Genomic DNA, 98310 nt, shown 5'->3' with positions numbered 1-98310 from the left:
CGCCGCCTTCGGCCTCGCCTGGGGCGAGACCTGGCTCGCCCCCGTCCGCTGGGCCGCCGCGCTCGCCGGCACCGACCCGGAAGCCGGGCTGATCCTCGGCATCCGCGCGCCCCGCCTCGCGGTGGCGGCGATCGCCGGGATGATGCTGGCGGCGAGCGGCGTGGTGCTCCAGAGCGTCGTGCGCAATGCCCTGGCCGGCCCCGAACTGCTCGGCGTGACGCAGGGCGCGGCCCTGGCGACCCTCGTGGGGCTACTGATCGTCCCGCTGATCGGCCGGCCCGAGACCTTCGCCCTGGCGCTGACGGGCGGCCTCATGACCCTCGGCCTGATCCTGGCGATCAACCGCCGCCGCCGGTTCGCGCCGCTGCCCGTCGCGCTCACCGGCCTCGCCTTCAGCGGGCTGTTCGCGGCGCTGACCTACGCGGTCATCGTCGAGACCAGCGCCCAGCCCGCCCGGGCCTTCGTCTGGCTCGTCGGCGGCACCTATGGCCGGGCCTGGCCCGATGCGGTCGCGCTCCTGCCCTGGCTCCTCGCCAGCCTGCCCGCCCTGGCGCTGCTCAGCCGGCCCCTCGATCTGCTGACGCTCGGCGACGACGCGGCCGCCGGGCTCGGCCTGAATGTCGGGCTGTTGCGGGCGCTGGCGCTCACGCTCGCCGCGGTGCTGGCCAGCGCGGCGGTGGCGATCGTCGGACCGCTGGCCTTCGTCGGCCTTCTCACCCCGCATCTCGCCCGGCTCATCGGCTTCCACGCCCATGGCGACCGCCTGCCGGTGGCGATGCTCCTCGGCGCCCTCCTGACCGTCGCCGCCGACATTCTCGGCCGCGGGCTGCTCGCCCCGAAGGAGATCCCGGCCGGCGCGCTCACCGCGATGATCGGCGCGCCCTACTTCCTGTGGCTGATGGCCCGTGCCCGGAAGGCGGCCCGATGATCCGCCCACCCCATCGCCGCGACTGCCTCGGCTGGGGGTTCGGCGCCCTGGCCGCGCTGGCGGCCGGGCCGGCGCGACCGGCCGACCTCGTGTTCCGCCGCTCCGCCGCCCTGCCGGGACCGGCCCGGCGGGTCGTCGCCCTCGAATTCCTGCTCGCCGAAATGCTCGCCGCGGTCGGCGTGCCGCCGGTCGGGATGTCCGACCCGAAGCTCTATCCCGGCTGGATCGGCGTCGCCTCGGAGCGGCTCACGGAGGCCGCCGATGTCGGCACGCGGCAACAGCCGAGCCTGGAGGCCATCGCCCGGCTGAAGCCCGACCTGATCCTCGGCGTGTCCTACCGGCACGCGCCGCTCTTCGACGTGTTCGAGGGCATCGCCCCGACCGTGCTGTTCGACTTCGCGCCCGAGCCGCCCGCGACCCGGCTCGATGCGGCTTTCGCCCTCCAGACCATGATCGCCGGCTACGTCGGCCATTCCGGGAGGGCGGCTCAGGTGGAGGCCGAGGTCTCGGAGCGGATCCGCGGCGACGCCGCCCGCCTCGCCGCGGCGGGACGCGGCGGGCGACGCCTCGTGGTCCTCCAGGAACTCGGCGGTCAGGACACGTACTGGGTCTTCACCGCCGACAGTCTGTCGGCGGGTCTGGCCGAGCGCCTGGGCCTCGGCTTCTGGCCGCCCGACCGCAGCCGCGAGGGCGTGCGCCCCCTGACCTCGGAGGACCTGCTCGGCCTCGACGACGCCGACGTGATGCTGGTGAGCATGACCGGGCCGGCGGTCGGCCTCGAGGCCAAGACCCGCAGCGCCGCCTGGAGCCGGGTGCCGGCCCTGCGGGCCGGGCGCGTCGGTCTGATCGAGCGCAACGTCTGGAACTTCGGCGGCCCGGGCTCGGCCCTGCGCCTCTCGAACCGGATCACCGACGCGATCCTGAAGATGCCCCCGGCGGGCTGATCCCCCTCTGTTCTCCGGCCCGCGGCCCCGCTAAAGCCGGGCCATGCTGCGCCTTCGCGACTACCAGCGCGCCGCCCTCGACGCGCTTCACGGACATTGGCAGGCCGGCGGCGGCCCGGGCCTCGTCGTGCTGCCAACGGGCGCGGGCAAGGCGCTCGTCATCGCCGCGCTCATCCGGGATTGGCTGGAGCGGGCCCCCGGGGCGCGGGTCTGCGTGCTGGCCCATGTGCGCGAGCTGGTGGTGCAGAACCACGGTGAGCTGCGCGCCTACTGGCCGGAGGCCCCCGCCGGCATCTATTCCGCGGGCGTCGGGCGGAGGGAGGCCGACGCCCAGGTGGTGTTCGGCTCGATCCAGTCGATGCGCGACCGGGCCGCATGCTTCGGGCCCCTCGACCTCGTCGTGATCGACGAGGCCCATCTCGTGCCCCGCGCGGCCGAGACCGGCTACGGGCGCTTCCTCGCCGCGGTGCGGGCGGCCCATCCGGGGGTACGGGTCGCGGGCTTCACGGCGACGCCCTACCGCCTCGATTCCGGCCGGCTCGACGAGGGCGAGGGCCGGGTCTTCGAGCGCATCGTCTTCGAGGCGGGCGTCGGCGACCTGATCGGGCAGGGCTATCTCGCACCCCTCGTCTGCAAGGCGACGGCCTTGCGCCTCGACGTGTCGGGCGTGCCGAAGCGCGGGGGCGATTACGTGTCCTCAGCCCTCGAAGCGGCGGTCAACCGCGACTGGATCACCCGGGCGGCGGTGGAGGAGCTGGCGGCGTTCGGGCGCGAGCGCCGGGCCTGGCTCGCCTTCTGCGCCGGGCTGGCGCATGCGGCCGCCGTGCGCGACGCCATCCGCGCCGAGGGCGTCACCTGCGAGACGGTGACCGGGGCGATGGGCCGGCGCGAGCGCGACCGGATCGTGCGCGACTTCCGGGCCGGACGCATCCGCTGCCTCGCCTCGGTCGGGGTCCTCTCCACCGGCTTCAACGTGCCCGAGGTCGATCTGATCGCGCTGCTGCGCCCCACCCAATCGGCGGGGCTCTACGTGCAGCAGGTCGGCCGGGCGCTGCGCCGGGCGCCGGGAAAGGCGGACGGGCTGGTGCTCGACTATGCCGGCCTCGTGCGGATGCACGGGCCAGTCGATGCGGTGACCGCCCGCAGCGTCGCGCTCGGTCCGGCCCTCGGCGGTGGCGCGCGGGCGAAACCATGCCCGGGCTGCGGCGCGCTGATCGCGCTGAACGCCAGCACCTGCGAGGCCTGCTGGGTCGAGCCGGAGGCCGAGGCGGACGAGGCGCTGCACGCCGCCAGCGCGGAGGACGCGCTCCCGATCCTGTCGGCGGCGGTCTCGTCCTGGCGGCCGGTCACGGCCTGGAGTCTCGCGGCGGCCCCCGACGCAAAGGGCCCCGCCCGGCTCGACGCCGCCTTCCGCTGGGCCGGCGGCGGCTGCCGGGTCGAGGTCTGCCTGGAACATTCGGGCCATGCCCGGGAGAAGGCGGTGGCGTGGTGGCGCGGCTTCGGCGGGGCCGAGCCGGTGCCGCTCACCGTCGCCGAGGCCCTGGACCGGGCGGACGAGCTGGAGCGGCCGGAGGCCGTGCGGGTGGAGGTCGCGGGCCGGCTCTCGGAGGCCGTCCGGGTCCGGTTCGCCGACGGCCGGCGCTTCTCCGACCTGCGCCGCTGGGGCGGTCTCGCGGCCTGAGCGGGGGCGGCGGCGCAACCGATTCGTATTAATTTCGCCACACTGGTGTGGCCCCGCATCAGTGATGCCGCTGCTCACGCGACGCACCCGCTCGACCCCGCCCGAGTCCCAGACTCCCCCGCCGTCCGATCCGGGCGGCCCGGGCGCCGAGACGCGGCGCTTCGCCTCGCCGCCGCGCGGTCCGGGCTGGATCGGCGCGGCCGTGGTCCTCGTCGCGCTGGTCTCGGCCAGCATCACCTTCCTGGTCCTGGCGGGGCTCATCCGGGTGACGCCGTCGCGCAGCGTCGGCATCTCGCTGGTGAGCGTGAACGCCGTCCTCGTCCTCGGCCTCGTCGTGGTGATCGCCTGGGAGGCCCGCGTCTTCATCCACGCCCGGAGGGCGCACGCGACCGTGGCGCGGCTCCACAGCCGCATCGTCGGCCTGTTCAGCCTGATCGCGATCCTGCCGACCATCCTGCTCGCCGTCGTCGCCACGGTGACGATCGACCGCGGCCTCTCCCTCGGCTTCACCGACCGGGTGCGCGACGTGGTTCTGAAATCCGTCCAGATCGCCGACGCGCATCTGGAGAACCAGTGCCAGTCGCTGGCGCGCGAGATCCGCATCCTCACCGACGACCTGACCCGGGCGCGGCCCCAGTTCGACGTGAACCGCGAGTGGTTCGAGACCTTCATGACGACCCGCGCCCAGGCCCTGGGCCTGCCGATCGCCAAGATCATGCGCGGGCCCAACGACGTGGTCGCGCGCGCCAATATCGACATCCTGAAGCAGACCCGCCTGCCCTCGGCCGCCGCCTTCGAGGATGCGGCGAAATCGAGCGACCCGATCTGTCTCCTGCCGAACGAGGGGCGGGTCTTCGCCGCGCTGCTGCGGATGCCGGCCTATGACAACGCGGTTCTGCTGGTGCAGCGGGAGGTCTCGCAGCTCGCCATCGACTTCCCCGGCGTCTCCCGTGCGGCGGCCGCCGAATACCTCGCCTACGACGCCCTGCGGCAGAACATCCAGGTCGCCTTCGCGTCGGTCTTCGTGCTGATCGCGCTCGTCACCCTGCTCTCGGCGGTCTGGTTCGGGCTCAACTTCGCCAACCGCTTCGTGGCGCCGATCCGCCGCCTCATCAACGCCGCCGACGAGGTCGCCGCCGGCAACTTCTACGCCCGCGTCCCGGCGCGCAAATCCGACGGGGATCTGGCTCATCTCGGCGAGAGCTTCAACAAGATGACGCTGGAGCTGCGCCGCCAGCATGACGGCCTGACCGCGGCCAGCGACCTGATCGACCGCCGCCGCCGCTTCACCGAGGCCGTGCTCTCCGGCGTCTCGCCGGGGGTGCTCGGCATCGATGCGGCCGGGCTCATCACCATCGCCAATCCGAGTGCGGAGAAGACGCTCGGCCTCACCGCCAAGGACCTCGTCGGCCAGCCTCTGACCCAGGCCGTACCGGAGATCGCCGCCCTGTTCCCGGAGGCCGAGGGACGCCAGCGCGCGCTCCAGCAGCAGATCCAGCTCGTGCGGGGCGGACGCGAACGCACCATCGCGGTGCGGGTCACGAGCGAGCAGGCGCAGGGTGAGGCGCGGGGCTACGTCGTGACCCTCGACGACATCACCGACCTCGTGACGGCGCAGCGCACCTCCGCCTGGGCCGACGTGGCCCGACGGATCGCCCACGAGATCAAGAACCCGCTCACCCCGATCCAGCTCTCGGCCGAGCGGATCCGGCGGAAATACGGAAAAGTGATCACGGCCGACAAGGAGGTGTTCGAGCAGTGCACCGCCACGATCGTGCGCCAGGTCGACGAGATCAAGCGCATGGTGGACGAGTTCTCCTCCTTCGCCCGGATGCCCAAGCCGGCCATCACCCAGCAGGACCTCGCCGAGATCGCCCGGCAGAACCTGTTCATGCTGCGCATGGCCCATCCCGACGTCGCGTTTCCGTTCGAGACGGTGGGCGAGGACGAGCGCGGCCGGGTCGTCGCGGCCTTCGACGTGCGCTTGTTCTCCCAAGCGCTGACCAACATCCTCAAGAACGCCGTCGAGGCCGTGCAGGCCGTGCCGGAGGAGGTGTTGAAAGCCGACGGCGATCAGGGCCGCGTGCGCCTGCGCCTCCTGGTCGAGGAGGTCTTCGTGGTGATCGAGGTCACCGATAACGGAAAAGGCTTTCCGGCGGAGGGGCGCCAGCGCCTTCTCGAACCCTATATGACGACCCGCGAGGGCGGCACCGGCCTCGGGCTCGCGATCGTCTCGAAAGTGCTCGAGGAGCACGGAGGCGGGATCGAGCTCAACGACAACCCCGACGGGCGCGGCGGACAGGTCCGCATGCGACTGCCGCGGGAAGTCGGGGACGGGGGCGGACCGGAACGGGACCGCTCCGCGGCGCCGGGCGGCCAAGACGGAACAACGATGAATCGAAACAGGGAGGGCGCCATGGAAGCGCGACGCATCGCGGAGATGCAGCCATGAGCGCCGATATCCTGATCGTCGACGACGAGGCGGATATCCGCGACCTCGTGGCCGGCATCCTCGACGACGAGGGCCACCGCACCCGCACCGCCGCCGGCTCCGACGAGGCGCTCGCGGCGATCGAGTCGCGCCGGCCCCACCTCGTCTTCCTGGACATCTGGCTGCAGGGCTCCCGTCTCGACGGGCTGCAGGTGCTCGACCTGATCAAGGCGGGTCATCCCGACCTGCCGGTGGTGATGATCTCGGGCCACGGCAACATCGAGACCGCGGTCGCGGCCATCAAGTCGGGCGCCTACGACTTCATCGAGAAGCCGTTCAAGGCCGACCGGCTGATCCTGGTGGCCGAGCGGGCCTTGGAGGCCTCCCGCCTCAAGCGCGAGGTCCGCGATCTCAAGGTGCGCTCGGGGCAGGCGAGCCGCATCGTCGGCGCCTCGGTCGCCGTCAACCAGCTGCGCCAGACCATCGAGCGGGTGGCACCGACCAACGCCCGGGTGATGATCTCCGGCGCCCCAGGCGCCGGCAAGGAACTCTCGGCCCGCACGCTCCACGCGGCCTCGGCCCGGGCCAGCGGCCCCTTCGTCGTCATCAACGCCGCCACCATCACGCCCGAGACGATGGAGGCCGAACTGTTCGGCGTCGAGGCGGGCGAGGGGAGGGCGCGCCGCGTCGGCGCCCTGGAGGAGGCCCATGGCGGCTCCCTCTACATCGACGAAGTCGCCGACATGCCCAAGGAGACGCAGAGCCGGATCCTGCGCGTCCTCGTCGATCAGAACTTCCAGCGCGTCGGCGGCACCGCCCGGGTCCATGTCGACGTGCGGATCATCTCGTCCTCCTCCCGCGACCTCGCCGAGGAGATCGGGGCGGGGCGCTTCCGGGAAGACCTGTTCCACCGCCTCTCGGTCGTGCCGATCCGCATCCCCTCCCTGGCCGAGCGCCGCGAGGACGTGCCGGAACTGATCTCCTTCTTCATGGATCAGATCTCGGCGGCCACCGGCCTGCCGCGCCGCCGCATCGCCGAGGATGCCATGGCGGTGCTGCAATCCCACGACTGGCCCGGCAACATCCGGCAGCTGCGCAACAACGTCGAGCGGCTGATGATCCTGACCCAGTCGGATCCCGATCAGGAGGTCACCTCCGAGATGCTGCCGACCGAGATCGGCGCCCTGGTGCCGACGACGCCGACAGGGGCGGGCGGCGAGAAGTTGATGAGCCTGGCCCTGCGCGAAGCCCGCGAGATCTTCGAGCGGGAATACCTCGTGGCGCAGATTGCCCGCTTCTCGGGCAACATCTCCCGCACCGCCGAATTCATCGGCATGGAGCGGTCGGCGCTGCACCGTAAGTTGAAGTCCCTCGGCATCGGGCCCTGACGCCGCAGGGCCCGACCCAGCGGCAAACGGAACCGGCCCCGATCCCGGCGGCGTCCCCGACAGAATCGGCACGGTGTCGCTTCGCCGCCAGGAAGGGCTTGCGTCGGAAGGGGGTTCGCCCTGTAATACCGACGCTTGGGGAAGCGGGTGTCGGCGGCGCGATGGTTGCATGCGCCGGGCGACCACGAAACGGGCCGCGCCCTCGCGCAGCGGTGTCAAGACAAGGATAAGAAAAAATGGCGGGCGAACGGGCGCAAAACCTCCAGGATACGTTCCTCAACCATGTCCGCAAGAACAAGATCCCACTGACGATCTTCCTCGTCAACGGCGTCAAGCTTCAAGGCGTCGTCACGTGGTTCGACAATTTCTGCGTTCTGCTGCGCCGCGACGGGCATTCTCAGCTCGTCTACAAGCATGCGATCTCGACCATCATGCCCGGCCATCCGGTGCAGCTGTTCGAGCCGGACGAGACCGCGCCCGACAAGGCGTAAGGCCAGCGCCGATCATAGGCGGAGCGCGGGCGTTCGCCCGCTCCGCCGAGGCCGGGCCCTTCCGCGTTCTGTGGATCGCGGCCGCGAGGCTCAGGGGCCGGCGTCGCGGTCCCATTCCGGGATCGGGCGGCGCGGGCGCGACCCTAGGAGGCAAAGCGGCGCGTCCCATCGCATGAAGCGCATCCCTCCGCGGCGGGATTCCCCTCCCGGACGGGCCGCGTCCGGCGCGGCGCGCGAGCCGCGTCCTCAGGGACGCTTGTTCGAAGCCCGTTGCCGACCATCTTTCTCAAGACTGCACGCGCCGTCTCCCGAGCCGCCGCGCCCGGGACGGCGCGTCGGCTGCCGGGCCGAGGGCGGCAAAAAGGGCTTGGCCCTCGTCAGCGCCGGCGAGGGTGCGCCCCCATCTCTCGCGGCGTTCGCCCACCGACGGAGCCGGCTTCGCGATCGCGAGTTGACCGGCGAGAGGCCCCGATGACCGAATTGCAGACGCCCGGCGAAGAACGACTCCAGCGGCAGGCCGCGCCCGAGGGCGAGATCGCCGCCGCAACCCGCACGCTGGTGGTCGGCCCGTATCTCACCCGGGCCGCCCAGCGCACGCTGCCGGGACAATCCGACCTCACCCGCTCCGACGAGGCGCGCCTCGACGAAGCGGTGGGCCTCGCCGCCGCGATCGAACTCGACGTGGCGCAGACGCTCGGTCTCCATCTCCAGCGCCCGCGCCCGTCGACCTATCTCGGCAAGGGCCGGGTCGAGGAGATCGCCGGCCTGATCCAGGCCGAGGAGATCGGCCTCGTGGTGATGGATTGCGCGCTCTCGCCGGTGCAGCAGCGCAACCTCGAAAAGGCCTGGGGCGCCAAGGTCATCGATCGCACCGGCTTGATCCTCGAGATCTTCGGCCGCCGCGCCTCGACCCGCGAGGGCACGCTCCAGGTCGAGCACGCCCATCTGGCCTACCAGAAGTCCCGGCTCGTGCGCTCCTGGACCCACCTCGAGCGCCAGCGCGGCGGCTTCGGCTTTCTCGGCGGGCCCGGCGAAACCCAGATCGAGGCCGACCGCCGCATGATCCAGGAGCGGATGACCCGGATCGAGCGCGATCTGGAGGCCGTCGTGCGCACCCGCGGCCTCCACCGCAAGAGCCGCGCGCGGGTGCCCTACCCGATCGTCGCCCTCGTCGGCTACACGAATGCCGGCAAGTCGACCCTCTTCAACGCCCTCACCAAAGCGCAGGTGAAGGCGCAGGACATGCTGTTCGCGACCCTCGATCCGACCGCCCGGGCGACGAAGCTCCCCCATGGCGAGACGGTGATCCTGTCGGACACGGTCGGCTTCATCTCCGACCTGCCGACCTCGTTGATCGCCGCCTTCCGGGCGACCCTCGAAGACGTGATCGAGGCCGACATCCTGCTGCATGTGCGCGACGTCTCGCACGGCGACACTCAGGCCCAGGCCGAGGACGTCGAGAGCGTGCTGCGCGAACTCGGCATCGAGCCCGATGCCGAGCGGATCGTCGAGGTCTGGAACAAGGCCGACCTCCTCGAGGCCGACGAGCGCACGCGGCTCCTCAACCTCGCGGGCAGCCATACCGGGGCCGGCCCCGGGCCCATCCTGGTCTCGGCCTTGACCGGCGAGGGCCTCGGGCTGCTGGCCCAGCGCATCGAGGGCCAGATCGCCCGCGCCCGCTCGACCTTCGCGCTGACGCTTCCGCCCGAGGACGGCGCAGCGCTGAACTGGCTCTACGAGAATGCCGAGGTGCTCGACCGCCACGCCGACCCGGCTGGGACGATCGCGCTCACGATCCGCATCGCCCCCGAGAAGGAGCCGCGTTTCCTCAACCGGTTCGAGGCGGCCCAGCGGATCGGCGGCACGCCCTGAGCCGCGGGGCGGCCTCAGGGCCGGGTGGCGATCCAGACCACGTGGCGCGGGCCGCTCGTCCCGCTGGCCGGCATCCGCACCTCCTCGACGGCGAAGTCGTGGCGCTGGAGCCGGGACTTGAACTTCCGCGCCGGTGAGCCCGACCACACGCCGAGAACGCCGCCGGGCGTGAGCGCCCAATGGGCCCGCTTCAGGCCCCAGCTGTCGTAGAGCCGGTCGTTGCCCCGCCGCATCAGGCCCTCGGGGCCATTGTCCACGTCGAGCAGGATGGCGTCCCAGGCCGCCGGGGCCGACTGGATCAGGCGGTTCACGTCGCTCTCGCACACCGTGACGCGGGGATCGTCCAGGCAGCCGCGAAACACGCCGGCCAGGGGCCCCCGCGCCCAGGCCGCCACTGCCGGCACCAGTTCCGCGACGACGATCCGGGCCTCGGGGCCGAGCGCCGCCAGGGCCGCGCGCAGGGTGAAGCCCATGCCGAGGCCGCCGATGAGCAGGCGCGGGCTCGGCCGGCCGGCGAGGCGAGCGCAGGCGAGCGAGGCCAGGGCCTCCTCCGAATGCCCCCGTGTGCTGTTCATCAGCTCGATGGTGTCGACGACGATCGAGAACTCGGTGCCCCGCTGCATCAGCGCGAGGCTCTTGCCGCCGCCGGGAACGTGCCCGGTGTCGAGGTGAACCCAGGCGTTCATCGTGTTCCCTCTCGGCCACGCGCTGCGCGCAACCCGGCCTGCGCCGGCAGCCGTTGCTCTCACCGCCGCGCAGCCTCTATCAGCGGGCATGGCCAAGCGCATTAAATCTCTGCCGCAACAGCGCGGCTTCGTGAATTTCGATGTCGTCTACTCGGACGGCAGCCGAGCCTCGAACCGGCGTGTCCCCATGGAGATCCTCGGCGGGCTCGACGGCGACGCGCCGGCCCGCGACCTCATTGCCGAGCAGGAGGCCGAGATCGCCCAGAAGGCCGGACGGCCCCCGCGGGAAATCCAGAGCCTGACCCGCTCGCCGGCTCCGGTCGCGAAGGTGGTCCCCTAGGCCGCGGGGCCCGGAGGTCATACCGGGCTCAGGCCTTCTTCCGCAGGGGCCGGACAAAGGCGTCCTCGCGCCACACGAAGCCGGTGGCGCGGCAGAAGGCCGCCAGCGTCGGATCCTCGGCCGCGGCCAGGAGGCGCAGCGCGTCGCAGCCGGCCATGCGCGCGGCCTGGGAGGCCGACTTCAAGAGTTGGCGCCCGATGCCCCGGCGGCGCTCCTCGGGCCCGACCAGAAGCGTCGTGATGGCGGCGACGGGGGCGTCCTCGCCGAGCGCCGGGTACCAGTGCAGGACGACGACGCCGCTCGGCGGACCCCATTCGAGGGCGATCAGGGCCGTGCCGTGGCTCCATCGCAGGGCCTCGACGCGGCCGGCCAGGCGCTGGGCCGGAATCGGATGGCCGGCCGCTTCCAGCAGAACGGCGAGGCCCGGCGCGTCGGCCGCCACGGCAGTGCGGATCTCCAACCCGTATCGGCTTCCCAAGGCGAACTCCGCTGCGCGGGCGACACGTCGCGGATGTCCCGGGCCCCGTCTTGCGGACGACCCGGCCTCGGCGGACGGCCCAGCCTGGACGGATATGGGGCGCTTTCCGCTTAACCCCCCCGCGTCCGGCCACGCGCCGAAAGCGCCAGCCGGTCGGAGCAGGCGGCGTGAGCCTGCCCGACGCGGAACGGCCCGCCCGGCGGAATGCCGGACGGGCCGAGGATCAAAGCGACGGAATGAACGCGATCAGTTGAACAGGTTGAAGCGGTAGTTGATACCAACCTTCAGCTGCTGCACTTCGAGCTTCGCCCGGGCCGTGAAATCGGTGCCCAGCACGTTGCCGCGGAAGGGCTTCTCGAGGTTGCTGTAGAGGTACTCGCCCTTGACCGAGAAGTTCGGCAGGATCGCGTATTCGAGGCCGCCACCCACGGTGTAGCCGTCGATCGAGGTCTTCTGCGAGAAGGCGCCGGCGAAGCCCAGTGCCGCGGCATCGGCGCGGACGCCGATTTCCGACGCGGCATAGCCGCCGGTCGCGAAGATGAGAGCGGGACCGAAGGCGTAGCCCAGGCGACCGCGGGCGGTCGCGAAGTAGCTGTCGGTCTCGACACCGGCGGACGCGCTGCCGAGGCCCGGCACCGAGACCGAGAGGCGGTTGTGGATGTCGGCATAGCCGACATCGCCCTCGAGGCCGATCACGAAGCCGTTGCCCGGAGTGAACTGGTAGTTGTAGCCGATCGTGCCGCCCGCGACGTAGCCGCCGGCCGAGGCGGTTCCGGAAATGTTGACCGGGGTCAGGAGCGAGGCGCCGAACGTGCCGTCGACGACGCCGCTGGCGTTCACACCGACATAGAAGCCAGTCCAGCTGAAGACCGGAACGGGAGCAAACTGCGGCGGGTCGACGCGACGCGGCAGATCGGCAGCCGACGCGGTCGATGTCAGTAGAACGAGCGCAGCGAGAGAAATTAATACCTTGTTCATATTTATGGCCCCCATCGGTATAAGCTGGAATTGATATACTCCATTCCAGGTTACCTGGCTGTTACTTCCAAGACACAGGCAGAAGCTGCACCATTTCGGAGCCCCGAGTCAGGCCGTAGCGCCGCGGAGGCGGACCCGATGTCGACGGCGTTCGGGGGCACACCCGGTTCGTCCGGCGCTTCGGCCCGATCGAACGAGGGGAGGGGCGACACCGAGGGTTGTCGCGCGCGTCGCCCCGGAGACGGGATCCGAGACGATTTTCCAAGTCTCTGCGTCGCATCGGCTTTTTCGCGGAACGGCGCGCCCCCTCAGACCGACGCGACAAGCGCTGTCATCGGAGCCGCGCGGGTGGGCATCCCCTCGAATGCGGCGAACTTTCGGACATTCCGCCGCACCCGGGCCGACACGGCCGAAGGCGAGCCCGGGCTCCGCCGCGCCCCGCGGATCGGCGAGAGGAGTTGTTAAGGCTCACGGTGATTACCTCGCTCGACACGGCGCGACGCCGCGCGGGATTCGGGGACGGTCGAACCCTGGACGCGAAGGGCGCCGTCGGGGGCCTGCCGGGGATGCTGAGCGTCTGGGGTTCGAAGAGCCGGCCACGGCGGGTCCGGCCCGACCGGCGCGGCGGCAGCCGCGATCGGCGCGACGCCCCCCGGGCCTTCCTGGACAACCTCGCCGCACGCGGCCTGCTCGACGCCGCCGGTCACGAGCGGGCCCTGGCCGCCCTCGACCGGCCGGGTCGCCGGCCGCTGCCGGTCCTCTTGAGCGAACTCGGCCTCGTCCATGAGGCGGGCCTCGTCGAGGCTCTGGCCGCGGCCACGGGCCTCGCCATCCTCCAAGAGGAGGATCTGCCCGCCGCCCCCGTCCGGCCCGACCTGATCGGCGCCGATTACTGCGCCCGTGCCCGGGTGCTGCCGCTGTCGGACGACGAGGACGGCCTCGTCGTGGCCCTGGTGGACGCCTTCGATCCCGAGATTCCGGCGGCGCTCGAACATCTCACCGACCGGCCGGTCACCTGTCGCCTCGTCGGCCCAGGCCAGTTCGAGCGGGCCCACCGCGCCCTCTACGGCGACGCGGCCGGCGAGGACGAGGGCGGCGCCGACGACGACCTGAGCCGGCTCGCCGACGTGGCGAGCCAAGCCCCGATCGTCCGCTTGGCCGCACGCCTCGTGCGGAAGGCCTTCGAACTCACCGCCTCCGACATCCACCTGGAGGCGGAAGAGAGCGACATGCGGGTGCGCTACCGCGTGGACGGCGTGCTGGTGGAAGCCGAGCGGCTCCCGAAATCGGTGCAGCTCGCCCTCACCACCCGCATCAAGATTCAGTCGGGCCTCAACATCGCCGAGCGGCGCCTGCCCCAGGACGGGCGCATGAAGGCGCCCGACCGCGGCCAGGACGTCGACATCCGCGTCTCGACCCTGCCGACGGCCCATGGCGAGAGCGTGGTTCTGCGCGTCCTCGACGGCTCGCGCCGGGTCGAGGACTTCACCTCGCTGGGCTTCGACGCGCCGGCGATCGCCCGGATCGAGGCGATGACGAGCCGCCCCAACGGCCTCGTCCTCGTCACCGGCCCCACGGGCTCGGGCAAGACCACGACGCTTTACGCGGCGCTCCGGCGCATCAACGGCCCGCATCTCAAGGTCGTCACCGTCGAGGACCCGATCGAGTACCGGATGGCCGGGGTCAACCAGGTCCAGGCCCATGCCGGGATCGGCCTCGATTTCGCCGCCGCGCTCCGCTCGATCCTGCGCCAGGATCCCGACGTGGTCATGGTCGGCGAGATCCGCGACGGCGAGACCGCGCGCATCGCCGTGCAGGCCTCGCTCACCGGCCACCTCGTCGTCTCGACGCTGCACACCAACTCCGCCCCCGCCACCGTGACCCGGCTGATGGATATGGGCGTCGAGCCCTATCTCATCGCCGCGACGCTGAATGGCGTCGTCGCGCAACGGCTCGTCCGCCGGCTCTGCGGCGCCTGCGCGGCGCCGGAGCCCGCGAGCGACCAGGAGCGGCTCCGCCTCGCCGTCGCCCCCCGGGTGCCGCTCACGCTCAAACGCGCCCGAGGGTGCCCGGCCTGCAACGGCACCGGCTATCGCGGGCGCATGGTCGTCTCCGAGATCATGACTCTCGATGCCGGCCTGCGCGGGTTGATCGCGGAGGGCGCGGGGGAGGGGCCCATCGCGGCGCGGGCGCGGGCGGGCGGCATGGCGAGCCTCGTCGAGAGCGGCCGGGCGCGGGTGATCGCGGGCGACACCACCCTCGACGAGGTCGGCCGCGTGCTCGAAGGCCAGCTCTGATGGGTCGCTACGCCTACCGGGCCTATGCCGAGGACGGGCGCCCGCGCTCGGGCCGGATCGAGGCCGAGACGCGGCAGCGCGCCGTGGCGCAGCTGCGGGCCGACGGCCTGCGGGTCTTCGCCATCGAGGCGGCCGAGGCCGGCCCGGCGCCGTTCTGGCGCCGCGACCTGTTCGGCCGCGACCGGGTCAACGACGCCGCCCGCCTCGCCTTCCTGCGGGAGTTCGGCACCTTGGTCGGGGCCGGGCTCACCGTCGACCGGGCGCTTCGCCTCGTCGAGCGGCAATCCCCGGCCGCCCTCAAGCCGATCCTTGCCGACCTTCTCGAGCGGGTCGTGGCCGGCGCCTCCCTGTCGCGGGCGATGGCGGCCCACCGCCAGGCCTTCCCGGCCGACATGGTCGACATCGTGCGGGCGGGCGAGGCGACCGGCACGCTGGTCGACGTGATCGGCTCGCTCACCGGTTCGATCGAGCGCCGCGACGCGGTGCGCCGCCACCTCACCTCGGCGATGATCTACCCGGCGCTGCTCCTGCTGATGGCGGCGGGCACGCTCGTGATGATCGTCGTCGTGCTGGTTCCGGCGCTGGCGCCCCTGTTCGACGGCACCGGCCGCGAGCCGCCCTTCGCGATCTGGGCGGCGGGCGCGCTGGGCGACATCGTGCGCCTGGGCTGGCCCTGGATCCTCGGCGGGGCGGCGCTCACCGGCCTGGGCTTGGCCCGGTTCTGGCCCGACCCGGCTTTCGCCGCGGCCCGCGGACGGCTCGCCCTGCGCGTGCCGCTGCTGCGCGAGATCGTGGTCGGGATCGAGCTCGGGCGCATCTGCCGGGTGCTCGGCACGCTGCTCACCGCCCAGGTACCGATCCCCGACGCGGTGGCGGCGACGCGCCCGCTCGCCGGCAACCGGGTGTTCCGCCTCGCCCTCGAGGAGGCGGGACGGCGGCTGACCGAGGGCGGCAGCCTCGCCTCGGGCCTGTCGAGCCTCAAGGCCCATGCTCCCTCGACCCTCAACCTCATCGCCAGCGGCGAGCAGGTGAACCGCCTCGGCCCCGTCCTGATCCACGCCGCCGACATGCATGAGACCCAGACGCGCCAGCGCATCGACCGCCTGCTCGCCCTGCTGACGCCCCTGGTGACGGTGACGGTCGGCGGCCTGATCGGCGGCCTCATCATCTCGGTGATGGGCGCGATCACCAGCGTGACCCAGCTCGCGCAGTAAGCCTCGCTCCGAGACCCCCGCTTCACCCCTGCCCAGAAACGGGGCCGAGGCCCGGACGGGACCGGCGTCACGCGCGGGTCAGCGCCGGCCGAGGAGGACGATCTGGTTGGCCGGCACGGCGGTGAAGGCGATCGGCACCGCCCGCATCGGATGGGGCGGAACGGCGGGCGCCTCGCCGAATGCGAGCGGGCGCAGATCCGGCGACGGCTCGGCCATGGCGCCGCGGGCGCTGCGCGCCAGCAGAGAGTGCCAGAAGGCGAAGGCACCGCCGGCCGCCGCGACCACGCCGAGGAGCCAGAGGGAGAGGAGGAGCCCGCCGGAAGCGCGCCCGTTCAATTCGCGCATCAGGCCGAGGGCGAAGGCCGCGTACCACGAGACGCCGGAGACCGCCCCCGACACGAGGAAGATCACGGTGCTGATATGCGACACGCCCTCGAACATCGGCCGGCTCACATCCCGCAGCACGCGGGGCAGGACCAGGGCGTGGATCAGCAGGCCGTTCACGGTCAGCGCCAGCACGATGACGATCTTGGCTACGAGCTTGGGATTCGACAGCTTCTCCGGCGCCTCGATCGCGTAGAGGGCGAGGAAGCCGAGCCCGGAGATCCACAAGAGCGCGATCCCGACGGAGACCACCTTGCTGACGAACAGGAAGGTGCGCGCGATCTCGGGCGGCAGGCCGCCCCAGCGCATCCAGCGCAGGATCCAGAAATCGAGCATGGTCGCGCCGCCGAGCCCGAGGCACAGACCAATGAGGTGAAGACCGAGCAGGAGCGTGAGCAGCCGGATCGGCGGGAACGGCCCCGGCAGCGGCAGGCTCAGGTCCGTCGGCAGTGCCTGGGCGGAAGCGGGGGCGACGCCGAGGATCGCGATCAGGACCAGGACCAGCGGCACCGTCGCCCGCGGCCGGGCCAGGAGCGCGAGGAGCCGAGACAAGAGCGTTACCATGGGCGCTCGCCGCTTCCGGGGGACGTGTCCCGCCACGTTGTGGGGAGCCTCGCACGGCTCCGATAACAAACCTCAAAGGAGAGACCGGCCGAGCGTCGCCGGCGCGGACGACAGCGTCATGGCCGGATGCTTGCGGACCATCGCGGGCACTCGCTGGTCGTTCGATGATGACGCTGCGCCGTCCGGGATCAGTCTTCGTTCACGCAGGCTCGATCCCTCATCGGTGGTCCGTGAGGCGCCCCTCCCACGATCCGTCTGCGCTCCTGCTCGTCACAACACGTCGACGCGCGTTCCCACGGGCACCTGCTCGTAGAGTTCGATGACGTCGCTGTTGCGCATACGGATGCAGCCGGAGGAGGCCGCGCGCCCGATCAAGCCGGGCTCGGTGGTGCCGTGGATCCGATGGGCGGTGCTGCCGCACCACCATCCCCGACCCGGCCGCGGCCTGTCCGCTCGACCGGGTGAACCGCCCGTTCAAGGCGCTGCATCCGAAGGCCCCATGGGTCAGCGACTTCACCTACGTCGCGACCGGGGCCGACTTCGACAACGAGCGCGTTCGTGATCGATGCCGAGGCCCGGCGCATCGTCGACTGAGGGGGCTCCCACACGGCGCACGCCACCTTCGTGCTCGATGCTCTGGAGCAGGCCCGGCCCGAGCGCCGTCCCCCTCAGGGCGGCGGGCTCGTGCACCATCGCGACAGGGGGAGCCAACGCGCCATCTCATTTGCTTAAAAAATAATGCTGAACATTTGTGGAAATTTCGTCGTCGCGCAATATTGATGGACAAATAGTAGCACTAAAATGTTCGCTACTTACGGGGAATGCTGCGCTGGCTTCAGAGCCTCGTCCCTGTGCTCCCCATCTGCAGGATTAGCCATTGCGTTAATGCGCTTCAGTTCTTGGTCTGCTGCTTTGGTAACGCCTTCAGCGTCAAGGAGCCCTGACAACAGCGATGCGAGGCGATTGCGGTGTCTTTCGTGCAACGAGTTCGGCCAATCCCGCAGTTTCTCGATGGTGACCGCGTGCCCACGCCCCTCTACCGTGACGGTCACGCGCGCAACGTCCTTGAGCGCCTCGTTGACATCAATTTCTTGAACGCGGTTCCAGATGATGAACCGGCCGTCGCGAGCATTGAAATTCCACTGGTGTAAGCCAACGTATCGCTCATGTTCGGCCTCGTCGGTGTAATGCGCCATTACGATTACCCCCCTAGTCCGCAGCACGATAAGCATCTCCTCGATTCCCCGAAGGGGCTCGAACGAATGATCAAGTGCGTTCTGGCAATACACAATATCAAAGGATTCGGCATCGAATACCGAGGAAAGATCCTCTGCGAAGGCTTGGACCGTGCGTATCGGAGGCGTGACACCATGCCGGTCGAGCAGCGTGTTGTAGACAGGTGCTAGCGGGTCGCAGGCTACAAGGTCGATGTTGCGCTTGGGATGCGTTCGACCGAGGACGGTGGCGGGGCCAGCGCCCACATCAAGAACGCGTGCGTTCATGCTATCCGGAAGATGTTTCGCAATATGATAGGGAAGCGGACGCGAAGCATCCATCCGAGCCGTGAAATCGTCGGGCCAGAGATGACCGCTCGTCGAAATCCACAAGTCCCAGAAAAATGCCTCTGACGGAAGGGCGGTACGCCACGCCGCGAGGCGTCCCGCTAGGGTACTGGTGCCCGTCATATCATCTCCGCACATCCTGCTACACGCCCTACATAACTCTCTTGATAGGGTGGGTAAATCGGTCAAGCTGGTCGCAGCAGGCAATCGCTCCAGGATGAGGATGCCTGATCGGCCCCCACGCGGTGGTCCAAGCTCAAAATTAGTACAAAATGGCCTGGAGTTGACCCTGTTTGTGGTCCACGGCCAATGCAAGTTCTCGGGCTGTGACAGCTTGGTTGGCGAAGGCTCGGGGCGTCAAGTCGCCTAGGGCCGTATGGGGTCGATCTTCGTTGTCGTGGGACCTCCAGTCCTCGATGCGCTCGCGGGCATCGGCCAGCGACAGGAACCACGAGGCGTTCAGACATTCCGCCCGTAGGCGGCCGTTGAACGACTCGTTTGTTGCCGTTGTCGGTCGGCTTGCCCGGCCGCGAGAAGTCGATCTCGACCCCGTTCAGGTACGCCGACTGGTCGAGCATGCGCCCGGCAAACTCCGGTCCATTGTCGACCCGCAGGCTCTTGGGCCGCCCCCGCAGCCGGACCAAGGCGTTTAGGGCGTCGGTCACCTGGAAGGCGCGGAAGTTGGCTCTCGGTGTGAGCGAGAGCGCCTCTCGCGTACGGCAATCAACGACCGTCAGGATCCGGAACGGACGTCCGTCGAAGATGCGGTCGGACATGAAGTCCATGGCCCAGACCTCGTTGGGTCCGCCGATGGCCGGCCGCCCTTGCCGGTAGCGCCAGGCCCGTTTGCGCCTGGGCAGCCTGGGCCTGATCGACAGTCCCTCGTCACGGTAGATCCGGTAGGTGCGCTTGTGGTTCACCTCCCAGCCCTCCCGCCGCAACAGGATGTGCAGCCGTCGGGAGCCGTAGCGCACCCGTGCAGCGGCCAACTCCTTGAGCCGCATCCGCAGCGCCACCTGCGGGTCGGAGCGCTTCCTGCAACGCTGGGACGAGCGGCCGAAACCGGTGGCCTGGCAGGCCCGACGCTCGCTGATGTCGTAGGCCGCCTGCAGGGGATCGACGACCTCGCGACGAGCGGCGGGCCTCACCACTTTCGCTTGAGCACATCCTGCAGCATGGACCGATCCAGCGTCAGGTCAGCCACCAGTCGTTTGAGTTTGCTGTTCTCATCCTCCAGCTGCTTCAGCCGCCGGATCTCCGGCACGCCCATGCCGACGAACTGCTTCTTCCAGAGGTAGAACGTCGGCTCGGACACGCCCCTCTTCCGGCAGACCTCGTCCACCGTCGCGCCGTTCTCCGCCTGCCGCAGGGCGAAGGCGATCTGTTCGTTCGTGAATCGTTTGCGAGGCATGGCATCCACCCTCCTTCAAGGTTCAGGATGCCCGAAAAACTTGCGCTCAGCGCCGACCAGTTTGCTGGGTCAGGGTCAAACGTCCGATCGATTCCCGATTCCCACCACCTCAACCGCGACCCGGCGCTCGCTCTGGCCGTGATCCGTAAGCTCGAAACCTGAACGCATTTTCCCGACCGGATACCCGACCGGGCCTAGCTGTACCGCCAAGCCATCGAAGAAGTGCAGTCGTATCAGGGAGATGTTTGGTGGGCGCACTAGGGTTCGAACCTAGGACCCGCTGATTAAGAGTCAGCTGCTCTACCAACTGAGCTATGCGCCCGTCGGCCTCTGGGGTGAGGCCGGGCCGCTGGGCCACCAATTCCCTGCGGTGGCGGGCAATTAGCAATCGCCGGGGGCGCTGTCCAGCCCGTGTCGCAACATTTTCCCGCGGAAAGGCCCGAGAGCCCCGCTTCGCGCCGCGTCGCGGCGTGACGCGGGCGGCGGTCTCGGCTACAGCGCAAAGCATGATTGCGCGCCCTCTCAGAATCGGCACCCGCGGCAGCCCGATGGCCTTGGCGCAGACCGGAATGGTCCGCGACCGCATCGTCGCGGCCAATCCCGGCCTGGAGACCGAGATCGTCGTCGTGTCGACGGTGGCCGACCGTGTGCTCGACCGGCCGCTCTCCGAGATCGGCGGCAAGGGCCTGTTCACCAAGGAGCTGGAGCAGGCCCTCATCGCCGATGCCATCGACGTCGCGGTCCACTCCATGAAGGACGTGGAGACGTGGCTGCCGGACGGGCTCGTCATTGCTTGCATCCTGGAGCGGGACGATCCCCGGGATGCCTTCCTCAGCGCGAGCGCGGCGACCGGGCTCGCCGACCTGCCCGCCGGGGCGCGGGTCGGCACGTCCTCCCTGCGGCGCGGGGCCCAGGTGCTGATGCACCGGCCCGACCTGCGGATCGTGCCGTTGCGCGGCAACGCCAACACCCGGATGCGCAAGCTCGAGGCCGGCGAGTGCGACGCGACCCTGCTCGCCCTTGCCGGTTTGCAGCGCCTCGGCATGGAGGACGTGGCCCGCTCCGTCCTCTCCGTGGACGAGATGCTCCCCGCCGTCGCGCAGGGAGCCCTGGGCATCGAGTGCCGGGCGGGGGACGACGCGGTCCGCGCCCTGCTGGCGCCGATCGCCTGCGCCACGACCACGACCGCGCTGGACGCCGAGCGTGGGCTGCTGGCCGAGCTCGACGGCTCCTGCCGCACGCCGATCGCCGCGCTCGCCCGGATCGACGGCGACCGGCTCACCCTCGACGGCCTGCTGTTCCTGCCGGACGGCTCCCGCCACTGGGGGGTGCGCCGCGAGGGCGCCGCCACCGACGCCGCCGCGATCGGGCGGGAGGCCGGTGCCGAATTGAAGCGGGCGGCGGGTGACGTGTATGTCGCCCACCTGAAATAGAGCCCGAGCCGAAGCCGGGCGGCGCTCCGCCCCGGGCCTCGGCCCAGACCCGGAATCCGGGACGAGGCGCTCGCCGCTCAGGCCAGCGAGCGCTCGATCGCCTCCTCGTCGCAGATGACCCCGGCGGTGCCGGCGAACTCGGCCTCGCCGACCCGGGGCGGCAGGGGCGCGGCGCCGGGCTCCGGAGCGAAACTCGCCATGAAGGAGCGCATCACGTGGGCGACGCCGGCCTCGGCGATCGTGCGCTGGTCCTCGTTGTAGTAGCGCCCGCCATTGGTGTGGCTGGTGACGATCTCGTAGGACGGGAAATACACGAGGCTCGGATCACCACCGGCGCAGATCTCGCCGGCCGCCGCCCGCAGGACCGCCTTCGAGTGGGCATTGGCGACGAGCACGTGTCGGTCGAGATAGGTCGCGGCGAGCGGCACCGGCGAGACCGTGAGGATGACCCGGGCCTGGGGGTTCACGCTCCGGAGCCGGTCGAGGAAGCCGGTTACATCGGCGATCACCTCGGCGGTGCTCGCGTTGACGAAGGCGACCTCGACCGGATCGTAGCGGCCGCCGGCGACGCCGGGCGCCAGTGGCAGGGCCGCTCCATCGGCCCGCCAGCGCCAGCCCTCGGTGAGCCCGAGCGTCAGCACCAGGACGTCGAGGCTCTCGAACAAGGCGCGCACGCGGCCGAGATGGTGCTCCCGCGCCACCACCACGGCCTCCTCGTCCGAAAAACCGTCCGGCTCGATCGTCGGCCGGAACGGGTCGACGAGGCGCCCGTCCTCCCGGGGCCACGCCCGGAGTGCGGGGCGGAAGTCGCCGAACGCCCGGTCGAAGAGCTGCACGAACTGGCGCGGGCCGTAGAGATTGCCGTAGCGGGCCGAGAAGGTGCCGAACTGGCGCGCGGCGGCTAGAGCCGGGTCGAGCCCCTCGGGCGCCTCTTCCGTGACGTGGTAGCGGAAACCGCCCTTGACCAGCGCCTGCGAGACCCGCTGGGCAAAGCAGGAGCCCGCGGTGGCAACCCGGTCGGTTAGCTCGATCCGGAAGGCGTCCCTCGGCCCCGGATCGACGGCAAAGGGAGGCACGCCCGCCACCGCCTTGCGCCAGAATCGCTCGGCCGGTAGATCGCGATAGGGGTTCGGGTGGCTCACGGTGTCCTCACCAGACGGGCGTTCGTGACCGGCGCGGGGGCTGAACGGGCCGGGTTCGGCGGCGCTCCCCGTGCCCCTCAGCCCCCAACCGCGAGAGGCCGCGCGCCGCTTGGTTTTGCCGACAGCCCCGTCCCGATCCTCCGCGCCGGAGGTCTCCCCCTTCTCACCGCGCTCCTGGGCGAGAGCGTGGCGAGGGCGGGGGCCGCGCCTCGCGGTCCTCGGCAATTGCCAGGCGGGAGGGGTGGCGGCCTGCCTGCGCCTGCTCCTGCCGGAGGCGACGGTGGAGACGATTCCGATCGAAGCGCTCAGGCGGCGGTTCGGGCATCTCGACCGCCTCGCCCGGCATCTGAACCGCGCCGACCACGTCTTCGCGCATTTCTTCCCGGCCAGCTTCATCGAGGGCGGGGACGTCCATACCCTGGCCGAACGGGTGCCGCGCCTGCGCTACTTTCCCGCGATCCTGTTTGCGGGCTTTCACCCCGATCTGATCCATGTCGGCGACGAGGCGAGCCTGCGGCTGTCGCGCCTCGTCGCTTCGCCCATCGGCTACTACCACTCGGCGATCGCGCTGCAGGCCTTCCACTCCGGCCTCAGCGTCGCGGCGACGCTCCCGCTCTACGGGGAGACCGCTTTCGCGCGGCTCGGCTACGACCGGCTGTGGGAGACGAGCGTGGCCTACCTGCTGCGCACCGCCGAGGATATGGGCTTCGGCCTGGAGCGGGACTTCGCCCTCTGGTGCCGGGGGGGGGCCTTCATGCACACGATCAACCATCCGCGGCTCGCCGTGCTCGGCGACATCGCCCGCCGCCTCGCCCGAGAGGCGGGCTACCGGCCCCTCGACATCCCGGTCGAGGCCTATGCGCGCGACGGATTGGCCGCGGGACCGATCTGGCCGGTGCTGCCGCCGGTGGCCGAACGCTTCGGGGTCCCGGGCTCGACCCTGTTCAAGGGCGACGGACGCGGCCGCCCGGCCCGCCTGCTCGACCTGCCGGATTTCGTGGCCGAGAGCTTCGCCCTCTACGCGTGGCAGGAGCCGGAGGCACTGACCTCGGCCCGCACCGATGCCTGGGCGAGGGATGAGGCGGTTCGTGCCCTTTTCGCGGAGGCCGGGGGCCGGCCGGCCGCCCGCAGCCCGTGACCCCGAGGGGTACCGGCATCCGCGGGAACGATATCCGCGCGATCCGCGCGGGAGCGCCTCAACCTGCGGCGCGCATCCCTTCGCCGACCTCGCCGGCGGCGGCCATCATCCGCGCCAGAGCGACGATGTCCCGGATCTGGAACGGCTTGCGCACGTAGAGGCTGCCCGGCACCGAGCGTCGTTCCTGCCGGGCCGCGGTCGAGGCGTAGACGACGGGGCGGCGGGGATGGCGCTCGCGATAGGCCGCGGCGACCTCCCACCCGTCGATCAGGCCGGGCAGGTTAATATCGGTGAACAGCCAGTCGATCGCGGTCCGGCCGTCTCGCAGCATGGTGAGGGCCGCCTCGCCGCTAGACGCGGCCAGAACCACCATGCCCTCCTGCTCGCACAAGCTCGTGAGCATCTCCAGCAGCAGGTAATTGTCCTCTACGATGAGGACGCTCGGGGCGGACGCCATGAATCCTGTTCCGATTGCCGCGGGCCGCCATCACACGGTCCTTAAGGTTAAGGTTTCCTCAACAACCCTGCGCCAGGCAGGGGATCCGTGACACAGGGTCGGACCATGATCGCTGACGTGTTCGACGCCGCCGCGCTGGCCGATCTGGAGGACCTGTTCGGCCGGCCCCGCCTGCTCGATTTGCTCGGCGCCCTCGACCAGGAGATCGCCCTGCGGCTCGACCCGCCGGCCGCCGACCGGGGACAGCTCGCCCGCGACGCCCACATCCTCGTCTCGTCGACCGGCGCGCTCGCCTTCTCGACCCTGTCCCAGGCCTGCGCGCGGCTGGAACATGCCTGCCTGCGCGATGACGGCATCGCGGAAGCGCTGGAGGCGGCCCAGGCCGACGCCACCCGCGCCCGGTCGGCGATCGCCCTGCTTCGCGCGGCGTAGACCCGCGCCTGTTGCAGCGCAGCAACAGACACCCGCGAAGCGCGCAGCGCCCCGGCCGTGCCGCCGGCGTGCCGCAATCGTCGGGCGAAAGCTTGGGTGTGCGACCGCACCGGGCTGCCTGCGCCTGCGGTCTACGAAGCGGCAGCGTGAAGGACGCTTAACCGTCCCGCGCTAAACCGTCCGGAACGAACACAGCCGGCTCGCTGCGGCGAGCCGAGGAGTCAAGACGATGCCGACACCCGCGACACTCCGTGGGCTTTCCCTCACCCTGGCCCTGTGCGCGGCCCTGGGGCTCGGCGCCTGCTCCAAGGACCAGGATCTGGCCGACGCTTCCGGCTTCGGCGCGGGTGGGCGGGGTGGTGCCCCGGGCAGCGCCCAGGACTTCGTCGTCAACATCGGCGACCGGGTGTTCTTCGAGTCCGACTCCACCGACCTGACGCCGACCGCCACCGCGACGCTGGACAAGCAGGCCGCGTGGCTCCAGCGGTACCCGCGCTACGCCTTCCTGATCGAGGGCCATGCCGACGAGCGCGGCACCCGCGAGTACAATTTCTCCCTCGGCGCCCGGCGCGGTCAGGCCGTGCAGGATTACCTCGCCTCCCGCGGCATCGCGGCCGGCCGGATGCGGATGGTGTCCTACGGCAAGGAACGCCCGGTCGCGGTGTGCAACGACATTTCGTGCTGGTCGCAGAACCGCCGCGCGGTCACGGTGCTCGACCGCGGCGCCGGCTCCTGAGCCCCGCCCGCGCGAAAACCGGTTTTGCGGCCGGCCGGCCCATCTGCTAACGCGGGAAACGGCCGCGAACGAACTGACGATCGGTGCCTGCCGCCATGATCCGCCGCCTTCTCCTGACGCTCGGGCTGACCTTCGGATTGTGCCACGCCAGCCTCGCGCCGGCGCGGGCGCAGGATGCCTCCGAGCTGGTGGTGCGCCTCAACCGCCTGGAGAATGTCTCCCGGCAGATGTCGGGGCAGATCGAGACGCTCCAGTACGAGAACCGCCAGCTCAAGGAGCAGCTGCGCAAGTTCCAGGAGGATGTCGAGTTCCGCTTCCAGGACGGGAAGCCGAGCCCAACCCCCGCGCCGCGCCGCGCGGCGCCACCCCCGGCCGCCGCGCCGGCGCCGGCGCCCTCGGGCACGCCCTATGGCGTGAATCCCGGAGAGGGGAAGCCGGCCAAGCGCGGCGACGCGTTCGACCCGACCCAGAACCCGTCCGCCCCGGGCGCGCCGCGGCCCCTGGGCGCGACCCAGCCCTCGCTCCCCCAGCCCTCGCTTCCCCTGCCGACCGGCGCCATCGCCGAGACCGGCACGTCCCTGCGCGGGCCGGGCGCGGAGGAAGGCGATGCGGGCGAGCCCGAGGAGATGGATCCGCCGGCGGGCTTCGGCGGCCCCGTGAACATCACGCCGCCGCAAGGGGGACGGCCGGCCCCGGTGGCCGCCGCCGAGCCGCAGACCGCCGCCAGCATTGCGGCGACCGGCAGCGGCGACGCGCAAGCCGATTTCGAGGCGGCCCACGCGCTCATGCGCGAGCGGCAATACGAGCAGGCCGAGATGAGCCTGCGTCAGTTCATCCAGTCTCATCCGCGCGACCGGCTCGTTCCGAAGGCGACGTACTGGCTCGGCGAGAGCTATCTTCAGCGCAACCGCTCCCGCGAGGCCGCTGAGCAGTTCCTGAAGGTCTCCACCGATTACGCCAGTTCGCCCGTCGCCCCCGAGGCGATGATGAAGCTCGGCGCGTCGCTGCATGCGCTCGGCGCCAAGGCCCAGGCCTGCGCGACCCTGGCGGAGGTCGAGCGCAAGTTCCCGGGTGCGGGGGCCAACGTGCGCCAGGGCGTCGAGCGGGAGCAGAAGCGCGCCCGCTGCGCGGCTTGACCCCGGCGGATCCGTCCGCCTCCCGCGACGGGCCGCTCGCCCGCGCCCTCGCACCGGTTCTCGACGGGGCCGGGGGGCCGATCCTGCTGGCCGTGTCCGGCGGCCCCGATTCCACCGCCCTGATGCATGCCGCCGCGGCCCGCGGCCCGGCCGGCGGCCTGTTCGTCGCGACCGTGGATCACGGCCTGCGGGCGGATTCAGCCGCCGAGGCCCGCGCCGTCGGGGCCCGCGCCGGTACGCTCGGCCTGCCTCACGCCGTTCTGACCTGGGACGCGCCGCGCCGCGGGAGCCGCGTGCAGGCGGAGGCGCGCGCCGCCCGGTACCGCCTGCTTGCCCTCCATGCCCGGGGGATCGGCGCCGGCCTGGTCCTGACCGCGCATACGCGGGACGATCAGGCCGAGACCGTCCTGCTGCGCCTCATCGCCGGGAGCGGGCCCGGCGGTCTCGCCGGAATGCGCCCCGAGCGCCCGCTCGCGGAGGGCGTCCGCCTCGCGCGGCCCTTCCTGGCGCTGCCGAAGGCCGATCTCGTCGCCTATTGCGCCGCCCACACCCTTCCCTTCGCGACCGATCCGTCGAACGCGGACGAGCGCTTCGCCCGGGCCCGCCTGCGCCGCCTGCTGCCGCTCCTCGAGAGCGAAGGCCTCGGCGCCGTGCGGCTCGCCCGGCTCGCCACCCGCGCCGCACGGGACGAGGCGGCCCTGTCGGCACGGGCCGCCGCCGTGCTGATTAATCTGCGCCGCCACGGCCCGGAGGGCTGGTGCCTCGACGGACGCCGCCTCGCCCGCGAGCCCGAGGCCGTCGTCCTGCGGGTGCTCGACGCGGCCCTCGACGCCGTCGCCGAATCTCCCGCGCCGAAGCGCCTCGAACGCCTGGAGCGCCTCGTCCTCGACGCGGTGCTGCCGGCCCTCGGGGAGGGGAGGGCGCTGCGGCGGACCCTGCGCGGCGTGCTCGTGAGCGTCGGGCCGTCCGGAACCGTGCGGCTCGCGCCAGCACCGCCGCGTCGGGATGACTGACCTGCGACGCTAACCCTGTGCGGTGACCTCGCCGCAGGTGTGCCCGATTTACTTGGCAAGGGAAGGGACGCCGCCTACATTGCCCACGAGCGCGTGGGAGCAGCCCCGACACCTCGGGAAGACGCCCGCACGCCTCCTCAGGACCGATCGATGAACCCGAATTTCCGCAATTTCGCCCTGTGGGTCGTCATCTTCCTGCTGGTGCTTGCCCTCGTGACCCTGTTCCAGAACCCGGGTCACCGCGGCGGCGGCAGCGAGATCGCCTACAGCCAGCTCCTGAACGACGCCGATGCCGGCAAGATCCAGTCCGTGGTCATCGCCGGTCAGGAGGTGAGCGGCACCTATGTGGGCGGCGGCAATTTCTCGAGCTACATCCCCAACGATCCGACCCTGGCGTCCCGGCTGCAGAGCAAGGGCGTGACGATCTCGGCGCGCCCGCCCTCCGACAACACGCCCTGGTTCATCCAGTTGCTCGTGAGCTGGCTGCCGATTCTCGTCTTCATCGGCGCCTGGATCTTCCTGAGCCGTCAGATGCAGTCCGGCGCTGGTCGGGCCATGGGTTTCGGCAAGTCGAAGGCCAAGCTCCTCAACGAAGCGCATGGACGCGTCTCGTTCGACGACGTGGCCGGCGTCGAGGAGGCCAAGGAAGATCTTCAGGAGATCGTCGAGTTCCTGCGCGATCCGCAGAAGTTCCAGCGGCTTGGCGGGCGCATTCCCCGCGGCGTGCTTCTCGTCGGCCCGCCCGGAACGGGTAAGACCCTGATCGCCCGGGCGGTCGCGGGCGAAGCCAACGTGCCGTTCTTCACGATCTCTGGCTCGGACTTCGTCGAGATGTTCGTCGGCGTCGGCGCCAGCCGCGTCCGCGACATGTTCGAGCAGGCCAAGAAGAACGCACCCTGCATCATCTTCATCGACGAGATCGACGCGGTCGGCCGTCACCGCGGCGCCGGTCTCGGCGGCGGCAACGACGAGCGCGAGCAGACCCTCAACCAGCTCCTCGTCGAGATGGACGGGTTCGAGGCCAACGAGGGCGTCATCATCATCGCGGCGACGAACCGCCCCGACGTGCTCGATCCGGCTCTGCTGCGTCCCGGCCGGTTCGACCGCCAGATCATGGTACCGAACCCGGACGTGACCGGTCGCGAGCGCATCCTGCGGGTTCACGTCCGCAAGGTGCCCTTGGCCCCCGACGTCGATCTCAAGACCATCGCCCGCGGCACCCCCGGCTTCTCGGGCGCCGATCTCATGAACTTGGTGAACGAGTCGGCACTGCTCGCCGCGCGTCGCGGAAAACGCATCGTCACGATGCACGAATTCGAGGATGCCAAGGACAAGGTCATGATGGGCGCCGAGCGGCGCACCCTGGTCATGACCGAGGATGAGAAGCGCCTCACCGCCTACCACGAGAGCGGCCATGCGATCGTTGCGCTGAATGTGCCGGCGACCGATCCGGTCCACAAGGCGACGATCATCCCCCGCGGCCGGGCCCTCGGCATGGTCATGCAGCTTCCCGAGCGCGACAAGCTGTCGATGTCCTTCGAGCAGATGACCTCGCGGCTCGCGATCATGATGGGCGGCCGCATCGCCGAGGAGATGACCTTCGGCAAGGACAAGGTGACGTCGGGCGCGCAGTCGGACATCGAGCAGGCGACCCGGCTGGCCAAGATGATGGTCACCCGCTGGGGCTTTTCGCCGGAGCTCGGCACCGTCGCCTACGGCGACAACAACGACGAGGTCTTCCTCGGCATGTCGATGGGCCGTCAGCAGACGGTCTCGGAGGCCACTGCCCAGAAGATCGACGCCGAGGTGCGCCGTCTCGTCGAGGCCGGCCTGGAGGATGCCCGCCGCATCCTCGCCGACCGGGCCGACGACCTCGAATCCCTGGCCCAGGGTCTGCTCGAATACGAGACCCTGTCGGGTGACGAGATCCGCAAGCTCCTCAAGGGCGAGCCGCCGGTGCGCGATTCCGGCGACGTGCCGCCGACGCCGGCCCGCGGTTCCCCGGTGCCCTCGACCGGGCGCGGCCGCCCCCGCGGCAGCGATGGCGGTCTGGAGCCGAGCCCGCAGCCGCAAGCCTGAGGGCAACCATCGGACCGATCAGAGAGGCGCCCCCCGGGGCGCCTCTTTTTTCGTCTCCGGGCCCTCACGGATCGCGTCCTCCCGCGACATCACGGCACGAAACGACGCGAACCATGCCGCTCTCGACCTACCTGATCGTCGGATTCGGTGCCGCACTCGCGGGCTTCGTACAGGGGCTGTCCGGCTTCGCCTTCGGCCTCGTCGCCATGTCGGTCTGGGCCTGGGTCATCGACCCCAAGCTCGCCGCCGTCCTCGCCGTGTCCGGAGCACTGACCGGGCAGATCGTCGCCGCCTTCTCGGTCCGCCGCGGGTTCGATCTCGCCCGCCTCGCGCCCTTCGTGCTCGGAGGATTGGCCGGGATTCCGCTCGGAGTCGCCCTACTGCCGCGGCTCGACATGGACTGGTTCAAGGCGATCCTCGGCACCCTGCTGGTGATCTGGTGCCCGGCCATGCTGTTCGCGCGCCATCTCCCGCGGCTCACCGCCGGGGGGCGGATCGCGGATGCGGCCGTCGGGCTCGGCGGCGGGCTGCTCGGAGGCCTCGGGGGCTTCACCGGCACGCTCCCGACCCTGTGGTGCACCCTGCGCGGCTATGAGCGGGACATGCAGCGCGCCATCATCCAGAACTTCAACCTCTCCATGCTGCTCGTCACGATGCTGGTCTACACGGCCTCGGGGCTCGTTACGGCAGCGACGCTGCCGATGCTCGCCGTGGTGCTGCCCACCATGCTGCTCCCGACCTTCCTCGGCACGCGCGTCTATACTGGCCTCAGCGAAGCGGGGTTCCGCCGGATCGTGCTCGGTCTCCTCACCACCTCGGGCATGGCCATGCTCGGATCGGCGCTGCCGCGGCTCCAGTGACGCGGCACCCGCCGCATTTCGACCGCCTTTCTCGCAGAGCAACCCATTCACCACGCCCGCGGTGCGCGCACCCGGCCTGGCCTGAATCTGCTAGGGTGCGACCGGATGCGATCCGTCCGGAACGCGGAGAAGCGACGTTGCGCAAGTACTTCGGAACCGACGGCGTCCGCGGACGCGCCAACGGCGTCATCACGCCGGAACTCGCCCTCAAGGTCGGCCAGGCGGCGGGCGTGGTGTTCCAGCGCGGCGATCACCGACATCGGGTCGTGATCGGCAAGGACACGCGGCTGTCCGGCTACATGATCGAGACCGCGCTGGTGGCGGGCTTCACCTCGGTCGGCATGGACGTGCTGCTGCTCGGACCGATGCCGACCCCCGCGGTGGCGATGCTCACCCGTTCCATGCGCGCCGATCTCGGCGTGATGATCTCGGCCTCGCACAACCCGTTCGAGGACAACGGCATCAAGCTGTTCGGTCCCGACGGGTTCAAGCTCAACGACGAGGTGGAACTCGAGATCGAGGCTCTGCTCGACGGTGACATGCGCAAGAGCCTCGCCGGCTCCCGGGCGCTCGGCCGGGCCAAGCGCATCGAGAGCGTGCATGCCCGCTACATCGAGTTCGCCAAGCGCACCCTGCCGCGCGCGATCACCCTGGAGGGCCTTCGTGTCGTGGTGGATTGCGCCAACGGCGCGGCCTACCGCGTCGCGCCCGAGACCCTGTGGGAACTCGGCGCCGAGGTGATCGCCATCGGCGTCGAGCCCGACGGCTTCAACATCAACCACGATGTGGGCTCGACGGCGCCGGAGGCGCTCGTCAGCAAGGTGCGCGAGCTGCGCGCGGATGTCGGAATCGCCCTCGACGGCGACGCCGACCGGGTGCTCATCGTCGACGAGAAGGGTCAGAAGGTCGACGGCGACCAGTTGATGGCTGCGGTCGCCCGCTCGTGGAAGGAGGACGAGCGGCTCACCCAGCCCGGTCTCGTCGCCACGGTCATGTCGAATCTCGGCCTGGAGCGCTTCGTCAACGGCCTCGGGCTGACGCTGGCCCGCACCGCCGTCGGCGACCGCTACGTCCTCGAGCATATGCGCGAGCACGGCTACAATCTCGGCGGCGAGCAATCCGGCCACATCATCATGTCCGACTACGCCACGACCGGCGACGGGCTGGTCGCCGCACTCCAGCTGCTGAGCGTGGTCAAGCGCCAGGAGCGTCCGGTCAGCGAGGTCTGCCACTGCTTCGAGCCGCTGCCGCAGATCCTCAAGAACGTCCGCTTCCGCTCCGGCGCGCCGCTCCAGGCCGAATCCGTCGTCACCGCCATCGCGCAGGCCAAGGCGCGGCTCGGCGCGTCGGGCCGCCTCGTGATCCGCCCCTCGGGCACCGAGCCGGTAATCCGGGTGATGGCCGAGGGTGACGACCGCGCCCTCGTGACCGAAGTCGTCGACGAGGTGGTTGATGCCGTGACCCGTGCCGCGGCCTGAGCGGCACACAATGCAGTTGTGGTAACAAAAGACCCGAGCAATCAGGGTGAAAAGTTTACGTTAAGCGCGGCTTAACCTTCCTCACGCATCCTTCGTCTCGCACCAAGGGCCGGCCCGTGTTCCGGCGCGCCCGACGAGTGAAGGAATCTCAGATGCGCCGCCGCTCCACGCTCTCCGCCTGGGCGCGCTCCCTCACGCTCCTCGCGGGCGTCGGGATGCCCTGCCTAGCCCAAGCCGCCGACCTCCTGCCGCCCCCGCCGCCTCCGCCGCCGATGGCCGAGCCCATCGACTTCGCCGGTGGCTGGTATCTGCGCGGCGATGCCGGCTGGGGTGACCTCGAGTTGCGCCGGACCGAGGCCATCGACGTCTCGAAGCCGCCCAAGCCCTACGATTACATCGCGCATCAGGATAAGGTCGGCAGCCAGTTCTTCGTCGGCGGCGGTGTCGGCTACCAGTTCAATCCCTGGCTTCGCTTCGATGCCACCGGCGAATACCGCTTCCAGACCAAGTGGCACCTCTTCGCCGAGGACACGACCGTTCCGAATACCGGCGGCTACAACCTGACCAAGGGCAAGTTTGACTCGGTGGTCGGCCTCGTGAACGGCTATGTCGAGCTCGGCACGTTCCACGGCTTCACGCCCTTCGTCGGCGCCGGCGTCGGTGTCGCCCACCACATGTTCGGCGGCGTGACCGACCACGGATACGGGAATTATTTCGGCGGCTACGGCTTCGGCCCGGCCAAATCGAAGACGAACTTCGCCTGGGCCGCCCATGCCGGTGTCGCCTATGCCCTCTCGCACAACGTCAAGTTCGAGCTGGCCTACCGCTACCTGAACATGGGCGATGCTGAGACCGGCGTCGTGACCTGTGCCGGTCCGTCCTGCGCGAAGACCATCTACCGCGCCAAGGAGCTGGAGTCGCACGACGTGAAGGTCGGCCTGCGCTACCTGCTCGGCGCCCCCGCGCCGCTGCCGCCGGTCGACTACCCGCCGCCCGGCCCGCTGGTGCGCAAATACTGAGTTCGAAATCTTCACGGACAGGGTGAGAGCGGCGCGGGATCCTCCCGCGCCGTTCTGGTTTTCAGGCATCGGTTAAGGTTAAGCCGATCATAACCTTTATCGGCCAAGGTCTTGCGCATCGAGCCGCCGACCCTCGGGAGGTTTCATGATCGCTCCGCACCGTCTCGCCCGCGCGGCCGTCCTCGCTGCCGGCCCCTGTCTCTCGTCTTTCCTCGTCCCGGGCCTCGCCGCCGCGGCCGACCTGCTGCCCCCGCCCCCTCCGCCCATGCCGGTCGCGGCGCCGGTCGAGATCGGAAGCGGCTGGTACCTGCGCGGCGACTTCACCCAGACCTGGTACGAGCGCCCGAACGACGCGGTCCTGCCCGACCCGAACGATCCCCACGTGCCGCCTCTTGTCCACCTTCGGATGAGCCCGACGACCGGCTATGGCGGCGGCCTCGGCTACCGCTTCAATCCGTGGCTGCGGGTCGACGCGACCTTCGATCAGCGCAGCGGATCGTCCTTCAGCGGCTATTCCTCCCGCTCGAACTTCGTCACCGGCTACAACATCGAGGCCGGCAAGATCGACGTGCTGACGGGCTTCGTGAACGTCTATGCCGACCTGGGCACGTTCTACGGCTTCACGCCCTATTTCGGCGCGGGCGTCGGTTTCGCCGACAAGTCCATGCGCGGCAACTACACCCAGACGACCTGCCTGATCCCGGGCTGCGACGGCGGCCCGGGCGCCGGCCCGCGCGAGGCGGCCTACCGGCCCAATCGCTCGGTCACGACCTTCGCCTGGGCGCTCACCGCCGGCCTGTCCTACGAGCTCGGAGCGGGCTTCGCCCTCGACGCGGCCTACCGCTACGTCGAGCTCGGCCGGGCCAAGAGCGGCCTCGACGCCTATCAGCAGGGCACCCGCCTGAAGGATCTCGGCGCCAGCGAGTTCCGCGTCGGCCTACGCTACAGCTTCGCCGGCCTCTACGCGCCCGGACCGCTCAACAACGCCTACGGCAACTGATCCGAGGCGGCGCGACGGCCGCACGCCGCGCGCGCCGTGTCCGATCCGCGGCGCTGAGAGGCGCGGCGCGGATCGAGAGGGGCGGGGAGCCTGACGCCCGAGACCGGCCGTCGCTCCGATCGCCCCGGCCGGTTCCAGACTTTCCCGCTTGGTCCACGGCAGGGACCTCCGAAGCCCGCAGGGCTTTGGGGGCCGCCTGCCGTGGCGCCATGTCCTACGATGCCGCTTCCCGCAGAGACGACAGGGCCCCGGCCGTCCCGCACGGCGGGGGAACGACGGCCTGAGCGCGTTCCTCGGCACGCGCAACGTCAAACCCAAGATCTCGACCGCGACCGGGCCTGTCGTCACAGGCGCTCGTCAAGATCCAGAACGAAAAATTAAGGTTACCGAAGTAGAACAGGCCGGTCAGCCCGGACCATGGATCGGCCCCGGTGCCTTGAGGACGATGACGATGCGTTTCGCGACCCTGGGTCTCCTGACTGTTCTCGTGTCGGCGCCCCTCGGCGCGACGGCTGCCGACCTCGATTACGGCTACCTGCGCGGCTCCGATGATGGCTACGCCGCCGCTCCGGTGATCGACTGGAGCGGTGTGTATGTCGGTGGGCATGGCGGATATTCGTCCGCAAGCCAGGGCTTCGGAAAAGTATTTCAGCCGATCGTCGCCAATGCTCTGCGCTACTCTATTTCCGAGGAGCACTTGAATGCTTCAAGTCTTCTTGCAACGCGCTCGACCCACACCGGCGGCGAAAGTTATGGCGCCTACGTTGGCTACAACGTCCAATTTGATGAGGTCGTCGTCGGCTTGGAGGGAGATTACACCTATTTCGGCCGAACAGGATTTAGTTCGGATACGATCAGGCGCTTCTCGGATCAAGCCGGCGAATTTTACGCAGCAGTCGGCTTGAATGGTGTCGCCAGCACCAAAATTCAAGATTACGGCACCATTCGAGGTCGGGCAGGATATGCATTCGGCTCCTTCTTGCCCTACGTGACCGGGGGTGTGGCCGTCGGGCGAGCGACAATCAGAGATTCCGTCGACATCCAGAGCTTCGGCTTTAATAAGACGAATCCGACTGTCAATTACGGGTATGCTTACTTCAATCCCGGAGATCCCATGAACGGCATTCCCGGCACCACAACTTACGGCGGCACAAAAAAGGTGACGGTTGGCGGCGTCGCACTCGGCGCTGGCCTCGAGTACGCGATCACACCCAACATTTTGCTGCGTGGCGAGTACCAGTACGTGCTGTTCAACGATTTCAAGGGTCACAGCGCCGAACTCAACACCGTCCGCGGCGGCGCGGCCTTCAAGTTCTGATCTCGCCCTTTCGACATTCGTCAGCCCGAGGCAGGCCGATGCGGCACCTTCTCCCGATCCTGACCGCGTTGCTCGGCACGGCCGGCGCCTTCGCCGTCGCGCCGGCCTGTGCCCAGGGCTACGGCCGTCCCCCCGGGCCGGTCGCCGGTGGCTTGCCGCCGGACGTGCCCTATCGCGATCCGCGGCCCCGCTTCCGCCTGCCGCTGCCCGGCCCGGCGTTGCACGCGCCGGCGCCGAGCGCGACCTTCCTCGTCGAGGGCTACCAGCCGCGGCCGACCTATCAGCCCATGTATAACGAGCCGCCCCAGCCCCTGCGCTGAGCCAGGGCGCCGCCCCGACGGCGTCAGCTGTCGAGTTCGCTGTCCCAGTACAGGTAGTCGAGCCAGGTGTGGTGATATTGCCGGTGGTCGAATTCCGGCTGGCGGCGGTGCAGCTCGTAGCGGGTCGGACGGTGCGGCTCGTTGAGAAGCGGCATCTCGGCCTCGGCGGGCGTGCGGTTGGCCTTGCGCAGGTTGCACGGCGAGCAGGCGGCGACGACGTTCTCCCAGGTCGAGAGGCCCCCGCGGGAGCGCGGCACGACGTGATCGAAGGTCAGCCCGCCCGAGGGCAGCCGCAGACCGCAATACTGACAGCTGAACGTGTCCCGCAGGTAGATGTTGTAGCGGGTAAAGGCGGGGCTGCGGGCGAGCGCCACGTAGCTCTTGAGGGCGACCACGCTCGGCACCTTCAGGGACCGGCTGGGGCTGTGCGCCTCGACATCGTAATTGGCCACCAGGGTGACGCGGTCGAGGAACAGGGCCGTGAATGCGTCCTTCCAGGACCACAACGAGAGCGGATTGTAGGAGAGCGGCCGGTAATCCGCATTAAGGACCAGGGTCTGGAGATCGATCATCGACGCCACTCGCTGCTCGCGGCGGCGCGTCGTGGGCGCCGCTGCCTCGGCCGGTGGATGGGGGGGAGCCCGCGCCGTCCTCGCCGGGGCGCGTGCCCGGGCTTCGGGGGGAGCGGATCCCGTCGGCCGGCATCCTCTCGGAGGGAGGTCCAACGGCGACGCTTTCCCCGTCCGGCGGAACGCGCCGGGTCGGTCGGAAGCGTGGCGGGGCGGACGATCAGCGCCGCCTCCTCGCTCGCTGAGGATAAGGCCAAGTCCATCGGCGCTTAGTCTAATATCAGCGTGACAAGCTTGTGAAGGCGAGGACGGCGGCCCCGTCGTCGCGCCCGACGATTTCCCCTGCCGATCGTCTCCGGCCGCCGAAACCTGTCCCGAATGCCCGTCCTTCCGCGCGGTTTCGCCGCCGCGCGGTTTCGCCCCCGCACGCTTTCGCCCCATTGCCGGCCCATACCGGGCGTCCTGGCACGGGGCGGCGGTCACGGTCCGCGCCCGCGGCGCGGGAGGGCCCGGACCGCGTCCCGGTCGGGGGGTGGTTGCTGCAACGCACCCGGATCGTTACCCCGTCCCGGCGCCGCCGGCCGGCGGACCCGCGACCGGCCTCGCGCCCCGGCCGAGCGGCCCGACCCCGAATCCTCCGGCAAAGGATGACGATGCTTCGACGCTCCCTTCTCTCCGATCTCCGCCACTTCGCCCGGAGCGCCGCCCTGGTCGCCGCCCTCGGCACCGCTGCGCTGATGCCGGGGACGGCGTCGGGTCAGGGACAAGCCGCGCCGCCCGCCGCCCCGGCGCAGCCGCAGAAAGCCGTCCCCCCGGCCAACGGCCCGCCGCAGCCCGGCCCGGCCGCCGCAGCGCCGGCCCCGGCCGCGAAGCCCGCGCCGCCGAAGACGCCGGTCTCCGAGGTGCTGCAGACGGTGCGCGACCGGCTGGAGGAGATCAAAGCGGATCTGGAGGGTCGCGAGAAGGCGATCACCGGGCCCAATGCCGGCCCGGGGGACCTGTCCCGCGCCCGCGACGGGCTCGACGGCGTCGCCGACCGGCTGCGGACCATCATCGACGCGCTCGGCCCCCGCCTCGACGCGGCCCGTGAGCGCCTGGAACAGATCGGTCCCAAGCCCAAGGAGGGCGAGGAGGGCGAGGACGTGGCCCGCGAGCGGGCCGAGCGGGAGCAGACCGTCAACGACATCGACGGAACCCAGCGGCTCGCCAAATCGCTCCTCGTCCAGAGCGACCAGATCGTCGATCAGGTGTCCAACAAGCGCCGCGCTGCCTTCACCCGCGGCCTGTTCGAGCGCGCCTCGTCCTTGCTGAGCCCGGACCTGTGGATGCGGGTCGGCGCGGACATCCCCCGCGATCTCAATTCGCTCAGCTCGGGGCTCGACGACACGATCGCCCTGTTCCGCCGCAACGGCACCCTGTGGAACCTGCTGGTGCTGGGGCTCGCCTTCGGCCTGTCCTTCGCGCTGTATTTCGGGCGCCGCAACATCGCCCCCCGGCTCGGGCGGCGGGATGTCGCCGTCACCGATCCGTCGCGGCGGCGCAAGCTGCTCGCGGCCTGGCGGGTGCTCCTGCTCGGCACGCTGCCGGCGGTCGCGGGCAGCTACATGATCTACTTCGCCCTCGACGCGACCGAACTCCTGCCCAGCCGCTTCCTGCCGGTGGCGAGCGCCATCGTCGGCGGCTTCGCCTTCATCGCCTTCGTCGAAGCGACCTCCGACGCGCTGCTCGCCGTCGGCAAGCCCGCCTGGCGTCCGGCCCCGGTCTCGGACGCCGCCGCGTGGCGCATCACCGCGCTCGCCGTCTCCATCGCCGTCGTCATCACCGTCTCGAAGTCGATCGAGGCGCTGAACTCGGCGATCTACGCGGCCCTGCCGATCTCGATCGCGACCCGCGGCCTCGGCGCCATCGCGGCCGCCGCGTTGCTGGCGATCGGTCTCCACCGCTTCGCCGACACGGCGGAGAAGGAGGAGGAGTGCTTCGGGCCCTACGTCGCCACCGACGCCTCGTCCGGGATCGGCGGCCCCTTGCGCCTGCTGGGCTGGGTCGCGGTGGCGGTGATCGCCCTCGCGCCCCTCGTCGGCTACGTCGCGCTCTCGGCCTTCCTGGTCGACCAGTTGATCTGGGCGGCGAGCCTGATCGTCCTGCTGTGGCTCTTCATGTCCAGCGCCGACACCCTGATCGGCGGCACGCTCAGCGAGGAGACCCGCTTCGCGACGACCCTCCAGGCCAATACGGGCCTGCGCAAGCGCTCGCTCAACCAGATCGCCGTCCTGGCCACCGGCTTCGCCCGGGTGGTGCTGGTCGCGGTGGCCGCGCTCCTGATCCTGGCGCCCTGGGGGCTCGACTCGACCGACGTGCTCTCGTCGATCCGCACGGCCTTCTTCGGCTTCAAGGTCGGCGACGTCACGATCTCGCTCTCGGCGATCGCCTTCGGCCTGAGCATCCTGGCGATCGGCGTCTTCCTGACGCGGGCGATCCAGCGCTGGCTGGAAAACACCTACCTGCCGGCGACCGACCTCGACGCAGGCCTGCGCAACTCGATCTCGACGGTGGCGGGCTATGTCGGCTTCCTGCTGGCCCTGGCGCTCGCCTTTTCCTATCTCGGCCTGAGCCTCGAGAAGCTCACCATCGTGGCCGGCGCGCTCTCGGTCGGTATCGGTTTCGGCCTGCAATCGATCGTCAACAACTTCGTCTCGGGGCTGCTGCTGCTGTGGGAGCGCCCGATCCGCGTCGGCGATCAGGTGCTGATCGGCGATTCCGAGGGGATCGTGAAGCGCATCTCCGTGCGCTCCACCGAGATCCAGACCTTCGACCGCTCGGCCGTGATCGTGCCGAACTCGAACCTGATCTCGGGCATCGTGAAGAACCGCGTGCGCGGCGACCGCACCGGCCGGGTCATCATCGCGGTGAGCGTCCTGCGCAATCAGAACCCGGTGCGGGCCGCGGAGATGATGGTGGCCTGCGCCAGCGCCCATCCCGACGTGCTCAAGCAGCCGCCGCCGCGGGTGGTGTTCAAAAAGATCGGCGATCCGTTCCTGGAATTCGAACTGATCGCGATGATCATCGACGTGAACCTGTCGCAGAAGGTCCAGAGCGATCTGAATTTCTCGGTGTTCAAGACCCTGGCGGAGGCGGAGTTCATCCCGCCGATGGGGCCGGCCTCGAGCTTCATCACCGTGCAGGGCCTGGAACCGGTGCGCGACGCGCTCGGCCAGATCGCCCAGGCGGTCGCGGCTCCCGCCGGCCCCCGGCACAGCGTGGCCCTGTCGAGCCCGGAGCGGGGCGAGGAGGGGCACATGGCCCAAGACCCCCACCAAGGAACCCGCCAAGGCCCCCGGCACGCGGATGCGGCGCCGGAAGGGCAAGGGCCGGGGCAGGGGCGGGACCCGGCCCGGCGTCTCATGGGACAGCCGGGCTGAGCCCGGCGGCGGCCGGCGCCCCCTTGAGACCGGAGGCGGTCATTCCCACCTAGGCGGTTCGAATTTTTCGGATATCAGCTGACGTGCTCGGACGCCCGCCTCTTCTTGCCGCCGCGCTTGCCCTCGTCGCCCTGCTCCCGGGCTGCGCCGGCCGCACGGCGCCGACCGACGCGCTGCCGAGCCTGTACCTGCCGCTCACCACGGGCGCGACGAATCTCGACACGGTCGCGGCCCGCGACATGATCTCGGCCTATCGCCACAACAACGGCGCGGCGCCTCTGGCGGTCGATCCCGAATTGCAGCGGCTCGCCGAGACCGAGGCCGCCGCCATGGCCGCGGCGGACCGGCCGAGCAACAGCCGCACGGTGCGCAGCGCCATCACGCGCCTCGGCTATGACGGGGCGGAGGCCAATCTCTCGGCGGGCTATCACACCCTCGCCGAGGCCTTCTCGGGCTGGCGCGAGAGCGCGCCGCACCGCGCCGTGATGCTGGCGCCCGAGGCGACCCGCATGGGCATCGCCACCGCCTATGCTCCGGGCTCCAAATACAAGGTCTACTGGGCGCTGCTGGTCGCGAAGTAGCGCCCGCGCGTCACGGCAGCACCTTGCCGCCTGGGGTCGGCGGCGGCTCGCTCAAGAGCGTCACGGTCACCCGCCGATTGGCGGCGAGATAGGGGTTGTCGGGAAACATCGGCTCCGTGTCGGCCTTGCCGGTGACGGACGCGAAGCGGTTGTCCGGGAGACCCGCGCCGGCCAGGATCTCGCGCACGGTGATCGCGCGGTTGGCCGAGAGCTCCCAGGGCGGCGCGGTATCGCGAGAGCCCGGACGAGGCGTGGCGGTGTAGCCGGTCACCGCGATGCGGTTCGGCAACCGCTGGAGGGTCGGGGCGAGGCGCTCCAGCAGGCGGCGGGTGCGATCGTAGGGCCGGGTCGATCCTTCCGGGAACATCGAGCGCCCGTCCTGATCGACGATCGCCACGTCGAGCCCCCGCTGACTCGGCGAGATGATGATGTTGCGGGAGAGTTCGGCCACTTCCGGCATGTCCTGCATTGCCTGCCGCAGGGAGGCGGCGGCCTGCCCGAAGGCGTCCGGATAGCCGCGGTCGGGCATGCCGTCGTCGAGGCCGCTGTCGATCTGCGGCGGCGTGGTGCGGTCGGTGGCACGCTCAGGCGGCACGTCGCGCAGGTGCTTGAGCTTGTCCGAGGTCGGCAGGCCCTCCTGCTCGATGATGCCGGCGTATTTCGATTCCTTGTTGGTGCCGAAGGCGTCGCGCATCGAGCCCGCCACCACCTGGAGCTTCTTCTGATCCTGGGTCGAATAGGCCGCGATCATGACGAAGAAGCTCATCAGGAGCGCCATCAGGTCGGCGAAGGTCACGAACCAGCCGTGGCCGCCATGGGCTCCGCCGCGCTTCTTCTTGGCCACCGCTCACGCTCCCTCCGCCGGTCCGCGGCGATTCCGGATCACGCCGCTTCCGCGGCAAGGTCCTCGCGGTGGTTGGCCGGCAGGTAGGCGATCAGCATCTCGCGCACGAGCGAAGCGCTCTTCTGGTCGCGGATCAGCAGGATGCCGTCGATGATGAGGGAGCGCGACACGTCCTCCTCCTCCACCTTCAGATGCAGCTTGTCGGCGATCGGCAGGGCAGCCAGATTCGCGATCAGCGCGCCGTAGAGGGTCGCCAGCAGGGCCGTCGCCATGGCGGGGCCGAGCTTCGAGGGGTCGGACATGTTGGCAAACATCGTCACCATGCCGAGGATGGTGCCGATCATGCCCCAGGCCGGAGCGCAGTCGCCGAAGGCGCGGTAGATCTTCGAGCCTTCGTCGAGATGCATCAGGAAGTTGTCCCGGTCGCGCTCCATCGTGTCGCGGATGAACTCGCGGTCGTAGCCATCGGCGATGTAGCGGGCGCCCTGAGCCAGGAACGGATCGGAGATCTCCATGTTCTCCAGCGCGATCGGGCCGGACTTGCGGACCACCTCGGCGATTTTGGTAATCTCTTCGATCAGGTCGTGCGGCTTCACCGCGCGCAGGGTGAAGGCGTAGCGCAGGCCCATCGGGAGGCCATGCATCATGGCCGAGAAGGGGAAGCGGATCATGGTGGCCGCGATGGCGCCGCCGAAGATCACGATCACGGCGTGCTTGTCGAAATAGGCGGCGAAGTTGCCGCCATCGATCATGATCAGCGTGAAGACCACGCCGACGCCGGCGACTAGCCCGATACCGGTTGCGAGATCCATTGACGCGACGCCCGATCCTGCCCGCCCGCGGGCGCTCGTCACAGATCTAAAAAAACAGGCTGAAGGAACCGTAAAGGCGTTGCTCGAACAGGCCTTGCCGGGTCATGTGCCGTTCAGGGGAGGGGAGGCATAGGGTCCCGCGCCGATCGTTCGTGGACAGCCCTCAAGGGGCGCCGGGGCGAAGCGGTGCCGGGGCAGTCCCGGCGGGTCTCACATCCTCGGGCCGCTTCGCGGCCGAACGGGGCGGGGAGCGGAACTGAGATGTCGATCATTCGTCTCTATGCGCGGGTTCTGAGCCTGCTCGGGGCGGAGAGGCGGCTGGCCGTCGGGCTGATCGCGGCCAACGTCGCCCTTTCGGTCGCGGCCTTCGCCGAGCCGTTGATCATGGGCCGCATCATCGACGGCCTGACCCACCTTTCCAAGAACGCGCCCGCGACCGCCCTGGCGCCCTGGATCCTCGCCTGGGTGGTGTTCGGCCTGTTCACCATCGGGGCGGGCGTCGCCATCGCCCTCCATTCGGATCGGCTCGCCCACCGCAACCGCCTCGCGACCATGGCGAACTTCTTCGAGCACGTGCTGGAGCTGCCGATCGCGTTCCACGCGTCCAACCATTCCGGCCGCGTCCTGAAGGCGATGCTGGAGGGCACGAACGGCATGGCCTGGCTCTGGCTCGGCTTCTTCCGCGAGCATTTCTCAGCCTTGCTCTCGGTCGGCGTGCTCCTGCCGCTGACCCTGTTCGTGAACTGGCGCCTCGGCGCGATCCTCGTCGTGCTCGTCCTGATCTTCACGGCGCTCGCGAGCTACGTGCTGCGCCGGACCGAGACGCTTCAGGGCGAGGTCGAGCAGTTCCAGTCGGGCCTGGCGGCCCACGCCTCCGACGCGCTCGGCAATGTCGCCGTCATCCAATCCTTCACCCGCGCCCGCGCCGAGAAGGAAGCGATGCGCAGCATCATCCACGACCTCCTGAAAGTGCAGATCCCGGTCCTGTCGTGGTGGGCGATGGCCAACGTCGCGACCCGGGCCTCCGGCACGCTGACGATGACGGCCATCTTCATCACCGGCATCTTCCTGCACCAGCAGGGGGCCGCCACGGTCGGCGAGATCGTCGCCTTCATGAGCCTCGCGACCATGCTGGTGACGAAGCTCGACCACGTCGTCACCTTCGTCAACGGCGTGTTCATGCAGGCGCCCAAGATGCGCGAGTTCTTCGAGGTGCTCGACACGGTGCCGACCGTGCGGGACCGGCCGAACGCGAAGGCGGTCACCCGCTTCGAGGGCGCCGTGACCTTCGAGGATGTGAGCTTCTCCTACGACGGCCGCCGCAAGGCGCTCGACGGGGTCTCCTTCACCGCGCAGCCCGGTGAGACGGTGGCGCTCGTCGGCACCACGGGCTCGGGCAAGTCGACGACGCTCGGCCTGCTGCACCGGACCTTCGACCCGGAGGGCGGCGCCATCCGGATCGACGACACGGATATCCGCGACATCGGCCTCTCCAGCCTGCGCCACAACATCGGCGTCGTGTTCCAGGAGCCGATGCTGTTCAACCGCTCGATCCGCGAGAACCTCCAGGTCGGCCGTCCCGACGCGACCGATGCCGAGATGCTCGACGCGCTGGAGCGCGCCCAGGCCGGCGAGTTCATGGCCCGCCAAGCCGACGGCCTCGACACGGTGATCGGCGAGCGCGGTCGCTCGCTCTCCGGCGGCGAGCGCCAGCGTCTCTCGATCGCCCGGGCGCTCCTGAAGAACCCGCCGGTGCTGATCCTCGACGAGGCCACGAGCGCGCTCGACGCCGCCACGGAGCGCAAGCTGCAGCAGGCGCTGGAGACCGTCATGGAGGGCCGCACCACCTTCGTGATCGCCCATCGCCTGGCCACGATCCGCAACGCCGACCGCATCCTCGTGTTCGAGCAGGGCCGCATCGTCGAGAGCGGCACCTTCGACGAGCTGGTCGCCCAGGGCCACCGCTTCGCCGACCTCGCCCGGGCCCAGTTCATGGCCGCCCAGACCGGGGACGACATGCCGCTCGCGGCCTGATCCCGTCCGGGCCTACAAAAAAGCGACCTGCCGTCGGAGAGGGCAGGTCGGTTCAGAGGTGTTTCTCAGGAGAGCAAGGTGGAAAGCCCGGGGCCATGGCCGGGGTTCCCGCCGGCTCCAGCGGGCCGAGGGGGATTGGGCGCGCCCCGGCCCCTCCGCCGCTTCACGTCGGCGCGGAGCATGCTATAGGGCGCGCCCCGTCTTGATGTCTCTCGACGAACGTCCCCTGCGCCGTCCCGACCCGCTCGGACCGGGCGGGGGATGGGCGGTTCGTGAGGCACCGTCACATCCCGGATCGCGATGCCGCCGATCGTCTCGATCGAGAACCTGTCGAAGGTCTACGCCTCCGGCCTCCACGCCCTGCGGGCCGTGAACCTCGCCATCGGCCGGGGGGAGATCTTCGCCCTGCTCGGGCCCAACGGGGCCGGCAAGTCGACCCTCATCAACACCGTCTGCGGCCTCGTCACGCCGAGCGAGGGCCGGGTCCGGGTCGGCGGCCACGACATCCTCGTCGATTATCGCGCCGCCCGCCGGATGATCGGCCTGGTGCCGCAGGAACTGACCACCGACGCCTTCGAGAAGGTCTGGGACACGGTGAGCTTCAGCCGTGGCCTGTTCGGCCTCCGCAAGGACCCCGCCCATATCGAGCGGGTGCTGAGGGACCTCTCGCTCTACGAGAAGCGCGACAGCCGCATCATGCAGCTCTCCGGCGGCATGAAGCGGCGGGTGCTGATCGCCAAGGCGCTCGCCCACGAGCCGCAGGTCCTGTTCCTCGACGAGCCGACCGCGGGCGTCGACGTGGAGCTGCGCCAGGACATGTGGCGCCTCGTGCGCCGCCTGCGCGACCAGGGCGTCACCGTGATCCTGACGACCCACTACATCGAGGAGGCCGAGGAGATGGCCGACCGGGTCGGCGTGATTCGCAAAGGCGCGATCATCCTCGTGGAGGACAAGGTCGAGCTGATGCGTAAGCTCGGCAAGAAGCGCCTCACCCTGCATCTCGCCGAGCCCGTCGCCGCCCTGCCGGAGAGCCTCGCCGGCCACGACCTGACGCTTACCGCGGGCGGCACGGAGATCGTCTACACCTACGACACCAAGGGCGCGCGCACCGGCATCACCGGCCTGCTGGCCGACCTTGCCGCGGCCGGCATCGGCTTCACCGACCTCGACACCAGCCAGAGCTCGCTGGAGGAGATCTTCGTCGATCTCGTCCGCGAGCACGCCTGAGGCTACCCGCATGAACCTGCCGGCGATCCTCGCGATCTACCGCTTCGAGATGGCCCGCTTCTGGCGCACGGCGCTCCAGAGCATCGTCGCTCCGGTCATCGCCACCTCGCTCTATTTCGTCGTATTCGGCGCGGCGATCGGCGCGCGGATGCAGACGGTGGACGGCATCCCCTACGGCGCCTTCATCGTGCCGGGGCTGATCATGCTCTCGCTCCTGACCCAGAGCGTCTCCAACGCCGCCTTCGGCATCTACTTCCCGCGCTTTTCCGGCACGATCTACGAACTCCTGTCGGCGCCGATCTCGCCGCTCGAGACCGTCATCGGCTATGTCGGGGCGGCCGCCACCAAGTCGATCGTGATCGGACTCATCATCCTGGGCACCTCGGCCCTGTTCGTGCCGCTGCATATCCAGCACCCGGTCTGGATGCTGCTGTTCCTGCTCCTCACCGCGATCACCTTCAGCCTGTTCGGGTTCGTGATCGGCCTGTGGGCGGACGGTTTCGAGAAGCTCCAACTCGTCCCGCTGCTCGTGGTCACGCCGCTGACCTTCCTGGGGGGCAGCTTCTACTCCATCGAGATGCTGCCGCCGTTCTGGCACACGGTGAGCCTGTTCAACCCGGTGGTCTATCTGGTGAGCGGCTTCCGCTGGGCCTTCTTCGGCAAGGGCGACGTGGCGCTCGGCATCAGCCTCGCCGCGACCTTCGCCTTCCTCGCCCTCTGCCTCGCCCTGGTGACGTGGATCTTCCGCACCGGCTATCGGCTGAAGAGCTGACGCGGAGCCCAGCTCGACGCGTTTCTTCGCGTGACGCACGGGTTCTGCGCCCGTGTGCCTCAGGCGTCGTTGCCCCCCGGTCGGAATCGCGACGGCGGGTCTGGGCGCGTCGCTGTCCGGCATTCTCTCGGGTGGCGAGGCCGAGCGTGCGGCCGACCACCCTACGTCCCGGCCCGGGCCGATCCCGCTCGGCTCCCCCTATGGTTGAGACGGGTACGGATGCCTGCACATGCAGATCTCCCCCAGTTGAAAACCATCTCTCGCTGCCTGGAAGCGCCGACATCGGGTTGATCGCGGCCTCTCTCCAGACAAGGACGCGGCGGCGCGACCACAACTTGTGTTGACCTCCGGATCACGCGCGCCGCTCACAGCCAAGACAACAGTCCGAACAAGACGCCAAAAGTCATGCGATACGTTCCCCGTGCAGCAATCACTGATTTGATTTGGAATGCAACGCAGGCGCATGATAGGTCTAGGCGACACGCTCACGTAAAAACCGGACAATGTCGGTTCGGCTCTGGGGAGGGCTTCACGTGGCCGACGATTTTCGCAACACCTACAATGGTGCCGGCGCCCTCGGCAGTCTGACGCCCGGCGCCACCGCCACCGGCACTCTCGAAGTCGCGAACGATGAGGACATCTTCGCGATCGATCTCGTTGCCGGCCGCACCTACACGCTCACCATGCAGGGTGCCTCTTCGGGCTTCACCCTCGCCGATCCCTCCTTCTACCTGCGTGATCAAGTCGGCAGCGCCGTCGGCTTCTCGCGGGGCCTCGGCGGAACCAGCACCGACGACGCGCTGACCTTCACGGCGCGCACGAGCGGCACCTACTACGTCGACAACTTCGGCGGCGGCGGCACCGGCAGCTACCGGCTGCTGGCCGATCCCGGCTTCATCGACGATTACCGCGACAGCTACGACGACGCCAACGAGGCGCTGGGCAGGCTGACGCCCGGGAGCACCGCCACCGGCACTCTCGAAGTCGCGAACGATGAGGACATCTTCGCGATCGATCTCGTCGCCGGCCGCACCTACACGCTCACCATGCAGGGCGCCTCCTCGGGCTTCACTCTTGCCGAGCCGTCCTTCTACCTGCGCGATCAGGCCGGCAGCGCCGTCGGCTTCTCGCGGGGTATCGGCGGAACCAGCACCGACGACGCGCTGACCTTCACGGCGCGTACGAGCGGCACCTACTACGTCGACACCTTCGGCGGCGGCGGCACCGGCACCTACCGGATTCAGGCCAATTCTGGCTTCATCGACGATTACCGCGACAGCTACGACGACACCAACGAGGCCCTGGGCAGTCTGACGCCGGGCGGGAGCGCCACCGGCACGCTCGAGATCGCCAACGATGAGGACATCTTCGCGATCGATCTCGTCGCCGGCCGTACCTACACGTTCACCATGCAGGGCGCCTCCTCGGGCTTCACCCTCGCCGAGCCATCCTTCTACCTGCGCGATCAGGCCGGCAGCGCCGTCGGCTTCTCGCGGGGCCTCGGCGGGACCAGCACCGACGACGCCCTCACCTTCACGGTGGACACGAGCGGCACCTACTACGTCGACACCTTCGGTGGCGGCGGCACCGGCAGCTATCGGCTGCTGGCCAGTTCCGGCTTCAACGACGATTATCGCGACACCTACGACGACCCCAACGAGATCCTGGGTAGGCTGACGCCGGGCGGGAGCGCCACCGGCACGCTCGAGATCGCCAACGACCAAGACATCTTCGCGATCGATCTCGTGGCCGGTCGCACCTACGCGTTCACCATGCAGGGCGCCTCCTCGGGCTTCACCCTGGCCGAGCCGTCCTTCTACCTACGCGATCAGGCCGGCAGCGCCGTCGGCTTCTCGCGGGGCATCGGCGGAACCAGCACCGACGACGCGCTGACCTTCACCGCGACCACGAGCAGCACCTACTACGTCGACACCTTCGGCGGCGGTGGCACCGGCACCTACCGGGTCCTGGCCAGTTCCGGCTTCAACGACGATTACCGCGACAGCTACGACGACACCAACGAAGCCCTGGGCAGCCTGACCGCCGGCGGCACCGCCATCGGCACCCTCGAACTCGCCAACGACCAGGACATCTTCGCGATCGATCTCGTCGCCGGTCGCACCTACGCGTTCACGATGCAGGGCGCCTCCTCGGGCTTCACCCTGGCCGATCCCTCGTTCTACCTGCGCGACAAGGAAGGCGGCGCCGTCGGCTTCTCGACGGATGCCGATGGGGCGAGCACCGACAATACGCTCGTCTTCAGCGTGACCACCAGCGGCACCTACTACGTCGATGCCTTCGGCGACGGGAGAACCGGCACCTACCGGATCCTCGCATCGGCGGGCACCACCACTCCCGACGATTACCGCGACACCTACAACGATCCGTCCGAACCGCTCGGAACCCTCAGCGCGGGCGACACTCGGACCGGCCGAATCGGCGCCGCAGGAGACCGGGACGTGTTCGCCATCGCCCTCACGGCGGGGCAGACCTACAGCTTCGACCTCGTCAGCACGGCCAATGGCGGGACCGCCCTGGACAATGCCTACCTGCGATTGCTGAACGGCTCCGGCACCCAGATCCTCGTCAACGATGACTTCAACACGACCAACGCGCACCTCACCTTCAAGGCAAGCACCGGCGGGACCTATTATCTCGAGGCGAAAAGTGCGACCGCGACGGGCACCGGACACTACGCGATCTCCGCCAGGACCGGCTACGACGACCTGCGCAACACCTATAACGGCGCCGGCACCCTCGGCGCGCTGACGGTCAACGGATCGCTCTACGGCACGATCGAAGCGGCCGGCGACCGGGACATCTACAAGGTCGTCCTGACGGCCGGGCAGACCTACAGCTTCGACCTGTTCAGCTCGTCCAATGGCGGCGCGGGCCTCGACAACGCATACCTGCGCCTGTTGAACGGCTCCGGCACCCAGATCCTCGTCAACGACGACTTCAACGCGACCTACTCGCATCTGACCTTCAAGGTGGTCACCAGCGGGACCTATTATCTCGAGGCGAAAAGCGCGACCACGACCGGCACCGGAAACTACCGGATCTCGGCCAAGACCGGCTACGACGACCTGCGCAACACCTATAATGGGTCCGGCACCCTCGGCGCGCTGACGGTCAACGGATCACTCTACGGCACGATCGAGCTGGCCGGCGACCGGGACATCTACAAGATCGCCCTGACCGCGGGAGAGACCTACAGCTTTGACCTGTTCAGCTCGTCCAATGGCGGGACGGGCCTCGACAACGCCTACCTGCGCCTGCTGAACGGCTCCGGCACCCAGATCCTCGTCAACGACGATTTCAATGCGACCTACTCGCACCTGACCTTCAAGGCGACCACGAGCGGCATCTACTATCTCGAGGCGAGAAGCGCGACCACGACGGGCACCGGAAACTACCGGATCTCGGCCAAGACCGACTACGACGACCTGCGCAACACCTATAACGGCGCCGGCACCCTCGGCGCGCTGACGGTCAACGGATCACTCTACGGCACGATCGAACGGGCGGGCGACAAGGATCTCTACAAGATCGTCCTGACGGCGGGAGAGACCTACAGCTTCGACCTCGCCAGTTCGACCAATGGCGGCCTGAGCCTCGACAATGCCTATCTGCGCCTCCTGAACAGCTCGGGTACGAAGATTTTCGTGAACGATGATTTCAATTCGACGAATTCCCACCTCACCTTCAAGGCGGCCACGAGCGGCACCTATTATCTCGAGGCCGGCAGCGCGAATGCGGGCGGGACAGGCAACTACCTGATCGCGTTCGAGACCGGCTACGACGACCTTCGGGACACCTCTAACGGCGCCGGGACGCTGGGGACCCTCGCGATCAACGGCGCGCTCTACGGCACGGTCGAGACGGGCAGCGACAAGGACGTGATCGCCGTCACGCTCGCGGCGGGTCAGAGCTACACCTTCGATGTCGCCGGATCCACGAATGGCGGCGCGGCCCTCGCCGATGCCGCGCTGAGCCTCTCCAGCAGTTCGGGCACGCTTCTGCGGTTCAACGACGACTTCAATTCCTCGAACGCGCGCGTGACCTATACGGCGACCACGGCCGGCACCTACTATCTCGAGGTGAAGAGCGCCACGCCGACGGGCACCGGCAGCTATCTGATCACGGCCAAGCGTGGCTTCGACGATCACGCCGATACGATCACCGATCCGGCCTCGCCCCTCGGCGTCCTGACGATCGACCAGAACCGGATGGGAACGATCGAGACCGCGGGCGATACGGACATGTTCCAATTCAACCTCGTGGCCGGTCACAGCTATGCCCTGAAGGCGACCGGCGGGAGCTCCAGCGGCGTGTTGCAGGACGGCGAGTTGCATCTGTTCAACAGCGCGGGGACGATCCTCGCCTACAACGACGATGCCAACGGCACGCTCAATCCCGAAATCCAGTTCACCGCGACGACGACGGGGGTGCATTATCTCGAAATCGGCGGCGTGAAGACCGCCACCGGCACCTATCAGCTCGGCGTATTCGATCTGGCGTGAGCGAGCCCGGCGACGGCCTCGGCCCGGAAGGGCAGGCGGCTCCGCGCGCCGGCACGCTCGCCGGCATTCTGGCGAAGCTCGCTCTCGCGGCCTTCGCGGATTCGGAGTGAAGCGATCTCGCCCCCTCGAAGGCGGACGACGAGGAGGACGACCCATCAGCGGCCGGCGAGGACGGGCCCGCTGCCCTGCGCGACTGGCTTGGCGCGCGGATCGGGCCCGAGCGCGTGACAACCCTCGCCGCGGATGAGCCGGATTCGACGGCCTTCGCGGCCCGGATCGAGGCACGGGGGAGTGCCGGCGAGGCGTAGTGGGCCGGGCATCCGACCCTGCGGGCGATCGCCGACCGCCTCGCGGCCCACCGCCCGCCGGGGCCGGAAACGTGGAATCACCGCCGGTTCCGGATCGCGAGGGTCGGGCCGCTTACCGAGGCCCGCGTCCTGACCCGGGGGCCGGAGCCCTTTCCCGAGGCCGCCGCGATCACGCCGCTGCTGCGGACCCTGCGCCACGAACAGGCCCGGGCCGACCCCGAATCTCGGCCTGTGGTTCTCCGCCGCGCTCGGCCGGTTCTGCGACGGCCGCATCCTGCCGCGGTTCGATGATCAGGGCCGCCCGGCGATCGAGGGTGCCCCGGCGCCTCCCGACGCGGCGCGGGCCGATCTGGCCCGGGCCCCGCGGCCGGCGCGATGGGTGCCGGTCTGGCTCGCCGCGCCGGGCTGATCAGGGCCGCTGCGCCAGAAATTCCAGAACGCCCTTGCGGTGCAGCCGGTCGCCGACCGCCGTCCCGTGGTCGCGGCCCGGCAGGTCGAGGGCGCGGGCATTCGGCATCAGCCGGGCGAGTTCGGTGCCCGAGCCCGCCACCGTGTCGAGGGTGCCGACCGAGACCAGCGTCGGCGTGTCGATGGCCGAGAGCTCGGCCCGCGACAGGGTCTGGCGCGAGGAGCGGATGCACGCGGCCAGGGCCCGCAGGTCGCTCTTGGTCTGCTCGGCGAAGGTGCGGAAGCTCGCGGCCGTCGGGTTCGGCGCGGGCGCTCCGGGCGGGGCGTCGAGCGCCTCGGCGATGCCCTGCGGCAGGCCGTGCCCGTCCACGAGATGGAAGCCGAGCCCGCCGATCAGGAGCGAGCGCACCTCCGCCGGGTGGTCGAGGGCGAGATGGGCGGCGATGCGCCCGCCCATGGAATAGCCCATCACGTCCGCCCGCGCGATGCCGAGATGGCGCAGCAGCCGCAGGCCGTCGCCGGCCATCAGATCGGCGCCGTACGCGGCGGGATCGTAGAGCTTCTGGCTCTGGCCGTGGCCGCGATTGTCGAGGGCGATGACGCGGTAGCCCGCCTCCGACAGGAACTTGACCCAGAGCGTGTTGACCCAGTTCACCGCGTGGTTCGAGGCGAAGCCGTGGATCAGCAGGATCGGATCGCCCGTTCCTCCCTGAGCCGGCACGTCGATAAAGGCGATCTCAACGCCGTCGGAATCGAAGCTCTGCATGGGGTCGTGTCATCGGGCGCCCGCGCGCCGATGTCAAAGGTCCCGCAGGCTTAGACAGCGACACGATGCGCGGTTTGGTCCATCCTTCGGCCCGCGATCCGGCCCGCGATAGCTTGGCTCACGGCCGGGCCGATCGTCTCGGAACGGCAGCGCGGAAGCAGGCCCGACTTGCCGCCGCCCTGCGGGGCTGGCATCACCCCGGCACGATGACGGATTCCTCGCCCTACGGCACCTACGCCCCGACCGGGCTCGTCGCCCGGATCGCCGCGCGCACGCAGCGGCTCAACGAGCATTCCTGGCGCGGCCGGCGAATGGCCATGCTGCTGCGCCGCATCGCGATCTCGATGCTGCGGGGCAAGCCCCTCGACGTGGTGCGCTACGGCGCGCGGATGCGGCTGCATCCCTACAACAACAACTGCGAGAAGAAGGTGCTCTTCACCCCGCAGTTCTTCGACGCCGAGGAGCGGGCGCTGCTGCGGGAGCGCCTGCCGGAGGATGCGGTGTTCCTCGATGTCGGCGCCAATATCGGCGCCTACGCGCTGTTCGTGGCGGGCTTCACGGGCCCCCGCGCCCGCATCCTGGCGGTGGAGCCGCAGCCCGACGTGTTCGACCGGCTGATCTACAACATCGGCCAGAACCCGTTCGGCACCGTCAAGGCCATCGCTTGCGCGGTGGCCGACAAGGCCGGCGAGCTGACCCTGTTCATCGATCCGCGCAACCGCGGCGAGTCGAGCGTGAAGATCGTCGGCACCCACAAGAACGCGGCCATCCGCGTGCCCGCGGTGACGCTGCTGGACCTCTGCCGCTCGGAAGGGATCGCACGCATCGACGCGATCAAGCTCGACGTGGAGGGGGCCGAGGATCTGATCCTGGAGCCGTTCCTGCGGGAGGCCCCGCCGACGCTGCGGCCTGCGCTCCTCATCGTCGAGAACGGCACCGACCAGTGGCAGATCGACCTGCCGGCCCTCCTCGAAGGCTACGGCTACCGGATCACCACCCGCACCCGGCTCAACCTCGTGTTCGAGCGGGCGGCGGAACGGCACCCGGCGTGAGGATCGGCACCGGATCGGCGATCGCCACGCCCTCCGGCCCGACCCGGCAGCGATAGGCCCGGGCCTCGACGCCCGCGGCCAGCGCGGCCCGAAACGCCCGGTCGAAAACCGGGTCGATGTCGCGGGCGACGTCGAAGACCTCCGCCTGCATCTGGATCACCACGATCAGCATGGCCCGGCCGCCCGCGGCCACGACGCCGGCCAGTTCCTCCATGTGCCGGGCCGAGCGGGCGGCCTTGCAATCGGGAAACTCGGCGAGGCCGGCGCGCCGCATCAGGTGACAGTTCTTCACCTCGACATGGCAGTCCGGCTGCCCGCCGCCGCTCGCCAGGAAGTCGACCCGGCTCGCCTTGCCGTAGGCGACCTCGGGCCGCAGGGTCTCGTAGCCGGCGAGCGGGCCGAGCCGCCCCTCGCGAAATGCCTCCGCGACCAGCGCATTGGGCCGCGCCGTGTTGATCCCGACCCATTGCGGCCCGCCGGACAGGTCCGCCTCCACCAGCTCCCAGGAAAAGGGCAGCTTTCGCGCGGGGTTGGTGGAGGTCGAGAGCAGCACCCGCGCGCCCTCCGTGTTGAGGCCGAGCATCGCGCCGGGATTGGCGCAATGCGCCGTGACGAGGCGCCCGTCGGGCAGCATCACGTCGGCGAGGAAGCGCTTGTAGCGCCGCACCAGACGGCCTTCGATCAGTTCGGAGGGGAAGCGCATGGGCGACACTCGTGCACGGGAGCCGCGTCGCTTTCGCCGATCCGCGCTCTAGCTTCCACCCGTTCTCACGCCGCAGAGGCCGCATGTCCGAGGAATCCCAAGAGATCACCGCCGCGATCCTCGTCATCGGCGACGAGATCCTGTCGGGCCGCACCAAGGACAAGAACATCGGCGCCATCGCCGATGTGCTGACCGAGATCGGGGTGGACCTGCGCGAGGTGCGCATCGTGCCCGATGTCGAGGCGGAGATCGTCGCGGCCGTGAACGCCTTGCGTGCCCGCTACACCTACCTGTTCACCTCCGGCGGCATCGGCCCGACCCACGACGACATCACCGCCGACAGCGTTGCCAGAGCCTTCGGCGTCGGGATCGACGTGGACGAGCGCGCCCGCGCCATGCTGCTGGAGCGGCACCGGCCGGAGGACCTGAACGCGGCGCGCCTGCGCATGGCCCGCATCCCCCATGGGGCGGACCTCATCGCCAATCCGATCTCGAAGGCGCCGGGATTCCATATCGGCAACGTCTACGTGATGGCGGGCGTGCCGCAGATCATGAACGCCATGCTCGACGCGATCCGCCCGACGCTGACCGCGAACGCGCCGGTGATCTCCGAGACGATCGAGGCAGGGGCGATCCCCGAGGGCAATTTCGCGAGCGACCTCTCGGCGATCGCGGCCCGGCACGGCAACGTGTCGATCGGCTCCTACCCGTCGATGACGCCGGAGGGGTTTCGCAACCGCATCGTCGTGCGCGGGCGGGACGCGGACGCCGTCGAGGCCGCCCGCGCCGCGATCACCGCGATGCTGGACGGGCTCCGCCCCGCCAACCAGAGATAAAATTCCCCACAACCGGGAGCACGAGAGCGATCCTGCACGTTGGGATGGACTTCGGGAACGGCCAAGCCACGGCCGTCCATCGCGCGAGGGCCCATGTCCGAGCAGGAACACCGCAGCCAAGGGGACGCCAAGCGCGAGGAGGACGACCGGGAGGTCGCCAAGGGCCATCGCCCCGATGCCCTCGTCCTGCACGAGATCATCCGCCGGGAGGGCGAGGACGAGTTGCAGCGCACGACGCTCGCCCTCTCGCTCTCCGCCTTCGCGGCCGGCCTGACCATGGGGTTCTCGCTCATCGTGCCGGGCGTGCTGAAGGGACACCTGCCGCACGAGCCCTGGGCCGACCTCGTCATGAGCATGGGCTACTCGATCGGGTTCCTCATCGTCGTGCTGGGGCGCCAGCAGCTCTTCACCGAGAACACCGTGACGCCGATCCTGCCGCTCCTGACCGAGCGGACCATGGCCTCCCTGATCAAGGTGGCGCGGCTGTGGGGCATCGTGCTCGTCGGCAACATCCTCGCCACCATCGTGATCGCCTCGGTGCTGGCGCATACCGACGCGTTCAAGCCGGAGGTCCGCGCGGCCTTCGCCGAGATCAGCCATCACACCATCGAGGACCCGTTTTGGACCACCGTCATCAAGGCGGTGTTCGCGGGCTGGCTGATCGCCCTGATGGTGTGGATCCTGCCGGCCTCGGGCTCGGCGGCGCCGTTCATCATTCTGCTGATGACATCGCTCGTCTCGATGTGCGGCCTCGCCCACATCGTCGCCGGCTCGGTCGACGCCTATTATCTCGTCGCCATCGGCGAGATCGGCTTCGGCACCTACCTCACCGGCTTCTTCGTGCCGACGCTGCTCGGGAACGTGCTCGGCGGCGTCACCCTCGTCTCGGTGCTGAATTTCGGGCAGGTCGCCCCCGACATGGAGGGGCATAGCCGCGGCGGGGCGTGACGGGCCTCAGCGGAGCATGAAGCGCTCCGGCTTCGGCGCTTCGAGCCGCGTCTCGCCCAGGGCGTCGAGGGCCGGTGTCGCGGCGGCGTGCAGGAGCGTGTCGAGGGGCAGGTCGTTGGCGTCGGTGCCGAAGGGCTCTTCCAGTTCGTCGCCCAGGGCGTCGAGGCCGAAGAAGGCGTAGGCGACCAGGGCGGCGACCACCGGCGTCGACCAGCCGAGGGAGCCGGCGAGTCCGAACGGCAGGAGCAGGCAGTAGAGCCAGGCGGTGCGGTAGAGGAGCAGCGTGTAGGCGAAGGGCAGCGGCGTGCCGTGGATCCGTTCGCAGGTCGCCTGGATCGCCGAGAGGCTTGCGACCTTCTGCTCCAGCGTCGCGAAGGTGACCTCGCCGATCCGTCCCGCGCGCAGGGCGCCCGCGAGATCCCGGGTCAGGCCGGCCAGCGCCGCGTCGGCGGCGCTCGGGCGCTCCGCCAGGGCGTCGGCCTCCTCCGGTGGCAGCCAGGCGAGGGCGGCCTGGGTCTCGTCGAGCCCCCGCAGCCGCGCATGCAGGGCATGGGCGAAGCCGACCGTGCGGCGCAGGGCGCGGCGGGCCAGGGCCTCGTCCTCCGGCAGCAGGGCCGGCAGCAGCCGGGCCAGCGCCCGCATCTCGACGATCAGGGTGCCCCAGGCCCGGCGCGCCTCCCACCAGCGGTCGTAGCAGGCGCCGTTGCGGAAGCTCAGGAAGATCGACAAGGCGAGGCCGACCAGGGTGAAGGGTCCGATCCCCGCCGTCACCGGAAACCACACGGCGTGACGCTGCTCGACCGCGACCACGAGGCAGGCAAGCGCCGAGATCGTGATCACCTTGGGGGCGACCTTCGGCAGGATCGAGCCGCGAAGGGCGAACAGGATGGTGAGGAGGTTGGGCCGGGGGCGGACGATCATCGGTTGGGGTCAGGCGGCACAGGCCGCCACCAGCCGGCGCATGAAGGCCGCGCCCTTCTCGAGCTGGTCCAGGGTGATGAACTCGTCGGGCTGGTGGGCCTGATCGATCGAGCCCGGCCCGCACACGACGGTCGGGATGCCGGCGCCCTGGAAGCGGCCGGCCTCGGTGGCGTAGGGCACGGTGATGGTCGCGTTGCGCCCGGCGAGCCGCAGGGCGAGCCGCTCGGCCTCGGATCCGGGATCGGGCGCGAGGCCCGGCACCGCCACCTCCTCCACCGTCTCGATGCGCCCGAAATCGCCGTAGCGGTTCAGCCGCTCGCGGGTCACCCGCTCGCTGGCGGCGGCGAACAGCTTCGGCACCTCGGCCATGTCGAGATCGGGTAGGCCGCGGAACTCCCAGTGGAAGGCGCAGAGCTTCGGCAGGATGTTGCGCGCCGTGCCGCCCTGGATCGTGCCGACATGGACGGTGGTGTTGGGCGGATCGAACCGGCCGGAGGCGTCGCCGCGGGTCACCATCGCGTCGGCGATGCGGTTGAGTTCGGCGATCAGGTCGGCCGCCGCCATCACGGCGTTGGCCCCGAGCATGGGCTTGGCCGAATGCGCCTCGTGGCCGTGCACGGTGGTGTGGTAGGTCACGATGCTCTTGTGGGCATCCGCCACCTGCATCTCCGTCGGTTCGCCGACGATGACGGCGCCGGGCCGCGGCAGGTCGGCGCCGAACCGGGCGATCGTGTCGGCGACGCCGAGGCAGGTCGTCTCCTCGTCGTAGGACAGGAGGATGTGGATCGGCCGCTTGAGGTCGGCGGCCAGCGCCTCCGGCACGAGGGCGAGCGCCAGGGCGTCGAACCCCTTCATGTCGACCGCGCCCCGGCCATAGGCCTTCCCGTCGGCGACGCGGAGCCGGAACGGATCGGTCGTCCAGGCCTGGCCCGTCACCGGCACGACATCGGTATGGCCCGAGAGCACGACGCCGCCATCGGCCGGCGGCCCGAGGGTCGCGAACAGCGCCTGCTTGTCGCCCTGCCGGTTCGGCACCCGGATATAGGGCACGCCCCAGCCGTCGAGATAGCCGGCCACGTCATCGATGAGCGCGATGTTGGAATTCGAACTCTCGGTGTCGAAGGCGACGAGCCGCGCCAGGAGATCGAGCGGGCTCAAACGGGAACCGTCGCCCGCCATCCTAATGGACGACGCGGCGGACATGCGGCGAGTCGAGGGAGAAGGCCGGGATCTCCGCCTCGAAGCTCTCGCCGCCCATCGTCGCCATGGTGTAGCTGCCGGCCATCAGCCCGTCCGGCGTGGTGAGCGGGCAGCCGCTGGTGTAGCTGAAGGACTGGCCGGGCTCGAGCACCGGCTGCTTGCCGACGACGCCCGCGCCGCGCACCTCCTGGCAGGCGCCGCGCCCGTCGATGATGCGCCAGTGGCGCGAGCGCAGCTGCACCTGCTCGCTGCCGTTGTTCACGATCTCGACGGTGTAGGCGAAGAAATAGCGGCTCTCGCCCGGCGAGGATTCCTCCTCGACGAAGCGGGGCTCCACCGTCACCGTGATGCCGCGCGTCTCGGCCTTGTACATCGCGTAAAAACGTCTCCGTGGACGACGCGCAGGCCGCGACGCGACTTCTGCGTCACGTCGTGGTACGTGGCGCCTCATACCCCGTCAATCGTGGCGTCCTACCGTCGGCGACGGGCCGGAGACCTGCCGGAGAAACCGTGCCGAACGCTTCGCCGAAGGCCTCGAACCCGGGGCCTGCCGCCCTCATGCCGCCGCTCCCGGACGCGCTGCGCGCCCTTCTCGGCCCGGTGCTGGCGCTGGCGCCGCTGATGCCGTTCGCGTGGTGGGATCCGGCCCGGAACGCATGGGCTTTCGTGGCCGTCGCCGCTGCGCTGCTGTTCGACGCCGCCGCGCGGCGGGTGGTCCGGGCCATGCAGGCGAGCCGGGACCCGCGGCCGGGCGCACCAGCGGATTTCCGGGGCGTGGCCTCGCCGCTGCTCCTCCTCGGCAACGCCGTCTGGCTCGGCGGCATGGGGGTCGCGGCCGGCGCGTGGCTGCGGCCGGACCTGTTTCCGCTGCTCGCCAGCGCGCTCGCCGGCCTCGTCGCCATGGGTGCCTGCGCGCGCCTGTCCCTGGTCCGGACGGTGATCGCCTTCGAGGCGGCGGAGCGCCAGGAGGCCGAGGACAAGGCGGCCGGCCGGGGGAGGGGACGATGAGCGGCGGTGCGGAGGTTCGGGACGGCGGCATTCTGGCCGCGCAGGGCATCGCCGCGCTGACCGCGCAGGGCGCGATCCTGCCGGCGCGCCCCTACGCGGCCGACCAGATCCAGCCCGCGAGCCTCGACCTGAGGCTCGGCGACCGTGCCTACCGGGTGCGCACCAGCTTCCTGCCGGGCAGCAACCGCCCGGTGGCGGCCTGCATCGAGGCGCTGTCGCTCCACGAGATCGACCTGCGGGACGGCGCCGTCCTGGAGACGGGCTGCGTCTACATCGCCGAGTTGCAGGAGAGCCTGGCGCTTCCCGAGGGGCTCAGCGCCGGCGCCAACCCGAAATCCTCCACCGGCCGCATCGACGTGTTCACCCGCGTGATCACCGACCGCGCCAGCGCCTTCGACCAGATCGGGCCCGGCTATCGGGGGCCGCTCTATGCGGAGATCTCGCCGCGCACCTTCCCGGTGCGGGTGCGGACGGGCTCGCGGCTGTCGCAGATCCGCTTCCGCCAGGGCGAGCCGCGCCTGACGCTCGACGCCCTCGCCGCCCTGCATGCCCGCGATCCCCTGGTGGACGTGCCTGCCCCGTCCCTGCAGGGGGGCGTGGCCGTCTCGGTCGACCTCTCGGGCTTCGGCGGTCTGATCGGCTACCGGGCCAAGCGGTACACCGCGCTCATCGACGTCGACAGCCCCGGGGCCCACCGCACCGCCGATTTCTGGGAGCCCCTGCGGTCCGATGCGAGCCGCACGCTGATCCTCGATCCGGGCCAGTTCTACATCCTGGCCTCCAAGGAGGCCGTGCGGGTGCCCGCCGACTTCGCCGCCGAGATGGTGCCGTTCGATCCGCTGGTGGGCGAGTTCCGCGTCCATTATGCCGGCTTCTTCGATCCGGGGTTCGGCCTCGGCGAGGCGGGCGGCACGGGCGCCCGGGCGGTGCTGGAGGTGCGCTCCCGCGACGTGCCGTTCCTGCTGGAGGACGGCCAGATCGTCGGCCGTCTCGTCTACGAGCGGATGCTGGAGCGACCCGAGACCCTCTACGGGGCAGGGGCCGGCTCGAATTACCAGGCGCAGGGGCTGAAGCTCTCGAAGCACTTCGCCTGACGGGGCCGGGCGGGGACGCCTCGCTCCACGCGGAAACGGGGGCACGCCGCAACGGGGGCCGCTCCGGCGCCTTCCTCCTCACCGCCGCGCCACGCTGCCGCGCCCGGCTCCAGTCGGGGCGAGTCCGCTGATCTCCATCACGAATTTCTGCCGCAGGGCTCGGGCGAAGTCACCGTAGCCGCGGGCGGTGAGGAGGAAGGCGCCGGGCCCGCCGACGACATGGGCGCGGTACCACGCCTCCAGGGTCGTGCGGTCGCGGTCGCTCTGGGGCGGCAGCGCGCGCAAGCCGTAGCCGGGGGCGCGGTAGGCGCCGACGCCGACCACGTCGTTCTCGCCGGGCACGAGGATCGGCAATCCGTTGAGGGTGGTGCCCGCGGACAGGAGCCCGTCGCGCTCGGCATGGATCGCGTCCACGTCGGCGCAGTTATCGATGCCGTCACCCGACACGTCGACCACCACGCGGTCCGCGGCGACGGGCAGAGCCGGCAGGACCGAGGCGGCGACCATGCGCAGCATCCGCCCGAGGCAGGTGAACTCACCGGCATGCCGCGGCACCGCCCGCACCGATGCGGCGGCGGCGTCCGCATCGGCCTTCGAGCGGATGCGGCGCCACGCCACCGCGAGGCGGGCGGTGTCGGCCCAGGTGACGAGCGCGAAGGCGATCCCCGCGGGATCGGACTGGATCGCGGCGCGCACGGTGGGATCCTCCAGCGCCTCGGCGATGCCCTCCATCTGGAGACGGTAGCGCGCGTCGTCGACGGAGCCGGACATGTCGACGGCGACGACGAGGGCGGTGGCGACACGCTCCTGCGCCGAGGCCCCGGGGATCGGCAGGAGGAGAGCGAGGCACGCGAGGGCGCGCAGACGCCATCCCCGCCGCGCCGCGCGGCCCGTCACATCCCCGGCGCACGCCACAGCCGTCTCCCCCGCCATTCCGGCACGAGAGTAGCCGAGGGACTCAGGTCGGACCACCGGGACTCAAGTCGTAGGCCGCCGCCTCAGGGCTGGGCCGCCAGACGCGCTCCCGTGGTCCGGGCGTGCGCGCCACCATTCCCGCGCGGGGCCGGATCGCGCGGGAGCTCGACGGGGGCCGGCGCCTCGAAGGCGGCGGCGTCGAGTTCCAGCACGGGCAGGGCACCGAGATCGAGCGCTGGCGCCGGTGCGGGCCGCGCGGGAGCCGCGGGCGCGAGGTTCGCGGCCACCGGCGGAACCGGAACCGCGGCGGCAGGTGCCGTCTCGGCCGGGGCCGTCGGGGCCCCGACGACGCGCGGCGGCGGGGCGGCCTCGCGCACGGAAGCGGCAGGCGCGGCCTCAACGACTGGAGCCGGCTCGGGGGCGGCAACCCGAAGCTGCGGAACGAGGGCGAGGGCAGCCACCAGGGAAAGGCCGGTCAAAGCGAGCCCCGTCACCCGCGTCGAGAACGGCCGGTGTCGGGGGAGGGATTTCAACGGGCCGGGCAGGACCCGCCGGCTGGTCAAGCGAACAGCCGGGCGGCGTCCGAGCGACCACCGATCCCGCACGACCACGAACTCATTTCCCGCCACGGCGCCCATCCCCCCGTCACCGTCGGACCACGGGTTAACCATCCGGCAAGCTGTGCGGCGAAACTGTGACCCCGATCCGAATCCGGCGGGCGGTGTTTCGGCTTTGCACCGATTCGGAAGCGTTGGCCGGGGATCAGGCCCCGGCGGCGTCCCGATCGATGAGCCAGGTCACGCCGCGGGCGCTGGCGACATGGCGGGCGGGCAGATCCTCGCCGTCGGCGAGGCGCCGGAGCGGGTCCTGCTTGCCCGCACCGTTGACGAGGACCAGCACCGAGCGGGCCGAGGTCAGGGTCGGAAGGGTCAAGGTGATGCGGGGTACGAACGGCGCCATCCCGGCCTCCGGCACCGGGGCCGCCCAGGCCTCGCGTTCGGCGAGCGCCGGCTTGCCGGGAAAGAGTGAGGCGGTGTGGCCGTCGCTGCCGAGCCCGAGCAGGACCAGATCGAAGAGCGGCCGGTCCGGGTCGAGGGTGTCGGCCCCGTAGAAGGCCTGGAGAGTGGCCGCATAGGCGCGGGCGCCGGCCTCCGGGCCCTCGTCCGAGGGGATGAAGTGCAGGTGGGTCGACGGTACGGGGCTCTCGTGGCCGAACGCCTCGCGCACCATGCGGACATTGCTGAGGGGATCGTCCCACGGCACCACCCGGTCGTCGCCGAAGAACCAGTGGACCCGCGCCCACGGCACCCGTCCGACGAATTCGGGCGAGGCGAGGAGCGCGTAGAGCCGCTTCGGCGTCGTACCGCCGGACAGGCAGACCGCCGCGCGCTCACCCGTGGCGCTGGTGACCCTCTCGATCAGGTGCTCGGCCGCCGCGCGGGCGGTCGATTCGGCATCGGCCGTCAGCCGGGCATTCGCCGGGAGGGGGATCACGACGCGGGTCCCCGGCGCGGCGGCTCCTGATGCCCGCCGAAGCCCTTGCGCATGGCCGAGAGCAGCTTGTCGGCGTAGCTGTCGTCCTCGCGGGAGCGGAAGCGGCGGTAGAGCGCGCTCGAGAGCACGGTGGCCGGCACGGCCTCCTCGATCGCCGCGTTGATCGTCCAGCGCCCCTCGCCCGAATCCTCGACATAGCCGGAGAAGCCCTCGAGCCGCTCGTCACCCGCCAGCGCCGCGGCGGTGAGGTCGAGGAGCCAGGAGGAGACGACGCTGCCCCGGCGCCATACCTCGGCGATGTCGCCGAGATTGAGCTCGAAGCGCCGCGCCTCCGGCACCTCCGGGGAATTGGCGTGGCGCAGGATGTCGAAGCCCTCGGCATAGGCCTGCATCAGGCCGTACTCGATGCCGTTGTGGATCATCTTGACGAAATGCCCGGCGCCGCTCGGGCCGGCATGGATGTAGCCCTGCTCGGCGCGCGGATCGCGCCCGTCGCGGCCCGGGGTACGGGGAATGTCACCGAGGCCCGGCGCCAGGGTGCGGAAGATCGGATCGAGCCGGTCGACCACCGCCTTGTGGCCGCCGATCATCATGCAATAGCCGCGTTCCAGCCCCCACACGCCGCCGGAAGTGCCGACATCGACGTAGTGGATGCCCTTGGCATCGAGTTCCTGCGCGCGGCGCACGTCGTCTTGGTAGAAGGAGTTGCCGCCGTCGATGATGCAGTCATCCGCCTGCATCAGGCTGCCGAGCGCCTTCACCGTCTCCTCGGTGACGTGGCCCGCCGGAAGCATCACCCAGGCGGCCCGTGGCGCAGCGAGCTTGGCGACGAGGTCTTCGAGGCTGTCGGCGGCCGTCGCCCCTTCGGCCGCGAGCGCCTGAACCGCCGCCGGATCGCGGTCGAACACCACGGCCGTGTGACCGTCGCGCAGAAGACGGCGGACGATGTTGCCGCCCATTCGGCCGAGGCCGATCATCCCGAGTTGCATCCGCTCGAACTCCCGTCGGGGCTGACGTCCCCGCATCATGCCTCATCGCGGGCTCTCGAGAGAGGCCCGAGGGGGCGATGGCGGTTCGAGGGTCCGAACGTTTCGGCCAAGCCGGCGTTCCCGCGCCGGCTTGGCCCTCGTTGCAGGGCGCACCGGCGGTCCGGTGCGGGTCTTATGCGATCAGGGCTGCTTCGGCGGGCTCGCGCCGGTGGCTGGGGGCTGGCCGGGTACGGCGCTCGCCTGTTTCTCCGGATGCTTGATCTGGCTGTAGGCGATGTTGGCGAAGGAGCCGATCCGGGCCGGCCAGCTCAGCTTGCCGTCGCCGGGCTCGTCGCGGGCTGCCCGGCAATAGGCGGTGGTGAGGCCGTTGACGATCTCGTCGTCGTTGGCACCGGCCGCCGCGCCCTTCACCTTCGGCACGATGGCGGCGAGCCGCGGCACGAAGTCGTTGGAGGTCAGCCCCTTCAGTTCGGCGACCACCCCGTTGTCGTCGATCGCCTTGCGCACGGAATCCTGGGCGATCTCAGCGCAGGGCGCGGTGCCGGCCAGCATGGTCTGCGTCGCCGCCTTGGCCTCGGAGACGGCGCTGCCGGCATTCATCACCGGCGCCTTGTTGCCCCAGGCATTGCGCACGTAATCGGTCACATCCTTGACCTGCTGCTCGGTCATGTCCTGGCCGATCGCCGGCATCGGCGCGTACCCGCTCTGGGCCGCGAGACCGCCATAGATGACCCGCAGCACCGTCTGCGGCCCTTCGGACTGGACGGAGGTGTTGCCGGCGAGCGCGGGAATCGCGCCTTCGACGCCCTTGCCGTCCGGCCGGTGGCAAGAGGAGCAATAGGTCAGGTAGACGTCCGCGCCCGGCGCGCCGGGCTGGTTGAAGGCCTGGAGATCCTTCTCCTTGTAGGTCTGCTTGGCCGGCACCGTGCGCAGGTAGGCGACCATCGCCTTCAGATCGGCGTCGGTCATCTTGGACAGCGATTCCTCGATGGTCTGGCGCATCGGGCCCGCGGCGACGCCGGGACGACTGCCCGGCGCCGTGCCGGTCTTGAGATAAGTCACGACCTCCGCATCGGACCACGCGCCGATCCCCTGGTGCCCGTCGGGGGTGATGTTGGGGGCGTACCAGCCGTCGATGACGCCGCCGCCGAGCTTGCCGGCGAGGCTGGTGTTGCCGACGAGCTTGCGCTCGTTGTGGCACATCCCGCAATGGCCCAGACCCTCGACCAGATAGGCGCCGCGGTTGACCTCGGCGCTGACGTTCGGATCAGGCTCGAAGCGGCCTTGGGTGAAGAAGGCGGTGCGCCACGTGATCAGCGCCGTGCGGATATTGTAGGGAAACGGGATCTGGCTCTCTTTCCGCTTCTCGTTCACCGGCTGAAGCGACTTGAGGTAGGCGAAGATCGCCTTGGTGTCCTCGTCGTTCACCTTGGTGTACCAGCCGAACGGAAAGGCCGGGTAGAGATACTCGCCCTCGTCGCCGATGCCCTGGCGGAAGGCCTTTTCGAAGGTCGCATAGTCCCATTTGCCGATCCCGGTCTCGGGATCCGGCGTGAGGTTCGGCGTCATGATCGTGCCGATCGGCGTGTTCAGGGCATAATTGCCGGCGAACGGCTTGCCGCCTGGTGCCGTGTGGCAGGCGATGCAATCGCCCGCCGTCACGAGATATTCGCCGCGCTTGACGAGGTCCGCCTCGCTCGGTTGGGCGAGGGCCGGCCCCGCCGCGAGCAAGGTGGTCAGGACGACCCATCCGGAGCCGCGTCTGCGTCGTATCATGAAGCCGGTCTCCCGATGCGTGACGACCCCGGACGCACTTGTTCTGATTCTTATTCTGACCGGACGATCGCGCACCGAACGCGATCCATTCACGGTTGTTCCATGGTCGCGCCCTCACACCCGCGCGAGCGGGGGGCTGTACGTCAGCGAAACCGGATCGCCATCTCGGTGAGGTGGGCGAGCAGCGCGGCGATCAGCCACGCCGCCACCACCGGCCACTCCGCGCCGGTCAGGGCCGCGCGCAGCCCGAGCATCAGGGCTGCTCCCGCGGCGAGATTCGAGAGGAGCGCCCCGGGGGAGGGACCGCGCCCGCTCCGTGCCCGCAGGGCCAGGAGGAGCAGGGCCTCCAGCACGACGAGGCCGACGATGACATCGACGATGCGCCCGCTGGCGAAGAGCTCGGCCATGCCTCACGCCTCCCGGGCGGGCGGCGAGGGAGTGGGGGGCGCCAGGGGCGTCGCGGGCGCGTTCAGCTGGACGATGCTGAGGTTGAGGCAGGCCGCCACGCTGACCCAGGCGAGGTAGGGCAGGTTGAGCAGGACCGCGAGGGTCGAGGCCTGGCCCGCGACCAGCATCAAGGCGACGATGGAGAGCCAGAGCAGGCCGACTTCGGCGAGCGCCCAGTCCGGGCGCCGCAGGCGGAAGAAGATCACGCTCCAGGCGATGTTGAGAATGCCGTTGACCGTGAAGGCCGCGACGAGGCGCGTGCGGACGGTCGGGTCCGGATCGGCGTTCCAGGCGACGACCGCAGAGGTGGCCGTCATGACGATGATGACGGTCCAGATCGGACCGAAGGCCCAGTCCGGCGGCTTCCAGGCGGGCACGCGCAGGCGCAGGTACCAGGCGTCGGTGCGCGTCGCGATCCCGCCGGCCACGGCGACGATCAGCGCGGCGAGCGCCGTCACCAGGGGCGGGCCCCAATCGCCGCCGAGCAGGGTCGTCACGGCGAGACCCAGCGGAACAGGTGGGCCAGATCCTTGAAGAAGATCCGGGCATGGGCGGCGGGCTTGGCCCGGACCAGCTCCTTGTTCATGTAGGCGTCCCAGGTCAGCTGCTGGACGTCCTTGTCCTTGCACATCGCCACGAAGCGCTCGCGCAATCCGTCGCTGCGGTACCAGACCCACTGCATCATCCCGAGGATCCAGAAGACCCGGCCGTGCAGCCGCATGAAGGCCTTGCGCGCCCCGGCGAGCGCGCGGGCATCGCCGGTCGCCAGGAAGGCCTCGGCGGCCTCCGCCGAGAGCCGCCCGCCGAGCATCGCGTAGTAGATGCCCTCGCCCGAGGCCGGAGCGACGACGCCGGCCGCGTCGCCGGCCAGCAGCACGTCGCGGCCGTTGTCCCAGCGCTTCAGCGGCTTGAGCGGGATCGGCGCGCCCTCGCGGCGCAGGGTCTCGCAGGCGTCGAGCCCCGTCGAGGCCCGCAGGGCCCGAATCGACGAGCGCAGGGAGAAGCCCTTGCGCAGGCTGCCGGTGCCGATGCTGAGCGTGTCGCCGTGCGGGAAGACCCAGGCGTAGAAATCCGGCGAGTGGCGGCCCTGGTAATAGACGTCGCAGCGCGTGCCGTCGTAACCCTCGCCCGACGGGGCCCGGACGATCTCGTGATAGGCGAAGACCTGCCGCATGCGGGCATGACCGGGGATCTCGGCCCGCCCGACCGGCGAGCTTGCCCCGTCGGCGCCGATGACGAGTCGGGCGCGCACGGAGGTCTCCGGGCCGTCCTTGCCGTCCCGGTAATGCACCGTGGTGGCGCCCCCGTCCTCACGGGAGATGCGGGTGAACAGGCCGTCGCGGCAATCGGCCCCGGCGAGCCGGGCGCGGTCGCGCAGCCAGGGATCGAACTGGGCGCGGTCGACCATGCCGACGAAGCCGTCCCCCACCGGCATATCGACGTGGCGCTCGCTCGGGGCGATCATCCGGGCGCTGCGGATGCGGGCGAGCAGAAGCTCGTCGGGAATCGCGAAGTCGCGGATCAGGCGGGGCGGGATCGCGCCGCCGCAGGGCTTGATCCGCCCGGCCCGGTCGAGGAGCAACACCCGCCGCCCGGCCCGGGCGAGATCGGTCGCCGCCGTCGCCCCCGCGGGACCGCCGCCCACCACCACCACGTCGAAGGTCTCAGGAGCGCCGTGGTCGGTCATGCCGCTACCTCGCGTCGAAGCCGGGACTGAGTTGGAAAGACGCCGCCTGCGTCAGCGGATTGCTCCGCCGAGCCACCGAGGCGTGCTCGACGCGAACCGCGATCGCCATGGCGACGAGGAACAGCACGCCCTCCGCGGCGAAGACCGCGGCGTAGGCGGTGACCGGTTCGGAGGCGAAGAGCCGGGCGAGATCGACCGCGAGCGTCCCGAGGAACCCGCCCGCGCCGAAGGCCACGCCCTGGGCCGCACCCCACACGCCCATCCGGGTGCCCCGCTCGGCCTCGCCGCCCCTTCCCGCCAGCGCCATCATCGAACCGATGGCGGCGACCGCGTAGACGCCGTTGCCGAAGCCGAGCGCCGCCACCGCGGCCCGCAGGGGGAAGTCCGGCCCCACGGGACCGCCGGCGGCGATGAGCCCGAGCGCCAGGGCCGAGAGGGCGCAGCCGACCGCCGTCCACAGCTTGAGCGAACCGAAGACCGGCCCGCCGACGAAGACGGTGATCCCGGCCACGCACAGCATGCCCGCGAGCACGCCCCCGTGCTGGAGCCCCGCCAGCTTGGTGGTCGCGCCCGGGCTCATGGCGAAGACGAGGCCCGCATAGGGTTCCAGGATCAGTTCCTGGGCGCTGTAGGCCAGCATCGAGACGAAGATGAACAGGGTGAAGCGCCGCGCCGCAGGCTCGGCGAGCACTTGGGCCAGCACCGCCCGGAACGGCGGCTTGCCCAGCGGCTCGGCGACCGGTGCCGACGGGCGCCGCTCGAGCCCCGTCACCGCCAGCGCCGCGACGACGAAGGCGAGCGCCGAGACCGTACCCGAGACCGCCATGAGCCGGAGACCGGAGAACGGATCGAGGAAATGGCCGGCGAGCGGCGCCGTGATCGCGAAGCCCGCGATCATCATGACCCAGACGATGGTCGCGGCCGCCCCTCGGCGGCCCGGGGCGACGCCGGTCGCGAGCAGGACGAGAAGGTTGGTCCCCGCCGCGCCCGCCCCCATGCCGACGAGCAGGAAGGACAGGACCGCGAGGCACAGGCCCGCCGCCAGATGGGTCTCGGCCAGAGCCGTGGCGCTGGCGGCGCCGAAGCCGCCGAGGCAGAGCGCGGCCATGCCGCCGACGATCCAGGAGGTGCGCCGCCCGCCGACATCCGAGCCGTAGCCCCAGCGGGGCCGCAGCACCTGCGTGGCGTAGTGGAGGGCGACCAGCGCGCCCGGCACCATCGCGGGGAGCGCCAGCTCCACCACCATCACCCGGTTGATCGTCGAGGTCATCAGCACGACGACGGCGCCGAGCGCGGTCTGGACGAGGCCGAGCCGGACGATCTGGAGCCAGGAGAAGGGGAGGCCGGTCACGGCGCGACCCCTTGCACCAGGGGCCGCAGGGCGAAGGCCGCGACCAGCATGCCGAGCACGTAGAGGGTCGTGCCCGTGCCGTTGTACCACGCCGCCCGGGCCCGCGGATCCTTGAGGAAATGCGCCATCAGGGCGAGCTGGCCCGCGAGCAGGAGGCCCACCAGACCCGCGTGCCAGGGCCGGTCCCAGATCAGGAGGAGCGAGACCACCAGCGTCTGCGGCAGCGCCATCACGAGGCAGGCGAAGAGGGCGGCGTAGCGCGGGCCCATCTGCACCGGGATCGAGCGCAGGCCGAGGGCCCGGTCGCCCTCCACCGACTTGAAGTCGTTGAGCGTCATGATGCCGTGGGCGCCGATCGCGTAGAGGAGCGCGACCGCGACGACGCGGATGTCGGGCATCGCCGCGGCCATCACGGCGGCCCCCGTGAACCAGGGCAGACCCTCGTAGCAGAGGCCGCAGGCGGCGTTGCCCCACCAGCCGTTCCGCTTCAGCCGGATCGGCGGCGCGGAATAGATCCAGGCGAGGACGAGACCGAACAGGGCCGCCCCCAGGATCCAGGGCCCGAGCATGGCGGCGACGAGGAGCGAGAGCACCGTCCAGCCCGCCGCGAGGTAGAGCCCCCAGCGACCGGGGATGCGGCCGGAGGGGATCGGACGGTTCGGCTCGTTGATGGCGTCGACATGCCGGTCGAACCAGTCGTTCGCCGCCTGGCTCGTGGCACAGACCAGCGGACCGGCGAGCATGACCCCGGCCGCGATCACCGGCCATTGCCCCGAGGTCGATTGCCCCGAGGAGACGACCCCGCAGGCGAACGCCCACATGGGCGCAAACCACGTGATCGGTTTGAGGAGTTCGACGACGGCACTGGGTGCGGGCGTGGCCATGGGGTTCAGGCTAGCCACCGCCGCCAAAGTGTCAAGCAAACTTTACACAGGGCGACCAGGTCGGCCACAACCCTGACAGGTTCCGCCGCCCTCCGATAATGCAAAATATTGCATGACGGCGGAAGGGAACTCAGGGAACGAGCTCGGGATCGCTCCCGTCAAGGTCGCCGATGCCGTAGCGGCGCATCTTAGCGTAGAGTCCCTGGCGGCTGAGCCCGAGCATCTCCGCGGCCGAGGCGCGGTTGTCGCGGGTGATCCGGAGCGCCGCCTCGATGCACAGTTTTTCGATCAGGTCGGTGGTCTCGCGCACCAGCGCCTTCATCGAGACGCGACCGACCAGTTCGGTCATCTGCTCGACGGAGCGGGGCAGGTCGTGCCCGCCCGCATGGGTGGGGGCGACCCGGCGCGGCACCGAGCGCAGGGTGAAGCCGAGGCAGGGCTGGTCGGCCGAGGGCACCGAGACCGCGGCCACCTCCACATCCGCGATCGAGCCGTAGGCGCCGCGCAGCACCGTCGCGTGGTGGCGCACCGCGCCGTGCTCGCGCAGGGTCGCGAACAGCGCCAGCGCCTCGGTCTCCTCGCGGCCGAGCCAGCGGTCGAGGGGCTGACCGCGCACCTGCTCCTCGGTGGCGAGCTGCACGAGGTCGAGGAAGGCGGCGTTGGCGATGAGGACGCGCCGGGCGGTGTCGGTGACGACGAAGCCCTCGGGCATCCGCTCGATCACCGCGAGGGCGCCGCCCGGAACCCCGGCGGGTTCGGCCGGCCCGGTGGCCAGGGGCGAGAGTCGCAGCAGCACCGAGGTCGCGCCGTCGCCCCGGAACAGCGAGGCGGACAGGCGGGCCTCGCCCCGGCCGCCTGCGAGCCGCGCCACGAGGTCCGAGGCTTGGCCCGTGCTGCGCAGGCCGGCGAACAGCCCGTGCAGCTCCCGCAGGCCCGCGGGCTCGAACAGATCGGCCACATCCAGGCCGACGACGCGCTTCTGCGGTCGCCCGAGCAGGCGGATCGCCGCCGGGTTGATCTCGGTGATCCGGCGCGTGCCGGCATCGGCCACCAGCACCGCCTCTCCCGAGAGCTGGAACAGCAGCTTGTAGCGGGTCTCGGCGGCGCGCAGCAGGTCGTAGTCGCGCTCCAGCGCCTGCTGCGCCTCGGCGAGCCGGCGTTGAAGCCCGGCCACCGCCCGCAGGTCCTGGCCCACGACGATGATCGGGCCGTCCTTGTTCGGGCGCAGGCCGGAATAGCGGATCGGCAGGTCGGGCCCGTTGGGGGAGGGGTGGTTCACCTGACGCCAGCGGGTCATGGTCCCGGCGGCGGCGTCGCGCAGGAGCGCGTCGATCTTGGGCCGGCTCTCGACGGTGACCGTGTCGATCCAGGCCCGCCCCCGCCACGCCGCGATGCCCTCGTCGTCGAGGTCAGCCCGGCTCGACGCGGCGTCGCGGATGACGCCGTCGCCGTCGATGATCAGGGAGATGTCGCTCGCGGCCGCAACAAGGAGCCCGGCCGCCTCACCGTCGAGGAGGCCGGCCGCCTGATGCAGCGTCCCGGATGGACGCCGCGGGGGGAGACTCGCCAAGCTGCTCAAAGTCACCACTTCGTGATGATGTCGAAAGCGCTTCTTTCAACAGGCTCGCGTCCGCTTTTCAAGCAAGCTTTCCGCGATCAGGGGTGCAAGCCGGCCATCCTCGGCGGTCGCGTCCGCACCAACGATGCGGACGTGATCCGGATTCCGGGTAAAATAAGGGCCTCCGACGAGGATCCGCGTCGCCGGATTGCAGGAGGCGGTCCGTAGGCCGCTGATCGAATCGGCGATGACCGGGGCCAGCACGTCGCAGGACAGGGTCAGGCCGATCACGTCGAACCAGTCCGCACGGGCGAGGCTCAACGGGTCGATTCCGGAGTCGAGGGCCGCCGTCGTGACGTCCCAGCCGGCCTCCCGGAAGATGCCCGCCAGAATCGACAGGCAGAAGACGTGGGTCTCGCCCGGGCAGGGCAAGAGCAGGATGCTGCGCTCCCGCGGCCCGCCATCGTCCCCGAATCGGGTGCAGAGATCGCGCGCGGCGGCCTGCAGGCGCCCGAGCGCGAGGGTGACTTCGATGAAGTCGCACTCGTCCTCCTCCCACAGCGCGCCGACATGGCGGGCGGCGGGGGTCAGGAGCTCGACCAGAACCCCCTCCAGGGTCAGGCCCTCGTCGAGGAATCGCAGCAGGTGGGTGGCGACATCCCCCTCTGCGCGGGCGAGGAGCAGTGCGCAGAGGCGCTCGATCTCGTCGGGCGTCGGGTGTCGGCCGGCGCCGGCCTCGACCGGGCGCGGCCGGTCGCGATGGGCCAGCATCAGGCGGGGAAGGATCTCGGCCTCGACCACACCCGCGAGCCGGCGGCGCATCCCATCGCCGTCGGGCTGCCGGGCAAAGACGGAATCCGCCTGAGGCTCGGCTGCGAAGCGGCAGTCCGAGGCGGAAGCGGGGGCAGGGGTGGGCCATTCCAGCCGCTCCCCAAAATGCCTCCAGTCTCCCATGGGCGCCTCCCAGGATGCGGTCGATACGCAGCTTAATGCACGATTCGACGGGGCCGCCCCACAACCGGACGTGTCGCCTTGCACGATACGCCTCTTCGACGCCTTGGCAATGCCTGCGACGGAATACGACGGGAACTATTGTCATCCTGCAAAAGCGTCAACCTGAGTTGACACCTTGCCGGGGCTGGGCCACGTTCGGTGCCAGGTTGAGGCCCTGCGAAGACGGGGCCCGAGGCAAGCGAGGGCGGACGCCATGCGGCCACGCCAAGTGCAGGAACGCCAAGGCGAGCGCTCAGCGCTCTATACGACCGCCGAGCGGCAGCGCCGCGACGCTTCTCCCTGGACGCTGGTGCAGGGCATCCTCGCGCCGGTCCAGTTCCTCGTCTTCCTGATCAGCCTCGCCCTGGTGCTGCGCACCCTGGCGACCGGCGAGGGGGCCTGGGCCGCCAACCTCTCGGTCGTGGTCAAGACCCTCTTTCTCTACGCGATCATGATCACCGGCTCGATCTGGGAGAAGGCCGTGTTCGGCCGCTACCTCTTCGCGCCTGCCTTTTACTGGGAGGACGTGTTCAGCATGCTGGTGCTCGCACTGCATACGGCCTACCTCGCCGCCCTCGGCCTCGGCCTCCTCGACACCCACGGCCTGCTCGTTCTGGCACTCGCCGCCTACGCGACCTACCTCATCAATGCAGGCCAGTTCCTGCTGAAGCTGCGGGCGGCGCGCCTCGAAGCGCCGGTGTCCCTGCCGATGGCCGGGGAGATCGCCCGGTGAACGCCCACGCGCCCCTTCCCGCGGCCGGATGCGGCGTCGCGATCCGCCCCGAGCGCGGCCAGCGCGCCGTCTTCTGCGGACTGACCGGCATCGTCTGGCTGCACCGCAAGATCCAGGACGCCTTCTTCCTCGTGGTGGGGTCGCGGACCTGCGCCCACCTGATCCAGTCGGCGGCCGGGGTGATGATCTTTGCCGAGCCCCGATTCGCCACCGCGATCATCGACGAGCGCGACCTCGCCGGGATCGCCGACATGAACGAGGAGCTCGACCGGGTGGTGACCCGCCTGATCGAGCGGCGGCCGGATATCCGGCTCCTGTTCCTCGTCGGCTCCTGCCCGTCCGAGGTGATCAAGCTCGACCTGTCGCGGGCGGCACTGCGCCTGTCGCAGCGCCTCGCCCCGGGGGTTCGGGTGCTCGATTACTCGGGCTCGGGCATCGAGACGACCTTCACCGAGGGTGAGGATGCCTGCCTCGCCTCTCTGGTGCCCGGCCTGACCGATGCCGGACCGGCGGCGGCCGATGAACTCCTCGTCGTCGGCGCCCTCGCCGACGTGGTCGAGGATCAGTTCTCCCGGATCTTCTCCGAACTCGGCATTCCCGCCCGCTTCCTGCCGGCCCGCCGGGCCGGAGCGATGCCGGCGGTCGGGCGCGGCACCCCCTATCTGCTGGCCCAGCCCTTCCTGACCCAGACGGCCCGGGCGCTCGACGAGCGCGGGGCGCGCCGCCTCCCCGCGCCGTTCCCGCTCGGGGCCGAGGGCACCACCGGCTGGCTGCGGGCCGCCGCGGAGGCGTTCGGTGTCGATCCGGCCCGCTTCGACGCGGCCACGGCGCCCGGTCTGGGACGGGCGCGCATCGCCCTCTCGCCCTACCGCGCGAAACTCGCCGGCAAGCGCGTGTTCTTCTTCCCCGATTCGCAGCTCGAAGTGCCGCTCGCCCGCTTCCTGTCGCGGGAGATGGGGGCCGAACTCGTGGAGGTCGGCACGCCCTACCTGCACCGGACCCACCTCGCCCCCGAGCTCGAACTGCTGCCCGACGGCACCCAGATCGTCGAGGGCCAGAGCCTGGACGACGGACTCGACCGCTGCCGGGCGGCGCGGCCGGACCTCACCGTCTGCGGCCTCGGCCTCGCCAACCCGCTCGAGGCGGAGGGGCTCGCGACCAAGTGGTCGATCGAGCTGCTGTTCACCCCGGTGCAGGGCTACGATCAGGCCGGCGATCTCGCCGAACTGTTCGCGCGCCCGCTTCACCGCCGCACCCGGCTGGAGGTGTAGCGATGCAACTCACCGTTTGGACCTACGAGGGACCGCCGCATATCGGCGCGATGCGGATCGCGACCGCGATGGAGGGGCTGCACTACGTGCTGCACGCGCCCCAGGGCGACACCTACGCCGACCTGCTGTTCACGATGATCGAGCGCCGCGCGAAGCGCCCGCCCGTCACCTACACGACCTTCCAGGCCCGCGATCTCGGCGGCGACACCGCGGCGATCTTCAAGGACGCGGTCGCGGCGGCCTACGCGCGGTTCCAGCCGCAGGCGATGATCGTCGGCGCCTCCTGCACGGCGGAGCTGATCCAGGACGATCCCGGAGGGCTCGCCAAGGCGCTCAACCTGCCGATCCCGGTGATCCCGCTGGAGCTGCCGGCCTACCAGAAGAAAGAGAACTGGGGCGCCTCCGAGACCTTCTATCGGCTGGTCCGGACCCTCGCGGGAGCGCCGGTCACCCGTGCCCCGCGGGACGGGCGGCGCCCGGTCTGCAATGTCCTGGGACCGACGGCGCTCGGCTTCCGTCACCGCGACGACCTGATCGAGGTCACGAAGCTCCTGGAGACCCTCGGCGTCGCCGTGAACGTGGTGGCGCCGCTCGGCGCCAGCCCCGCCGATCTCGGGCGCCTCGGAGAGGCCGACTTCAACATCGTGCTCTATCCCGAGATCGCGCGGGCCGCCGCGCAGTATCTCGAGAAGGCGCACGGCCAGCCCTTCATCGACATCGTGCCGATCGGCGTCGGCGCCACCACCCGCTTCGTCGAGGCGGTCGCGGCGCTCGCCGGGCTCGATCCGGCCCCGATCCTGGCCGGCGCGCCCTCGCGCCTGCCCTGGTACTCGCGCTCGGTCGATTCGACCTACCTCACTGACAAGCGCGTCTTCGTCTTCGGCGACGCCACCCACGCGCTGGGCATCGCCCGGGTCGCCGCGCGCGAACTCGGCTTCAAGCTGGTCGGCCTCGGCACCTATAGCCGCGAATTCGCCCGCGAGGTCCGGGCGGAGGCGGCTCTGCACGGGATCGAGGCGACGATCTCCGACGATTACCTCGACGTCGAGGCGGCGATCCAGGCGGCCCAGCCGGAACTCGTGCTCGGCACGCAGATGGAGCGCCACGTTGCCAAGCGGCTCGGCATCCCCTGCGCGGTGATCTCGGCGCCGGTCCACGTGCAGGACTTCCCGGCCCGCCACTCGCCGCAGATGGGCTTCGAGGGCGCCAACGTCCTGTTCGACACCCTGGTCCATCCCCTGATGATGGGGCTGGAGGAGCATCTCCTCGGGATGTTCCGCGAGGATTCGGAATTCCACAACGGCGCCGCGCCGTCCCATCTCGGGCACGGGCCGGCCCGGAGCGCGGAGGCTTCGGCGCCCGCGCAAGCGACCGCGCCCCTGCCCGAGCCCCTGACCGAGCCCGCACCGCCCGCCACCGCGCCCGCGCCGATCCGGGTCGAGGCCGAAGCGATCCATGCCATGCCCCAGCCGGCGGCCCACCCCGCCCCCTGGGCGCCCGATGCCGAGAAGGAACTGAGGAAGATCCCGTTCTTCGTGCGGGGCAAAGCCCGCGCCAATACCGAGCGTTTCGCCCGCGAGCGGCAGCTCCCGCTCATCACCCTCGAGACCCTTTACGATGCCAAAGCGCATTTCGGCCGCTAGGCCCGACATCCGCATCGCCATCGTCACGCTCGACAATCACTTGGCGAGCGCGGTGGAACGGGCGCGGCTGCGGCTCGCCCGGGAGATGCCGGGACTGACCCTGAGCTTCCACGCCGCCGCGGAGTGGGAGACCGACCGGGGCGCCCTCGCCGCCTGCGAGGCGGACATCGCCCGGGCCGACATCGTCGTCTCGGCGATGCTCTTCCTCGACGAGCACGTGCGGGCGATCCTGCCGGCCCTGCAGGCCCGGCGCGCGAGCTGCGACGCGATGGTCGGCTGCCTCTCGGCCGCCGAGGTCGTGCGCACCACCCGGCTCAACCGCTTCGACATGAGCGGCGGCAAGCGCTCCGCCCTCGACTTCTTGAAGAAGCTGCGGGGCAAGCCCGGCGCCGAGGGCAATGCCGCGCGGCAGATGTCGGTGGTGCGCAAGCTCCCGCAGATCCTGCGCTTCATCCCGGGCTCGGCCCAGGACGTGCGCGCCTATTTCCTCACCCTGCAATATTGGCTCGCGGGCTCCGACGAGAACGTGGCGAGCCTCGTTCGCTTCCTGGTCCAGCGCTACGCCGCCGGTCCGCGCGCCGTCTGGCGGGAGATCGCCGCGGCGCCCGCGCCCCAGCACTATCCCGAGACCGGCCTCTACCATCCGGGCCTTCCGGGCCGGGTCGGCGTTGATCTGTCCCGGGTGCCGGTGCAGCCGCGGGCGAAGGGCCGGGTCGGCCTGCTGCTGATGCGCTCCTACGTGCTCGCCGGAAACACCGCCCATTACGACGGCGTCATCGCCGCCCTCGAGGCCCGGGGCCTGTCGGTGGTGCCGGCCTTCGCCAGCGGGCTCGACAACCGCCCCGCGGTCGAAGCCTTCTTCATGCGCGATGGCCGGCCGGCGATCGACGCGCTGGTCTCGCTCACCGGCTTCTCCCTCGTCGGCGGGCCCGCCTACAACGACGCGGCCGCCGCCGAGACCATCCTGGCGCGGCTCGACGTACCCTACCTCGCCGCCCAGGCGCTCGAATTCCAGACGATCGAGCAGTGGGAGGCGGGCGAGCGCGGCCTGTCCCCGGTCGAAGCGACCATGATGGTCGCGATCCCCGAACTCGACGGCGCCACCGCGCCGATGGTGTTCGGCGGACGCTCCTCGGCCTCCGGGCCGGCCAATGCCCGCGACATGCGCGTGCATCCCGAGCGCGCCGCGCGCCTCGCCGACCGGGTCGAGCGGCTGGTCGGCCTGCGCCGGAAGCCGAAGCGGGAGCGGCACCTCGCCGTCATCCTGTTCAACTTCCCGCCGAATGCCGGTGCCACCGGCACCGCGGCCTTCCTCTCGGTCTACGCCTCGCTCCTCAACACCCTGCGCCGGCTGAAGGCCGACGGGTACGACGTCGAGGTGCCCGCGAGCGTCGAGGCGCTGCGGGAGAAGATCCTCGGCGGCAACGCCGCCCGCTACGGCACGCTCGCCAACGTCCATGCCCGGGTCTCGGCCGAGTCGCATGTGCGCCGCGAGACCTACCTGCCCGAGATCGAGGCCCAGTGGGGGCCGGCCCCGGGCCGCCACCAGAGCAACGGCGCCGACATCCTCTTGCTGGGCGCGCAGTTCGGAAACGTCTTCGTCGGGGTCCAGCCCGCCTTCGGCTACGAGGGCGACCCGATGCGGCTGCTGTTCGAGAGCGGCTTCGCGCCGACTCACGCCTTCTGCGCCTTCTACCGCTGGCTGCGCGAGGACTTCTCCGCCGACGCCGTGCTGCATTTCGGCACGCACGGGGCGCTCGAGTTCATGCCCGGCAAGCAGACCGGCCTGTCGGCCTCCTGCTGGCCCGAGCGGCTGATCGGCGACCTGCCCAACATCTATCTCTACGCCGCCAACAACCCGTCGGAGGGAACGCTGGCCAAGCGGCGCTCCGCCGCGACGCTGATCAGCTACCTGACCCCGAGCCTCGCCGCGGCGGGTCTCTATCGGGGCCTGATCGACCTCAAGGCCTCGGTCGAGCGGTGGCGGGCCCTGGAGCCGGAAGCGGTCGCCGAGCGGCGCACGCTCGCCCTTTTGATCCAGACCCAAGGGGCGGCCCTCGACCTCGTGGCGGCCGAGCCCGCCTGGGACAGCGACGTGCCGGCCCGGGTCGCGGCTCTCGGCACGGCACTGGCCGAACTCGAGCAGACCCTGATCCCGCACGGCCTGCACGTCGTCGGCGAGGGCGTGCCGGAGGCCGAGCGGGTCGACCTTCTCCTGGCCCTGGCGGAAGCCTCGCACGGGCTGAAGCCGGCCCGGGCCGGGATCGAGCGGCTGATCGAGGGCGCCGCCCTCAACGAGGCGCTCAACGCCGCGGGCCTGCCCCTCGACGAGACCGGTCGCTCCGCCTTCGCGGACCTGGCCCGGATCGACCGGGAGCTGGCACAGGATCACGAGATCCCGGCGTTGCTGCGGGCCCTCGACGGACGCTTCGTGCCCCCGGTCGCGGGCGGCGACCTGCTGCGCAATCCGGCCATCCTGCCGACGGGCCGCAACCTGCACGGCTTCGATCCCTACCGCCTGCCCTCGGCCTTCGCGATGGCCGACGGCGCCCGGCAGGTCGGCCGGGTGCTGGAGCGCTACCGCTCGGAAGGCAAGGCCCTGCCCGAGAGCGTCGCCCTCGTCCTGTGGGGGACGGACAACCTGAAGAGCGAGGGCGGCCCGATCGCCCAGGCGCTGGCGCTGATGGGCGCGGCGCCCCGCTTCGACGGCTACGGCCGGCTCGCCGGGGCCGAACTGGTGCCGCTGGATGTGCTCGGTCGCCCGCGCATCGACGCGGTCGTCACCCTCTCGGGCATCTTCCGCGACCTGCTCCCGCTCCAGACCAAGCTGCTGGCGGAGGCGAGCTTCCTCGCCGCGACCGCGGACGAGCCGGTGACCCAGAACTTCGTGCGCAAGCACGCGCTGGCGATCCAGGCCGAGCAGGGCTGCGACATGGAGACGGCGGCGCTCCGGGTCTTCTCCAACGCCGAAGGCGCCTACGGCTCCAACGTCAACCATCTCGTGGAATCCGGGCGCTGGGACGACGAGGACGAGCTGTGCGAGGCGTTCTCGCGCCGGAAATCCTTCGCCTATGGCCGCACCGGGCGCCCTGCGCCGCAGCGCGACCTGATGCGGGCGGTGCTGGCCAAGGTCGATCTCGCCTACCAGAACCTCGACTCGGTCGAGCTCGGGGTCACGAGCGTCGATCACTACTTCGACGGGCTCGGCGGGATGGGTCGCGCAGTGGCCCGCGCCCGCGGCGAGGCGGTGCCGATCTTCATCAGCGACCAGACCCGCGGCGAGGGCAAGGTCCGCTCGCTGGACGAGCAGGTCGCCCTGGAGACCCGCACCCGGATGCTCAACCCGAAATGGTACGAGGGCCTCCTCGGCCACGGCTACGAGGGCGTGCGCCAGATCGAGGCGACCCTGACCAACACGGTCGGCTGGTCGGCCACCAGCAACGCCGTGCAGCCCTGGATCTACGAGCGCATCACCGAGACCTTCGTGCTCGACACGGAGATGCGCGAGCGCATGGCCGCCCTCAACCCCACGGCCTGCGCCCGCGTCGCGAGCCGACTGATCGAGGCCCACCGTCGCGGCTTCTGGACTCCCGATGCGGCGACGCGCGACGCGCTCGACCGTGCCGAGGAGGAACTGGAAGACCGGCTGGAAGGGGTCGTTTCCGGAGTCACCGCAGGAGTCGCGGCATGAACATCGCCATTCGCAATCCCGTCCCGCTTCGGGAGGCCGGAAGCCTTCAGGTCGAGCTCGACCCCTCAGACCGCATCGAGACCGCAAAGGTCTTCGCGGTCTACGGCAAGGGCGGAATCGGCAAGTCCACCACCTCCTCCAACCTGTCGGTCGCCTTCTCGAAGCTCGGCAAGCGCGTCCTGCAGATCGGCTGCGACCCCAAGCACGACTCGACCTTCACCCTGACCAAGCGCCTCGCGCCGACGGTCATCGACGCCCTCGAATCGGTGAACTTCCACTCCGAGGAGCTGCGGGCCGAGGATTTCGTGGTCGAAGGCTATAACGGCGTGAAATGCGTCGAGGCCGGCGGACCGCCCGCCGGCACCGGCTGCGGTGGCTACGTGGTCGGCCAGACGGTCAAGCTCCTCAAGGAGCACCACCTCCTCGAGGACACCGACGTCGTGGTGTTCGACGTGCTCGGCGACGTGGTCTGCGGCGGCTTCGCCTCGCCGCTCCAGCATGCCGACCGGGCGCTGATCGTCACCGCCAACGACTTCGACTCGATCTTCGCGATGAACCGCATCATCGCGGCGATCCACGCCAAATCCAAGAATTACGGCGTGCGCCTCGGCGGCGTCATCGCCAACCGCTCGGCCAAGACCGACGAGATCGACCGCTTCAACGCGGCGGTGGGCCTGAAGCGCCTCGCCCATTTCCCGGATCTCGACGTGGTGCGCCGCTCGCGCCTCAAGAAGTCGACGCTGTTCGAGATGGATCCCACCCCCGAGCTGAAGGCCGTCACCGACGAGTACATGCGCCTGGCCGAGACCCTGTGGGCCGGCGGCGATCCCTGCGAGGCCGCGCCGATGAAGGACCGCGACCTGTTCGAGTTCCTCGGCTTCGATTGATCGGTTCGCCTGATGAGCACGCCCTACCTCACCCGACGCACCCAGCTCGAAACCTATTTCGACCGCACCGCGGTCGAAGCGTGGTCGCGCCTGACCTCCGACGCACCGGTCTCGAAGATCCGCGCGACGGTTCGGGCGGGGCGTGACGCCATGCGGGCGACCCTGGTCGAGTGGCTGCCCGCCGACCTCACCGGCCTGCGACTGCTCGATGCGGGCTGCGGCACCGGGGCGCTCGCGGTGGAGGCGGCCCGGCGCGGCGCCACCGTGACCGCCATCGACGTCTCCCCGACGCTCGTCGGCCTCGCCCGCGAGCGCCTGCCGGAGATCCCCGGTCCCGGCTCGGTCGACTTCAAGGTCGGCGACATGCTCGATCCGTGGCTCGGCCGCTTCGACCACGTCGTGGCGATGGATTCGCTGATCCATTACCAGGCGCCGGACATCGTCCGGGCGCTGGCCGAACTGTCCCTGCGCACCGAGGGCAGCCTCGTCTTCACGGTGGCGCCGCGCACCGCCCTGCTGACCCTGATGCACGCGGCCGGCAAGCTCTTCCCCAAGGCCGATCGGGCCCCGGCCATCGTGCCGATCACCGAGGGCGGCCTGCGGCGGCGCATCGCCCGGGAGCCGGTTCTGGAGCGCTTCTCCGTCGGACGGACGCGGCGGGTGAACAGCGGGTTCTACCTGTCGAACGCGGTCGAGCTGACCCGCATCCGGCCCCCGTCCCCCACCGCGGGGGGAGGGGTTCGCGCATGAAGTCCGGCCTCGCCCTCACGCAGGCCCTCCTGCGCCTCGGCCCGGCGATCCTGCCCTTCGCCGACGCGGCCACGAAGGAGTTGCCGCTCGGGCGACTGATGCGGCTGTCGCTGTTCCAGGTCACCGTCGGCATGGCCGCGGTGCTGCTGATCGGCACGCTCAACCGGGTCATGATCGTCGAGCTGGCGGTGCCGGCCTGGATCGTGGCGGTGATGCTGTCCCTGCCGCTGCTGTTCGCGCCCCTGCGCGCGCTGGTCGGCTTCCGCTCCGACACCCACCGGTCCGTGCTGGGCTGGCGGCGGGTGCCCTATATCTGGTTCGGCACGCTGCTGCAGTTCGGCGGGCTCGCGATCATGCCCTTCGCCCTGCTGATCCTGTCAGGCGACACCACCGGCCCGCTCTGGGTCGGACACGTGGCCGCCGCGCTCGCCTTCCTGCTGGTAGGCGCCGGGCTCCACACCACCCAGACCGTCGGCCTCGCCCTCGCCACCGATCTCGCCCCGGCCCATGCCCGGCCCAAGGTGGTCGCCCTGCTCTGCGCCATGCTGCTCGTCGGCATGATGGGAAGCGCCGTGCTGTTCGGGCTGGCGCTCGCCCACTTCTCCCCGGTGCGCCTGATCCAGGTGATCCAGGGTGCGGCCCTCGTGACCCTCGTGCTCAACGGCATCGCCCTGTGGAAGCAGGAGGCGCGCGACCCGAGCCGGACCCGCGAGGCGGCGCCGCGCCCGAGCTTCTCGGAATCCTGGCACGGCTATGCCGGCGAGAGCACCGCCAAGCGCCGCCTCGTCGCCATCGGGCTCGGCACGGCGGGCTTCTCGATGCAGGACATCCTGCTCGAGCCCTATGGCGGGCAGATCCTCGGACTGACCGTCGGCCAGACCACGGCGCTCACGGCGATGCTCGCTGCCGGCGGCGGGCTCGGCCTCGTGGCAGCGGCGCGCTGGCTCGCCCGCGGGGGCGATCCCTACCGGGTCGCCGCCCTCGGCAGCGTCATCGGCATCATCGCCTTCTCGGCGGTCGTCTTCGCCGCTCCGCTCGCCTCGGCCCGGCTCTTCGCCGCGGGCGTGACCCTGATCGGCGTCGGCGGCGGATTGTTCGCCCACGGCACCCTGACCGCCTCCATGGCGAAGGCGACGCCCGAGGAGACCGGGCTCGCGCTCGGCGCCTGGGGTGCGGTGCAGGCCACCGCCGCCGGCACCGCCATCGCCGCCAGCGGCATCTTGCGCGACGCCGGCGCGGCGATCGCACAATCGGGCGTGCTCGGCGAGGGCATGAACGAGCCGGCGATCGGCTACCTCATCGTCTACCACGTCGAAATCGCGCTGTTGTTCGCGACGCTCGTGGCGATCGGCCCGCTGGTGCGCGCCGACGCCCGTGACACCGGCCGCCCCGAGGGAAGGCGCCACGGCTCGTTCGACCCCCTCGTCAACCGCCCCACCTGATCGGGAGGCCTGCCATGCCCAGAGGCGAGATCACCGGTTACATCGACGTCGCGCAGGTCACGCTCTACGCGTTCTGGTTCTTCTTCGCAGGTCTCGTGTTCTACCTGCGCCGTGAGGACCGCCGCGAGGGCTACCCGCTGGAAAACGAAGCGGCCGGGCGGCTCAAATCGCCCGATCCGATCCTGATCCCGACCCCGAAGGCGTTCCGCCTCTCGAGCGGGCACACCACCTACGCGCCGCAGACCAACGTGGCCTACGAGACCGCGGTGCCGGCCTCGAAGCGCGAGCCCTGGCCGGGCGCGCCCTACTACCCGGACGATGCCTCGCTCCAGACGAGCGTCGGTCCGGGCTCGTGGGTCGCCCGCCACGACGAGCACGACCGCACCTGGGACGGCCAGTACCGGATCGTTCCCCTGCGCGTCGCCGACCATTTCGTGGTCCACGAGGACGGCCCGAACCCGATCGGCATGACGGTGTTCGGGGCCGACCGGCACGTGGCCGGCACGGTCACCGACCTCTGGCTCGACCGCGGCGAATCCATGGTGCGCTACTACGAGGTCGAGCTGGGCGTGGGCGGACGTCGGGTGCTGATGCCGGCGACCTTCTGCTCCACCAGCCTGTTCACCCACACCGTCAAAACCGAAGCGATCCTGGCCGCCCAGTTCGCGGACGTGCCCGGCACCAAGGATCCGGATTCCGTGACCCTGCGCGAGGAGGAACGGATCATGGCCTATTACGGCGCCGGCACGCTCTACGCCACGCCGGGCCGCCAGGAGCCGATCCTCTAGTCTCCCACCTCCGAAGGTCCAATCTGCGAGGATCGTCCCGTGAGCGAATCGGACTTCCTGCCTGAGGGCACCCTGAGGGGCCTGCCCGGCCCCCTGCCGAAGGGCGAGCGCATCCTGTGGCGCGGCGCGCCGGGCGTCCGCGGCGTCCTGCTGCGGGCCTTCCACGCCCGGCTGGTGATGGCGTGGTTCGGCGGCGTCGCCGTGCTGATCACCATTGCCGCCGCCTCGGCCGGCACGCCCGCGGCGGCCCTCGCCGCGGCCGGACCGACCCTGCTGATCGGGCTCGGCGCGGTCGGCCTGCTCGCCTTCTTCTCGTGGCTCGTACAGCGCACCACGGTCTATACCGTGACCAACCGGCGCGTGGTCCTGCATATCGGCATCGCCCTGCCGATCACCCTCAACCTGCCGCACGAGCAGATCGAGGCGGCGGGCCTCCACCTCTTCGCCGACGGCAGCGGCGATATTCCGCTGCGCCTGCCCCCGGGCGAGCGAGTCGCCTACCTGCATCTGTGGCCGCATGCGCGGCCCTGGCAGGTGAGCCGGCCCGAGCCGATGCTGCGCTCGGTGCCCGACGCCGCCGCCGTCGCCGCCCTCCTGTCGCAGGCGCTCGCCGAGCGCGTGGGCGGACGCGGCGAGGCGACCCTCCCCGCCGTCGCAGCAACGCGTCCCGAGCCGAGGCCGGGCCGCCTTGCCGCCGCCGGCTCGCATTGAGGCCAGGATCATGCCCGTCGCACTGCCCGTCGAGAAGCCGCTGCGGATCGTCCCGCGCCCGCGCCGCTCGCCGCAAACCCTCGGCGTCGTCGCCGTCATCGCCCTGATCGGGACCACGGTGGCCGCCATCCAGTTCGGCCGCAGCCAGGGCGTCGGCCTCACCGCGCTGCCTCCGGCGCACGCGGTGGCGCGGCTCGCCTTCCGGGCGGAAGACCAGCCGGACGGGGCCATCGACCTGCGCGCCGCCGAGGACGGCCGGCTCGTGGGCCGGGTCGCCCCGGGGGAGGGCGGCTTCGTGCGCGGCACCCTGCGCGGCCTCGCCCAGGCCCGCCAGCGGGAAGGTTTCGGACCGGAGGCGCCTTTCACACTCACGGGATTCGACAACGGGACCCTGGCGTTGGAGGATGGGGCAACCGGGCGCCGTGTCGCGCTGGAAGCCTTCGGCGCCATCAATGCCGAGGCTTTCGCCCGCCTTCTGAGCGCCGGGACCACGCGCTGATGGGAGGCGCCCCTATGACTTGGATCGGCCGAACGGTGGTCGAGGTGCCCTGCACCGTCGAGATCGAACAGACCCCCGAGAGCCTTCACGCTCATGTCACCCTGGATGCCGGCTTCGACATCGAGCCCGGCGACGAGGTGCAGGTGCACGATGCCCCGACCGCGGTGCCCTACGGCGAACGGATCACCGTGCGCCGCACCGCCACCGTGACCCGCGCCGGAAAGCTGGAGCGGGCCTGGACCAAGCTGATCGGCCACCTGGAGCTGACCGAGCTCTACGAGGTGAGCTTTTCCGAACGGAGGAAGCTGTGAACGCCAACGTCCAGCCCCCGGCGGGTAACCCCGTCCCGCGCCACCCCGTCAACGAATCGACCAAGGCCGCCCAGGAGACGACCTTCCTCTCCCCGCGCTTCTACACGACCGATTTCGACGAACTCGACAAGACCGACGTCGAGCCGGTGCGGCGCGAATGGGACATCCTGATCGAGGAGCTGCGCCAGGATCCGAACAAGCGCCACTTCGTGCGCAACGAGGAGTTCGACTGCGACCTCTCGCACATGGATCCCGAGCTTCGGAAGGAGTTCCTCGACTTCCTGGTCTCCTCGATCACTGCCGAGTTCTCGGGCTGCGTGCTCTACGCCGAGATGCGCAAGCGCGCCAAGAACAAGGACATCAAGGAGCTGTTCGGCTTCATGAGCCGCGACGAGGCCCGCCACGCCGGCTTCATCAACGACACGCTCAAGGATTTTGGCATCGGTGTCGATCTCGGCTTCCTGACGAAGTCCAAGAAGTACACCTTCTTCAAGCCGAAATTCATCTTCTACGCGACCTACCTTTCCGAGAAGATCGGCTACGCCCGCTACATCACCATCTACCGCGAACTCGAGCGCAACCCCGATCGGCGGATTCATCCGATCTTCAAGTGGTTCGAGAAGTGGTGCAACGACGAGTTCCGCCACGGCGAGGCCTTCGCTCTGTTGATGCGGGCGAACCCGAAGTTGACGGAGGGGGTCAACCGCTACTGGATCCGCTTCTTCCTGCTCGCGGTCTTCGCGACGATGTACGTGCGCGACCATTGCCGCCCGGCCTTCCACAAGGCACTCGGAGTCGATCCGACCGACTACGACTTCAAGGTCTTCCGCATCACCTCCGAGATCTCGAAGCAGACCTTCCCGATCACCCTCGACATCGACGATCCGCGCTTCAAGGCCGGGCTCGACCGGCTGCTCGTCTGCTCGGAGAAGATCGCGGAGGCCAAGGCGCAGGGCGGCATCGGTGGGCGCTTGAAACATGCCGGCCAGGCTGTGGTCGCGGCGGCCACCTTCGTGCGGCTCTACCTGCTGCCGGTGAAGGAGAACGCGATGCCGGCCGACATCCGCCTCCGGCCGGTCTGGTAGCATGGGCGCTCTCGTCGCCCCGGCGCTCTTCGCCGTCCTGCTCTGGTGGGCGGCGACCGGGCTGGTGCTGATCCTCCAGCACCGGCCGCGGCGCACGCATCCGCGCAGCATGGTCGCGGCGAGCCTCGTGCTCGTCGGGGCGCTCTGGGCGATCGGCGCGAGCGCGGACGACACCACGGAGACCGGCGCCTACTGGGCCTTCACCGCCGCCGTCGCGGTCTGGGGCTGGCAGGAGATGAGCTACTACATGGGCTTCGTCTCGGGGCCGAAACCGGCCGCCTGCGCGCCGTCCGTGCGCGGGTTCGACCGGTTCCTCGCCGCCCTCGCCACCAGCCTCTGGCACGAATTCGCGATCCTGCTCGGCGGATTGGCGATCCTCTGCCTGACCTGGGGGCAGGACAACCGGGTGGCGCTCTGGACCTACGGGCTGCTGGTCCTGGCGAACGCCTCGGCCCGGCTCAACCTGTTCCTCGGCGTGCGCAACCTGCACGCCGAGTTCCTGCCCGCCCATCTCGGCTACCTCGCCTGCTACCTGAACCGGCGCTTGATGAACCCGCTCTTCCCGGTCTCGGTGAGCCTCGGCACGGCGGCAACCGTGCTGCTCGCCCGCGCGGCGCTCGCGCCCGAGGCGGCGCCGGACGGGATGGTGGGCCTGACCCTCGTCGCGACGCTCGCGGCGCTCGCCACCCTGGAACACTGGTTCCTGATGCTGCCGCTGCCCTCGGCAGCCCTGTGGAACTGGAGCCTGCCGGGACGCGCGCCCGTCGCCGCCGATACCCCGGAAGCCCACAGGGCCCCGGGGGAATGAAGCATCGGCCCGCGCGTCGGACACCGACGCGCGGACAGCCGCCGATGTCGCACTGAGACCTCGAGGATCGCCTCGGACGCGATGTCCCGGACGCTGCTTGAGACCAACGATTGGCCGCATGCGGACGCCAGAGCCGCGGCATCGGGAGGACGGGCATGGATTACGAAGCGTTCTTCGACAGCGCGATCGCCGGGCTCCACCGCGAGGGACGCTACCGGGTCTTCACCGATCTCGAGCGGCAGGCGGGACGCTTCCCCTACGCCACCCACCACAGCCCCGGAGGCGAGCGCGAAGTCACGGTCTGGTGCTCGAACGACTATCTCGGCATGGGCCAGCACCCGTCGGTGCTGCGGGCGATGCACGAGGCGATCGACCGCTGCGGCGCGGGCGCGGGCGGCACCCGCAACATCTCCGGCACCAACCACTACCACGTGATGCTGGAGCAGGAGCTCGCCGACCTCCACGGCAAGGAGGCGGCGCTGATCTTCTCCTCGGGCTACGTGTCCAACTGGGCCGCACTCGGGACCCTGGCCTCGAAGATGCCGGGCTGCGTCGTGTTCTCCGACGAGGGCAACCATGCCTCGATGATCGAGGGCATCCGCTCGAGCCGCGCCGAGCGCCAGATCTTCCGCCACAACGACCCGGCGGATCTCGACCGCAAGCTCTCGCTCATCGAGCCCGGACGGGCCAAGCTCGTCGCCTTCGAGTCGGTCTATTCCATGGACGGCGACATCGCGCCGATCGACGAGATCTGCGACGTGGCCGAGGCGCACGGGGCGCTGACCTATCTCGACGAGGTCCACGCGGTCGGGCTCTACGGGGCGCGGGGCGGCGGCATCTCGGAGCGGATGGGGCTCGCCCACCGTCTCGACGTGATCGAGGGCACCCTCGGCAAGGCCTTCGCCGTGCATGGCGGCTACATCACCGGATCGGCGCGGCTCTGCGACTTCGTGCGCAGCTTCGCCTCGGGCTTCATCTTCACCACCTCGCTGCCGCCCGCGGTGGCGGCGGGCGCCGCCGCCAGCATCCGGCATCTCAAGGCGAGCGGCGTCGAGCGCGCCCGGCACCAGGAGCGGGTCGCCCGGGTGCGCCAAGCCCTCGACGCGGCCGGCATCCCGGTTCTGGCCAACCGCAGTCACATCGTGCCGGTGATGGTGGGCGACCCCGTGCTGTGCAAGGCGATCAGCGACAGCCTGCTCGACGAGTTCGGCATCTACGTCCAGCCGATCAATTACCCGACAGTGCCCCGCGGGACCGAGCGCCTGCGCATCACGCCCTCGCCCCTGCACTCGAACGCCGACATCGACCACCTCGTCGACGCCCTGTCGACGATCTGGCGCCGCATCGGCCTGCACCGGCAGGCGGCGGAATAAGAGCGCCTCACACTGCTCCCGTTCGCCGCCGGTTTCCCCGGCAGACCCGATGGCGGAGCGGGAGCTTTGGGAGAGACAGTCAGGTGACTTTGCGCGCGACAGCGTTCCGCCACGACGCGCGAGCGCCGTGCGCGCCGTTGCGTGCATCCGCGACGGGCGTCGGTCCGGGGCGCCGGAGGTGACCCGAACTGCATGACCGGCCGCGACCGGCCCGACAGGCGCGCATCACGGGTGTGTTCCGCGGCGCGGCCCCGGACTGATCTCGGGATGCGTCGATCGACGACGGCCCGAACCGGCCTCGCCGTCTTCAACCGGCCACCGCTGGGCTCGGCCGCCAATTCCCCGTAGACCCACTGGGCAAACGATCCACGTGGGGGAAGGCGCATGGCCGAGGCGCGCATCACCGGGGACAAGCCCTATCGGGCGTTGAACGGCTGGTGGGCGCTCGGCCTCGCCCTCGTCTGCCTCGTCCTCGGCGCGCCCGCCTTCCTCGGCGGCATCGGCCTGGTGCTCGCCCGTGGGCCCGTCGGCGGCGTCTTCGCCCTCGGGGCGGCCCTGGCGATGCTGGCGGCGCTGGTGCTGCTCGCCGGCCTCCTCACGCTGAAGCCGCGCCAGGCGGCGGTGCTGACCCTGTTCGGGCGCTACCACGGCACCATCGCCCGCGACGGCTTCTGGTGGCGCAACCCGCTCACCGCCGTGACCCGGGTCTCCCTCGCCACCGAGGCGCAGGAGACCAAGATCATCACCGTCAACGATCTGATGGGCAACCCGATCACGATCGCGGCCGCCGCGATCTGGCGGGTGCAGGACGCGGCCCGCGCCACCTTCGACGTCGGCAGCTACCGCGATTTCGTCTCGCTCCAGGCCGAGGCGGCGCTGCGCAACATCGCCTCGACCCGCCCCTACGACCACGAGGAAGCCGAGACCCTCGGCCAGGAGGCGGGCGACGCCAAGCGCCGGCTCGCCGAAAGGGCCACCCGCGTCGCCTCGCTGCGGGCCGACCGCGACGCGATCCACGCCGACCTCATCGCCGAACTCGGCCAGCGGGTCGCGGTGGCGGGCTTGGTGGTCGAGGAGGTGCGGATCACGCATCTCGCCTACGCCCCGGAGATCGCCGGCGCGATGCTCAAGCGTCAGCAGGCCGGCGCCATCATCGCGGCCCGCCGCCAGATCGTGGAGGGCGCGGTCGCCATCGTGCGGGACACGATTGCCCGCCTGGAACAGCCTGAGGACGGCCGGCCCGGGATCACGTTCGACGAGGCCGGCCGGGCGAGCATGGCGCAGAGCATGCTCATCATGATCGTGGGGGACCGGGAGGCGACGCCGGTGGTGAGCGTCGGGGCCAAGCCGTAGGGCCTCTCCGCGCCCAAGACTGCTTATCGGGTGAAGCGCAACTCCCTACTCTATCATCGTCAAAACGAGGATTTGTACAACCCATTCCCGCGGAGGGGCGCCTGCGCCGGATCGGCATTTCACCCCGTCCAAACCGGTCGTTACTGCCCAGGTCCGGGCGCCGCAGCAGGCGGCGGCCCTGCCCAGAGGAGCCGGTTGGCATGGAGCGGGACGGCATCATCCTTCGTCATTTCAGGAAAGACGCGATCCGGTTGCTGCGGCCGGTCTGGCCGCTGGTGGTCGTCGCGACGGCGCTGGGCTCCGTCGGCGGTCTCGCCACGGCCGCGGCTCTGGCCAAGATCAACGAGGCCTTCTACGGCGAGGGCGCGCTCGCCGAAGGCGTGTTGTTGGGCTTTGCCGGGTTCACGGTCCTCAGCATCGTCGGCACGTTCGCGGCCAGCGTCGGCAACACCTATGCGGGCGGGCGCATCCAGGCGGCGCTCAGCCGCGACCTGACCGACAAGATCCTGGCCGCGCCGATCGCACGGATCGAGCGCCTGGGCCGGCACAGGCTTCTCGCCTCCCTCCAGCACGACGTGCACGAAATCTACACGGCCATCTCGTTCCTCTCGCCGGTCGTGGTCGCGGCCGGGACCCTGATCGGATGCAGCATCTACATGATCACCCTATCACCGGCCCTGTCGGCGGTGACGGCCGCGGTCCTGATCGTCGAGAGCCTGGGCGAAAACGTCCTGCGCCGACGCATGCTCCGCCATTTCGAGGCGATGCGCGCGAATCGGGAGGCGACCCAGAAACACTATCTCGCCCTGACGGAGGCGGCCAAGGAGCTGCGCATCGGCCGCGAACGCCGGCTTCATCTTCGCAACGTATCTCTGAACAGCTGTATCGAAGAGTGGCGCCAGCTGACGACGCGGAACACCGTCGTCCAGCAGTCGATGTCGACGCTGAGCCAGACCACCAACTTCCTGCTGTTTGCCGGCCTGATCGCCTACAAGATCCTGGCCGGCCTCAGCGGCGCCGAACTCTCCGGCTTCGTCCTCGTTCTGCTCTATATTCAGGGGCCGATCTCGCAGCTCATCCATTTCACGCCCATGATCGGGCAGGCCCAGCTGGCCTACCGGCGCATCGCCGAGCTCACGGATGAGGGAGCGGAGGCGGAGGCCGGCCTGCTCGCGGCCCCATCGACGCAGGCCGCACGGGCCATCCGCGAGGTCAGCCTGCGCGGCGTGACCCACGCCTTCCCGTCGGCGGGCGGCAAGCCCCCCTTCACCCTCGGTCCGATCGACCTGACGATTCGCGCCGGCGAGATCCTGTTCATCGTCGGGGAGAACGGCTCGGGCAAGACGACGCTGATCAAGCTGCTGCTCGGCCTCTATCCGCCGCAGACGGGCACCATCCTGCTCGACGGCGTCCCGGTGACGGCCGAGACGCGCGACGCCTATCGCCAGCACTTCTCGGCGATCTTCTTCGACTACCATCTGTTCGACGAGCTGGCCCCCACCGGAGGCGCCGATGCGGAGGCCGTCCGGCCGATGCTGGCCCAGCTGGACCTCACCGACAAGGTCGATATCGACCAGGGACGCTTCTCCACCACCGATCTCTCGACCGGCCAGCGCAAGCGCCTCGCCCTGGTGCAGGTGACGCTCGAAGGGCGCCCGATCCTCGTGCTGGACGAATGGGCGGCCGAGCAGGATCCGACCTTCCGGCGACGCTTCTACGAGGAGATCCTGCCGGAGCTGCGCCGCAGCGGACGAACCCTCGTCGTGATCAGCCACGACGACCGCTACTTCGGCGCCGCCGACCGGGTGCTGCACCTGAAGGCGGGGCAGATCGTGGAGATCGTGGAGCGGGCGAGGGCCGCCGAGCCGGCCTAACCGGCAGGCCGTCGCTCAGGCGGGTCTCATACCCAGTCCGGTTGATCCCTTCGGGATGGCGGATTTGGGCTTCGCTCAAACGCCGCGCGGGCTTGCCTGATCCGGGCTCCGCTTTGATCAAGCGGAGCCCGGATCAGTGAGGCGGGGGGATCGGAGGACGATCCCCCTCGCGTTCCGTCCGGCGGCAGGACGGGAGAGGGGATCAGATATCCAGCTCCGCCCCGTCCGCGAAGGCCGCACGCTCGGTGATGAAGGCGAACCGCGCCTCCGGCTTGTTGCCCATCAAGCGCTCCACCGCATCGCCGGTCGATTCCCGGGCCTCGTCGAGGACCGCGACTCGCAGGAGCGTGCGCTTCCTCGGGTCCATCGTGGTCTCCTTCAACTGCGCCGGCATCATCTCGCCGAGGCCCTTGAAGCGGCCGATCTCGACCTTGCCGTTCTTGAACACGGTCTTGATGACCCGCTCCTTGTCGGCGTCGTCGCGGGCATAGGCCGATTTCGCGCCTTGGCTGATCCGGTACAGCGGTGGGATCGCGAGGTAGAGGTGCCCCTTGTCGATCAGCTTGGGCATCTGCCGATAGAAGAAGGTGATCAGCAGCGAGGCGATGTGGGCGCCGTCCACGTCCGCGTCGGTCATGATGATGACCTTGTCGTAGCGCAGATCCCCCTCGCGGAAATTCGCGCCGGTGCCGCAGCCGAGCGCCAGCGTCAGGTCGGAGATGAGCTGGTTGGCGCCGAGCTTGTCGCGGCTGGCCGAGGCCACGTTCAGGATCTTGCCGCGCAACGGCAGGACCGCCTGGGTGGCGCGGTCGCGGGCCTGCTTGGCGGAGCCGCCGGCCGAATCGCCCTCGACGATGAAGATCTCGGAGCCCGCGGTGCCGGCCGCCGAGCAATCGGCGAGCTTGCCCGGCAGGCGGAGCTTGCGGGTGGCGGACTTGCGGGCGACCTCCTTCTCCTGGCGGCGGCGCAGGCGCTCCTCCGCCCGGTCGATCACCCAGTCGAGCAGCTTGTTGGCCTGGGCGGGCGAGGCGGCGAGCCAATGGTCGAAGGCGTCGCGGATCGCGGTCTCGACGATGCGGGAGGCCTCGACGGTGGCGAGCTTGTCCTTGGTCTGGCCCTGGAATTCCGGCTCGCGAATGAAGACGGAGAGCATCGAGGCGCAGGTCGCCATCACGTCGTCGGTGGTGACGGCAGTCATGCGCTTGGCCTGGTTCACGCGCTCGGCATGCTCGCGCAGGCCCCGCAGCAGGGCGACGCGCAGGCCCGCCTCGTGGGTGCCGCCCTCCGGCGTCGGGATCGTGTTGCAGTAGGAATGGGAGACGCCGTCATCGGCGACCGTCCAGGCCACCGCCCATTCGAGCGAGCCGTGCGAGCCCGGCTTCGTCATCTTGCCGGAGAAGATCGTGTCGAGGACGAGGTCCTTCCCCTCGATGTCGCGGGCGAGATAGTCCGAGAGTCCGCCGGGGAAGCGGTGCACGGCCTCCGCCGGCACGCCCTCCAGGCCTTCCAGCAGGGACGGGGCGCAGCGCCAGCGGATCTCGACGCCGCCGAACAGGTAGGCCTTGGAGCGGGCCATCTTGAACAGGCGGCGCGGGTCGAACTTCAGCGAGCCGAAGATCTGCGCGTCGGGGTGGAAGCGCACCCGGGTGCCCCGCCGGTTCTGCACGCGCCCGACCGTCTCCAGGCCGCCTTGCGCGTGGCCGCGGGAGAAGGTCTGGCGATAGAGGGTCTGGTTGCGGGCGACCTCGACCTCCAGCACGTCGGACAGCGCATTGACCACCGAGATGCCGACGCCGTGCAGACCTCCGCTCGTCTCGTAGACCTTCGAGTCGAACTTCCCGCCCGCGTGCAGCGTGGTCATGATGACCTCGAGCGCGGATTTGCCAGGAAACTTCGGATGCGGATCGACCGGGATGCCGCGGCCGTTGTCGGTGACGACGAGGCTGCCAGCCTCCTCCAGCTCCACCTCGATGAAGCTCGCATGGCCCGCGACCGCTTCGTCCATGGAATTGTCGATCACCTCGGCGAAGAGATGATGCAGGGCCCGCTCGTCGGTGCCGCCGATATACATGCCGGGCCGGCGCCGCACCGGCTCGAGCCCCTCGAGCACCTCGATGGCCGAGGCGTCGTAGCCGGCTTCCGCCGCGGGGGCAGAAGCTGGGACAGGGGCAGGAGCCGGGACAGGGGCCGGCGGCACCGCGCGCAGCCGTTCGGCCGCGGAGGGAGCCCCCGCCGCGCCGCGTGCTCCGGGTCCGAAGAGGTCGCGCGCCGGATCGCTCACGCGACGGCTCCGGGAGTCGGGCTTCGGTCGGGCAGCATGGGCTTTCATAGCTCCTTGTACCGGAACAAACCGAAAACAAAAAGGGCCGCCGGTCGCACGCGACCACCATCGCACGCCTCGCCGCCGGTGTTCAAACCAGCGGGAGTGGGCCCGGAAGGCGGCGGCCGTCATCGGAGTGATGCAGGAGGATGGTTAAACGTCTCTCACGACGACTGACCTGCCGCCGCCGCCGAGCGGGGGCGGAACATATCGCACGGGCCGAGCGTTGCCACCGCAAAGCTTTGCCCCAGGGAGACAGCCCGATGACGACGGCCGCCGCGCAAGCGCGACACCTCTCCCTTCAGCGCCTCGAGCGCGCAGCGGGCGAAGCCTTCGGCTGCACCGAGGATTCCGAGCCGACTGTCGCCAGCCGCGGCCTTTTCTTGGTGAACTCGACCACGATCACCTTCGCGACGGTCGCCACCGCCTTGGCCACCACGATCGGCTACCTCGTCTGAACCGTCAGGCGGCCGCGGCCGCGGCGGGCAGGGCGCAGGCGCGAATGTCCCGGGCGAGCGCCTCGACGCGGGCCGGATCCGAGTCCCAGGCGAACATGAAGCGGGCTGCGCCGCCGATGAAGCTGTAGAACAGCCAGCCGCGATCCCGCAGGCGCTCCTGCACCGAGGTCGCGAGGTTCAGGAACACCCCATTGGCTTCGACCGGAGCGGCGAGCGAGACACCCGGAATGTCGGCGATGGCCGCGGCGAAGCGGAGGGCGCAGTCATTGGCGTGGCGGGCATTGCCGAGCCAAGCGCCGCTTTCCAGCATGCCGACCCAGGGAGCCGCGAGGTAGCGCATCTTCGAGGCGAGCTGGCCCGCCTGCTTGCAGCGGTAGCCGAAATCCTCCGCCATGGCCCGGTCGAAGAAGATCACCGCCTCGCCCACCGCCATGCCGTTCTTGGTGCCGCCGAAGCACAGCACGTCCACCCCGACCTTCCACGTGAGCGCAGCCGGGGAGGCGTCGAGCGAGGCGCAGGCATTGGCGAAGCGGGCGCCGTCCATGTGCAGATGCAGGCCGAGGGCGCGGCAGGTTTCCGAGAGGCGCGCGATTTCGTCGGGCTGGTAGACCCGGCCCGTCTCGGTCGCCTGGGTGATCGTCACCGCCTTGGGCTTGGGGAAATGGATGTCGCTGCGCTTCAGCGCGGTGGCGCGGACGATCTCGGGTGTGAGCCGCCCATCCTCCGTCGGGACCGCCAGGAGCTTGGAGCCATTGGAGAAGAATTCCGGGGCGCCGCACTCGTCGGTCTCGATATGCGCCGCGTCCGAGCAGATCACGCTGTGATAGGACTGACAGAGGGCGGCCAGCGCCAGGGAGTTCGCCGCCGTGCCGTTGAAGACGAAGAAGACCTCGCAATCGGTCTCGAACAGGCGGCGGATGTCGTCTGCCGCCCGCTGCGTCCACGGGTCGGCCCCGTAGGCCGGAGCGTGACCGGCATTGGCGGCTTCCACCGCGGCCAGAGCCTCCGGGCAGATCCCGGCATAATTGTCGCTGGCGAATTGCTGATCGGACACGGTGCTTCAGGGCCCTGTGCGCGCGGGACTTTCGTGGACGAAGCCGTGGCATCCGGCCTCGTCGCGAGAGGAAAGACTAGGAATGGCGGCCCTGCGCCGCAAGCCGAAGCTTGTCATAGCGTTACCGCGCCGGGGCCATAGCTTGTCAGGGCCGCACCTGGATTGGTGGAGGCCGGAGGGGACCGAGACCGCCGGCCGGACGCGCCGGCCAAGGCCGGGGTCATGCCGGGCCGAAGAGCCCCGCGCGCGGGCGCCTGAGATCGCGCGCCTGAGATGATGTTTGGATTGCGGAAACGGGAGGCGCCCCTCGGCTCTCGCGTCGCTTCGGCTCGGCGCCGGGCTTCCACGATCAGGTCAAGGCGCGGAGGGACCGCACCGCCGTCCTCGCGCGGTATTCCCGGAGGTCCTGTCGCGGCAGCGGCCGGGTCCGGTCACCCCGGCCCGCGCCGTATCGGTCCTCACGCCGCGGCGAGGGCCATCGACATCGATTCCTTCTTCATCAGCTCGCGGTAGAACCCGTCGAGATGGGTCAGCTTCTCCGGCGAGCCGTCCTGGACGATCTTGCCGCCTTCGAGCACGACGATCCGGTCGAAGTCCTTCAACGTCGAGAGCCGGTGGGCGATGGCGATGACGGTGCGCCCCTTCATGAGGTTGGCGAGCGCGGCCCGGATCGCCTCCTCGGATTCGGCGTCCAGCGCCGAGGTCGCCTCGTCGAGGAGCAGGATCGGCGAATCCTTCAGGATGGCGCGGGCGATGGCGATGCGCTGACGCTGACCGCCCGAGAGCTTCACGCCGCGATCGCCGACGATAGTGTCGAATCCCTGCGGCAGCGACTGGATGAAGTCGGTGCAATGGGCCGCCTCGGCCGCCTTCCAGACATCCTCGTCGGAGGCGTCGGGCCGGCCGTAGCGGATGTTCTCGCGAAGGGAGCGGTGAAACATCGACACGTCCTGCGGCACCACCGTGATGGCCTCGCGCAAGCTCTCCTGCGTGACCCGGTTGATGTCCTGCCCGTTGATGAGGATGCGCCCGCCCTGCACCTCGTAGAAGCGCTGGATCAGGGAGAACAGGGTCGACTTGCCCCCGCCCGACTTGCCGACGAGCCCGACCGTCTGACCCGGGGGAATCAGGAGGTCAAAATCGGAGAAGACCGTGCGTCCGTCGGGATAGCTGAAGGCGACATGGTCGAAATGCATCTCGGCGCCGGTCTGGCCGACGAGGGTTTCGGCTTCCGGATGATCGACCAGCTCATGCGGCTGGAGCAGCGTGTGCAACGCCTCCGACAGGCGGGCGGTGTGCTGGGTCGCGTCGACCAGCGCCACGGCGAGGTCGCGGGTCGCGGCGAGGATGCGGATGCCCAGGGTGCAGACGAGCACGACCTGACCGGTGGTCGCCTGGCCCGCCTCCCACATCTTGATCGACCAGTAGAGCAGGCCGAGGATCGACAGCACGGTCAGGATGGCGTGGGTGATGCGCAGCTTCTCGAGATAGATCAGCGATGAGCGGCGCGCCCGCATCTCGGTGCCGATGGTGCCGTCGAAGCGCACGAACTCGCGGTTGAAGGCCGAGAAGGCGCGCACGAGCGGCATGTTGCCGACGAGGTCGACCATCTCGCCGTCCACGCTCGCGGCTTTGGCGGCGAAGTCGTGATGCAGCGGCTTGCCGGCGGACGCCATCTTGAACATCAGCATCACGACGGCGGTGAAGATCGTGGCCAGCACCAGCGCCATAGTGAGATTGACGGTGCCGATATAGATGATCGAGAGCACGGCCGCGACGCAGGGCGGCATCACGTTGAACGTGAACATGTTCTCGACGGTGAAGATCGCGTTCGAGGTCGCCGTGATGCGCGAGGCGAGCGTGCCCGGCTGGCGGTCGGCGAAAAAGGACGGGGCGTGGCCCGTCATGTGGCGGAAGAGGTCCCGGCGGATGTCGCCGGTCACGCCGACGAAGGTGAAGGCCCCGACGAGCGCGGCCACGCGCCAGAGCAGGTTGTCGGCGGCGATGAAGGCGATCAGGAGCGCCAACGCCGTCCAGACCTGCCCGGTGCTCGGCCCCTTGCCCAGCGCGTCCACCACGCCCTTGAGCGCGTAATCGGTCGAGACGGAGAAGGTGACGGCTCCGAGGACAGCGAACAGGATGACGAGGTGCGGGACCATGCGGCGCTTGAGATAGCGCCCGACAAAGGTCCACGGCCTGTTGGCGTATTGGCAGAGATCTTCCATCGCGATCGTCAATCCCGATTCGATCGGACACGCGGGGCACAAGGCACGGCCGTCGGACGTAGACGTCGCCCGTTAACCGCAACGCGAAGCGTCACCTTATGTTTCAAGCTGAGAACCGCTTTCCCGCGAGATATCGCCGTGAAGCTGAACCGGACTTGAGGGTGGTGCGGCGCCTCGACGACCCAAGCGCGTCGGCAGCCCGAGGTCAAGGCTCGCGGACGCGATCGTCCGAAGGCGGGACCGTTCCGCGGTCCCGGTCGCGGCGCGCCAGGACTCGGGGCGCCAGGACTCGGCGCACCAGGACTCGGCGCGCCAGGACGCGGGCCGCCGCTCACGGCGCGCCGTCCCGCGGCTCGCGCGTTTCCGGCATGATGAGCAGAACCACAACGAGTCCCAGGCCGCCGACGAGGGCGAGACCGAGGAAGGTGCTCTGGCTGCCCAGATGATCGGCCATGAAGCCCGCGAGCGCCGTGGAGAGGGCGGCGCCGATCCCCATCCCGGTGCCCACGGCGCCCAGCGCGATGTTGAAGCGGCCGCTGCCGCGGGTCACGTCCGAGACGATCAGCGGGACCATAACGCCGAGCACCGACGCCGAGATGCCGTCGAACACCTGGATGGCGACCATCCAGTAGGGATCACTGACGAAGGCGAAGAGCAGGCCGCGCACCGGCAAGGCGGCAAAGCCCAGCACCAGCAGGGGCTTGCGTCCCCAGCTCTGGGCCAGGCGCCCGACGAAGGGCGCGGTCACCGCCAGCACCGCCTGCGGAACCATGATGCAGGCGGCGATCAGGGCGGTCGCGGTCTCGCTCGCCCGCAGGGTCATCACCGAGCCGACGAGGGGCAGCATGGCGGCGTTGGCGAGGAAGAACAGCACCATGCAGGCGGCAAAGCACAGGAGCGCCCGGTTCCTGAGAAGGACGCCGATCCCGCCGGCCTCCGCGGGCGCCGGCTCCGGGGGCGGCCGGTTGGGGGCTCCGACGGCGGCCGGGAGGCTCCCGCGCCCCGACGGAATGAAGGACAGGGCCATGAGCGCTGGCAGGACGAGGGCGCCGGCGAGGAAGAACACCGCGTCGTTCGACAGGTAATAGCCGACCGCGCCCATGCTGGCGGCGCCCAAGGCGTTGCCGAGGGCCGAGAAACTGGCGTTGCGCCCAAGGCGTTCGCCGGCGCGGGCATGGCCGACGAGGCCGATCGAGATCGCCGCGATGGCGGGCGTCAGCACGCAGCTCGCCGCCGAGTGGATCGCCATGGCGAGCATCACGACGAGGTAGGTCGGGAAGGCGGCGAGCATCACCGCGCTGGCGCCGACCCAGAAGGCCGAGAATCCCGCCGCGAAACGCTTCGAGCGCGAGGCGTCGACGAAGGCGCCGCCCGGCATCTGAAAGAGGAGGCTGACGAGGCTGCCGACGGTGAGCGCGAGGCCGATATCGGACTGGGTCCACTTCTGCTGCGTGAAGTAGACGGCCAGGAACGGGCCGAACCCGGTCTGAAGGTTGGCGATGAAGAAGGTGAAGGCGTCGAGCCCGCGCGCGGCGCGCGGCGACGGGCCGGCGGATGCGGGTTCGCCCGCGCCGCGGCCCGGGCGACGCGCCGATCGCCGGCCGGCCCGCTCCCGCGGATCGGTCCGGGCCATGTCGCGGTCGCGCGGCAGAGCTGCCCGCCTCTCCGTCACCGGGATTGCTGTCATCGGTCCGGCGTCTTCTCC

General features: G+C 70.3%; 82 protein-coding genes, 1 tRNA gene and 3 pseudogenes. 52 read left to right on the top strand and 34 right to left on the bottom strand.

Translation table 11 applies throughout. The features are described from left to right. The 7 genes from LW587_RS07755 to hflX form a co-directional block, all read left to right on the top strand. Window positions 1–928: iron chelate uptake ABC transporter family permease subunit (locus LW587_RS07755; RefSeq protein ID WP_232629010.1), on the top strand; the 928-nt coding region annotated here is incomplete at its 5' end. Continuing rightward, window positions 925–1872: an ABC transporter substrate-binding protein gene (locus LW587_RS07750; protein ID WP_232629009.1), complete on the top strand. Its 948-nt coding sequence runs from the start codon at window positions 925–927 to the stop codon at window positions 1870–1872. The genes LW587_RS07755 and LW587_RS07750, both read left to right, overlap by 4 nt. Before the next feature lie 43 nt (window positions 1873–1915). Next, the gene (locus LW587_RS07745) at window positions 1916–3553 is read left to right on the top strand and encodes a DEAD/DEAH box helicase (protein ID WP_232629008.1); all 1638 of its coding nucleotides are present in this window, start codon (window positions 1916–1918) and stop codon (window positions 3551–3553) included. Between the two features lie 64 nt (window positions 3554–3617). Next, window positions 3618–6005: a sensor histidine kinase NtrY-like gene (locus LW587_RS07740; RefSeq protein ID WP_232629007.1), complete on the top strand. Its 2388-nt coding sequence runs from the start codon at window positions 3618–3620 to the stop codon at window positions 6003–6005. Next, window positions 6002–7372, top strand: coding sequence for a nitrogen assimilation response regulator NtrX (gene ntrX, locus LW587_RS07735; RefSeq protein WP_232629006.1), 1371 nt, complete (start codon window positions 6002–6004; stop codon window positions 7370–7372). The genes LW587_RS07740 and ntrX overlap by 4 nt, the downstream gene beginning before the upstream one ends. A gap of 236 nt (window positions 7373–7608) precedes the next feature. Beyond that, window positions 7609–7863: an RNA chaperone Hfq gene (gene hfq / locus LW587_RS07730; protein WP_009866358.1), complete on the top strand. Its 255-nt coding sequence runs from the start codon at window positions 7609–7611 to the stop codon at window positions 7861–7863. A 471-nt stretch (window positions 7864–8334) separates the two neighbouring features. Next, window positions 8335–9735, top strand: coding sequence for a GTPase HflX (hflX, locus tag LW587_RS07725; RefSeq protein WP_232629005.1), 1401 nt, complete (start codon window positions 8335–8337; stop codon window positions 9733–9735). A 14-nt stretch (window positions 9736–9749) separates the two neighbouring features. Here hflX and LW587_RS07720 read toward each other — a convergent pair whose 3' ends face one another. After that, the gene (locus LW587_RS07720) at window positions 9750–10421 is read right to left on the bottom strand and encodes a hypothetical protein (RefSeq protein ID WP_232629004.1); all 672 of its coding nucleotides are present in this window, start codon (window positions 10419–10421) and stop codon (window positions 9750–9752) included. Between the two features lie 88 nt (window positions 10422–10509). Between LW587_RS07720 and LW587_RS07715 the strand changes: the two genes are divergently transcribed. Further along, on the top strand, window positions 10510–10761 hold the full coding sequence (locus LW587_RS07715) for a hypothetical protein (RefSeq protein ID WP_232629013.1): 252 nt from the start codon (window positions 10510–10512) through the stop codon (window positions 10759–10761). Window positions 10762–10789: 28 nt separating this feature from the next. Here LW587_RS07715 and LW587_RS07710 read toward each other — a convergent pair whose 3' ends face one another. Beyond that, window positions 10790–11239 (bottom strand): GNAT family N-acetyltransferase, encoded by a 450-nt coding sequence (locus tag LW587_RS07710; protein ID WP_232629003.1) that lies wholly within the window; start codon window positions 11237–11239, stop codon window positions 10790–10792. A gap of 246 nt (window positions 11240–11485) precedes the next feature. Continuing rightward, window positions 11486–12217: an outer membrane protein gene (locus tag LW587_RS07705; protein ID WP_232629002.1), complete on the bottom strand. Its 732-nt coding sequence runs from the start codon at window positions 12215–12217 to the stop codon at window positions 11486–11488. Between the two features lie 473 nt (window positions 12218–12690). Between LW587_RS07705 and LW587_RS07700 the strand changes: the two genes are divergently transcribed. Beyond that, entirely contained in the window at window positions 12691–14514 is a 1824-nt protein-coding gene (locus LW587_RS07700) for a GspE/PulE family protein (RefSeq protein WP_232629001.1), read from the top strand. Then, the gene (locus LW587_RS07695) at window positions 14514–15728 is read left to right on the top strand and encodes a type II secretion system F family protein (RefSeq protein WP_232629000.1); all 1215 of its coding nucleotides are present in this window, start codon (window positions 14514–14516) and stop codon (window positions 15726–15728) included. Before LW587_RS07700 ends, LW587_RS07695 begins: the two co-directional genes overlap by 1 nt. 78 nt (window positions 15729–15806) lie before the next feature. Here the strand turns inward: LW587_RS07695 and LW587_RS07690 are convergent, their stop codons facing one another. Both LW587_RS07690 and LW587_RS07685 read right to left on the bottom strand, forming a co-directional pair. Next, window positions 15807–16676, bottom strand: coding sequence for a hypothetical protein (locus LW587_RS07690; RefSeq protein ID WP_232628999.1), 870 nt, complete (start codon window positions 16674–16676; stop codon window positions 15807–15809). Window positions 16677–16946: 270 nt separating this feature from the next. Beyond that, window positions 16947–17099: pseudogene (locus tag LW587_RS07685) on the bottom strand (L,D-transpeptidase); the annotation flags it as partial. Between LW587_RS07685 and LW587_RS07680 the strand changes: the two are divergent. Beyond that, a pseudogene (locus LW587_RS07680) lies at window positions 17081–17387 on the top strand (IS3 family transposase); the annotation flags it as partial. The pseudogenes LW587_RS07685 and LW587_RS07680 sit on opposite strands and share 19 nt — an antisense overlap. 101 nt (window positions 17388–17488) lie before the next feature. Here the strand turns inward: LW587_RS07680 and LW587_RS07675 are convergent. The 3 genes and pseudogenes from LW587_RS07675 to LW587_RS07665 form a co-directional block, all read right to left on the bottom strand. After that, window positions 17489–18178 carry a class I SAM-dependent methyltransferase gene (locus LW587_RS07675; RefSeq protein WP_232628998.1) on the bottom strand — a complete coding sequence of 230 codons (690 nt, stop codon included), beginning with the start codon at window positions 18176–18178 and terminating at the stop codon, window positions 17489–17491. Window positions 18179–18500: 322 nt separating this feature from the next. After that, a pseudogene (locus LW587_RS07670) lies at window positions 18501–19649 on the bottom strand (IS3 family transposase). Between the two features lie 246 nt (window positions 19650–19895). Next, window positions 19896–19971: transfer RNA gene (locus LW587_RS07665), tRNA-Lys, on the bottom strand. Window positions 19972–20155: 184 nt separating this feature from the next. Here LW587_RS07665 and hemC point away from each other — a divergent pair. Next, the gene (gene hemC, locus LW587_RS07660; protein WP_232628997.1) at window positions 20156–21082 is read left to right on the top strand and encodes a hydroxymethylbilane synthase; all 927 of its coding nucleotides are present in this window, start codon (window positions 20156–20158) and stop codon (window positions 21080–21082) included. Between the two features lie 77 nt (window positions 21083–21159). On the opposite strand, the gene LW587_RS07655 is transcribed toward hemC, so the two are convergent. Next, complete coding sequence (locus LW587_RS07655) at window positions 21160–22224, bottom strand: GSCFA domain-containing protein (protein ID WP_232628996.1); 1065 nt, start codon at window positions 22222–22224, stop codon at window positions 21160–21162. 241 nt (window positions 22225–22465) lie between these two features. Here LW587_RS07655 and LW587_RS07650 point away from each other — a divergent pair, with 241 nt between their 5' ends. Continuing rightward, a complete protein-coding gene (locus tag LW587_RS07650) occupies window positions 22466–23362 on the top strand; it encodes a WcbI family polysaccharide biosynthesis putative acetyltransferase (RefSeq protein ID WP_232628995.1) in 897 nt (298 codons plus the stop codon). A gap of 58 nt (window positions 23363–23420) precedes the next feature. On the opposite strand, the gene LW587_RS07645 is transcribed toward LW587_RS07650, so the two are convergent. Next, window positions 23421–23819, bottom strand: coding sequence for a response regulator (locus LW587_RS07645; RefSeq protein ID WP_232628994.1), 399 nt, complete (start codon window positions 23817–23819; stop codon window positions 23421–23423). A 105-nt stretch (window positions 23820–23924) separates the two neighbouring features. Here LW587_RS07645 and LW587_RS07640 point away from each other — a divergent pair, with 105 nt between their 5' ends. From LW587_RS07640 to LW587_RS07590, 11 genes are all read left to right on the top strand, one after another. Continuing rightward, complete coding sequence (locus LW587_RS07640; RefSeq protein ID WP_232628993.1) at window positions 23925–24251, top strand: Hpt domain-containing protein; 327 nt, start codon at window positions 23925–23927, stop codon at window positions 24249–24251. 229 nt (window positions 24252–24480) lie between these two features. Continuing rightward, window positions 24481–24987: a peptidoglycan-associated lipoprotein Pal gene (gene pal, locus LW587_RS07635; RefSeq protein WP_232628992.1), complete on the top strand. Its 507-nt coding sequence runs from the start codon at window positions 24481–24483 to the stop codon at window positions 24985–24987. 95 nt (window positions 24988–25082) lie between these two features. Then, window positions 25083–26123: a tol-pal system protein YbgF gene (ybgF, locus tag LW587_RS07630; RefSeq protein WP_232628991.1), complete on the top strand. Its 1041-nt coding sequence runs from the start codon at window positions 25083–25085 to the stop codon at window positions 26121–26123. Then, the gene (gene tilS / locus LW587_RS07625; RefSeq protein ID WP_232628990.1) at window positions 26120–27136 is read left to right on the top strand and encodes a tRNA lysidine(34) synthetase TilS; all 1017 of its coding nucleotides are present in this window, start codon (window positions 26120–26122) and stop codon (window positions 27134–27136) included. The genes ybgF and tilS overlap by 4 nt, the downstream gene beginning before the upstream one ends. A 150-nt stretch (window positions 27137–27286) precedes the next feature. Beyond that, on the top strand, window positions 27287–29215 hold the full coding sequence (gene ftsH / locus LW587_RS07620; RefSeq protein ID WP_232628989.1) for an ATP-dependent zinc metalloprotease FtsH: 1929 nt from the start codon (window positions 27287–27289) through the stop codon (window positions 29213–29215). 113 nt (window positions 29216–29328) lie between these two features. Further along, on the top strand, window positions 29329–30075 hold the full coding sequence (locus LW587_RS07615; protein ID WP_232628988.1) for a sulfite exporter TauE/SafE family protein: 747 nt from the start codon (window positions 29329–29331) through the stop codon (window positions 30073–30075). Between the two features lie 137 nt (window positions 30076–30212). Continuing rightward, window positions 30213–31553: a phosphoglucosamine mutase gene (gene glmM, locus LW587_RS07610; protein WP_232628987.1), complete on the top strand. Its 1341-nt coding sequence runs from the start codon at window positions 30213–30215 to the stop codon at window positions 31551–31553. 152 nt (window positions 31554–31705) lie between these two features. Next, a complete protein-coding gene (locus LW587_RS07605; RefSeq protein WP_232628986.1) occupies window positions 31706–32572 on the top strand; it encodes an outer membrane protein in 867 nt (288 codons plus the stop codon). A gap of 145 nt (window positions 32573–32717) precedes the next feature. Further along, window positions 32718–33572 (top strand): outer membrane protein, encoded by an 855-nt coding sequence (locus LW587_RS07600; RefSeq protein WP_232628985.1) that lies wholly within the window; start codon window positions 32718–32720, stop codon window positions 33570–33572. 451 nt (window positions 33573–34023) lie between these two features. Continuing rightward, a complete protein-coding gene (locus LW587_RS07595; RefSeq protein ID WP_232628984.1) occupies window positions 34024–34890 on the top strand; it encodes an outer membrane protein in 867 nt (288 codons plus the stop codon). Window positions 34891–34928: 38 nt separating this feature from the next. After that, window positions 34929–35210 (top strand): hypothetical protein, encoded by a 282-nt coding sequence (locus LW587_RS07590; protein ID WP_232628983.1) that lies wholly within the window; start codon window positions 34929–34931, stop codon window positions 35208–35210. A gap of 23 nt (window positions 35211–35233) precedes the next feature. Here the strand turns inward: LW587_RS07590 and LW587_RS07585 are convergent, their stop codons facing one another. Next, complete coding sequence (locus LW587_RS07585) at window positions 35234–35782, bottom strand: HNH endonuclease (protein ID WP_137828138.1); 549 nt, start codon at window positions 35780–35782, stop codon at window positions 35234–35236. Between the two features lie 650 nt (window positions 35783–36432). On the opposite strand from LW587_RS07585, the gene LW587_RS07580 reads away from it, so the two are divergent. Together LW587_RS07580 and LW587_RS07575 are read left to right on the top strand one after the other, a co-directional pair. Further along, the gene (locus LW587_RS07580; RefSeq protein ID WP_232628982.1) at window positions 36433–39198 is read left to right on the top strand and encodes a DUF3772 domain-containing protein; all 2766 of its coding nucleotides are present in this window, start codon (window positions 36433–36435) and stop codon (window positions 39196–39198) included. An 83-nt stretch (window positions 39199–39281) separates the two neighbouring features. Further along, window positions 39282–39779: a CAP domain-containing protein gene (locus LW587_RS07575; RefSeq protein WP_232628981.1), complete on the top strand. Its 498-nt coding sequence runs from the start codon at window positions 39282–39284 to the stop codon at window positions 39777–39779. A gap of 10 nt (window positions 39780–39789) precedes the next feature. Here LW587_RS07575 and LW587_RS07570 read toward each other — a convergent pair whose 3' ends face one another. Continuing rightward, entirely contained in the window at window positions 39790–40623 is an 834-nt protein-coding gene (locus LW587_RS07570; protein WP_232628980.1) for an OmpA/MotB family protein, read from the bottom strand. Window positions 40624–40661: 38 nt separating this feature from the next. After that, window positions 40662–41435 (bottom strand): motility protein A, encoded by a 774-nt coding sequence (locus tag LW587_RS07565; protein ID WP_232628979.1) that lies wholly within the window; start codon window positions 41433–41435, stop codon window positions 40662–40664. Between the two features lie 261 nt (window positions 41436–41696). On the opposite strand from LW587_RS07565, the gene LW587_RS07560 reads away from it, so the two are divergent. From LW587_RS07560 to LW587_RS07545, 4 genes are all read left to right on the top strand, one after another. Beyond that, window positions 41697–43469 carry a glucan ABC transporter ATP-binding protein/ permease gene (locus tag LW587_RS07560; RefSeq protein WP_232628978.1) on the top strand — a complete coding sequence of 591 codons (1773 nt, stop codon included), beginning with the start codon at window positions 41697–41699 and terminating at the stop codon, window positions 43467–43469. A gap of 300 nt (window positions 43470–43769) precedes the next feature. Continuing rightward, the gene (locus LW587_RS07555; RefSeq protein WP_232628977.1) at window positions 43770–44696 is read left to right on the top strand and encodes an ABC transporter ATP-binding protein; all 927 of its coding nucleotides are present in this window, start codon (window positions 43770–43772) and stop codon (window positions 44694–44696) included. A gap of 10 nt (window positions 44697–44706) precedes the next feature. Beyond that, window positions 44707–45468 (top strand): ABC transporter permease, encoded by a 762-nt coding sequence (locus tag LW587_RS07550; protein ID WP_232628976.1) that lies wholly within the window; start codon window positions 44707–44709, stop codon window positions 45466–45468. Window positions 45469–46001: 533 nt separating this feature from the next. Beyond that, window positions 46002–49991, top strand: coding sequence for a beta strand repeat-containing protein (locus tag LW587_RS07545; protein WP_232628975.1), 3990 nt, complete (start codon window positions 46002–46004; stop codon window positions 49989–49991). Between the two features lie 717 nt (window positions 49992–50708). Here the strand turns inward: LW587_RS07545 and LW587_RS07540 are convergent. Then, window positions 50709–51473 carry an alpha/beta fold hydrolase gene (locus LW587_RS07540; RefSeq protein WP_232628974.1) on the bottom strand — a complete coding sequence of 255 codons (765 nt, stop codon included), beginning with the start codon at window positions 51471–51473 and terminating at the stop codon, window positions 50709–50711. Between the two features lie 206 nt (window positions 51474–51679). Here LW587_RS07540 and LW587_RS07535 point away from each other — a divergent pair, with 206 nt between their 5' ends. After that, complete coding sequence (locus LW587_RS07535; protein ID WP_232628973.1) at window positions 51680–52525, top strand: FkbM family methyltransferase; 846 nt, start codon at window positions 51680–51682, stop codon at window positions 52523–52525. Here LW587_RS07535 and sfsA read toward each other — a convergent pair. Further along, window positions 52482–53228 (bottom strand): DNA/RNA nuclease SfsA, encoded by a 747-nt coding sequence (gene sfsA / locus LW587_RS07530; protein WP_232628972.1) that lies wholly within the window; start codon window positions 53226–53228, stop codon window positions 52482–52484. The genes LW587_RS07535 and sfsA overlap by 44 nt on opposite strands. A gap of 83 nt (window positions 53229–53311) precedes the next feature. Here sfsA and LW587_RS07525 point away from each other — a divergent pair, with 83 nt between their 5' ends. Together LW587_RS07525 and LW587_RS07520 are read left to right on the top strand one after the other, a co-directional pair. Continuing rightward, entirely contained in the window at window positions 53312–54064 is a 753-nt protein-coding gene (locus LW587_RS07525) for a competence/damage-inducible protein A (RefSeq protein WP_232628971.1), read from the top strand. A gap of 93 nt (window positions 54065–54157) precedes the next feature. After that, window positions 54158–55012, top strand: coding sequence for a formate/nitrite transporter family protein (locus LW587_RS07520; protein WP_232628970.1), 855 nt, complete (start codon window positions 54158–54160; stop codon window positions 55010–55012). Window positions 55013–55018: 6 nt separating this feature from the next. Here the strand turns inward: LW587_RS07520 and LW587_RS07515 are convergent, their stop codons facing one another. The 3 genes from LW587_RS07515 to apaG are packed head-to-tail and all read right to left on the bottom strand — an operon-like array spanning window position 55019 to window position 57506. Further along, the gene (locus LW587_RS07515) at window positions 55019–55933 is read right to left on the bottom strand and encodes a bestrophin family protein (protein WP_232628969.1); all 915 of its coding nucleotides are present in this window, start codon (window positions 55931–55933) and stop codon (window positions 55019–55021) included. A 9-nt stretch (window positions 55934–55942) separates the two neighbouring features. After that, window positions 55943–57112 (bottom strand): acetylornithine deacetylase, encoded by a 1170-nt coding sequence (gene argE / locus LW587_RS07510; RefSeq protein WP_232628968.1) that lies wholly within the window; start codon window positions 57110–57112, stop codon window positions 55943–55945. Between the two features lies 1 nt (window position 57113). Further along, on the bottom strand, window positions 57114–57506 hold the full coding sequence (gene apaG / locus LW587_RS07505; protein ID WP_137828215.1) for a Co2+/Mg2+ efflux protein ApaG: 393 nt from the start codon (window positions 57504–57506) through the stop codon (window positions 57114–57116). Window positions 57507–57643: 137 nt separating this feature from the next. Here apaG and LW587_RS07500 point away from each other — a divergent pair, with 137 nt between their 5' ends. Together LW587_RS07500 and LW587_RS07495 are read left to right on the top strand one after the other, a co-directional pair. Next, window positions 57644–58141: a hypothetical protein gene (locus tag LW587_RS07500; RefSeq protein WP_232628967.1), complete on the top strand. Its 498-nt coding sequence runs from the start codon at window positions 57644–57646 to the stop codon at window positions 58139–58141. Further along, entirely contained in the window at window positions 58138–59235 is a 1098-nt protein-coding gene (locus tag LW587_RS07495) for a 2'-deoxycytidine 5'-triphosphate deaminase (RefSeq protein WP_232628966.1), read from the top strand. The genes LW587_RS07500 and LW587_RS07495 overlap by 4 nt, the downstream gene beginning before the upstream one ends. 78 nt (window positions 59236–59313) lie before the next feature. On the opposite strand, the gene LW587_RS07490 is transcribed toward LW587_RS07495, so the two are convergent. The 12 genes from LW587_RS07490 to LW587_RS07435 all read right to left on the bottom strand — a co-directional run bounded on the left by LW587_RS07490 (window position 59314) and on the right by LW587_RS07435 (window position 71290). Beyond that, window positions 59314–60150 carry a DUF1194 domain-containing protein gene (locus tag LW587_RS07490; RefSeq protein WP_442919100.1) on the bottom strand — a complete coding sequence of 279 codons (837 nt, stop codon included), beginning with the start codon at window positions 60148–60150 and terminating at the stop codon, window positions 59314–59316. Between the two features lie 83 nt (window positions 60151–60233). Continuing rightward, entirely contained in the window at window positions 60234–60437 is a 204-nt protein-coding gene (locus LW587_RS07485; RefSeq protein WP_232628965.1) for a hypothetical protein, read from the bottom strand. 475 nt (window positions 60438–60912) lie between these two features. Beyond that, on the bottom strand, window positions 60913–61644 hold the full coding sequence (gene pgl, locus LW587_RS07480) for a 6-phosphogluconolactonase (protein WP_232628964.1): 732 nt from the start codon (window positions 61642–61644) through the stop codon (window positions 60913–60915). Next, window positions 61641–62633 (bottom strand): phosphogluconate dehydrogenase (NAD(+)-dependent, decarboxylating), encoded by a 993-nt coding sequence (gene gnd / locus LW587_RS07475; RefSeq protein ID WP_232629011.1) that lies wholly within the window; start codon window positions 62631–62633, stop codon window positions 61641–61643. Before gnd ends, pgl begins: the two co-directional genes overlap by 4 nt. Before the next feature lie 180 nt (window positions 62634–62813). Then, entirely contained in the window at window positions 62814–64409 is a 1596-nt protein-coding gene (locus LW587_RS07470) for a cytochrome c (RefSeq protein WP_232628963.1), read from the bottom strand. Window positions 64410–64552: 143 nt separating this feature from the next. Next, window positions 64553–64816, bottom strand: a complete 264-nt coding sequence (locus LW587_RS07465; RefSeq protein WP_232628962.1) for a hypothetical protein — start codon at window positions 64814–64816, stop codon at window positions 64553–64555. Between the two features lie 3 nt (window positions 64817–64819). Continuing rightward, window positions 64820–65353, bottom strand: coding sequence for a TspO/MBR family protein (locus tag LW587_RS07460; RefSeq protein ID WP_232628961.1), 534 nt, complete (start codon window positions 65351–65353; stop codon window positions 64820–64822). Beyond that, a complete protein-coding gene (locus tag LW587_RS07455) occupies window positions 65350–66543 on the bottom strand; it encodes a geranylgeranyl diphosphate reductase (RefSeq protein WP_232628960.1) in 1194 nt (397 codons plus the stop codon). The genes LW587_RS07460 and LW587_RS07455 overlap by 4 nt, the downstream gene beginning before the upstream one ends. A gap of 4 nt (window positions 66544–66547) precedes the next feature. Then, window positions 66548–67894, bottom strand: coding sequence for a BCD family MFS transporter (locus tag LW587_RS07450; RefSeq protein ID WP_232628959.1), 1347 nt, complete (start codon window positions 67892–67894; stop codon window positions 66548–66550). Continuing rightward, the gene (gene chlG / locus LW587_RS07445) at window positions 67891–68778 is read right to left on the bottom strand and encodes a chlorophyll synthase ChlG (protein WP_232628958.1); all 888 of its coding nucleotides are present in this window, start codon (window positions 68776–68778) and stop codon (window positions 67891–67893) included. Before chlG ends, LW587_RS07450 begins: the two co-directional genes overlap by 4 nt. Before the next feature lie 130 nt (window positions 68779–68908). Beyond that, a complete protein-coding gene (gene ppsR / locus LW587_RS07440) occupies window positions 68909–70366 on the bottom strand; it encodes a transcriptional regulator PpsR (protein WP_442919099.1) in 1458 nt (485 codons plus the stop codon). 27 nt (window positions 70367–70393) lie between these two features. Beyond that, a complete protein-coding gene (locus tag LW587_RS07435; RefSeq protein WP_232628956.1) occupies window positions 70394–71290 on the bottom strand; it encodes a cobalamin B12-binding domain-containing protein in 897 nt (298 codons plus the stop codon). A 253-nt stretch (window positions 71291–71543) separates the two neighbouring features. Here LW587_RS07435 and bchF point away from each other — a divergent pair, with 253 nt between their 5' ends. From bchF to LW587_RS07355, 16 genes are all read left to right on the top strand, one after another. Further along, window positions 71544–72062 (top strand): 2-vinyl bacteriochlorophyllide hydratase, encoded by a 519-nt coding sequence (bchF, locus tag LW587_RS07430; protein ID WP_232628955.1) that lies wholly within the window; start codon window positions 71544–71546, stop codon window positions 72060–72062. After that, entirely contained in the window at window positions 72059–73333 is a 1275-nt protein-coding gene (locus LW587_RS07425; RefSeq protein ID WP_232628954.1) for a ferredoxin:protochlorophyllide reductase (ATP-dependent) subunit N, read from the top strand. The genes bchF and LW587_RS07425 overlap by 4 nt, the downstream gene beginning before the upstream one ends. A gap of 2 nt (window positions 73334–73335) precedes the next feature. Next, complete coding sequence (bchB, locus tag LW587_RS07420) at window positions 73336–74976, top strand: ferredoxin:protochlorophyllide reductase (ATP-dependent) subunit B (protein WP_232628953.1); 1641 nt, start codon at window positions 73336–73338, stop codon at window positions 74974–74976. Beyond that, the gene (locus LW587_RS07415) at window positions 74951–78667 is read left to right on the top strand and encodes a magnesium chelatase subunit H (protein ID WP_232628952.1); all 3717 of its coding nucleotides are present in this window, start codon (window positions 74951–74953) and stop codon (window positions 78665–78667) included. The genes bchB and LW587_RS07415 overlap by 26 nt, the downstream gene beginning before the upstream one ends. After that, window positions 78664–79554 (top strand): ferredoxin:protochlorophyllide reductase (ATP-dependent) iron-sulfur ATP-binding protein, encoded by an 891-nt coding sequence (bchL, locus tag LW587_RS07410; RefSeq protein WP_232628951.1) that lies wholly within the window; start codon window positions 78664–78666, stop codon window positions 79552–79554. The genes LW587_RS07415 and bchL overlap by 4 nt, the downstream gene beginning before the upstream one ends. A 12-nt stretch (window positions 79555–79566) precedes the next feature. After that, window positions 79567–80304: a magnesium protoporphyrin IX methyltransferase gene (gene bchM / locus LW587_RS07405; protein ID WP_232628950.1), complete on the top strand. Its 738-nt coding sequence runs from the start codon at window positions 79567–79569 to the stop codon at window positions 80302–80304. After that, complete coding sequence (locus tag LW587_RS07400; RefSeq protein WP_232628949.1) at window positions 80301–81746, top strand: BCD family MFS transporter; 1446 nt, start codon at window positions 80301–80303, stop codon at window positions 81744–81746. Before bchM ends, LW587_RS07400 begins: the two co-directional genes overlap by 4 nt. 14 nt (window positions 81747–81760) lie before the next feature. Continuing rightward, window positions 81761–82534 (top strand): photosynthetic reaction center subunit H, encoded by a 774-nt coding sequence (gene puhA, locus LW587_RS07395; protein WP_232628948.1) that lies wholly within the window; start codon window positions 81761–81763, stop codon window positions 82532–82534. A 39-nt stretch (window positions 82535–82573) separates the two neighbouring features. Beyond that, entirely contained in the window at window positions 82574–83245 is a 672-nt protein-coding gene (gene puhB, locus LW587_RS07390) for a photosynthetic complex putative assembly protein PuhB (protein WP_232628947.1), read from the top strand. Between the two features lie 10 nt (window positions 83246–83255). After that, a complete protein-coding gene (gene puhC / locus LW587_RS07385; RefSeq protein WP_232628946.1) occupies window positions 83256–83744 on the top strand; it encodes a photosynthetic complex assembly protein PuhC in 489 nt (162 codons plus the stop codon). Between the two features lie 14 nt (window positions 83745–83758). After that, complete coding sequence (locus LW587_RS07380; RefSeq protein ID WP_232628945.1) at window positions 83759–84055, top strand: hypothetical protein; 297 nt, start codon at window positions 83759–83761, stop codon at window positions 84053–84055. Further along, window positions 84052–85140, top strand: a complete 1089-nt coding sequence (acsF, locus tag LW587_RS07375) for a magnesium-protoporphyrin IX monomethyl ester (oxidative) cyclase (RefSeq protein WP_232628944.1) — start codon at window positions 84052–84054, stop codon at window positions 85138–85140. Before LW587_RS07380 ends, acsF begins: the two co-directional genes overlap by 4 nt. 1 nt (window position 85141) lies before the next feature. Further along, window positions 85142–85948 carry a putative photosynthetic complex assembly protein PuhE gene (gene puhE / locus LW587_RS07370; protein WP_232628943.1) on the top strand — a complete coding sequence of 269 codons (807 nt, stop codon included), beginning with the start codon at window positions 85142–85144 and terminating at the stop codon, window positions 85946–85948. Between the two features lie 155 nt (window positions 85949–86103). Beyond that, a complete protein-coding gene (hemA, locus tag LW587_RS07365; protein ID WP_232628942.1) occupies window positions 86104–87321 on the top strand; it encodes a 5-aminolevulinate synthase in 1218 nt (405 codons plus the stop codon). Between the two features lie 384 nt (window positions 87322–87705). Further along, window positions 87706–88674, top strand: a complete 969-nt coding sequence (locus tag LW587_RS07360) for an SPFH domain-containing protein (protein ID WP_232628941.1) — start codon at window positions 87706–87708, stop codon at window positions 88672–88674. Window positions 88675–88874: 200 nt separating this feature from the next. Then, a complete protein-coding gene (locus LW587_RS07355; protein ID WP_232628940.1) occupies window positions 88875–90548 on the top strand; it encodes a cyclic peptide export ABC transporter in 1674 nt (557 codons plus the stop codon). Window positions 90549–90750: 202 nt separating this feature from the next. Here the strand turns inward: LW587_RS07355 and parE are convergent, their stop codons facing one another. After that, window positions 90751–92829: a DNA topoisomerase IV subunit B gene (parE, locus tag LW587_RS07350; RefSeq protein WP_232628939.1), complete on the bottom strand. Its 2079-nt coding sequence runs from the start codon at window positions 92827–92829 to the stop codon at window positions 90751–90753. A 302-nt stretch (window positions 92830–93131) separates the two neighbouring features. Here parE and LW587_RS07345 point away from each other — a divergent pair, with 302 nt between their 5' ends. Beyond that, window positions 93132–93326, top strand: coding sequence for a hypothetical protein (locus tag LW587_RS07345; protein ID WP_232628938.1), 195 nt, complete (start codon window positions 93132–93134; stop codon window positions 93324–93326). Between the two features lie 4 nt (window positions 93327–93330). On the opposite strand, the gene LW587_RS07340 is transcribed toward LW587_RS07345, so the two are convergent. From LW587_RS07340 to LW587_RS07330, 3 genes are all read right to left on the bottom strand, one after another. After that, window positions 93331–94380 (bottom strand): threonine aldolase family protein, encoded by a 1050-nt coding sequence (locus LW587_RS07340; RefSeq protein WP_232628937.1) that lies wholly within the window; start codon window positions 94378–94380, stop codon window positions 93331–93333. Between the two features lie 458 nt (window positions 94381–94838). Then, entirely contained in the window at window positions 94839–96605 is a 1767-nt protein-coding gene (locus tag LW587_RS07335; RefSeq protein WP_232628936.1) for an ABC transporter ATP-binding protein, read from the bottom strand. A 331-nt stretch (window positions 96606–96936) separates the two neighbouring features. Continuing rightward, the gene (locus LW587_RS07330; RefSeq protein ID WP_232628935.1) at window positions 96937–98292 is read right to left on the bottom strand and encodes an MFS transporter; all 1356 of its coding nucleotides are present in this window, start codon (window positions 98290–98292) and stop codon (window positions 96937–96939) included. Window positions 98293–98310: the final 18 nt, after the last annotated feature.

It is taken from the genome of Methylobacterium sp. Leaf118 (assembly GCF_920984675.1).
Lineage (GTDB): Bacteria > Pseudomonadota > Alphaproteobacteria > Rhizobiales > Beijerinckiaceae > Methylobacterium.
This window is presented reverse-complemented; position numbering and strand designations above follow the sequence as displayed.

What these genes read in the sequence shown, in the direction of transcription:
- ntrX (WP_232629006.1), top strand. Translation starts at nt 6,002, where the DNA reads ATGAGCGCCGATATCCTGATCGTCGACGACGAGGCGGATATCCGCGAC.
- LW587_RS07555 (WP_232628977.1), top strand. Translation starts at nt 43,770, where the DNA reads ATGCCGCCGATCGTCTCGATCGAGAACCTGTCGAAGGTCTACGCCTCC.
- hflX (WP_232629005.1), top strand. Translation starts at nt 8,335, where the DNA reads ATGACCGAATTGCAGACGCCCGGCGAAGAACGACTCCAGCGGCAGGCC.
- LW587_RS07380 (WP_232628945.1), top strand. Translation starts at nt 83,759, where the DNA reads ATGACTTGGATCGGCCGAACGGTGGTCGAGGTGCCCTGCACCGTCGAG.
- LW587_RS07335 (WP_232628936.1), bottom strand. Translation starts at nt 96,605, where the DNA reads ATGGAAGATCTCTGCCAATACGCCAACAGGCCGTGGACCTTTGTCGGG.
- bchM (WP_232628950.1), top strand. Translation starts at nt 79,567, where the DNA reads ATGAGCACGCCCTACCTCACCCGACGCACCCAGCTCGAAACCTATTTC.
- LW587_RS07745 (WP_232629008.1), top strand. Translation starts at nt 1,916, where the DNA reads ATGCTGCGCCTTCGCGACTACCAGCGCGCCGCCCTCGACGCGCTTCAC.
- LW587_RS07705 (WP_232629002.1), bottom strand. Translation starts at nt 12,217, where the DNA reads ATGAACAAGGTATTAATTTCTCTCGCTGCGCTCGTTCTACTGACATCG.
- hemA (WP_232628942.1), top strand. Translation starts at nt 86,104, where the DNA reads ATGGATTACGAAGCGTTCTTCGACAGCGCGATCGCCGGGCTCCACCGC.
- ftsH (WP_232628989.1), top strand. Translation starts at nt 27,287, where the DNA reads ATGAACCCGAATTTCCGCAATTTCGCCCTGTGGGTCGTCATCTTCCTG.
- puhC (WP_232628946.1), top strand. Translation starts at nt 83,256, where the DNA reads ATGCCCGTCGCACTGCCCGTCGAGAAGCCGCTGCGGATCGTCCCGCGC.
- apaG (WP_137828215.1), bottom strand. Translation starts at nt 57,506, where the DNA reads ATGTACAAGGCCGAGACGCGCGGCATCACGGTGACGGTGGAGCCCCGC.
- LW587_RS07565 (WP_232628979.1), bottom strand. Translation starts at nt 41,435, where the DNA reads ATGGATCTCGCAACCGGTATCGGGCTAGTCGCCGGCGTCGGCGTGGTC.
- LW587_RS07330 (WP_232628935.1), bottom strand. Translation starts at nt 98,292, where the DNA reads ATGACAGCAATCCCGGTGACGGAGAGGCGGGCAGCTCTGCCGCGCGAC.
- LW587_RS07360 (WP_232628941.1), top strand. Translation starts at nt 87,706, where the DNA reads ATGGCCGAGGCGCGCATCACCGGGGACAAGCCCTATCGGGCGTTGAAC.
- LW587_RS07465 (WP_232628962.1), bottom strand. Translation starts at nt 64,816, where the DNA reads ATGGCCGAGCTCTTCGCCAGCGGGCGCATCGTCGATGTCATCGTCGGC.
- LW587_RS07495 (WP_232628966.1), top strand. Translation starts at nt 58,138, where the DNA reads ATGAGCGGCGGTGCGGAGGTTCGGGACGGCGGCATTCTGGCCGCGCAG.
- LW587_RS07715 (WP_232629013.1), top strand. Translation starts at nt 10,510, where the DNA reads ATGGCCAAGCGCATTAAATCTCTGCCGCAACAGCGCGGCTTCGTGAAT.
- LW587_RS07640 (WP_232628993.1), top strand. Translation starts at nt 23,925, where the DNA reads ATGATCGCTGACGTGTTCGACGCCGCCGCGCTGGCCGATCTGGAGGAC.
- hfq (WP_009866358.1), top strand. Translation starts at nt 7,609, where the DNA reads ATGGCGGGCGAACGGGCGCAAAACCTCCAGGATACGTTCCTCAACCAT.
- LW587_RS07345 (WP_232628938.1), top strand. Translation starts at nt 93,132, where the DNA reads ATGACGACGGCCGCCGCGCAAGCGCGACACCTCTCCCTTCAGCGCCTC.
- ybgF (WP_232628991.1), top strand. Translation starts at nt 25,083, where the DNA reads ATGATCCGCCGCCTTCTCCTGACGCTCGGGCTGACCTTCGGATTGTGC.
- LW587_RS07750 (WP_232629009.1), top strand. Translation starts at nt 925, where the DNA reads ATGATCCGCCCACCCCATCGCCGCGACTGCCTCGGCTGGGGGTTCGGC.
- LW587_RS07435 (WP_232628956.1), bottom strand. Translation starts at nt 71,290, where the DNA reads ATGGGAGACTGGAGGCATTTTGGGGAGCGGCTGGAATGGCCCACCCCT.
- LW587_RS07645 (WP_232628994.1), bottom strand. Translation starts at nt 23,819, where the DNA reads ATGGCGTCCGCCCCGAGCGTCCTCATCGTAGAGGACAATTACCTGCTG.
- LW587_RS07675 (WP_232628998.1), bottom strand. Translation starts at nt 18,178, where the DNA reads ATGAACGCACGCGTTCTTGATGTGGGCGCTGGCCCCGCCACCGTCCTC.
- hemC (WP_232628997.1), top strand. Translation starts at nt 20,156, where the DNA reads ATGATTGCGCGCCCTCTCAGAATCGGCACCCGCGGCAGCCCGATGGCC.
- LW587_RS07585 (WP_137828138.1), bottom strand. Translation starts at nt 35,782, where the DNA reads ATGATCGATCTCCAGACCCTGGTCCTTAATGCGGATTACCGGCCGCTC.
- argE (WP_232628968.1), bottom strand. Translation starts at nt 57,112, where the DNA reads ATGGCGGGCGACGGTTCCCGTTTGAGCCCGCTCGATCTCCTGGCGCGG.
- LW587_RS07560 (WP_232628978.1), top strand. Translation starts at nt 41,697, where the DNA reads ATGTCGATCATTCGTCTCTATGCGCGGGTTCTGAGCCTGCTCGGGGCG.
- puhE (WP_232628943.1), top strand. Translation starts at nt 85,142, where the DNA reads ATGGGCGCTCTCGTCGCCCCGGCGCTCTTCGCCGTCCTGCTCTGGTGG.
- sfsA (WP_232628972.1), bottom strand. Translation starts at nt 53,228, where the DNA reads ATGCGCTTCCCCTCCGAACTGATCGAAGGCCGTCTGGTGCGGCGCTAC.
- bchL (WP_232628951.1), top strand. Translation starts at nt 78,664, where the DNA reads ATGAACATCGCCATTCGCAATCCCGTCCCGCTTCGGGAGGCCGGAAGC.
- bchB (WP_232628953.1), top strand. Translation starts at nt 73,336, where the DNA reads ATGCAACTCACCGTTTGGACCTACGAGGGACCGCCGCATATCGGCGCG.
- bchF (WP_232628955.1), top strand. Translation starts at nt 71,544, where the DNA reads ATGCGGCCACGCCAAGTGCAGGAACGCCAAGGCGAGCGCTCAGCGCTC.
- LW587_RS07595 (WP_232628984.1), top strand. Translation starts at nt 34,024, where the DNA reads ATGCGTTTCGCGACCCTGGGTCTCCTGACTGTTCTCGTGTCGGCGCCC.
- LW587_RS07590 (WP_232628983.1), top strand. Translation starts at nt 34,929, where the DNA reads ATGCGGCACCTTCTCCCGATCCTGACCGCGTTGCTCGGCACGGCCGGC.
- LW587_RS07720 (WP_232629004.1), bottom strand. Translation starts at nt 10,421, where the DNA reads ATGAACGCCTGGGTTCACCTCGACACCGGGCACGTTCCCGGCGGCGGC.
- gnd (WP_232629011.1), bottom strand. Translation starts at nt 62,633, where the DNA reads ATGCAACTCGGGATGATCGGCCTCGGCCGAATGGGCGGCAACATCGTC.
- LW587_RS07520 (WP_232628970.1), top strand. Translation starts at nt 54,158, where the DNA reads ATGTCCGAGCAGGAACACCGCAGCCAAGGGGACGCCAAGCGCGAGGAG.
- LW587_RS07695 (WP_232629000.1), top strand. Translation starts at nt 14,514, where the DNA reads ATGGGTCGCTACGCCTACCGGGCCTATGCCGAGGACGGGCGCCCGCGC.
- puhA (WP_232628948.1), top strand. Translation starts at nt 81,761, where the DNA reads ATGCCCAGAGGCGAGATCACCGGTTACATCGACGTCGCGCAGGTCACG.
- LW587_RS07515 (WP_232628969.1), bottom strand. Translation starts at nt 55,933, where the DNA reads ATGATCGTCCGCCCCCGGCCCAACCTCCTCACCATCCTGTTCGCCCTT.
- LW587_RS07355 (WP_232628940.1), top strand. Translation starts at nt 88,875, where the DNA reads ATGGAGCGGGACGGCATCATCCTTCGTCATTTCAGGAAAGACGCGATC.
- LW587_RS07550 (WP_232628976.1), top strand. Translation starts at nt 44,707, where the DNA reads ATGAACCTGCCGGCGATCCTCGCGATCTACCGCTTCGAGATGGCCCGC.
- LW587_RS07740 (WP_232629007.1), top strand. Translation starts at nt 3,618, where the DNA reads ATGCCGCTGCTCACGCGACGCACCCGCTCGACCCCGCCCGAGTCCCAG.
- pal (WP_232628992.1), top strand. Translation starts at nt 24,481, where the DNA reads ATGCCGACACCCGCGACACTCCGTGGGCTTTCCCTCACCCTGGCCCTG.
- LW587_RS07415 (WP_232628952.1), top strand. Translation starts at nt 74,951, where the DNA reads ATGCCAAAGCGCATTTCGGCCGCTAGGCCCGACATCCGCATCGCCATC.
- LW587_RS07580 (WP_232628982.1), top strand. Translation starts at nt 36,433, where the DNA reads ATGCTTCGACGCTCCCTTCTCTCCGATCTCCGCCACTTCGCCCGGAGC.
- LW587_RS07400 (WP_232628949.1), top strand. Translation starts at nt 80,301, where the DNA reads ATGAAGTCCGGCCTCGCCCTCACGCAGGCCCTCCTGCGCCTCGGCCCG.
- LW587_RS07600 (WP_232628985.1), top strand. Translation starts at nt 32,718, where the DNA reads ATGATCGCTCCGCACCGTCTCGCCCGCGCGGCCGTCCTCGCTGCCGGC.
- LW587_RS07455 (WP_232628960.1), bottom strand. Translation starts at nt 66,543, where the DNA reads ATGACCGACCACGGCGCTCCTGAGACCTTCGACGTGGTGGTGGTGGGC.
- LW587_RS07525 (WP_232628971.1), top strand. Translation starts at nt 53,312, where the DNA reads ATGTCCGAGGAATCCCAAGAGATCACCGCCGCGATCCTCGTCATCGGC.
- LW587_RS07690 (WP_232628999.1), bottom strand. Translation starts at nt 16,676, where the DNA reads ATGGTAACGCTCTTGTCTCGGCTCCTCGCGCTCCTGGCCCGGCCGCGG.
- LW587_RS07470 (WP_232628963.1), bottom strand. Translation starts at nt 64,409, where the DNA reads ATGATACGACGCAGACGCGGCTCCGGATGGGTCGTCCTGACCACCTTG.
- LW587_RS07540 (WP_232628974.1), bottom strand. Translation starts at nt 51,473, where the DNA reads ATGCAGAGCTTCGATTCCGACGGCGTTGAGATCGCCTTTATCGACGTG.
- LW587_RS07615 (WP_232628988.1), top strand. Translation starts at nt 29,329, where the DNA reads ATGCCGCTCTCGACCTACCTGATCGTCGGATTCGGTGCCGCACTCGCG.
- chlG (WP_232628958.1), bottom strand. Translation starts at nt 68,778, where the DNA reads ATGGCCACGCCCGCACCCAGTGCCGTCGTCGAACTCCTCAAACCGATC.
- LW587_RS07535 (WP_232628973.1), top strand. Translation starts at nt 51,680, where the DNA reads ATGACGGATTCCTCGCCCTACGGCACCTACGCCCCGACCGGGCTCGTC.
- LW587_RS07605 (WP_232628986.1), top strand. Translation starts at nt 31,706, where the DNA reads ATGCGCCGCCGCTCCACGCTCTCCGCCTGGGCGCGCTCCCTCACGCTC.